The sequence below is a fragment of the Antiquaquibacter soli genome, from assembly GCF_030580675.1.
GTDB classification, from domain to species: domain Bacteria; phylum Actinomycetota; class Actinomycetes; order Actinomycetales; family Microbacteriaceae; genus Rhodoglobus; species Rhodoglobus soli.
This window is the reverse complement of sequence record NZ_JAUQUB010000001.1, coordinates 1,068,420-1,179,612: the sequence shown is the minus strand read 5'-3', so window position 1 is coordinate 1,179,612 and position 111,193 is coordinate 1,068,420. Positions and strand designations below refer to the sequence as shown.

Here is a 111,193-nt window from a genome sequence, read left to right as displayed (position 1 = left end):
AGGATCACGTTGTCCGTCGTCAGCGCCACCACCTGGCCCGAGCTGACGAGCGGCAGGCAGTCTGCGTAACCGGCGAGGGACGTGATCTGGTCGGTGTACTCGGCGATGTTCGCCTCGGAGGTCGACCCGGCTACAGTGCACACCGGCTTGCCAGCGAGATCTTCCGGGCCCTCGATGCCTTCGGGGTTGCCCGCGAGGACGAGGATGTCTTGGCCCGCGTTGTAGTACGGCCCGGCGAAGGAGATGACCTCTTTGCGCTTGTCGTTGATCGTGTAGGTCGCGACGACGAAGTCCACCTCCCCCGACTGGATGAAGGGCTCGCGATTGGCCGACACGGTCTCGGTCCAGGTGATCCCGCTCTCCGGGATGCCGAGCTCCGACGCGATGATCTTCGCGATCTCCACATCGAAGCCCTGTGGCTCGCCGTTCGCGTCGACCTGGCCGAACAGCGGTTGGTCGAACTTGGTGCCGATCGTGACGGCGCCCGCCTCGTTCAGCCGCGCCATCGTGGTGCCGGCCTCGAACTCGACCGCTTCCTGGGTGGGAGCCGCCGAGTCATCCGTCGGCGCCCCCGAATCGGTGCATCCGACGAGGCCGAGCACGCCGGCGGTCGCTAGTGCAGAGATCATCAGGCTCTTGTGCAGCCGCATGGTTCCTCCTGTTCGCTGTGTTCCCACCCACCGGTTAGTGGGCGAGCACCTTCGAGAGGAATTCCTTCGCTCTCGAGCTTGTGGGGCGATCGAAGAAGGCGTCGGGCGCGGCCTCCTCGACGATCTCGCCATCGGCCATGAAGACGACCCGGTCGGCGGCCTTGCGCGCGAAGCCCATTTCGTGCGTCACGACGAGCATCGTCATGCCGTCGTCGGCGAGACCCTCCATGACGTCGAGCACTTCGGCGATCATCTCGGGGTCGAGGGCAGACGTCGGCTCGTCAAAGAGCATCACTTGCGGATCCATCGCAAGCGCTCGAGCGATCGCGACGCGCTGCTGCTGACCGCCGGAGAGCTGGGCGGGCATCTTCCCGGCCTGGTTCGCGACGCCGACCCGGTCGAGGAGTTCCATCGCCCGTCGGGTCGCGTCTGCGGCGGACCGACGGCGCACCACGGTCTGGCCGAGCGTGACGTTCTGAAGCACAGTCTTGTGCGCGAAAAGGTTGAACGACTGGAAGACCATCCCGACATCGGCCCGCAGTCGGGCGAGCGCCGCTCCCTCAGCGGGAAGAGCTCGGCCGTCAATCGTGATCGAGCCGGAATCGATCGTCTCGAGCCGATTGATGGTGCGGCAGAGTGTCGACTTTCCCGAGCCGCTGGGCCCGATGACGACGACGACCTCGCCTCGGCTGACGGTCAGCGAGATGTCTTTCAGGACGTGCTGCTCGCCGAAGTGCTTGTTCACACGGTCGAGAACGACGAGGGGGTCCATCCCCCCACACAATCACACCCCCAAATGGGGGTCAACCGGTGGGTCCACTCCCTGTGGATAACCGCGGAGCTACTCCTCGTGATCCAGCGACTGCAATTCGAGGCGCCGCTCACGCTGCTCGATCGGGTCCGGCACGGGCAGGGAGGCCAGCAGCCGCCTGGTGTACGGATGCTCCGGCTCCCCCAGCACGTGCGCCGACGGCCCCTCCTCCACGAGCTGCCCGCGATAGAGCACCGCGATCCGGTCGGCGAGCGTGTCGACGACCGCGAGGTCATGACTGATGAAGAGGGCGGCGAAGCCGAACTCCTGCTGAAGCTCGGAGAACAACTCGAGAACACGGGCCTGCACCGAGACGTCCAGAGCGCTCGTCGGCTCGTCGGCGATGAGCAGCTCCGGCCGCAGTGCGAGGGCTCGGGCGAGGCTGACGCGCTGCCGCTGCCCGCCGCTCAGCTCGTGCGGGAAACGGTCGCCGAACGCCCGGGGCAGCTGCACGGCCTCGAGCAGCTCGTCGACGCGCGAGCGCACGGTCGCGGCATCCAGCCCTCCGCCGTGCACCTCGAGGGGCTCGGCGACGCACTGGGCGATCGTGAGCAGCGGGTTGAAGCTCGACGCCGGATCCTGGAAGACGAAGCCGATCCGGCGGCGCACCGCCGAGAAGTTGCGCTCGCGAACCCCCCGCATCTCGTGGCCGAGCACGCGCAACGACCCGCCGGTCACCCGAGTCAGCCCGCCGATCGCGCGGCCGATCGTCGTCTTGCCCGATCCCGACTCCCCCACGAGGCCGAGCACCTCGCCGGGCGCGATCTCGAAGCTCACGGAGTCCACCGCCCGGAACGACCCGCTGCCGAACCGACCCGCGTACTCGATGGTGAGAGCGTCGGCGACGACGACGGGCTCGGCCGGGGCGACGGGCGTGCGCTCCCTTCCGACGTCGATCCTCGGAACCGCGGCGAGGAGGCGCTGGGTGTACTCGTGCTGAGGCGAGGAGAACAGGTCGGTCACGGTGGCCCGCTCGACAACTTCGCCCTGATACATCACGACCACGCGATCGGCCAGGTCGGCGACGACTCCCATGTTGTGGGTGATGAGGACGATGGACGTACCGAACTCGTCGCGAACACGGCGCAGCAGATCGAGGATCTCGGCCTGGACCGTCACATCGAGAGCCGTCGTGGGCTCGTCGGCGATGATGAGTTCCGGGCCGAGCGCGAGAGCCATGGCGATGACGATGCGCTGCTTCTGACCGCCGGAGAACTGGTGCGGGTAGAAGTCGACTCGTTTGTCAGGATCGGGGATGCCGACCTTCGCGAGGTACTCGATCGCCGTGGCGCGCGCCTGGCGGCGCGAGTACTTCCCGTGGGCCCGGAGCCCCTCGGCGAGCTGCCAGCCCACGGTGTACACCGGATTGAGCGAGGTGGACGGCTCCTGGAACACCATCGCCGCGTCCTGCCCGCGCACCTCGCGCAGTCGTTGACCGCTCAACCCGATGACGTTCCGCCCTCCGAGGAGCACGGCGCCGGTCGCGGTCGCCGTCGAGGGCAGGAGCCCGATGATGGTCTTCGCCGTGACCGACTTGCCCGATCCGCTTTCGCCCACGATCGCGACGATCTCCCCCGCACCGACGGTGAAGCTCACGTCGTCGACGGCGACGACGTCTCCCCCGTCCGTCGCGAACGAGACATCCAGATTGCTGATGCTGACGACGTCGGTCATGGCCTGTGCTCCACGGTGTCGAGGCCCGCGAGGTCGTCGACCGTGCCGCCGGGCACGACCGAGACGTCCGCGGTCGGGTGAGGGCCCGAGTCGGCGCGGCGCCGCGTGCGCAACCGCGGGTCGGCGAGGTCGTTGAGCGACTCGCCGACCAGGGTGATGCCGAGCACGACGAGCACGATCGCGAGTCCGGGGAACACCGAGGTCCACCAGATCCCGCTCGTGACATCCGAGAGCGACTTGTTGAGGTCGTACCCCCACTCGGCGGCGGCCGTCGGCTCGATTCCGAAGCCCAGGAAGCCGAGCCCGGCGAGCGTGAGGATCGCCTCCGAGCTGTTGAGCGTGAAGATGAGCGGCAGCGTCCTCGTCGCATTGCGCAGCACGTGGCGCGTCATGATGCGCGTGGGGCTCGCGCCGATGACCTTCGCCGACTCGACGTAGGCCTCGGACTTGATGCGCACCGTCTCCGCGCGGATGACGCGGAAGTACTGCGGGATGAAGACGACTGTGATCGAAACCGCGGCCGCGAGGATGCCGCCCCAGAAGCTCGACTGCCCTCCACTGATCGCGATCGCCGCGACGATCGCCAGAAGGAGCGACGGGAAGGCGTACACCGCGTCCGCGACGACGACGAGCACCCGGTCGAGCCATCCGCCGATGTACCCGGAGACGAGACCGAGCAGCACGCCGATGAAGATCGAGAGGATGACGGCGACGACGATCACGAGGGCGGCCGTCTGCGTGCCCCAGATCACCCGGGAGAGGACGTCGTAGCCGCCGACCGTCGTGCCCAGGAGGTGCTGCGGCCCCGGGGGCTGCTGCGCGCCGAACGTGCCGTCCTCGTCGCGCAGTTGCGAGTAGCCGTAGGGCGCGAGGACTGGGGCCAGGATCGCCGTGAGCACGAAAACCCCGGTGATGATGAGGCCGGCGACGAGCATCCCGCGCTGGAGGCCGACGCTCTGCCGCAGCTGGTGGACGACCGGCAGCCGGTCGAGGAGTCTGCGCTGTGCCATGTCAGTACCGGATCCTCGGGTCGATGAGCGCCGCGATGACATCGACGACGAAGTTGGTGACCGCGACGATCACCGCGAGCAGTGCGACGATGCCCTGCACCGCGACGAAGTCGCGAGCGGTGAGGTAGCGCGCGAGCTGGAAGCCGAGCCCCTGCCACTCGAACGTCGTCTCCGTGAGCACCGCACCTCCGAGGAGCATGGCGATCTGCAGTCCGATGACCGTGATGATCGGCACGAGAGCCGGCTTGATGGCGTGAGCGGTCACGAGCCGGTACTCGCGGACACCTCGCGAGCGCGCCGCATCCACGTAGTCCATGGAGAGCGTGCCGATGACGTTGGTACGCACGAGTCGCAGGAACACGCCCGCCGTGAGCAGTCCGAGCGCGATTCCGGGCAGCACTGCGTGGGCCAGCAGGTCGGCGTACACCGGTCCGGGGTTGGGCGTCTGCGCGGCGTCGATCAGATAGATGCCCGTCGGGTTCGGCACTCGCGACAGGGCGAGCTCGACGCGGACGGATGCTCGTCCCGCGACCGGGAGCCAGCCGAGGCCGACGGCGAAGACGAGCTTGAGGAGGAGTCCAGCGAAGAACACCGGAGTGGCGTAGCAGAGGATCGCGAAGACCCGCAGCACCGCGTCGGGCCAGCGGTCGCGCAGGTAGGCGGCCAGCATCCCGAGGGGGATGCCCACGATGAAGGCGACGATGAGGGCGTAGAACGCGAGCTCGAGGGTCGCGCCCCCGTAGCGCACGAGGAGGTCGACCACCGGCTGGTGGTCGGTGATGGAGGTGCCGAAGTTGCCGGTGAATATCTGGCCGAGGTACTCGAAGTACTGGACCCAGATGGGGCGGTTGTAGCCGGCCTCCTCGATGCGCTGGGCGAGCTGATCCGCAGGGAGTCGGCCGCCGAGCGCGGCGGTGATCGGGTCGCCGATCGAGCGCATGAGGACGAAGACCATCGTCACGAGGATGAGGATCGTCGGGAAGATCAGGAGGAAGCGGACGAGGATGAACCGGAGCAGCCGGTTTCCGCCCGAGCGCGCTCGACCGGTCGGCGCCGGTGCCTCCGCGGGAGATTCGGTTGTGGTCATGTGTTTCAGCGGGTCCTGGGAGGAGGGACGGCCGGGTCGGCCGCCCCTCCCCTCAGAGTGGTCGCCAGTCGCGGGAGCGACTAGCCCTTGACGAGTCCGGCGAACCGGAACTTGAACGACGCGTCGAGCGTGACGCCGTCGATGTCGGCGCCGGACACGGCGACCTGTGCGCCCTGCAGCAGCGGGACGGTCGACAGGTCGTTCGCGACGGTCGCCTGGATCTCCTCGATGATCGCGGTGCGCTCAGCGGGGTCCTGGGTCACGCCCTGCTGCTGAATGAGCTCATCCACCGTGGGGTTCGAGTAGTGGTTGCCGAGGAAGTTCTCCGTGAGGAAGAACGGGGTGAGGTAGTTGTCGGCGTCCGAGTAGTCCGGGAACCAGCCGAGCTGGTAGGCCGGGTACACGTCCGAGACGCGGTCCTCCGAGTACTGCACCCACTCCGTCGACTGCAGGTCGACCGTGAACAGGCCGGTCGCCTCCAGCTGGCTCTTCACGAGCGCGTACTCATCGCCCGACGACGGGCCGTAGTGGTCCGGGCTGTACTGCAGGCTCAACGCCACCGGCGTCTGGACGCCCGCCGCCGAGAGGATCTCGGCAGCCTTGTCGGCGTCAGGGCCACCCTCACCATCGCCGTAGAGGTCCTTGAGGACCTCGGTGGCTCCCGTGAACCCCTCGGGCACGAAGGAGTACAGCGGGGTGTAGGTGCCCTTGTAGACCTGGTCGGCGATCTCTGCGCGGTCGACGAGGGATGCAACCGCCTGACGGACCGCGAGCGCCTTGGCCGGATCGGCCTCCGGTGTGGTCGCGCCGTACGGCTGCGTGTTGAAGTTGAACACGATGTAGCGGATCTCGCCGCCGGGGCCGTCGTGGACGACGACCTGGTCATCGCCGCGGAGGTCCTCCACGTCCGTCGCCGAGAGGCTCCGGTACGCGACGTCGATGTTGCCCTCCTGCACGTCGAGCTTGAGGTTCGACGAGTCCGCGTAGTAGCTCAGGATGACCGAGGAGTTCTCGGCCGGGCCGAGGAGGCCGGCGTAGTTCTCGTTCGGGACGAACTCGATCGTCTTGTTGAAGTCGTAGCTCGCGATCGTGTACTGGCCGTTGAAGGCCTCCGCGGCCACGATTTCCTCGTCGGGCGTGAGCTCGGTAGGCGAGAACACCTCCTCGTCGACGATGGCGCCGGGGAAGGTGGTGAGGATCTGCGGGAAGACCTGGTCGTTGGCTGCCTTGAGGGTGAAGACGACGGTCGTGTCATCCACCGCCTCCGTGCTCTCGAGGTTGTAGAGCAGGCTCGACGGGCCGTCGGGAGCCGCGATGGCCAGCTGACGGTCGAAGGTGAACTTGACGTCCGAAGCCGTGAGGTCATGACCGTTAGCGAACTTGAGGCCGGGCTTGAGGGTGACCGTGTACTCGGTCGGCGAGGTGAACTCCGCGGACTCGGCGAGGTCGGGCTCGGGGTCCGGGCTGCCGAGCGGCGAGTTGAGAAGGAACGCGTACACCTGGTTCTGAACAGCGAAGGAGCCGTTGTCGTACGAGCCCGCCGGGTCGAGGGTGACGACCTTGTCGGTGGTGCCCACGAGGATCGAGCCGTCGCCCGTTCCCGAGTCGCCGCCCGCGGTGCAGCTCGCGAGTACGAGCGCGAACGCGGTGGCCCCGATCAGCGTGCCGACGGCTCGCTTGCGGTGAGTGGATGCGGATGCCATATCCGTCTACCTCTTCCTGATTGCTTGTCCTGTTGGGATGCAAGGCGCGACAGGAGACGTGTCCCCCGGGCGTCGCAGTGAATCAGTCCTAACACACTCGCGGGCCGTCGCCGCTATCGGGGTACACGGTCGTGACCGATGTTTACACGACTGCAACGCGCGACGCACGAATCGTGCGCGGGACTCGCGAAAGCCGCGTCTGATCGGGGGAAACGGTGGGATTGCGCGTCAACTGCGCTGGGCGAACGCGCTCTCGTAGAGGCAGACCGACGCGGCAGTGGCGAGGTTCATCGACTCCGCGTGCCCGTAGATCGGCACGGAGATGACCCAGTCGGCGAGCGAGTAGTGCTCGTCGGTCAAGCCGCGGGCTTCGTTGCCGAACAGCCACGCCGTCGGCCCCGCGAGCGCACCGGAGTTTCGGGCAGCCAGCAGGTCGCCGCCCTTGATATCGGCCGCGATGACCTGGATGCCCGCCGCCTTCACCCGATCGATGACCGAGCCGAGCTCCGCCCCCGCAGCGACCGGCAGGTGGAAGAGCGACCCGGTCGTCGACCGCACCACCTTGGGGTTGTAGACGTCCACACTGCGGCCCGTCAGGATGACCGCGTCTGCTCCCGCCGAATCGGCCGCGCGGATGATCGTCCCGGCGTTACCCGGATCCCGGACCTCCTCGAGCAGCGCCAGAAGGCGCGGCCCTTCAGCGAGGATGTCGTCCACCGACCGCAGAAACTGCCGGCAGACCGCGATGACGCCTTGCGGCGTCACCGTGTCGGCCATCGCGTCGAGCACCGACTCGGTGACGAACTCGACCTCGACCCCCTCCGTCTGGGCTGCGGCGGCGAGGTCGGAGTGCTTCTCCCACGCCGTGGGCGTGGCGAACAGGTCGACAAGAAGGTCCGGCCGGAACTGTAGTGCCTCCGAGACGGCCTGTGGCCCCTCCAAGAGAAAAAGCCCGGTCTCGGACCGGGCTTCTCTCTTTGCGAGTTTTGCCACAGCGCGCACGCGAGGTGAGCGCGGGTTGTCGATCATGTCGACAGCCTATTGCGCAGTGGTGTGCAGGGCCTGTCGGCTCGCTGAACTCTGCGTTACGGCGACTCAGGCGACCTTGGGCGCGTTCACGTCGCTCGGCAGCGCCGCCTTGGCCGTCGCGACGAGCGCGGCGAACGTGGCGGGCTCGCTGACCGCGAGGTCGGCGAGGATTCGGCGGTCGACCTCGACACCCGCGAGGCCGAGGCCCTGGATGAAGCGGTTGTACGTGAGGCCGTTGGCGCGGGAGGCGGCGTTGATGCGCTGAATCCACAGGCGGCGGAAGTCGCCCTTGCGCGCACGACGGTCGCGGTACGCGTAGACGAGGGAGTGGGTGACCTGCTCCTTCGCCTTGCGGTAGAGGCGCGAACGCTGCCCGCGGTAGCCGGACGCGCGCTCGAGGATGACGCGACGCTTCTTGTGGGCGTTGACAGCCCTCTTGACTCTTGCCATTTTCTGTCCTGACCCTTACTTGCCGAGAAGCTTCTTGATGACCTTGGCGTCCTGCGGAGCGAGCACCTCGTCCTGGTTGAGGCGGCGCTTGAGCTTGCCGCTCTTGACCTCCAGGTTGTGGCGCATACCCGCCTGCTGCTTCATGACCTTGCCGCTGCCGGTGACCTTGAAGCGCTTCTTGGCACCGGAGTGCGTCTTCTGCTTAGGCATCCTTCTCTTCCTTCGTGTTTGCGTCTGCCGCAGCGGACTCGTCCGCTGCCACATCGGGGGCTGCCTCGCGCGGCGCCTTGTTGGCGGCCTTACGGGCCTCGGCCTCGGCCTTCGCCGCTGCCTTCGTCTTGTGGGGGCCGATGACCATCACCATGTTGCGACCATCGATGGTGGGGGTCGACTCGACCGAGCCGAACTCGGCGACATCCTCGGCGAAGCGCTGCAGGAGCCGCACGCCCTGCTCGGGGCGGGACTGCTCGCGACCGCGGAACAGGATCATGGCCTTGACCTTGTCCCCGGCGAGGAGGAAGCCCTCCGCGCGCTTGCGCTTCGTCTCGTAGTCGTGCTTGTCGATCTTGAGGCGGAACCTGACCTCCTTGAGGATCGTGTTCGCCTGGTTGCGCCGGGCCTCCTTGGCCTTCTGAGCCTCTTCGTACTTGAACTTGCCGTAATCCATGATCTTGGCGACGGGAGGCTTGGAATTGGGAGCAACCTCGACCAAATCCAGATCGGCCTCCTGAGCGAGACGCAGGGCGTCTTCGATGCGGACGACGCCGACCTGCTCGCCGTTGGGGCCGACGAGTCGGACCTCCGGTACGCGGATTCGGTCGTTGGTACGGGGATCGCTGATGCGGAACTCCTCTGTCTACGTGGTGGTTGCGGCGGTCGCCGCGAGGCACGGAAGAGGAAATAACACGGTCGCAGTACTGCGCCGCCCACCCTTGATGCTGCCCTCGGGCTCGCGCTCGAGAACGGGGTGCAACTACCCGATAGCCTAGAGAGGCGGCTAGCAGGTGGGAGAATCTCCACTTTCGCTGTCCGGGCACGTGCCCGGAGCCTGCACAAGGATAGCAGAAGGATGCCCCATGAACGACGCCACCGACGAAATCCGTGACATCTCGGAGGTGCCGGCAGTCGAACTCATCAACACGGTCTCCGTGCACCTCATGAGCGCCGCCGCCGTCAAGCTCGGTCTCGGCGACACCGATGACGCGGCGGCGGAGATCGATCTCGACGAGGCTCGCAAGCTCATCACCGCACTGGCCGGGCTCGTTACCGCAGCCGCACCGGAGATCTCCGACAGCCACGCGCGCCCGCTGCGCGACGGGCTGCGATCCCTGCAGCTCGCCTTCCGCGAGACGTCGAGCATCCCGGATGCCCCGGGCGCCGGTCCTGGCGAGAAGTTCACCGGCTCCGTGGTCTAGCCGCTCGGCCTAAGCCGCGCCGACCAACTGGACCTTCATCGTGTCGACGCGGTCGGCGATGATCTCGCTCGAACTCCAGCGTTCCCGGAGGCGCAGCAGGAGCGAGTCGAGGGATGACCGGTCGAGTCCTTCCTCGAGCGCGAGGCGCACGACGAGCTCGGGACCGGCGAGCCGGGCATCCGGATCACCCGGAGCCAGCGTCACCGCACGCACCGCGAGCTCGGGCTCGGCGGCGCGGAGGAATTCCTCGAGTACTCGCTCGTCGAGGTAGCACGGCACCCACGCCTCCGACCGGGCGATGGCCCACAGGGCGGGGCGGCGCACTGCGAACTCCGTCGGTCCCGTCGGGTCGAGGACGACGACGTCCGTGCCCTCGCTCGCGGCCGCGAGAGCAACTCGGGGCGCGGCGGCGGGAATCGGGCGGGCGAGCGCGTTCCACGCGCCCATCGCCGATACGGAGGTGAACGCGGGCTGCACCGTGCGCCCGTCCGGGCCCAAGACGCGAACGATCGAGAGCTCCTGCGACTTGTCGACCAGGTGCCCGTGCTCGGTGACCCCGGAGTCGCCGAGCTCGGCGACGAGCGGGATGAGAAGTCGAGACTCTCGGAGCGCCTCGACGACCTCTGCCTCGCCGACCTCCCGCGCCCGGAAGCGCCGGATCGCCTCGATGAGCCGGGGTGGCGCGGAGCCGTCGTCGTCGGCGCTCGGATTCGGCTCGAAGTGCCGCCCCTCCCAGGGGACCCCGGCGCTGTCGGTGCCGGCCACGTCAGTCGGAGGCGACGTCGAGCGCCTCGGCGAGGGTGAACGCCTTCGCATAGAGGGCCTTGCCGACGATCGCCCCCTCGAGACCCAGCGGCACCAGCTCGCGGAGAGCAGCGATGTCGTCGAGGGTCGCCACGCCGCCCGAGGCGATCACCGGGCGGTGAGTGCGCTCCATGACGGCGGTCAGGAGCTCGAGGTTGGGCCCCTTCAAGGTGCCGTCCTTCGTGACATCCGTCACGACATAGCGAGCGCAGCCCGCCTCCTCGAGCCGGGCCATGACGGCCCACAGGTCGCCGCCGTCCTGCGTCCAGCCTCGAGCCGCGAGCGTTGTGCCGCGCACATCGAGCCCGACCGCGATCGCCTCGCCGTACTCGGCGATGACATGGGCCGCCCACTCCGGGTTCTCGAGGGCAGCCGTGCCGAGGTTGATGCGCTTGGCTCCCGTCGCGAGTGCTGCTTCGAGGCTCGCGTCATCCCGAATGCCACCGGAGAGCTCGATGTTGACGCGCTTCGGGGTCGCCTTGATGACCTTCTTGATGATCGCGTGGTTGTTGCCACGGCCGAAAGCCGCATCGAGGTCCACGAGATGGATCCACTCGGCACCCTGCTCGATCCACTCCTGCGCCGCATCGACGGGTTCGCCGTAGCTCGTCTCCGTGCCCGCCTCGCCCTGGGTGAGACGAACGGCTTTGCCGCCCGCCACGTCGACGGCGGGAAGCAGCTCGAGCCGCGGGGTGGTGTTGAACTCGCTCACAAGGTTTCCAGCCAATTCTTCAATAGTCGGATGCCCGCCTCGCCCGACTTCTCCGGGTGGAACTGCGTCGCCGAAAGCGGGCCGTTCTCCACCGCTGCGAGGAACCGCGAACCGTGCTCGGCCCACGTCAGTCTCGGGTGCGGGAACGGGTCATGCACCTCGAGGCTCCAGACCTGGGCCGCGTAGGAGTGTACAAAGTAGAAGCGCTCGTCGCGAATCCCCGCGAAGAGACGGGAGTCCTCGGGCGCCTCGACGGTGTTCCAGCCCATGTGCGGGAGGATCGGGGCATCCAGCTCCGTCACTACCCCCGGCCACTCCCCCAGTCCGGGTGTGTCGTTGCCGCGCTCGACGCCGTGCTCGAAGAGCACTTGCATGCCGACGCAGATGCCGAGCACCGGCCTGCCGCCGGTGAGCCGCTTCTCGACGATCGCGCCGCCGCGGACGGCGGTGAGGCCGGCCATGACCGCCGAGAACGCCCCGACGCCGGGGACGAGAAGGCCATCGGCCGCCTCCGCGACCGATCGGTCCGCGCTCAGGGTGACGCGGGCTCCCGCGAGCTCGAGCGCCTTCGCGGCCGAGTGGATGTTGCCCGAGCCGTAGTCGAGGATGACGACGGAAGGTGAAGCGGTCACGGTCAGAGAGCGCCCTTGGTCGACGGGATGCCCGAAACGCGGTCATCCCGAGCGACGGCGAAACGGAATGCCCGCGCAAAAGCCTTGAACTCGGCCTCGGCGATGTGGTGCGGGTCGCGGCCCGAGAGCACCGTGACGTGCACCGTGAGCCCCGCGTTGAACGAGATCGCCTCGAACACGTGGCGGACCATCGATCCGGTGAAGTGACCGCCGATGAGGTGGAGCTCGTAGCCCGCGGGTTCACCGGAGTGGACGAGGTAGGGTCGGCCCGAGACATCCACGACCGCCTGCACGAGCGCCTCGTCGAGCGGGACGAGCGCGTCGCCGAAACGCGAGATTCCGGCCTTGTCGCCGAGTGCCTCGCGGATCGCAAGACCGAGGGCGATGCCGATGTCCTCGACCGTGTGGTGGACGTCGATGTGGGTGTCGCCCGTGGCCTTCACCGTGAGATCGACGAGCGAGTGCTTGGCGAAGGCCGTGAGCAGGTGGTCGTAGAACGGCACGCTCGAATCGATCGTCGACGAGCCGGTGCCGTCGAGGTCGAGGGTCAGCTCGATGCTCGACTCGCTCGTCTCGCGGCGGATCGTGGCGACGCGGGAAGTCATGGCGCCATCCTACCGAGGTCGCCTGCGGCCCCGAGGCGCGCGAGCGCGTCGAGGAAGATCGTCGTCTCCGCGTCTGTGCCCGCCGTGACCCGCAAGTGGTTCGGGATGCCGACGTCTCGGATGAGGATGCCCTCCGCAAAGAGGGACTCGAAGACCGCATGCGGATCCGCCACTCCCCCGAAGAGCACGAAGTTGGCGGCGCTCTCGTGCGGTGTATAGCCGAGCGCGGGAAGCGCGGCGATCATCCGGTCGCGCTGCGCCTTGATGTCGTCGACCATCGCGAGCATCTCATCGGCGTGGGCGAGCGCCGCGACGGCTGCGGCCTGAGTGAGCGCGGAAAGGTGGTACGGGAGGCGTACGAGACGGAGGGCGTCGATCGCGGCGGGATCGGCGGCAAGGTAGCCCACGCGCGCGCCCGCGAACGCGAAGGCCTTGCTCATCGTCCGGCTGACGAGCAGACGTGGCCGGTCCGCGAGGAGCGAGAGCGCCGTCGGCCCGTCCTGGAACTCGGCGTACGCCTCGTCGACGAGCAGGATGCCCGGCGTCGCGTCGTATGCCGCCTCGATAACGTCGATCCCGAGCGGTGTCCCCGTGGGGTTGTTCGGCGAGCACAGGAACACAATGTCGGGCCGCTCCCGCTCGATCGCGCTGGCGACCGTCGCAGCGGACAGTCGGTAGTCGGTGTCGCGCTCGGCCGTCACCCAGCGGGTTCCGGTCCCGTCGGCGATGATCGAGTGCATCGAGTACGTGGGAGGGAAGCCGAGCACGGAGCGGCCCGGCCCTCCGAACGCCTGCAGCACGTGCTGAAGGACCTCGTTCGAGCCGTTCGCCGCCCAGATGTTCTCGGGTGCGAGCCCGTGGCCGAGGTAGGCGGCGAGGGACTCGCGCAGCTCGGTGAACTCGCGGTCGGGGTAGCGGTTGACTCCCAGCACGGCTCGGGCGACGGCGGTCACGATGTCCGTCGCTACGCCCTCGGGGATGGGGTGCGTGTTCTCGTTGACGTTCAGCTGCACCCGCACGTGCTCCTGCGGCGCACCGTACGGGGTCTTGCCCCGGAGGTCGTCGCGGATCGGCAGGTCGTTCAGGCTCGTCACCCGACAAGCTTAGGGCGACCAGGTGCCGCCCCTCGTGACTACGGCAGGTACTGGACCGGAATCGCGAGCTCCTGGCCCGCGTACACGTCCGCCGATCCCAGGTTGTTGAACGCGATGATCGCGTCGATGACCTCGCGGGGATCAGCCGTCGGGGCGATCGACTCGGCCAACTGCCAGAGCGACTGACCGGCATCCACGGTCACGTAGGCGAACGTGACGTTCGCGTCGTCCAAGGACGCCGTCGCTCCCCCGCCGTTGAGGGTGAAGAAGAAGAAGGCAGCGATCACGAGTGGTGCGGCCGCGAGTGCGAGCAGCACAGCGCGGCCGCGTCGAGTGAGGCGCAGTCGCGGTCGCGCGGCGACGGGACGCACCGGCGTGCGCGAGGACAGGGCCGGGTAGCCGCTTGCGCTGAAGGTCGCCGTGGTCATTGTCGTGCTCCTCATGTCCAAGCCGACGCTCTCGCGCCGGACGGGGTTTCGTATCCGGTTCTCGGCCGGGAGCACCGGATACGAAGTCTTAGTAGCTCTGTTCCGAACATAGCTTCGATTTACATCGAAATCAAGTCCATCTTCGAGTGCACCACCGACATTGCGCCGACACACTCGAATATGTGTTTGTTTTCGCTCCTCTAGCCGGATACAGTTTCGAGGGAGCCACCGACATCGGTGCTCGACCGGTATCGGGGAGGAAACAGACCGTGGACGACGAGCAGAACACTGCGGGCGCGACGGATCGCGCCGAGCGGCCGGGCACACGGCGGCGCAAGAGCCTGAGCGACAAGCAGCTGGCCATCCTCGACGTGATCCAGCGGTCCGTCGCATCCCGGGGATATCCGCCGAGCATGCGCGAGATCGGCGACGCCGTCGGCCTCGCCTCCCTCTCTAGCGTGACGCACCAGCTCAACCAGCTCGAGCTCAGCGGCTACCTGCGCCGCGACCCGAACCGACCGCGCGCCATGGAGGTCCTCATCGACCTCCCCGAGCTCGAGACGGAGGCCGTCGTCGATACTGGCGCGCCCTCCGTTGGGGACGCAGCGCTCGTGCCGCTCGTGGGCCGCATCGCCGCGGGCATCCCGATCACGGCCGACGAGCAGGTCGACGAGGTCTTCCCGCTCCCCCGCCGGCTGGTGGGCAAGGGCGAGCTCTTCATGCTGAAGGTCGTCGGCGAGTCGATGATCGACGCCGCCATCTGCGACGGCGACTGGGTCGTCGTGCGCCAGCAGCACGACGCCATCAACGGCGACATCGTCGCGGCGATGCTCGACGGCGAAGCCACTGTGAAGGTGTTCAAGCAGCGCGACGGCCACACGTGGCTTCTGCCCCGCAACTCCTCCTTCGAGCCGATCCTCGGCGATGACGCCGAGGTGCTCGGCAAGGTCGTGGCGGTACTGCGCGCCGTCTAGGCTCGATCGCGCGCCGAGTGTTCCGATTGTGTCGGAATGAGGATGCTCATAGCGACGAAATCGGAACACTCGGCGATGTCGCGGGGCTAGACGCCCGCCTTCTCGCGCGCGGCGCGCGTGGCGGCGAGAACGTTGGACAGTGACTGCACCGTCTCGTCGTAGCCGCGGGTCTTGAGGCCGCAGTCCGGGTTCACCCACACCTGGCGCTCCGGGATCGAGCCGAGCGCAATGTCAATGAGCTCGCTGACCTCCTCGATCGACGGCACGCGCGGCGAGTGGATGTCGTAGACGCCCGGGCCGATGCCGCGACCGAAGCCGCTGCGCTTGATGTCGGGCACGACCTCCATCTTCGAGCGCGCCGCCTCGATCGACGTCACGTCAGCATCGAGGCGGTTGATGGCGTCGATGACGACGCCGAACTCGGAGTAGCAGAGGTGCGTGTGGATCTGGGTGCGGTCCTCGACGCCAGCGGTCGCGAGGCGGAAGGACCCGACAGACCAGTCGAGGTAGTCCTCGTGGTCCTTCTTCTTGAGCGGCAGCAGCTCCCGCAGCGCCGGCTCATCCACCTGAATGATGCCAATCCCGGCCGCTTCGAGATCCTCGATCTCGTCCCGAAGGGCGAGTGCGACCTGGTTGGCCGTATCGCGGAGCGGCTGGTCGTCGCGCACGAAGGACCAGGCGAGAATCGTGACCGGCCCGGTGAGCATCCCCTTCACCGGCTTGTCAGTGAGGCTCTGGGTGTAAGTCGACCACTCGACGGTGATGGGCGCGGGACGAGAGACATCCCCCCAGAGAATCGACGGGCGCGTACAGCGCGAGCCGTAGGACTGCACCCAGCCGTTCTGCGTGACCGCGAACCCGTCGAGGTTCTCGGCGAAGTACTGCACCATGTCATTGCGCTCGGGCTCACCGTGCACGATGACGTCGAGGCCGATCTGTTCCTGGAGCTCGACGACGCGGCGGATCTCGGCGCGCATCGCCTCGGTGTACTCCTCGGCCGAGATATCCCCGCGGACGAGGGCGGCGCGCGTCTTGCGGATATCGCCGGTCTGCGGGAACGAGCCGATCGTCGTCGTCGGGAGGAAGGGCAAGTGCAGCGCCTCCTCCTGAGCCGCGAGCCGGGCCGCGTAGTCGCCCCTCGAGAAATCCGCCGCGGTGAGGGATGCCGCGCGCTCGCGCACCGCGCCGTCGCGCACTCCGGCTGCCGAGTGCCGCGCGGCCAGAGCATCCGTCGCCGCATCCAGCTCCGCCTGGATGGCCGCCTTGCCCTCCGTCAGGCCCTTCGCGAGAGTGGCGACCTGGGCGACCTTCTGGTCGGCGAATGCCAGCCAGCTCTTCAGCCAGTCCTCCAGGAGCGGCTCGTCGTCGACGTCGTGCGGCACGTGGAAGAGGCTCGTCGACGTCGACACCGCGACCGCGGGACTCAGCCCGCGCAGCGACTCGAGCGAGGAGAAGGCGGCAGCGAGATCGCCGCGCCAGACGTTGTGGCCGTCGACGACACCGCCCACCAGGACCTTGTCGGTGGTGAATCCCGACGGCAGGTCGCCCTTCACCAGGTCGAGCCCGATCGCCTCGACGGGCGTCGCGGCGAGCACCGGGAGCGCGTCGTCCAGGGAGGCGTACGGGGCAGCGACGAAGATCGAGGGCCGGACGGCTGCGGCACCGAGCGCCTCGTAGGCGCGCGTCGTCGCCGAGAGCACCGCATCCCGCGGCGAATCGATGCTCTCGCTCACGAGAGCGGGCTCGTCGAGCTGAACCCACTCGGCACCGACCGCGGTCAGCGCGGCGAGGAGCTCCGCGTACACGGGGAGCAGGTCGTCGAGGCGGTCGAGCGGCTGGTAGCCGTCGGGCGCACCCACGCTCGGCTTGCTGAGGAGCAGGAAGGTGACCGGCCCGACGATAACCGGGCGGGTGCGATAGCCGCTCGCCGTGGCCTCGGCGACCTCCCGGACCAGGCGATCCGAGGCGAAGCGGAAGACGGTCTCCGGTCCGATCTCCGGCACGAGGTAGTGGTAGTTGGAGTCGAACCACTTCGTCATCTCTGCCGGAGTGTCCTGGCCCTCACCGCGGGCGATCGTGAAGTAGCCCGCGAGGTCGACGGACCCGTCGGCGCCCACGAGGCGCTCGAAGCGGGTCGGCACGGCACCCACGGTGACCGCCGCGTCGAGCACCTGGTCGTAGTAGCTGAACGACTCGGGGATCGACGAGTCGGAGCGACCGAGGCCGAGCGAGACCAGTCGCTCGCGGGTCGCGGCGCGCAGCTCCGCCGCCGTCGCCTCGAGCTCGTCGACGGAGATCTTCCCGGCCCAGAACGCCTCGACGGCCTTCTTCAGCTCCCGTCGACGGCCGATGCGCGGGTACCCCAGGATCGTTCCTGTGGGAAAGGGCGTGGTGCTGGTCATGCGGTTTCCTTCTGTCGTGGAGCGGGAGAGGGGTTGACGCTGTCGCCGACGAGCCCGACGCCGCGGAGAACCGCGAGGGGCGCCTCGTGCTGGTTGAACGTGTACAGGTGCAGTCCGGGGGCGCCGCCCTCGAGCAGGCGCCGCCCGAGCTCGGTCGCGTGCTCGACGCCGACGCGGGCCTGAGCTGCGGCATCCGGGGCGTCGGCGAGTCGACGCTGGAGGTCGACGGGCACGGCCTCGCCGGTCAGCTCGAGAATCCGCTCGAGCCGACGCGGGCTGAGCACCGGCATGATCCCCGGAAGGATGCGCATCGCGACACCCGCGGCACGCGCTCGATCGACGAAGGACAGGTACTCGTCGGCGTGGAAGAACAGTTGCGTGATCGCGAGGTTGGCACCCGCGGCCTCCTTCGCGAGGAGGGTGTCGAGATCCTGCTCGACGGAGCGGGACCGGGGATGCCCGTTCGGAAACGCCGCGACCGCGATCGTGACCTTCTCACCGCTCGAGAGGCGCTTCGCCCCCGGAAAGCCGGGGACGTCGGAGAAGGCGAACGGCACCCGCTCCTTCTGGACGCGGTGGATGAGCTGCACGAGCTCCCCCGCGCTGCCGAGGTCGCCGAGGAAGTCGTCATCCTCGCTCGAGCCGACCGGCGGATCGCCCCGCAGGGCAAGGAAACTCGTGACTCCGGCGTCGAGGAATTCGCGGATGAGTTGGCTCGCCTCCGCGTAGGAGGAGCCGACGCACGTCAGGTGCGCCATGGGCTTGACCTCGGTATTGCGGAGCATGTGGGTGAGCACCGAGAGGGAGAGACCGCGCGTCGAACCGCTCGCACCATAGGTGACGGAGATGAACTCGGGCCCCGCCGCAACGAGCTCGGCGATGGAGGCATACAGCGCCGCCTCGGCGTCGGTCGAGCGCGGCGGGTACAGCTCGAACGAGAATGTCCGGTCGGGACAATCAGGTTCCGTGGTCACTCTCACCCTCCGGTCGCACACGCGTGCTGGACTCCGAGCGGGCGGGTGCCGGGCTCGGCGGTCGCACCTGTCGAGGGCGGTGCCCTGACTCGATCAAGTCTAGGCACCGCCCTCCCGGGATGTCCTCGTGTTACGAGGTGCGGAACGCCTCCAGCTCCGAGAGCCGGGCGGGATGCACGAGCGCCCGGACTCGGGTGCCCTCCTCCTCGTACTCCGTCGTGAGCACCCGGCCCTGGACGTGGAGCCGCGAGATGAGCTCCCCGCGGTCGTAGGGCACGAGCAGCTCGACCTCGACCTCCGGCGACGGGAGCAGCTCGGCGATCCGCGCGAGGAGTTCGTCGATCCCCTCCCCGGTTCGCGCAGAGACGAACACGCCGTCGGGCTCAAGCCCGCGCAGCAGGAGCCGCTGGTCCTCATCGGCGAGATCGGCCTTGTTGAAGACCACGATCTCGGGGATGTCTCGCGCCCCGACCTCTCCGATCACATCGCGGACGGTGGCGAGCTGACCCGCCGGATCCGGGTGCGCCGCATCCACCACGTGCACGATGACGTCGGACTGGCCGACCTCCTCGAGCGTCGAGCGGAATGCTTCGACGAGCTGGTGCGGCAGGTTGCGCACGAACCCCACGGTATCAGCGAGCGTGAACACCCGGCCATCGTGAGTCGTCGACCGACGGACGGTCGCGTCGAGCGTGGCGAACAGAGCGTTCTCGACGAGCACTCCTGCTCGCGTGATGCGGTTGAGCAGACTCGATTTGCCGGCGTTCGTGTACCCAGCGATCGCGACGCTCGGTACCTCGAAGCGCGTGCGGTTCGCCCGCTTCGCCTCGCGCGCGGGCGCGAAGCCCTTGATCTGCTTGCGCAGCTTCGCCATGCGGCTGTGGATGCGACGCCGATCGAGCTCGATCTTCGTCTCACCCGGACCACGGCTGCCCATTCCGTTCCCCGCGCCGACCTGGCCACCGGCCTGCCGGGACATCGACTCACCCCAGCCGCGCAGTCGCGGCAGCAGGTACTCGAGCTGGGCGAGCTCGACCTGGGCCCGGCCCTCGCGGCTCGTGGCGTGCTGGGAGAAGATGTCGAGGATCACGGCCGTGCGGTCGATGACCTTGACCCTGACGATGTCCTCCAGGGCACGGCGCTGGCTCGGAGCCAGCTCGGTGTCAGCGATCACGGTGTCCGCGCCGGTGGCCGCGACCACTCCGCGAAGCTCCTCCGCCTTGCCCTTGCCGAAGTAGGTACTGGGGTCGGGGTGCGGCCGGCGCTGCAGGAGTCCGTCGAGGACGACGGCGCCGGCGGTCTCCGCGAGGGCGGCGAGCTCCCGGAGGGAGTTCTCCGCATCCTGCAGCGAGCCGCCCGAGTACACGCCGATGAGGACGACGTTCTCGAGTCGCAGCTGACGGTACTCGACCTCCGTGACATCCTCGAGCTCCGTCGACAGGCCGGAAACGCGGCGAAGGGCAGCGCGCTCCTCGCGATCGAACTGATCGCCGTCACGGGCGTCGTCGTACTGGGAGTCGTCCTGCAGCGCGAGCGCAGAACCCGATCCGAAGATCGACACGTCGGCCGATTTCGAGGATCCCGCCGCGAGCACGCGGTCGACGTCGTGGCCGGTCGCGTCGTCGCGGATGCGGGTGTCGTCGTGCGAAGTATCTGGCGTCATCAGTGGTTAACCCTATTTCTCTCGACTTCGGTAAGTTCTCTGCATGGCCAACGAGCACTACTTCTCTTCGACCCCAGGAAGTGAGCTCAAGCCACGCACGATTCGTGTGACACTCGCCGGCGCCGATCGCGAGGTAGTGACCGCCGGCGGTGTGTTCAGTCCCGATCGCATCGACACGGGAACCCAGGTGCTTCTCGCGGGAGTTCCCTCTCCGCCACCGGGTGGCAACCTTCTCGATCTCGGTTGCGGCTGGGGTCCTATTGCACTGACCCTGGCGATCGAATCACCTCACGCGACGGTGTGGGCAGTGGACGTGAACGAGCGCGCACTGGACCTGGTGCGCGCAAACGCCGAAAAGATGTCCATACCCAACCTTAACGCGGTTCTGCCGGATGATGTTCCCGACGACGTCACTTTCACCACTATCTGGTCTAATCCGCCCATCCGCGTCGGCAAGAACGAGCTCCACGGCCTCCTTCAGCGCTGGCTGCCTCGCCTTGAGCGGGGTTCGGATGCCTGGCTCGTTGTGCAGCGCAATCTCGGCTCCGACTCGCTCCACCGGTGGCTCCAGTCGAGCTTCCCCGGGGACTTCTCCTTCGTGCGCGCTGCCACCAATAAGGGATACCGACTTCTGCGGGCAAGGCGCCGGACTGGGATGACCGAGCCGATCGACATCATCCCCGTCGACTAGACCGTCAGTTCTCCGTCGAAGACCAGCTCCGCCGGCCCACTGAGAGAGACGTGCTCGCCGTCCTCGGCGGCGAACATCCGCACGCCAACGGTGCCGCCGGGGACGTCCACCCGCCACTGGTTCGGAGCGCCCTCGCCCGCCCAGTAGCGCGTCGCGAGCGCCGCAGCGACCGCACCGGTTCCGCAGGACAGGGTCTCCCCGCTCCCGCGCTCGTGGACTCGCATCCGGATGTGGCCGACGCCGTCCCTCACGAGCGGGTCAGCCGCGACGACGAACTCCACGTTGGCCCCGTCGACGGGCTCAGGGTCGAGGACCGGGATGTACGACAGGTCGGCGCTCTCGAGCTCCTCGTCGCTCGCGAGGGCGACGACGACGTGCGGGTTGCCGACATTGATGCCCAGCCCGGGGCGCGCCACCGGGAGCTCCTTGGCGCGAACGAGCGGCTCTCCCCCGTCGAGGGCCCAGCGACCGAGGTCGGCCTGGAAGCCGTTGGTCGCCAATTGGACGTCCCTCACGCCGCTGCGCGTGCCGACGGCCAATGTCTCTCCCGGCGACAGATCGGCGAGTCCGTTGTCGAGAAGGAACCGTGTGAAAACGCGGATGCCGTTTCCGCACATCTCCGCGATCGAGCCGTCGGCATTGCGGTAGTCCATGAACCACTCCGCATCAGGGTCCTCGGCGAGAGCCGCCGCGCCCTCCGGCAGGCTCCGACTGCGAACGGCTCGAAGGACGCCGTCGGCACCGACTCCGAAGTGGCGGTCGCAGATGGCCGCAACCTGCGCGGGAGTGAGGTCGAGCTCGCCGTCGGGGTCGGCGTAGAGCACGAAGTCGTTGCCCGTGCCGTGGCCCTTGGTGAACGCGAGAGTCGCCATCCCTCAATCCTGCCCTATGCTCGCGAGCGCACCGGAGACGAGGCCGGGGTCGTCGTAGTCGAACCAGATCGCGTCGGCGTACCGGCGGAACCAGCTCACCTGACGACGTGCATAGCGTCGCGTGAGCGCCGCCGTCTGCGCCATGGCCTCCTGCCCCGAGAGCTCCCCGTCGAGCTCGGCGAGGGCCTGCGCGTAACCGATCGCCCGGCTCGCTGTCACGCCGAGCCCGTGGGCGCGCAGCCCGCGGACTTCGTCGAGAAGCCCCTCCTGCCACATCCTCTCGACTCGCGCGTCGAGGCGGGCGACGAGTTGCTCGCGAGGCGCTCGGAGAGCGATCACCGTGGTGGGCCGCCACGGATCGCCGGCCTCCGGCAGCCCGGCTCCGAAGGGCTCGCCGGTGAGCTCGATGACCTCGAGGGCTCTCACGATCCGCCTCCCGTTGTGCGGACCGATGGATGCCGCCGCCTCGGGGTCGAGCTCGCTCAGCCGGGCGAACAGGATTCCCGGCCCCCGCTCCGCAAGGTCGGCCTCGAGCCGTTCACGGACCACCGGGTCGGTGCCCGGGAAGCGGAAATCCTGGATGACGCTCGAGACGTACAGGCCCGATCCGCCGACCAGGATCGGGACGGCACCGCGCTCGAGGATGCCGTCGATCGCGAGCCGGGCATCCGACTGGTAGTCGGCGACGGATGCCTCGTCCCGGGGATCCAGAACATCGAGCATGTGGTGCGGGATGCCGCGGCGCTCCCCCACGGCGAGCTTGGCGGTGCCGATGTCCATGCCGCGGTACAGCTGCATGGCGTCGGCGTTGACGATCTCGGCCGAGCGCCCGTGGCGCGCGAGCCCCTCGGCGAGATCGAGGGAGAGCTCGGACTTGCCCGTGCCCGTCGCGCCGACGATCACGACGACGGCGTCTCGCACGGTGACCTCGCTCAGCGCAGTCCGTCGCTCGTGTCGTAGATCGGGGTGGTCGCAACTCGGAGCCCCGGGAGACCGAGCGAGACGCGGGCCGCTCCGGCAGCGCTCGCGCCCGCGGGAGCGGGGACGGCGCAGGACTCGGCCTCGGCACGATCCCAGGCGTCGCCGGACCGCGTGCGACGGATCTCCAGCGGACCCTGCTCCGCGGCGATGAGGTAGTAAGGCGCGGCGCGCGTGATCTCGACCGTCACCATGTCGCCGGGGCGCGGAACTGCGCTGCCCTCGGGAACGTCGAAGTGCACGAGCCGCGAGTCCTGGGCGCGCCCCGACATGCGGTGCGTCGTGCCATCCTTCTTTCCGTCGCCGACCGTGACCATCACCTCGACTCGTGAGCCGACGAGCTTCGCGTTCTCCTCGGCGGAGATGCGGTCCTGGAGCGCGACGAGCCGGTCGTAACGCTCCTGCACGATCGCCTTCGGCACTTGGCCCTCCATCGTCGCTGCGGGAGTGCCCTGGCGGATGGAGTACTGGAAGGTGAACGCGGAGGCGAAGCGCGCTTCCTCGACGACGCGGAGGGTCTCCTGAAAATCTTCCTCGGTCTCGCCCGGGAATCCGACGATGATGTCGGTGCTGATCGCCGCGTGCGGGATGCGAGAGCGGACCCGGTCGAGGATGCCCAGGAACTTCTCGGAGCGGTACGACCGGCGCATGGCCTTGAGGATGCGGTCGGACCCCGACTGCAACGGCATGTGGAGCTGCGGCATCACGCTCGGGGTCTCCGCCATTGCGTCGATGACGTCGTCGGTGAAGGCCGCCGGGTGGGGGCTCGTGAAGCGGATGCGCTCCAGCCCCTCGATCTGGCCCGCGGCGCGCAGGAGCTTGCCGAAGGCCTGACGGTCCCCGAACTCGACGCCGTAGGAGTTCACGTTCTGCCCGAGGAGGGTGACCTCGATAGCACCGTCGTCGACGATCGCCTGGATCTCGGCGAGGATGTCACCCGGTCGGCGGTCCTTCTCCTTGCCGCGCAGCGACGGGACGATGCAGAACGTGCACGTGTTGTTGCAGCCGACGGAGATCGACACCCAGGCGCTGTGCGTGGACTCGCGTCGGGTCGGGAGCGTCGACGGGAACACGTCGAGCGACTCGAGGATCTCGAGCTGCGCCTCGCCGTTGTGACGGGCGCGCTCGAGCAGAGTCGGTAGCGAGCCCATGTTGTGCGTACCGAACACGACGTCCACCCACGGCGCCTTCTCGAGGATGGTTGCTTTGTCCTTCTGGGCGAGGCACCCGCCGACAGCGATCTGCATTCCCTCGTGGACCCGCTTAGTCGCGGCGAGCTGGCCGAGGTTGCCGTAAAGCTTGTTGTCGGCGTTCTCGCGCACCGCGCACGTGTTGATGACCACGATGTCGGGCTCCACGCCGTCGGCCCGCACGTAGCCCGCTGCCTCGAGCGAGCCGCTCAGTCGCTCGCTGTCGTGCACATTCATCTGGCAGCCGAAGGTGCGCACCTCGTAGGTGCGCGGGGCGGACACGGGGGCGGCCTGGCTCATGCCTCCATGGTAGAACGGCGGCCCCCTGGCGCGTGCAGCGCCTAGCGGAACACCGGTCCCGCTGCCGCGCGAGACAGCGCTCGCGCCACGACGGCCTGGACCACGGCGCCCGAGTATCCCTTGCGCATCAGGAATGCGCCGAGCCTTCGCTTGGCGGTCTCGTCGTCGAGCGAGCGAAGCTGCCCGGCGCGCTTTTCAGCGAGAGACAGCGCACGGGCGAACTCGTCATCATCGAGGTCCTCGAGTGCGGCGTCGACGGCCTCGCCGTCGAGCTTGCGGCGGCGCAGCTCCGCGACGAGTGCTGAGCGTCCGAGCCCCTTGCGATCCCGCAGCGTGCGGATGAGGGTCTCTGCGAGGGCGAAGTCGTCAAGGAGTCCGACGCCGAGGAGTCGGTCGATCTCACCCTCCACCTCGTCGAGAGCGAATTCACGGCCGAGGAGGTACTCGCGCATCTCGGCCGTGGACATCCCCCGACGACCGAGAGCGTGCATGCTCACATTGTTGATGCGCTGGAAGCGCCCCGGCTCTTCGGATCGGCGCGACTTCTCCACCGTCTCCGAGCGACGAGCGACGATCTGATCGGCTTCCTCGGCGAGATGGCGGACAACCTCTTCCTGCGAGCGAGCGAGCCGTGGCGCTGCCGAGGTGGACGCGACCGGCGGGGCGACCGACGGCGAGGCGACGGAGTCCGGGGCATCCTGGGCGGTCGGTGCCGGAGCGCCGAACAGCCAGGTCACCGGAGCGAGTCGCTCGCCGTCGGTCGACGCCACTGGTCTACTCGCCGACCGCGGCCGGGAAACCGGGCTCGGCCGACTCGACCGGCATGACCGGAGCGGCGGCCTTCGCCGACTTCGAGGCTGGTGCGGGCGCGGATGCCGCCGCCTGCGCCTCACGGGCCTGTGCGGCCTGCGCCGCCTTGGCCTCCGCCCCGATGCCGAGCTTGACCATGATCTTCTGCTCGATCTCCTTGGCGATCGCCGGATTCTCGAGTAGGAAGTTGCGCGAGTTCTCCTTGCCCTGACCGAGCTGGTCGCCGTCGTAGGTGTACCACGCACCCGACTTGCGCACGATCTCGTGCTCGACGCCGAAGTCGAGGAGGCTGCCCTCTCTCGAAATTCCCGTGCCGTAGAGGATGTCAAACTCGGCCTGCTTGAAAGGCGGTGCCATCTTGTTCTTGACCACCTTGACGCGAGTACGGTTACCGACCGCGTCAGCACCGTCCTTGAGCGTCTCGATTCGACGGATGTCCATGCGGACGGACGCGTAGAACTTGAGCGCCTTACCACCGGCGGTGGTCTCCGGGCTGCCGAAGAACACGCCGATCTTCTCCCGCAGCTGGTTGATGAAGATCATCGTCGTGTTGGTGGAACTGAGGCCACCGGTGAGCTTGCGCAGCGCCTGGGACATGAGGCGCGCCTGGAGACCCACGTGGGAGTCGCCCATCTCACCCTCGATCTCAGCGCGGGGCACGAGCGCCGCGACCGAGTCGATCACGATCAGGTCGATCGAACCCGAGCGCACGAGCATGTCCGCGATCTCGAGCGCTTGCTCGCCCGTGTCGGGCTGGGAGACCAGCAGGGAGTCGATGTCGACACCGAGCTTGGCGGCGTACTCGGGGTCGAGCGCGTGCTCGGCATCGATGAAGGCGGCGATTCCTCCGTTGCGCTGGGCGTTCGCAATGGCGTGGAGCGTGAGGGTCGTCTTACCCGAGGATTCCGGGCCGTAGATCTCCACGATGCGGCCGCGAGGGAGACCGCCGATGCCGAGGGCGACGTCGAGGGCGATCGAGCCCGTGGGGATCACCTCGACCGGAGCACGCTCGTCGCTGCCCAGCCGCATGACCGAGCCCTTTCCGAACTGGCGGTCGATCTGCGCGAGGGCGGTCTCGAGGGACTTCTCGCGGTCTGCTGCAGAAGGCATGTCTTCTTCTCTCCTGGTCGTAGGTTGCTGCCCATAGGCTGTCGCGCCGCTGCCGGACCGGTGATGCAAGGTCCGCAGCCTCCCGACAAAGGCTGGTGGTGCTGAGGGCCACGCTACGCCCAGGCCCCGACATTGCTGACGAGGTCGACGCGTGTTGTGGATAAGACCCGTCTTCGAAAAGACGTTAGGGAGAAGCTATCAGAGGTCGAATCAATGTTCGATATGCCAGTCGGCGTGTCTACGCCTTCTTGGGGTCGCGCAGTCCGACGCCGTAGCGGCGATCCGGGGGTACGTCGGTTGCCTCGCAGAGCGCGAGCCAGACGGCACGGGCATCCACACCGCGCTTGATCGCCTCCTCGGCGGTCAGCCCGCCCACATCCATGAGCACGAGATCGTGAGCCAGTACCCGGCCGTACTCGGCTCCGAACTCGTCGGAGACCGCCAGCCAGAACTCGCTCAACCTCATCCCCCCACGCTAGCGCGGAAAACGACGAACGCCCCGGCCGGAGCCGGGGCGTTCGATCGATGCCGTTAGCGGGCGACGAGGTCGGCGTCGAACTCTGCGACCAGGTCGTCCGGAAGCGTGTCGGGGACGACGGGGGCGAGCGGCGTGAGCCCCTCGATCACGGCGAGCCGGTCACCCACCTCGCGCATGATGACGGAGATGGGCGTATCGAGCGCCTCTGCGACGGACGCGAGGATCTCGGAGCTCGCCTCCTTCTGACCGCGCTCGACCTCGCTGAGGTACCCGAGCGCGACGCTCGCCTTGCTCGCGACCTGACGAAGGGTGCGGCCCTTCTGCAGGCGGAAGTCACGGAGAACGTCACCGATTTCCTGACGAACCAGAACCATTGGACCCTCCTTCTTGACTGATTTGCGAGGCCAGCTTCTCGTGGGATAGCTAACACTACAGCCACCGCAGTACGAGAACTCTAGCCACCCGAATCTGTGCGGGACTTGTGAATTCAGTACTTGTAACGAGATCGAAACGCGCCCTATTCCCGCACTGCTTCCAGCAGCCTCTCGAGCCTCGAGAGGGATTCGGAGACGGTCGCCGAGCGGATGGCCGAGCGGCTCCCGGAGAGCTGGAGGCGCTCGGAGAGCACCCGGTCCCCGATCGCGAATCCGAGGTGGACCGTACCCACCGGGTGCCCGTCCTGCGAGTCGGGTCCGGCGACTCCCGTCGTCGAGATTCCGACGTCGGCGGGCATCCCCTCGACGGCGCACGCGCGACGCACGCGATCGGCCATCTGCTCGGCGACGGCGGAATCGACCGGTCCGCGGGCGGCGAGCAGATCCGCGTCGACGCCGACGAGGGAGTGCTTCAGCCGGGTGTCGTAGGCGACGATGCCCCCGCGCACGACTGCGGACGCACCCGGGGTCGCGATGAGCTCGGCCACGAGCAGGCCGCCCGTCAGGGATTCGGCGACGGCGATCGTCAGCCCCCGGTCGACGAGGGCGGCGATGACCGAGGCCCCCGTCACCGCGAGCGGTTGCCCCGCCACGCCTGCCACAGGTAGTCGAGCCCGGTGACGACGGTGAGGACGAGGGCGATCGCCATGACCGACCAGTTGACCCAGAGCACCCAATCGCCCAGCAAGGTCCACAGCGGAACGAGGAAGAGGGAGATCGCGACCGACTGGGCGACGGTCTTGAGCTTGCCGCCGCGAGAGGCGGGGATGACCCGGTCCCGGAGTACAGCGAATCGGAATGCCGTGATCCCGAGCTCGCGCACGAGAATCACGATCGTCACCCACCACCAGAGCTCGCCGAGAATCGAGAGCATGACGAGGGCCGCACCCGTGAGCACCTTGTCGGCGATGGGGTCGAGGATGATGCCCACATTGGTCACCAGGTTGCGGCGGCGGGCCACCGATCCGTCGACGCCGTCCGTGGCGATGGCGAGGATGAACAGACCGGCGGCGACCCAGCGCAGCACGCCGTGCTCGCCGTTGTCGGCTGCGAGGAGCCAGACGAACACGGGGGCGAGGAGGATGCGCGCGACAGTGATGATGTTGGCGAGGTTGCCGCTCGAGGCCTTCGAGTCGCCCTTCGCGGAGACCCGGCCCTTCATGGAGTCGCGCACGGCGTCCACGCCGCGCTGAACGGGCGAGTCTGAGACCACGCGCCTACTCCCGATCGGTCAGTTGCCAGGCGTCCTCGTCCGAGCCGCCGTCCTCCACATCGTATCCCGCGAACTGCTCCTCGACCGGGTCTCTCGGCGAAGCAGCAGGAGCGGCGGATGCCGGGGCGTCCTCCCCTCGCAGCCGGGCGAGCACCCCGGGCAGCTGCTCCGCGGTGACGAGCACATCGCGCGCCTTCGAGCCCTCGGAGGGGCCGACGATCTCGCGGGATTCGAGGAGGTCCATGAGTCGGCCGGCCTTAGCGAAGCCCACCCGCAGCTTGCGCTGCAGCATCGACGTCGAGCCGAACTGCGTGCTCACGACGAGCTCAGCCGCCGCGAGCAGCAGCTCCAGGTCGTCGCCGATGTCGGAGTCGATCTGCTTCTTCTCGGCGCTCGCCGCGACATCCTCGCGGTACTCCGGTCGCGCCTGGCCGATGACGTGCTGGACGACCGCGGCGACCTCGTTCTCGTTCACCCACGCGCCCTGCACGCGAATGGCCTTCGAGGAGCCCATCGGGAGGAAGAGTGCGTCTCCCTGACCGATGAGCTTGTCGGCGCCCGGCTGATCGAGGATGACCCGGCTGTCGGTCATGCTCGACACCGCAAACGCGAGGCGCGACGGCACGTTCGCCTTGATGAGGCCTGTCACGACGTCCACCGAGGGCCGCTGCGTCGCGAGGACGAGGTGGATGCCCGATGCCCGGGCCAGCTGGGTGATGCGCACGATCGAGTCCTCGACGTCGCGCGGCGCGACCATCATGAGGTCGGCGAGCTCGTCGACTACGACCAGCAGGTACGGGTAGGGCGAGAGCTTGCGCTCGCTCCCCGGCGGCAGAACGATCTCGCCGGCGACGACGGCCCGGTTGAAGTCGTCGATGTGGCGGAACCCGAACGACGCGAGGTCGTCGTACCGCATGTCCATCTCCTTGACGACCCACGCGAGCGCCTCGGCGGCCTTCTTGGGGTTGGTGATGATGGGCGTGATGAGGTGCGGCACTCCCGAGTAGATCGACAGCTCCACGCGCTTGGGGTCGATGAGCACCATGCGCACCTCGGCGGGCTTGGCCCGCATGAGAATCGACGTGATCATCGAGTTGACGAAGCTCGACTTGCCGGAGCCCGTGGAGCCGGCCACGAGGAGGTGCGGCATCTTCGCGAGGTTCGCCACCACGAAGCCGCCCTCGACATCCTTGCCGAGGCCGATCGTCATGGGGTGCTCGCTCTTCGTCGCCGCGGTCGACCGCAGCACGTCGCCAAGCGAGACGATCTCGCGGTCCTTGTTGGGGATCTCGACGCCGATGGCGCTCTTGCCCGGGATCGGCGAGAGGATCGTGACCTCGTTGCTCGCGACGGCGTAGCTGATGTTCTTGGCGAGAGCGGTGACGCGCTCGACCTTCACCCCCGGCCCGAGCTCGAGCTCGTAGCGGGTGACCGACGGGCCGCGACTGAACCCGGTCACGACGGCGTCGACCTGGAACTGCTTGAGGACCTCGGTGATGGCCGCCACGACCTCGTCGTTGGCCGCGCTGCGCGCCTTAGGCGGGGTGCCGGGGGTGAGCATCCCCGGCGACGGGAGCCGGTACGCCGCCGGCGACTGGCGGGGCCGGGTCGCGACGGGGGCGTCGAACTCTCCCGCCTCGCCCTTCTCGCTCGCTGTCGTCGCGAAACCGGGGAGCACTCCCGGGCCGTCCTCGCGGAGGCTCGTCGCGCCCGTCTCCACCTCACCCGTGAAGCGCTTGACCGCCTCCTCGGCTTTGCTGAGCTCGTCGAGGAGCTCGATTCCGAAGGGCTCGGGTGATGCCGGCATGTGCGCGATGACCTCGGTCTCCTGCTCCGCGCGCACGGGCTGCTCACGGGCGATGACCGGGCTATCGAACGCGGGCTCGGCCGCTTGCGACTTGTTGCGGCGCCACCAGGGCAGCGAGCCGGTGTCCTCATCGAGACCGAGGTCGCTCATCGTGCCGAACTCGACGGACTCGGTCTGACCGCGTTTGGCGGCCTTCGCTGCGGCACGCTCGTCCTCGTCGGGGAGCTGCGCGCCGAACAGGTACGCATAGAGCTCGCGGAGTCGAGCTCCGAGGCGGTTCGGCGGGGTCTTGGTGATGATGAAGAGGGACAGCACCAGGAGGATCACGATGATCGGCGTGGCTAGCGCCGGGGTCCCGATCGCGATGAGCGGTCCCGCGAGAACCCACCCGACGAGACCCCCGGCCCGAGCGAGCACCTCGACCCCGTCAGTCGGTGCGGGCTGACCGCCGAACGTGTGGCAGAGCCCGCTGATCGTCGACACGAGCAGCGTGACTCCGATGCCGATGCGGGTGTTGTCGTGCACGCTCGCCGGGTGCCGGAACAGCCACGCAGCGAAGAGCACCATGATGACCGGCAGAGCGAAGGCGACACGGCCGAAGAGGAGCCCGACCGTCCACGAGTCGAGCGCGATCGCCACCGGATCGGTCGGGTTGAACCACTCCACGACGGCACCGACGACGGCGAGCAGGAAGATCAGGAACGGCACTCCGTCGCGACGCTCCTCCTTCGCGAGCGTCTCCTTGCCGAGCACCCGGAAAGCCCCGCCGACGGCGTGCGCGAGGCCCATCCACGCCTTCGCGAGCAGACCCTCCTCCTGGACAGGGACCTGCTTACCGCGCGGAAGCCGTTTGGTGGGCTGCGCTTGCGTGCGACCCCGCGTCGAGGTCGTGCGCGAGCGCGACGAAGACCGGGTGCTCGTAGCCATGCGAATCACGGTACCCGCGAGCGCCGACGGTGCCGGGCAGCGACCCGCCCTAGTACCGGATCGCGTCGATGACCTTCACTCGCACGGCCACGAGGGCGGGGAGGAGCCCGGCGAGCGCGCCCACCGCGGTCGCCGCCCCGAGGCCGAGGAGCGCTGCCTCGACGGGGAAGGGCGGGACATCCGTCAGCCCGAACGCGACGAAATCGCGCACCACCGGGTTCTGCACGATCGCGACGGCGACGACCACTCCCGCGACCCCGGCGACGACGGTGGCGACGACGCTCTCCATCATCACGGCGAAGAACACCCGGGGCGCGGTCGCACCGAAGCTGCGGCGGATGCCGATCTCCCGGATGCGCTGACGCACCGTCACGAGCGAGATGTTGACGAGTCCCAGTGCGCCGAGGATGAGGATGAGCACGGCGATTCCGGCGAGGACCATCCGGATCGAGGCGGTGGGGTCCTCGCCGCCCTCCCAGGCGAGGTAGTCCTGGCGGTTGACGTCGACCTGCCAGCCCTCCCCGCAGGCCGCGGCGACGTCGCGCCGGATGAGGTCGGTGAGTTCGGTCGCCATGTCCGGCGGCACCCAGAACTCGTACTGCGGCCACGCCTGCGCGATCTGCTCCGGGGTCGCGAGCGAGGCGTACGCGGAGTTCAGGATGTAGGCGCGCAGGCTCAGATCGAACGGCTGCACCGGCAGCACGCCCACGACGACTGCCGTCACGGGATCCTCGCCGAGGAGCTGGATGGTGGGGTGGGTGCGCAGGTCGGGCGAACCGAGGCGCTGCCAGAACTGGTCGCTCACGACAATGGCGGGCGCCAGGCGCAACTCGTCGCGATCGACGAACCACCGCCCCTGGCCGACCTGGACGCGGTGCATGACGCCGTAGTCGACGTCGACCGCCTGAGCATCCACGAGGCTCACCCCGTCGCGGAACTGCGCGCTCAGCTGCATCCACTGCGTCGACCCGGCGTAGCCGATCGCGTACCGCTCGACGACCGTCGCCGCTGCCTCCGCCATGATCGCCGGATCACCCTGCTGACCCGTCTCGGGGTTGTAGGGCGGTGAGAGCACTAGGGTCGCCGGGCGACCGGAGCCGCGCTCGAGCTGTTCGATCTGCGCCTGCTGGGCGATCGCCCCGATGCCGACGACACTGGTCAGCGCGCACACGGCGACCCCCACTCCGATGAGGCTCAGCAGCACACGGGTCTTGTGGATGCGCAGCTCGTCCCACGCCTCGACGACAGCGCCGAGGAATCCGGATGCCCAGCCCCCGCGCTCGCGGCGGGGCGCCCTCCGCACTGGCGTCTTCTCGAGCTCGGTCACGCGCTCTCCCCCGAGGGCAGCGCGAGAGCCCGGTCGGCCGACTCCGACATGGCCAGCGCGCGGTTCACATCGACCGGCGCGAGCACTCCCCTGTCGAGGCGGAAGTGGCGGCGGGCGAGGGCCGCGACGTTCGCGTCGTGCGTGATGGTGATGAGAGCGGCGCCGGATTGCTCGGCGACGTCGTCGAGCAGCTCCATGACCGAGGCGCCCGTCTCGATGTCGAGAGCCCCCGTCGGCTCGTCCGCGAGGATGAGCCTCGGTCCGCGGACGAGGGCGCGCGCGATCGCCACTCGCTGCTGCTCGCCGCCGGAGAGCTTGTCCGGCATCGACGACATCCGGTGGCCGAGCCCGACGCGCTCGAGCATCTCCGCCGCGATCGACGCACGGGAGAAGAACTGCCGACCGCTCGCGTAGAGCAGGGGCGTCATCGCGTTCTCCAGCGCGGTGCGCCCCGGGAGGAGGTTGAACTGCTGGAAGATGAAGCCGATGTCGCGGCCGCGCTTGCGATCGCGCTGCCGGGAGGAGAACCGCTCGACGGGCTCGTCGTCGACGAGGATCCGCCCGCTCGTCGGGGAGTCGAGGAGACCGAGGATGTTGAGGAGCGTCGACTTGCCGGAGCCGGAGCGTCCCACGATGCTCACGTGATCGCCCACCTCGACGGTGAGGTCGATGCCCTTGAGGATGTCGAGGCGAGCGCCGTCGGGGAGCGCCACCGACCGGGTCACTGCCTCGAGGGTGAGCAGGCTCATCCGCAGATCGTCCCGTCCGGGGTATCGATGCACTGGCCCGGGAGCGGCATGCCGTCCGTCGGAGCCGGCGCCCCCGGCACGAACTGCAGGATCGTCTCGCCCTCCTCGAGGCCGCCCGTGATCTCCACGTTGACGCCGTCGTTGAGGCCGAGCGTCACCTCGCGCTGCTCGGTGCTGCCGTCCGGGAGCACGACGTACACATTGCCCGTTCCCGAGGCGCCCTCGACCGCGGTGATCGGTGCGATGAGCACGTCCTCCGCGATGCCGCCCGCGATGACGAGCTCGGCGGCGAGGCCGGCGAAGACCGTGACATCCCCCGGCACCGTGCAGGTGACTGTGGGGCCGGACTCTCCGCCACCCGTGCCGCCGCCCTGCGTGCCGCCCGTGCCCTGGCCCTGGCCGGGCAGCGGGGTGGTGATCGTGAGGTTCGTGCAGGTGAACGGCGCCGGACCGCCGGTGATGGTGACTTGCGCCTCGCTCGGGCGCTGGATGAGCCGGTAGAGCTGCTCGGGCGGGATGCTCCCGCTCACGTGGAACCCGGGCGGCGCGATCTGACCGACCGGGTCGCCGACGGCGAACTGCTGGCCGACGAGGGCGGAGAAGCTCGACAGGACTCCGCTGACGGGAGCCGTCACGGTGCTCCAGTCGTTGCTGACCGAGCCATCCGGGTTCGCCACCTGGCCCTTGAGCAGGAGGACCTCCTGGCCCGCGTTGACCCACGCCCCGGCGCCGACGTACACCTCGCGCACCTCGCCCGTGCCCGTCGCGGGGACCGCTACCGCGGCATCCGCGGCGACCGTGCCGGTGAGCGTCACATCATTGGAGATCGTGCCGCGACCGACCACGTACTGCGGGTCGACGATCTCCGCGCTCGGCACCGCCGGGTCGGTCGCCTCCGATCGATCGGGGAAGAACGCGATCTTCGCGAGCGCAGCCGCGATCACGGCGAAGACGACGATCCAGAGGATGGGGAAGACCCACTTGCGAGCGATGGACACGGGGAGGCAACCTCACGGGGTCGGGGACGGAGATCAGTCCACGCTAAGCGGAACTCACGTCTAGCGAATCACCCGAACGGATGATCCGCATCCCAACGTTTTGCGATCGGGAGTCGTCAGGATGCCCGGCGCAGCATCGTCGTCGCCTGGCCGAACCTGCCCACCGGCTCGAAGCCGACAGACCGGTACAGTCCGATCGCCGGATTACCGTCCTCCACGCTGAGGCTGAGATCGCCGGGGGTCGCGGCGATCATCGTCTCGATCAGCCCCCTGCCGATGCCCCGACCGCGGAAGCCGTCGACGATGCCGATGCCGAGTTCCGGGATGCCGGCGGACACGAACCCGTAGCCGGGCGCGTCCGCGGTGAAGTATCTCGACCACACCATTCCGACCGGCTCACCGTTCACCTCGGCGACGAAACCGCGGTCAGTCTCGCGCGGGAACCCGCCCACGTACTGGTCGAAGGTGGGGTCGGCGCGCCAGAACGCGTCGCCCTTGACGTTCGCAGGGTTCCAGTCGGCGGTGATGACGAAGACCCGCTCGAGCAACGGGAGGTCGGCCGCGGTCGCGGGGCGGATGCGCGGCAGCTCAGGCCTCGATGACGACCGGGACGATCATCGGCCGGCGGCGGTGCTGGGTGTTGACCCAGCGGCCGACGGTGCGTCGGACGACCTGCGAGAACGCGTGAGTGTCGCGAGTGCCGTTCTCCGCGGCATCCGCGAGCGCTCGGATGATCTGCGGGAGGACGTCGTCGAAGACGTCCTCATCCTCCGCGAATCCGCGTGCCTGGATCTCGGGCCCGACGATCACCTTGCCCGTCTGCGGGTCGATGGCCACGAAGATCGAGATGAAGCCCTCCTCGGCGAGGATGCGGCGATCCTTGAGGTCGGCATCGGTGATCTCGCCGACGCTCGATCCGTCGACGTAGACGTACCCGAGATCGAGCTGGCCGACGATCTTCGCGACCCCGTCCTTCAAGTCGATGACCGTGCCATCCTCGCCAATGATCGTGTTCTCCTCCGGGACGCCGGTCTGGATGGCGAGGTTGGCGTTGGCGACGAGGTGGCGCTGCTCGCCGTGCACGGGCAGCACGTTCTTCGGCTTGAGGATGTTGAAGCAGTAGAGCAGCTCGCCCGCCGCGGCGTGACCCGAGACGTGCACCTTGGCGTTTCCCTTGTGCACGACCGTCGCACCGAGCTTCATGAGCCCGTTGATGACGCGGTAGACGGCGTTCTCGTTGCCGGGGATGAGGCTCGACGCGAGGATGACGGTGTCACCCTTGCCGACGACGATCTGGTGCTCGAGGTTGGCCATGCGCGCCAGCACCGCCATCGGCTCGCCCTGGCTGCCCGTGGACATGTAGACGAGCCGGTCATCCGGCATGTCCGCCGCCTTCTTGGCGTCGAGGAGGACGCCGTCCGGCACCTTGAGGTAGCCGAGGTCGGCGGCGATGCCCATGTTGCGAACCATGGAGCGGCCCATGAGGACGACCTTGCGGTTGTTCGCGGCAGCGGCATCCAGCACCTGCTGCACGCGATGGACGTGGCTCGAGAAGCTCGCGACGATGACTCGGCGGGGCGCCTTGGCGATGACGGACTCGAGCACGGGCCCGATGTCCCGCTCGTTCGGCGTGAAGCCGGGGACATCCGCGTTCGTGGAGTCCGGCAGGAACAGGTCGACGCCCTCCTCGCCGAGGCGGGCGAATGCGCGCAAGTCGGTGATGCGGTCGTCGAGCGGGAGCTGGTCCATCTTGAAGTCGCCGGTGTGCAGGACGACTCCCGCGCTCGTGCGGATGGCGACGGCGAGCGCGTCGGGGATCGAGTGGTTGACCGCGACGAACTCGAGCTCGAAGGGGCCGAGCTTCTCGACCTGGCCCTCCTTCACGGCGAGGGTGTACGGCGTGATGCGGTGCTCCTTGAGCTTCGCCTCGACGAGGGCGAGCGTCAGGGTGCTGCCGATGAGCGGGATGTCCTGGCGCAGCTTGAGCAGGTAGGGCACTGCCCCGATGTGGTCCTCGTGACCGTGGGTGAGCACGATCGCGACGACGTCGTCGAGCCGGTCTCGGATCGGGCCGAAGTCCGGGAGGATCAGGTCGACGCCGGGCTGGTGCTCCTCGGGGAAGAGCACGCCGCAGTCGACGACGAGGAGCTTGCCGTCGATCTCGAACACGGTCATGTTGCGCCCGATCTCGCCGAGTCCGCCGATCGGCGTGACTCGGAGGGTACCGGGTTCGAGTGCGGGCGGGGCGAAAACTGAGACTGGCATCGGGACGAGCCTACCGCCGGGTCAGCGCGTGGTGCCCGCGACCTTCGGGAGCGCGCCGCCGGCGGCCGCGTTGCGGTCGGGGCGGAAGTTGTCGAAGCTCACGCCCGGGATGTCCTTGACGAGGTCGATCTCGTCCTCGATCTGGGCTGCCTCCCACTCCTCCGGTCCGACGAGCGGCAGCCGGACCCGCGGGCTGGAGATGCGCCCGAGCCCGTGCAGGATGTACTTCGTGGCGACCGTGCCGGGCACGTGGGTCATCGTCGCGCGGACGAGGGGCTCCAGCGCCTTGTGAGCGGCGGTGGCGGTCTTCAGGTCGCCGGCGTTGACGGCGTCGACCATGTGCCGGTACGGGGTCGGCGCGATGTTCGCGGTGACCCCGATGAGGCCGGTCGCCCCGATCGCGAGGCTCGGGAGGACGTTCGCGTCATCACCGGAGAAGTAGTACAGGTCCGTCTGGTTGAGCACACGACTGACCTCCGAGAGATCGCCCTTGGCGTCCTTGACAGCGAGGATGTTCGGGTGCTTGGCGGCGCGCAGGATCGTCTCGTACTTGATGGGCACGCCGGTGCGACCCGGGATGTCGTAGAGGATGACGGGCAGGTCCGTCGCATCCGCGATCATCCGGAAGTGGGTGAGGATGCCCGCCTGAGTCGGCTTGTTGTAATACGGGGTCACGACCATGTTGCCGTCGGCGCCGGCCTTCTCGCTCTTCTTCGCGAGCTCGATGGCGTGCGCGGTCTCGTTCGAGCCACCACCGGTGATGATCTTGGCGCGACCCGCCGCGACGGACTTGCCCACCTCGACGAGCTTGATCTTTTCGGGGTCGGTCAGGGTCGAGGTCTCGCCCGTGGTGCCGGTGACGACGATTCCGTCGGCTCCCGCGGTGATGACGTCGTCGATGTGCTTCTCGACGTCGGCCCAATCGACTTCGCCGTCCGGGGTGAACGGCGTGACGAGTGCGACGAGCACCTGGCCGAAGGGATTGGGGAGCGTAGACACGAGTTACAGGGTAGCGGGGCGGAGGCGGGCCAGCACACACGCCGCGGCCTGCTGCGTCGCCGTACGACTGCCGACGGCCGCGTTGTCGCCGTCGCGGCGCGCTGACACAGGCCAGCAGACCGCCGCGAGCTCACACTCTCGGGCTACGGCGCGACGCGGCCGTTCGCGTTGAACGCCTCGTAGGTAAGCGGCATGAGGCCCGCCCAGTGCGCCTCCATCTTCTCGGCGACCATCTCGATCTCGCGCTGCGGGAATGAGGGGAAGTGCGTGCCCTCCCGCTTGGTCCTCAGCGACAGGAAGTTCATGAGCGAGCGCGCGTTCATCGTCACGTACATCGACGAGTAGAGCGAGAGCGGGAGCACGATGCGGGCGACCTCGCGGGCGATGCCCGCGTCGAGCATCCGCTGATACGAGGCGTACGCCTCGGTCGCCACGGCTTTCGCCTCGGTGACGGCGAGCTCCGACTGCTCGGGGCTGCCCGGGAGGAATTCGTAAGCGCCGGCCTTGCCGACCTGCACGAGGTTGCGATCGGCCCCGGGCACGTAGAACACCGGACCGAGCTCGCGGTAGCGGCCGCTCTCCTCGTTATAGGAAGCGATGCGGTGGCGCATGAACTCGCGGAACACGAAGATCGGCGCCTGCACGTAGAACGTCATCGAGTTGTGCTCGAACGGAGAGCCGTGGCGGTCGCGCATCAGGTAGTTGATGAGGCCCTTGCTGCGGCTCGTGTCCACATCGGAGTCGAGGGCACCCTCCAGGGTCTTCTCGCCCTGTGTTGAGACCCGCGCGGCGAAGAGCACGTCGGAGTCGTCGGCGCTCGAGCGGACGAGCTCCACCGTGACATCGGAGCGGAACTGGACCTCGGGCTTCTCGTTGTCAGGCACGGCCTTCACGATAGCGACCGAGCCCACGTAATGTGCCGCAACACTCGGTTCACGGCAGGAGCCCGCGCCTACATTGGCTCCATGTCGTTGCCCGCCGTGCTCGCCGTTCTCGCCGCCCTCGTCGGCGCCGCGACGGTGCTCGGGCTCCTGTGGCAGCGATCGCAGGGACGCGTACGCCGACAGCGGGGCACGACGCGGGTCAGGCCGACGGATGTCCCGGGCCTGGCTCGACTCGCCCCCGGTGCCACCCTGCTCCAGTTCTCCACCGAAGTCTGTGCACCGTGCCGCTCGACCCACGCCGTGCTCGGCGACATCGCGTCCGAGCTCTCCGGAGTTGTCCACGTCGACCTGGATGTCACGCACCGACCCGACCTCGCCAGCCGCTTCCACATCCTGCAGACGCCGACCACCCTCATCCTCGACCGCACCGGAGTCGTGCGCGCCCGCATCGGCGGTGCCGCGCGCCGCGACCTCGTCCGCCACGAACTCGAAAGGGTCCTGTCTTGAGCGCCACCGGAATCGACCCCCGCAGCCCGCGCTTCGGAGCCGGAATCACCGCCGTTCTCCTGCTCGTCGTCATCGGCCTCGCCCTCGCCGCGCCCGCGGCGGCGAGCATCGGCGAGCGCGCGGTGCAGCCGGCCTTCCTCCTCTTCGCCGCGATCAGCGCGCTCTTTGCGTGGGGCGCCTTCGCGGGCATCCGGCGCCACCCCTACGGCGCCCTCTACCGCGCACTCGTGCGGCCCCGCCTCGCTCCCCCGAGCGAACTCGAGGACCCGGTCCCCCCGACCTTCGCCCAGGGCGTCGGTTTCGTCATCACGCTCGTCGGTCTCGTGCTTCACGTCGTGGGGGTCCCGTGGGCCCTCGTCGTCGCCGCGGCCGCCGCCTTCGTCGCGGCGTTCCTCAACTCGGTGTTCGGCTACTGCCTCGGCTGCCAGATCTACCTGCTCCTCGCGCGAGCGGGAATCCTCGGACGGAAGGGTGCCGCTGCGGCGTAGTGCCGCCTAGGGTGGAATCGACGAAAGGGGCTACACCGATGTCAGTCACCAGCGAAGCGACCACCCTCTGGTTCGGAGACCTGCTCAGCGGATCGGGCACCACGTCGCTCGACTCCTCCGACGCCGCCGAGTTCCCCGTCTCGTGGGCCGCGCGGTCCCAGGGCGAGAGCGGCCGCACCAACCCCGAAGAACTCCTCGGCGCCGCCCACTCGGCGTGCTACTCGATGGCCTTCTCGCACGCTCTGGCCGGCGCGGGCACCCCGCCCGAGAGCCTTCAGGTGACCGCAGCCGTGACCTTCGAGCCGGGAGAGGGCATCACCGGGAGCCACCTCCTGGTGAGCGCCAAGATCCCGGGCATCTCCGAGGCCGACTTCCAGCGGCTCGCGGAAGAGGCCAAGGCGAACTGCCCCGTCTCGAAGGCGCTCGCGGGCATCCCGATCACCCTCGAAGCCAGCCTCGCCTGATGCCGGCGGCTCGCGCCGAGCGCATCCTCGTCTCCGGCGCCTCCGGGTTCATCGGCACCGAGCTGTGCCGGCAGCTGGAGGCCGACGGTCGCACCGTGCTCCGCCTCGTACGCCGGGAGCCCGCGTCGCCGGATGAGTTCCGCTGGTCACCCGATGAGGGGACGATCGACCCCCGCGCCCTCGAGGCCGCGGATGCGGTCGTCAACCTCTCGGGGGCGAGCACGGGGCGCCTGCCGTGGACGGCGTCGTACAAGCGGGAGATCCTCTACTCGCGAGTCAATGCCACCCGCACCCTCGCGGAGGCCATCGGTCGGGCGTCCGACCCGCCCCGCGTACTCGTGAACGGCTCGGCGGTCGGCTACTACGGTGACCGTCCCGGAGAGACACTCGATGAGAACTCGGCGAAGGGCGACGGCTTTCTGAGCGACGTCGTCCAGGCCTGGGAGCAAGCCGCAGCCCTCGTGCCCGACAGCACTCGCGTGGTGCTCGCGCGCACCGGCGTCGTGGTCGGCCGAGGCGGCGCCTTCACCCCCCTCGTGCCGCTGACGCTCGTCGGTCTGGGCGCCCGGTTCGGGCGCGGCACCCAGGTGTGGCCGTGGATCTCCCTCCACGACGAGGCTGCGGCGCTGCGGCACCTGATCGATTCCGAGCTGGACGGCGTCGTCGCCCTCGCTGGGCCGGAACCGGCGACCTCGGCGGAGATCACCACCGCGCTCGCCGAGACGCTGCGGCGGTGGCATCCCTGGGTGATCCCGACGTTCGCGATCAAGCTCCTCGGGGACGCCGGCCAGGAGCTGCTGCTCAATGACCAGCACGTCGTGCCGGAGCGGCTTCTCGCCGACGGATTCGAGTTCCGCGACTCGACCGCGGCCGAGGCGATCAGTCGCGCGTTTGCGCCCGATGGAGGGCGATAGCCTTCCGGGTCGCCCAGCGCGCGCGGCTCCGGTCGCCGCTCGCGTCGTACGCGAGGCCGAGCCGGAGCCAGTCGCGCCACGAGTCGGGTGAGGCCTCGACTGCCTCCCTGTAGCGGGGGAACTGGGCATCCGCCGCCACCGGGTCGATGCGCCCGCTGGGCAATCGGGGCAGATCATCCACCGGAAGGCCACCCTCCGCGCCGAGTGCTCGAACCAGCGTCTCGCCACGCGTGACGAAGACCAGCTCGGAGACGATGTACCACGCGCCGACCACGGGGAAGACGAGAAGCGCGACACCGATCGTCGTGACGATGCCGTCGCCCGTGCCGATGAGCGCCACCGCGAACTGCGTGACCGCAACGATGTAGAGCACGAGCAACGCGGCCATGACGATCGCGCCAATGCGCGAGGTCATCCGGCGTCGCCCAGCCCGAGGAGAGCGTCGAGACCGACCGTGATCCCGCGGGCGGTCGCGGCGGCGCGGAGCCCGAGCAGGATGCCCACCTCATAGGAACTCGGCGACAGGGTCTCGTGCGTGATGGTGAGCACCTCGCCGGTGCCGCCGAAGTGCACGTCCTGCCGCGCGACGACCCCGTTCAGCCGAAGACTGTGGATCGGGATGCTGGAGACCTGCTGACCGCGAGCACGCTGGTCCACGTGAGGGGCCGAGACCGGCCCGAGTTCGCTTCGGGCGCGACCCATGAGCTCCGCGGTGCGCACCGCCGTACCCGACGGCGAGTCGACCTTGCCGGCATGGTGCGCCTCGACGATCTCGATGGAGTCGAAGTACCGCGCGGCCTGCGCGGCGAACGAGGTCGCGAGCACCGAGCCGAGGGAGAAGTTCGGGATGAAGACGACGCCGACGTCGAGCTTGCCCGTGACGAGGCGATCGATCACGGCGATGCGCTCCGCCGTCCAGCCCGAGGTTCCGACGAGCGCATTGATGCCGTGCGCCACGGCGAACTCGACAACTGACTGGGACACCGCCGGCACCGTCACGTCGAGCACGACGTCCGCCCCGAGCATCTCCGAGAGCTCCCCCGTCGAGCCGATGTGGGCCGCGAGCTCGAACTCGGTGGACGCCTCGATAAGGGCACAGGCGAGTCGGCCCATCCGGCCCGTGGCGCCGACAACGGCGACAGTCGTGGTCATAGCCCCAATCTAGCAAGCGGCGACTAGCCTGATCGGGTGCCCGAGTTCGTCGAGACCGCCGTCGATGCGCCCGAGGCACGGATGCTCCTCGACGAGTACTTCTCATTCCGCGCGGCGGGGTTCCCGATCGCCGGGGGCTACCGGACCGTGCATCCGTCGCCGGATGCGTTCGAGCGCCCCCGCGGCGTGTTCGTCGTGGTGCGGGAGGGCGACGATGTACTGGGGTGCGGCGGCATCCGGATGCTCTCCTCCACGCGCGCGGAGATCAAGCACCTCTGGGTGCGCCCTGCCGCCCAGGGCCGCGGCCTCGGGCGGGCGATGCTCGGCCACCTCGAGCAGCTCGCTGCGAACCTCGGCGCCACCGAGACCGTGCTCGACACCAACGCGAGCCTTGAGGCCGCCGGGAGCCTCTACCGCTCCTCGGGCTACGAGTCGATCGAGCCGTACAACGACAACCCGAACGCGACGAACTGGTACCGCAAAGTGCTGGTACGGGTGCGTCGGCGAACGCTCCTCGGGCGGGCCGCCGCCGTCATCTCGAGAGGTGCGCGGATCCTATCCGCAGCGTTACTGGCAGCGCTCGCATTGGTGGGATTCGCGCTGGGAGTGGGGCTTCTCACAGCGGCGGGCGAGCCCGTCTACTGGGGCACGTACACCGAGTCGAGCTGCGAGGGATGGGGGCGGGCCGGATGCCACAGCAGGGGCACCTGGGTCAGCGATGACGGCACCATCCGGCTAGAGAACATTCGATTGGATGGCCACGTCGGACCGGACGGGACTGTGCTCGCCTCTTACCGTCCCACGGGGTTCTTGAACGACTTCAACAACCAGATCGTCCACACTGAATGGACTTCGTGGCTGGGGCCGTGGGTGCCGTGGGGTGTGGGTGTGGGCACCTCCATAGCTGCATTCATCCAGATCCGCCCACTGATCCCGAGACGCCGCACCTAGAACGGCTGGTCGACCGGCATCCCGGTGCGCAGCTCCACGGGCAGGTGCCCGAGGTCGTTGTGCGTCACGAGCACCGGTGGCTTGGCGCTGCGGACCCGGATGATCGTGAGCCCGCAGTTCGCCTGGTTCACGCCGAGCCAGCGCCACGCCGGGGCGCCGAAGACCTCCCGCACGAACCACGCGATCACGAAGTTGTGGGTGATGAGCAGGTCGTGCCGGTCCTCCCGTGCCGGGGCGAGGAACTCCGCGACCGCGTCGGCCATCTGGGCCTGGCCCGCATCGATCTCCTGCGGGGTGATTCCCCCGAAGAACGGCTCGAACGCGGCCGGCATGTCGGGCTCGGGCCCGGAGGGGATGCAGTCCATGAGCAGCGCGCTCGGCTGGGACTCCAGTGCGGGCATCCGCTCCGTCATGATCGCCGCGGTCTCGGCGGCGCGCTGCAGCGGTGAGTGCCACGCGCGAGTGAACGGCACTCCGCCGAGGCGCTCCGCGATCGCGCGCGCCTGACGGATGCCCTTCGGGCTGAGCGGGCCGTCGGGAAGGCCGTACTCCGCATCCTGCTGCTCCCCGTGGCGGACGAGATACAGGTAGTGAGCCATGGAAGGCACCTCGGTTTTCCTGGGTACTAGGCGGCGAGACCCGGCGACGCTGCCAGGCTCGCGAGGGACGGCTCGTCGACGGAGCCGACGGCGGCGATCGAGAGCGGGCGCCCCGCGAGCTCGAGGGCGAGCTCCTGGACGCCGGAGACGGTGACGAGCTCAAGCCGACGCAGGGACTCGTCCAGGTCCACGAACTCACCGAGCGTCAGCTCGCTGCGACCTAGCCGGGACATGCGGGTGTCCGAGTCCTCCAGGGCGAGCGCGGATGCACCGCTCAGCTGTCCCACGGCTCGGCGCAACTCCTCCTCCGAGACGCCGCCCTGCGCGAGTCGTGCGAACTCCTGCACCATGAGCTCGGCCACCTGGGATGACTTGACGGGCGAGCATCCCGCGTACATTCCCACGATGCCGGCGTCACTGTAGCTGGGGGTGAACGAATAGACGGAGTAGGCCAGGCCGCGCTTCTCGCGGACCTCCTGGAACAGGCGCGACGACATGCCGCCGCCGAGGATGGAGTTGAGAACGGCGAGCGTCGAGCGGCGCTCGTCGGCGGCGGGCAGGCCGGCGACCCCGAGGATGAGGTTCGCCTGCTCGAGCGGACGCGGCACGACGACGAGCGGGCTGCCCCGATCGATGAGGTCTCGAGTCGCGTCGCGGCGGGAGACCGGCACGGCACTCGCGGAGAGGTCCCACCCCGCCTCGAGGAGCGCCGCCGTCGCGCGCGCGACGAGGGCGTCGTGGTCGACAGCGCCCGCAACGGTGATGACGAGGTCCTGGGGCCGGTAGTTGGCGCGATAGTGGCCGACGACGGCATCGCGGGACACCGCCTCGATCGTCTGCGGGCTGCCGCCGATGGGACGGCCGAGGGGATGCTCGCCGAGCACGGCCTCGAAGAAGCGCTCGCTCGCGACATCCGACGGGTCGTCGTCCGCCATCGCGAGCTCCTCGAGGATGACCCCGCGCTCGGTCTCGAACTCCTCCGGGTCGATCACCGATGAGGTGAACATGTCGGCGAGCACGTCGATCGCCATCGGCAGGTCGCGATCCTGCACCTTGGCGTAGTAGCAGGTGTACTCCTTCGCCGTCATCGCGTTGTGCTCGCCGCCGACGGCGTCGAACGACACCGCGATATCGAGCGCGCTGCGCGACCGGGTGCCCTTGAAGAGGAGGTGCTCGAGGAAGTGCGTCGATCCGTACGTCTCGGGGAGCTCGTCGCGGGATCCCACCGCGACCCAGAAGCCCACGGTCGAGCTGCGCGCGCCCGGGACGCTCTCGCTCAGGATGCGAACGCCGCTCGGGAGTACGGTGCGCCGGACGAGGCACTCGCCGGAAGCGGTGAAGGAGAGCTCTGCTTGCTCAAGGGGAAGTGCAACGGCGCCGTTCATCGTCCTTGAGCCTACGTCATCCGATCGATCACACCGGAGGCGGCAGAATAGACGCACCCCCCAAACTGGGGGTGAGATATGAGGACAAACAGACTGGTCTGTCTGTCCTCATAGGTGATACTGTCTATTCCGGGCACCCGAAGCCCGACCCCGCATGTCCCGCTAACCCGATGGCGGGCATGCATTTTCCCCCGCAAGGAGTCGCGCTGTGATGGTCGTTGAGGAAGCTCCGACCGCGCAGCGCGCTCCAGCGAAGGGGCGGATCCTCGACACCGCCTCGGTCCTGTTCTACGAGGACGGCATCCGCACCGTCGGAGTGGACCGCATCATCGCCGCGTCGAGCGTCACCAAGGCGACCTTCTACAAGCACTACCGCGCCAAGGACAACCTGATCGTCGAGTACATCACCGGTCGGCACCGCGCGGTGCGGACCGAAGTCGAGCACATCATCGACGCCGCCGAGTCGCCGGACGTCGCGCTCCGCGCGATCATCGCGTCGATCGCGAGCGAGATCGCCTCCCCCGGCTTCCGAGGCTGCGCGTTCATCAACGCGGCTGCCGAATTCCCGGATGCCGAGCACCCGGTGCGTCAGGTCGTCACGCAGCACCGCGAATGGTACGTCGACACCCTCGCGGACCTGCTTCGCGAGCTCGGGCATCCCGTTCCGGGCGATGCCGCCGACGAGCTCCAGCTCGCCCGAGACGGAGCCCTGTCCGGAGGCTACGCGGGCGACTCGATCGCCGCGACCGCCGCCCTCGGGCGGATCGCGAACCGCGTCCTCGCGGAGGCCCGCCCGGCCTAGCCGCCAGCTACTCCGACGCCCGGTCCAGATCCGTTACCTGGTGCCGCGTCAGCTGGAGGCCGGCCGCGGCCGTGAGTGCGGCGACCTGCTCCGGACCGCTCGCCGACGCGACCGGGGCGACCACGTTGGGCTTGGTGAGCAGCCACGCGAGAGCCACCGAGGCGACGTCGGCCTCGTGCGCCGCGGCGACGGAGTCGAGCGCCGCCAGGATGCGCAGCCCGCGCCGCGTGAGCAGGCGCGCCACCTCTCCCCCGCGGTCGTTGCGCGCGAGGTCGGCCTTCTGCCGGTACTTGCCGGTCAGGAACCCACTCGCGAGGGCGAACCGTGGCATGACGCCCAGGAGTTGCTGGGCGGCCACGTGCGCGAGCCCGCCCTCGTACTCGGTCCGATGCACGAGGTTGTAGTGATTCTGCAGAGCGACCATGGGGGCGACGCCGAGCTGCGCGGAGGCGATGCGCGCCTCGATGAGGCGGTTGCCGGTGTGGTCGCTGCCCCCGAAGTAGCGCACCTTGCCGGCGCGGATGAGCTCGTCGACAGCGAGCAGCGTCTCCTCGAACTCGACATCCTGGTCGTCGATGTGGAGGTAGAGAAGGTCGATGCGGTCGGTGCCGAGTCGCTGCAGGGAGGCGTGCACCGCTCGAGTCAGGACGCGGGCTCGCAGCCCCGGGTTGTCGGCGCTCTTGCCGACCTTCGTCGCGACGACGATGTCGTTCCTGTTGCGGCGGGAGCGCATCCAGTTGCCGATCATGGTCTCGCTGCGACCCGCAGCGTAGGAGTCGGCCGTGTCGACGAAGTTGCCGCCCTGCTCCGTGTAGGCGTCGAGGATCGCGTTGGTCGTCCGGTCGTCCGCAGTCCAGCCGAAGACGTTGCCGCTCATCGCCAGGGGGAACACCTCGAGGTCGGATGAACCGATCCTGCGGCGACGCGGGATGACCCGGATCGGCGCGCTCGGCGGCGACACGATCTGAGCCAGCCGGCTCGACTCCACGTGCGTCACGTCACCCTGCCATTCGACCCGCTCATCCCCTGCGGGTTCCCCTCAGAGTAGGGCGACAGCGGCGGGCATCAGCGAACGACCCGCGAATCGTTACGACTCTGACGCATAATGGCGGAAGCGGGCATCCCGAGCAGAGAGGTCGGTCAATGGCGAATCATCCGAACTGGAGGCTCCCGGAGGTGCCGAAGTTCGCACTCACGAGTCCCGACTTCGAGGAGGGCGAGACGCTCCCGCAGTGGGCACGATCGGGCATCGCCGGCGCAGGAGGCGAGGACCGCTCCCCCACGCTGCACTGGGACGGCGCCCCCTCCGGCACGCGCAGCTTCGCTCTCACCTGCTTCGACCCCGATGCGCCGACCGGCAGCGGCTGGTGGCACTGGGCGGTCTACAACATCCCCGCGAAGGTCACGTCGCTGCCGCAGGACGCAGGCAACCCGGATGCCGGGCTCCTGCCGTCGGGAGCCATAACCCTCCCCAACGAGCTGCGCCTTGAGCGCTACCTCGGCGCAGCCCCGCCCTCCGGACACGGGGAGCACCGCTACGTGTTCACGGTGTCGGCCCTCGACGTCGAGAGGCTGGACATCCCCGTGGGGAGCACACCGGCCATCCTCGGCTTCCACATCGCGAGCCACATCGTCGCCCGCGCGCAGCTCACCGGAGTCTCGGAGACTGCCTAGCCGAAGTCCCCCTGACGACGGTACTGGGGAATGCGGGCGCGAGCGCGGGCCCGGGCTTTGGAGACGACGACGATCGTGACGATCGCGGCGACGAGGAACGCGAGGGCCACCCAGACGTACCAGGCCGTGTCGAGCCACTGGCGGAAGTCGCTCATGAAGTGATCGAACGGGGTCACCCGATCACCGTATTCGCGGTGACGGCGCCTCCTCCTCCCCCACTTGGGGGGCAGACAGCTTTGTGCGTTTGCATGGATCTCTGACGACGAAGGCCCGCCCCGCGAACGGGACGGGCCTTCGATCCAGAAGGGCGACTAGCCCTCGGCGGGAGCCTCGGGACCCTCGGACGCCGCAGCGGAGCTGTCGGTGTCCGCAGCATCCGTCTCCTCGGACACCGGGGCGAGGGAGAGCTTTCCGCGGTCGTCGATCTTGGTGATCTCCACCTGGATCTTCTGGCCGACCGAGAGCACGTCCTCGACGTTCTCGACGCGCTTGCCACCGGCGAGCTTGCGGACCTCGCTGATGTGCAGGAGGCCGTCCTTGCCCGGGGTGAGCGAGACGAACGCACCGAACGTCGCGAGCTTGACGACGGTTCCGAGGAACCGCTCGCCGACCTCCGGGTTCAGCGGGTTCGCGATCGCGTTGACGGCCGCACGGGCCGCTTCCGCCGACGGGCCGTCGACCGCGCCGATGTAGACGGTGCCGTCGTCCTCGATCGAGATCTCGGCGCCGGTGTCATCCTGGATCTGGTTGATCGTCTTGCCCTTCGGGCCGATGAGCTCACCGATCTTGTCGACGGGGATCTGAACGCTGATGACGCGCGGCGCGGTCGGCGCCATCTCGTCGGGCGCGTCGATCGCGGCGTTGATCACCGCGAGGATGGCCGTGCGGGCCTCCTTCGCCTGCTTGAGGGCTCCGTCGAGAACGCTCGAGGGCAGACCCGCGAGCTTCGTGTCGAGCTGGATGGCCGTGACGAACTCGCTCGTTCCGGCGACCTTGAAGTCCATGTCGCCGAGCGCGTCCTCCGCACCGAGGATGTCGGTGAGGGCCGCATAGCGGGTCTGGCCATCGACCTCGTCGGAGATGAGGCCCATCGCGATGCCCGCGACCGGGGCGCGCAGCGGCACACCGGCGTTCAGCAGCGACAGGGTGGATGCACACACCGAACCCATCGACGTCGAGCCGTTGGAGCCGAGCGCCTCGGACACCTGACGGATCGCGTACGGGAACTCCTCGCGGCTCGGGAGCACCGGCACGAGGGCGCGCTCGGCGAGGAAGCCGTGCCCGATCTCGCGGCGCTTCGGGCTGCCCACGCGGCCGGTCTCACCGGTCGAGTAGGGCGGGAAGTTGTAGTGGTGCAGGTAGCGCTTCTTCGTGATCGGCGCGAGCGAGTCGATCTGCTGCTCCATCTTGAGCATGTTGAGCGTGGTGACGCCCAGAATCTGCGTCTCGCCGCGCTGGAAGATCGCGGAGCCGTGCACGCGCGGGATGACCTGCACCTCGGCGTCGAGTGCGCGGATGTCCGCGAGGCCACGGCCGTCGATGCGGATGCCCTCGGTGAGGACCCGGTTGCGCATGACCTTCTTGGACACGCTCTTGTAGGCCGCGCTCACCTCGGAGAGAGCGGACTCGGGCAGCTCCTCGGCCGCGACCTTCGCCGCGATGGCCTCCTTGACGCGGCCCTTGAGCGCGTCATCCGCGTCCTGACGGCTGAGCTTGTCGGCGATCTGGTACACGCCCTTGAGTTCGTCGTAGGACAGCGCCGCGACGGCGTCGTAGGTCTCGTCGGTGTACGGCGGGAACAGCGGGTACTCGGCGATCGGCTTCGCCGACTGCGCCGCGAGCTCCGACTGCGCCTTGATGAGCGCCCGGAGGAACGGCTTGGATGCCTCGAGCCCCTGGGCCACGACGGCCTCGTCGGGCTTCGTCGCGCCGCCCTTGATGAGGTCCCAGCTGACCTCGGTGGCCTCGGCCTCGACCATCATGATCGCGACATCCTCGTTGCCGTCCGCGTCCGTCACGAGGCGCCCGGCGACGGTGAGGTCGAAGACGGCGTCGGCGAGCTGCGAGAACTTGGGGAAGGCGACCCACTGGTCGCCGATGAGGGCGAGGCGCACACCCGCGACCGGGCCGTAGAACGGCAGGCCGGAGATCTGCGTCGACGCCGAGGCCGCGTTGATGGCGAGCGCGTCGTAGAACTCGTCGGGCGCGATCGAGAGCACCGTGATGACGATCTGGACCTCGTTGCGGAGGCCCTCGACGAACGTCGGGCGCAACGGCCGGTCGATGAGGCGGCAGACGAGGATGGCCTCGGTCGACGGGCGGCCCTCGCGGCGGAAGAAGCTGCCGGGGATCTTGCCGGCGGCGTACGAGCGCTCCTCGACGTCCACCGTCAGGGGGAAGAAGTCGAAGCCGTCGCGGGGTTGCTTGCTGGCGGACGTGGCCGAGAGGAGCATGGTGTCCTCGTCGAGGTACGCGGCGACCGCGCCCTGGGCCTGCTGCGCGAGCCGACCGGTCTCGAACCGGACGGTGCGCGTGCCGAACTTGCCGTTGTCGATGACGGCTTCGGCGAACTTGATTTCGGGACCCTCCAAGGGGCTTTCTCCTTTGTTTACCGTCGCACACCCGTGTGGTGCACGACTCGTACACGGAGCAGGAGCGGGCAGGAGGACGCGTGCGTACCGCGCGTGCCTAGAGGGGCGGCGCGTGTCTGGCCAACAGTAGAAAAGCTCCGAACGACTCGGAAGTTCACCACCGGTGACCAGCTTCTTGCCAGCCTGCTCCGGTTGCCATGGTACCGATGCACCAGAACAACCTGAATGATTCTAGCAGCGCGGCGCGTCGGGGCCTAGGGCGCCTCATCCGACCCGTCCGGCCGCCACAGCCACTGCCGCAGAAGCGGCGGTGGCGGGCATTGCGCATCAAGCCACTGCCACTCCTGCGGAGTGAGCGGCGCGGGAGTGAGGGTTCCGTACGGTTCCCAGGCGAGGTACTCGCTGGCGAGGAAGGACTCACGGCCGGGCATCCCGTGAACGGAGTATCCGTGCAGGATGAGGCACGGCACGAGGAAGCCGTCGAAGTACTGCCAGAGGTACTCGCGCTCGTCCTCGCTCAGGAAGCCCCACACCGTCGGGTCGGAGTAGTCGGGCGGGTAGGCCTCGTAGCACCGGAAGATCGCGACCTCGAGCGCGTGCTGGTCCGCGCCCTCCACCACCTGGAGGCCGCCGCCGGAGCGGCTCACGCCGGGGATCTCGAGCGCGTCGACACACTCCATCACGCGCGGCCACGCCTCGTCGGCCGGCAGGACGTCGACGACCTCGACCTCCGGGTAGGGCTCTCCCGGAGCGAGCTCCGCCCAGTACTCGCGGCGTTGCTGCTGCACGAGCTCGCGAATCTCGTCCGAGCCCAGGGGCTCCGGTAGCGGGCGGTAGAGAGTGCACCCGGCGAGCAGAACGACCGCCGCGAGCCCTACCGCGAGAAAGCGCATGCACCCATTGTTCATCTCGCCTCGCTAGAACCGCAGTATGGATGCCCTGACCGCGTTGCTGGCCGCGGCCGGACCGTGGCTCTACGCAGGGGTCTTCGTGCTCGTCGTCGCCGACGCGTTCACGGTGGTCCTGCCGAGCGAGACCGTCGTCGTGGCGCTCGCGTCGCTGTCGCTCTCCACCGGGCATCCCTCGCTGTGGCTGCTGATCCCCATCGCCTGGCTCGGCGCGATCGTCGGCGACAACGCGTGCTTCTGGCTGGGGCGGCGCATCGGCACGGAGCGATGGCGCTGGATGCGAGGGCCGAAGGTCTCGAGGGCGATCGGGTACGCGCGGCGCGCGCTCGAGATACGGCCGGCCTCGCTGATCCTCACGGCTCGGTACATCCCGTTCGCGCGGATCGCCGCCAATCTCACCGCCGGCGCGACCGGGTTCCCGTATGGGCGCTACCTGCCGTTGACGGTGCTCGCGGGACTCGGCTGGGCCGTCTACAACAGCATCGTCGGGGCGCTCTTCGGCGCGTGGCTCTCGGCGAACCCGATCCTCGCGGTCGTCGTCTCGGTGGCCGTCGCCATCGCGCTCGGGGTCGGCATCGATGCCGTCACGGCGCGGATCGCCTACGCTCGGGGTATGGATTCCGACAAGCCGAAGACGGACGAGGACACCAAGCGCAAGTTCCGCGAGGCCCTCGAGCGCAAGAAGCAGGGCGCGCAGTCGCACCCGGGCGGTGTGGAGGGGGACTCCGCGATCCACGGCAAGCACGAGAAGGCGGGCGGGAAGCGCGAGTTCCGCCGCAAGAGCGGCTAGGACTCGCGCCTCCCCCTACTGACTACTGAGCCCCGAAGCTGCCGACGGGGCTGAAGCCCTCGGGGAGGGCGAAGGGGTCGCGCACCTGCTGGGAGCGGTCGGAGACCGCGACGAGCGCCGCGAGCTCGCCCGCCGCGCGCTCGATACGACCGGGGAGGGCATCCTCGGCGCTCCCCCAGTCGCTCGACGCCGCGTACACGCCCGTCGGCACGGGCACGGCGTGCAGGTACGTGAAGAGCGGGCGCATGGCGTAGTCGATCGCGAGCGAGTGGCGCTCGGTGCCACCGGTCGCGCCGAGGAGCACGGGAAGCCCGGTGACCGACTGCGGGTCGAGAACGTCGATGAACGACTTGAACAAGCCGCTGTAGCTCGTGGTGAAGATCGGCGTGACGGCGATGAGGCCGTCGGCGGTCGTCACCGACTCGATCGCGGACTCGAGCTTCGGCGGCGCGAACCCGGTCAGCAGGTTGTTGGTGATGTCCTGCGCGAGGTCGCGCAGCTCGATCGTGGTGACCTCCACCTCGATGCCCTGCTCACGAAGGGCAGCGGTGGTCGCGGCGGAGATGCGGTCGGCGAGCAAGCGCGTCGACGAGGGCTGGCTGAGGCCCGCCGAGACGACGGCGAGCTTTCGCGTGGTGGTCATGTCAGTTCCCCTTCCGGGTTGCGGCGAGGCCGAAGGATGCTCCCGCGGGAGCCGCGGAGTCCTGATACGGGCGGTCGCCGGAGAGGTTGTCCCCGCGGTTCGCGTTGGGCCGCGCCTCGCGCGCGGGCCCGCCGTTGTACGCCTTCGCGACGAGCGAGGCGTGGGTCGGGGCATCCGGGACGTCCGCCGGGCGGTCCTTGGCAAGCTCCTTGCGGAGAACGGGCACGACCTCCTCGCCGAGGATGTCGAGCTGCTCGAGGACCGTCTTGAGCGGGAGGCCCGCGTGGTCGACGAGGAACAGCTGGCGCTGGTAGTCGCCGTAGTAGTCGCGCATCGCGGCGTACCGGTCGATCACCTGCTGCGGGCTTCCCACGGTGAGCGGGGTCTGCTCGGTGAAGTCCTCCATCGACGGGCCGTGGCCGTACACCGGTGCGTTGTCGAAGTACGGGCGGAACTCGGTCCATGCGTCCTGCGACTTCGGGCGGATGAACGCCTGGCCGCCGAGGCCGACGATCGCCTGAGCCGCGGTGCCGTGCCCGTAGTGCTCGAAGCGCTGGCGGTAGTAGGCGATGAGGCGCATGTAGTGCTCCTTCGGCCAGAAGATGTTGTTCGCGAAGAACCCGTCGCCGTAGTAGGCGGCCTGCTCGGCGATCTCCGGGGTGCGGATGGAGCCGTGCCAGACGAAGGGCGCCACTCCGTCGAGCGGGCGCGGGGTCGACGTGAAGCCCTGCAGGGGCGTGCGGTACTTGCCCTGCCAGTCCACGACGTCCTCGCTCCACAGGCGGCGCAGGAGCGCGTAGTTCTCGATCGCGAGCTCGATGCTGTCGCGGATGTCCTTGCCGAACCACGGGTAGACCGGGCCCGTGTTGCCGCGACCCATCATGAGGTCGATGCGGCCGTCGGAGAGGTGCTGGAGCATCGCGTAGTCCTCGGCGACCTTCACGGGGTCGTTGGTCGTGACGAGGGTCGTGGCCGTCGACAGCTGCAGAGTGCTCGTCTGCGCGGCGATATACGCGAGCGTCGTCGTCGGGCTCGAGGAGAAGAACGGCGGGTTGTGGTGCTCACCCAGTGCGAAGACGTCGAGCCCGACCTCCTCCGCCTTCTTCGCGATCGTCACGATCGCCTTGATGCGCTCGGCCTCGCTCGGGGTCGTGCCGGTGGTGGGGTCAGTGGTGATGTCACTGACGGAGAAGATGCCGAACTGCATTGTGTGCTCCCGGTGCTGATTATTTCCATGCGTTTGCATTGAACAGTGTACCCAACCGGGCATACCCTCCCAGTATTCCCGCCCGCAAGCCCTCGAACTCCCAGCCACCGCCGACCTAGCGTGAGGTCATGAGCGTGGTGATCTTCGCACCATCCCCTGTTCTCACCGTCACGGTGGAGGGCCACTCCGGCAGCGACGACGGCGACGTCCACGTCCACGCCGGCGGGCAGGGCGTCTGGCAGGCGCGGATGCTCAGACGGCTCGGCGTCGAGGTGACCATGTGCTGCGTCCTCACGGGCGAAAGCGGGCGCATCCTGCTCCACTTGCTGCGAGACGAGGGCATCGACGTCGTCGCAGTCGAGCGACCCGGCCGTGGCGGCGTCTACGTCCACGATCGGCGGGACGGCGAGCGGCGCGCCGTCATCGAGACCGGCGGCGACCCGCTCTCCCGGCATGTCCTCGACGAGGTGTACGGCGAGGTTCTCGGGGCGGGCCTCGACGCGAGCCTGGTCATCCTGTCCGGACCCGCGAGCCAGGACGCTCTTCCCGCGGACGTCTACCGAAGGCTGTCCGCGGATATGAAGACCGCGGGGCGGCGGGTCGTCGTCGACCTCGCCGGCGACCGGCTGGACGCCGCGGTCGCCGGCGGCGCCCACCTGGTCAAGGTGAGCGACGAGGAGCTCGTCGCCGACGGACGGATCGAGGAGTCGACAACCGAGGAGATCATCGCCGCGATGCGCTCCATCCACGACGCCGGAGTCGCGGTCGTGGTCGTCACGCGGGCCGACAAGCCGCTGCTCATGCTCGCGGACGGCGTGCTCAGCGAGGTGTCGACCCCGACGATGGAGGTCGCCGACCACCGTGGCGCGGGCGACTCCCTCACCGCGGGAATCGCCGCATCCCTCAGCGCGGGCGGCACCGCGCGCGACGCCGTCGTGCTCGGGGCGGCGGCCGGGGCCCTCAACGTCACACGGCACGGTCTCGGCACGGGCGACGCCGAGACGATAGCCAAGTTCCGCCAGCTCGTGAGCATCCGGGACGTCGCGGGGCCGACCGCTGCGTCGAGCCTCAGCCCGGTCGAGCTCGCCCGACGGGTGGAGCCGTCGTGACGGCGGTCCTCATCACCAACGACGACGGGATCTCGTCGCCCGGTCTGTGCGAGCTCGCCCGGGTCGCCATGGGGCTCGGACTGGATGTCACGGTCGCGGCACCCCGCTCCCAGTCGAGCGGAGCAAGCGCCTCCATCCTCGGCACGCACGAGGACGGCAGCATCCGCTTCGCCCCCCAACGACTCGACTCGCTGCCCGACGCCCGCGCGTTCGCAGTGGACGCGGCTCCCGGCCTCATCGCCCTCGTCGCGGCACACGGCGCCTTCGGGGCGGTACCCGACCTCGTCCTGTCCGGGATCAACCGGGGAGCCAACGTGGGTCGAGCCATCCTGCACTCGGGCACGGTCGGGGCAGCACTCACCGCCGGAGTGAACGGAGCGCGCGGGCTCGCGGTGTCACTCGATGTCGGCATGGACCCGCTCGTCGAGCACTGGAGCGCTGCGGCTCCCCTCATCGAGCGCGTGCTGCCCCTCATCCTGGACGCCCCGACCGGAACGGTCTACAACCTCAACGTGCCGAACACCGTCGAGCCGTGCGAGCTGCGCGAGGCACCCCTCGCTCACTTCGGCATCGTGCAGACGACGATGACCGCCCCCGGATCGGGCGAGGAGGGCGGTGTGCGGCTCTCCGTCGCCGACTTCCCTGCGGACCAGGATCCGGGCAGCGACGCGAACCTCCTCGACGCCGGGTTCGCGACGATCACGAGCATCACGTCGGTCGCGGACGCCCCCGAGCGGGTGATGGTGGGGAGCAGAACCGGCTGATACTGTCGCGCACATGACGAACCCTCAGCCGGTTCCCGCGGGGACGGGACCCAGCGACGGCGGCCGCGACATCCTCGCCATCCTGCTCATCGCCCTCGCGGCCGGAGTCGCCCTCATCGTCGGGCTCGTGCTCGTGCTTGTCGCGTTCGCGCCGAAGCCGACGGAGTCGTTCAGCTATGACTTTCCGGAGGCGGAGTGCGGGCAACCCTGCCTCGGGCTGGATAACGTCCGTGTCGCCGCCGGCACCGCGGCCGAGGTCGCCGCGCTCGGCGCCGCTCTCGGGCCCGTCGATTCGAGCGTCTCATCCGTCGAAGACTGGGAGGCCGAGGCGACGGAAGACTTCTATCTCGCAGGAGGCAGCCCGCAGGCCTGCGTCTTCGCGATCAGTCGAGCGCCGATCGCACCTCAATCGCAATCCACTGGTTACTACGACGAGTCGGTACTCGATGTGCTGAGCGCGACCGGGGCCGTCACGGTCACCCAGGTGGCTCGGCTCTCCGATCGCGGCCTGGACTCGGGTCGCTACCCCGGGATGATCCGGGGTGCACTCAACCGCTGTCCGAGCTACACCGTCGAGAAGGATGACGGGACTGTCGAGGAAGTCGACGTGACCCCGCTCCCGATCGATCTCGACATCCCCGGCGTGGAGACAGTCGCCTGGACCGAGAACCGCCCATCGGACGTATCGGTCGTCATCGACCTGCACTACGCGAACGTCGCTGTCAGGACTGAGGCGACCGGGTCATCCATCGACGTCGCGGCGCTCACCGAGCTCGCGCGAGCGACGGCGGAGCGGCTGGTCGTCCTCGGCGAGTGAGGCCTCAGCAGGTCTGGGTCTGCGGCTCGCCCGAGAGCACCCCGGCGAACCACGGCAGCAGGTGCGGCAGCGACACCTCGGCCGCCAGAAGGTGGGTGATGCCGTCGAACGTGCGGAACTCGACGTGCTCGCCGGTGCCGCACAGGTGCTTGACGTAGTCCTCGGTGGCGGACGGATCGACGGTGTCGTCGGCGAGCCCCTGGGCGACGAAGACGGGCACGCCGATCGGGCTCGCGCCGGCGCTGTTCTCCTCGAGCATCGTCGTCCACGGCTCCGTCTCCGAGGGGTTCGACGACACGAAGTTGCCGATGAGGGGCTTGGCGATCGCGTGCAGCTGCTGCCCCTGCGTGAACAGGCACAGCGACGTCAGGTCGTCGAGAGCCTTCTTGCCCTGCTCGGTCAAGACCGCGTCGATCTCGTCCTCCGAGTACCGACCCGCGTAAGCCGCAGAGAATGACGGGAAGGCGTAGGCGGAGATCGTGACGCCCGGCATCGACTGGATGTCGTCGTCCATGAGCTCGGTCAGGTCCGCTGCCGGTGCGGCGACCGCGACGGCCTCGACGGTCAGAGTCGGGGCGTAGCCGCCCGCCGCCTGCTGCCCCGCGAAGAGCGCGGCCTGACCGCCCTGCGAGTGCCCCCAGAGGAGCACCCGGTCGCTCAGTCCGTCGGCGACCTGCTGCGCGGCGAGAACCGCGTCGAGCATCGCATTGCCCTCCGTCACGCCGACGAGGTACGACGAATCGCCCTCGACCGCCATGCCGGGGTAGTCGGTCGCGACCATCGCGTATCCCGCCGCGAGGAACTCGTGCAGGCCGGTCATCATGAGGAAGGGGTCGAACAGCAGCGACGGCGCGCACGGTCGCGCGGCCCCGCTCGTGGGGTGGCCCCAGGAGACGACGGTCCGCCCCTCGGCGGGCGCCGGGTCATCCGGGACCACCACCACGGCCGACGCGAGCACGCGGCTGCCGTTCACATCGGTCGTGCGGTAGACGACGCGCCACGCGCTGGAGCCGAACGGGGCGCTCAGGATGGGTGCCGCCTTGACGACACTGCCCGCGTCCCCGTCGGCCGAACTCGCGGGGACGTCGTAGAACTGCGAGTCGGTGAGCTCGTCGAGCGCGTCCTCGTCGACGCGGCGCTCGGCATCCCAGAGGCAGCCGGTGAGCAGGATGCTGCATGCCGCAAGCAGCACGAGCATCCGCTTCACCGAGTCTCGCCCATCTTGAGCTCGACTCGGTAGAGGCCGCCCTTGCGGATGATCTCGACCGGGATGCGCTGCTTGCGACCCGCGATGTCCAGTCGCGAGAGCGCCTCGTCGACGATCGACTCGAGGCCGCGCGGCACCCAGCCGACCGGCCCGCTCACCCGGGACCCCGTGAAGAGCCGCACCTCGATGGGCGCGTCCTCCGCATCCTGCTGCTGGCTGCGGCGACTAATGGCAGTCTCGAGGGGACCCGCCCCGCTCTCGACGATCTCGCGCAGCACATCCTGGTGGGGGTTGCTGCCGGCGAGCCGAAGACGCACCCGCGCATTGTTGGGCGTGAGCCCGTACTTGTACTGCGAGAAGGACCCCTTTCCGAGGTCGTTCTTGTCGAGGTCGGGCATCTCACTGGGCATAGACGGATGCTACCCGGCGGAATCACTTGAGGAGTACTCGGGGGCGCCGCCGATCGGCTAGCCTGGCGGAACCGCAGACACGGAGGAACGGTGGACGACACGCAGGCGCCCCACGACGACCCGACGACCCCCTCGGCGCCCTCGCCGGAGGCCTCGGTCGCTCCCCCGGCACTCCCCCTGCCGCCCGTCGAAGCACCTCCGGCCGAAGCACCGCCGGTGCCGGTCGCCCCACCCGTCTTCGCACCGCCCGTATTCGCACCGCCGTCGTATCCGCCGCCCGCGACTCCGGCGCCGCCCGCACCTCCGACGGATCCGCCTGCGACCCACGCCGCAGAATCATCCGGGTCGGGTCGTACGATCGCCATCGTCGTCGCGATCATCACCGCGTGCGTACTCGTGCTCATCGGCCTCGGCGTCGCGATCTTCTTCGTCGCTCAAAGCGCCATCCGCGCCCTCGACACCGGGGCGAGTCCCGTCGCGGAGGAGTCGGCGGACCCCGACCAGCCCCGGGACGAGCCCACCGACGCACCCGCGGGCCCCACGCCGGAGATCCTTCCGCTGATCGAGGGAGCGCCCGGTCCGGCAGTCGCCATCGACCCACTGCTGTGCCCCGGCGACTGCTTCCCGGCGGACGCTTTCGGCGGCATCGGGCTGGACTCGGACGTGTACGCCGGACTGGGCGCGCTCGAGCAGACGGAAGCATGGGGCGACTACGCCGACACGACGCCAGGCAAGGAGTACACGTATTCCGCCCGCTACTGGAACGAGGGCGAGGGGACGCCTGCGGAGTGCTTCCCCGTCTACACCCAAGTGCCGGTCGCGACGCCGTTCGATGTGCGACCGGATGCGCCGGACGACGTCATCGCCTACCTCGGCTACTACGAGACCTCCGACCAGTACTCCGGTCTGCAGGAATCCGGTCGCCTCTTCGTCGACTCAGCGTCGGCGGAGACCCACATGACGACGCTCCAGGGCATGATCGCCTCCTGCACCGGCTACGAGATCGGCAGCGGCGACTCGTACTGGACCGCCGACGTGACCCCGATGCCCGCCCTCGACGTGCCGGCGAGCGTTGCCGCGGTCGGCTGGGTCGAGGACTCGCCGTGGGGGCGCTTCTACGCGGTCGACCTCCAGCGCGGGAACCTGGTCATCCGGGCCGCCCTATACACCGACGGAGTCGTTGGCGAAGAGGGCTTCCGCCAGTACGCCGAGCAGCTCGCCGAGCAGCTCGCCGACCTCGAGACGGAATGAGAAACGGGCCGTCACCCCTCAGGGTGACGGCCCGTCGTCAAGTTCGACGCGATCGCGACTAGCGACGCAGCCCCAGGCGCTCGATGAGCGAGCGGTAGCGCTCGATGTCGATGTCCTGGAGGTAGCCCAGGAGACGACGGCGCTGGCCGACGAGCAGAAGCAGGCCACGACGCGAGTGGTGGTCGTGCTTGTGCTCCTTCAGGTGCTCCGTCAGGTCCTTGATGCGCTGCGTCAGCATCGCAACCTGGACCTCGGGGGATCCCGTGTCACCGGGGTGGGTAGCGTACTCGTCGATGATCGCCTTCTTGACACTGGCCTCAAGAGCCATAAGGTGATCCCCTTTCTCTCGTTGCGCGGCGCTTCGGGCGGGATGCCCGAGCTCTCTTTATCCGCGGCCGTTGGACGGCAACCTTGAGAGTTTAGCAGAGGCCGGGCATCCGCCGCTCACCGCGCGAGCGCGGCCGGCACGATGAGCAATGCCGACAGCAGGACGACAATCACGCCGATCGCGACGCCGGCCATCGGGATGCCGCGGTCAGACCGCTTCGAGCGTCGGGCGAAGAACGACCACGACCAGAGGAGCGCCGCGATCGCCACGCCGGCGAACAGGAGCGCCCCGGCGATAGCGAGCCACGGCGGGACCACCTGGCCGAGGAAGTAGGCGGGGACGAGCAGGAGCAGCTGTGCGCCCGAGATGATGAACGGCCACGTCCCGGCCGGGGTGGGGCGGCGCGAAGCGGGGTCGGTCATGCAGACAGGGTAGCGGTCAGCGGGAGGACGTAGGCTCGCTGCCATGGCCACGGAGTCGATCGTGCTGGACGTGCTGCTCGTCGTCATGCTGCTCGGATACCTCGTCTACGGCTTCCGAGCCGGGCTCTCGCACGCCGTCTTCGCCTTCGCGGGAATCGTGGGCGGCGTCGTCGCCGCGTTCTTCCTGGTGCCGATCGTGTCCGCGTGGGTGCCGATCTCGACCCTTCGCCCCGTCGTCACGGTCGTGAGCGCCCTCGGCCTCATCGCCCTCGGCAACCTGCTCGGCACTCTCATCGGGCGCAGCGCCCGCCGAGGGGTCGAGGAGAGCCCCCTCAGCGGCCTCGACCGACTGCTGGGCGCGATCGCCACCGGGGTCGCCGCCGCGCTCATCGCCTCCGTCGTGGGGTTCAGCGTCGGCCAGCTCGGCGTGCCCGTGCTCTCCCGCGCCATCGCGGGCTCGAGCGTGCTGCGCACCATCGACTCGCTCACCCCGGACCCGGTGCAGGCATGGCTCGCACAAGTGCGCGGCGCGGTCATCGAGAGCGGACTGCCCGTCATCACCGAGGCTCTGGGCATCGAGGAGCCGAGCATCCCCGAGATCGACGCCGGCTCCCCCGCCCTCACCGCCGCTGCGCAGTCGGTTGTGCGCATCACCGGCAACGCCTTCGCGTGCGGCGTCGCGCAGGCCGGAAGCGGCTTCGTCGTCGCGGACGAGCGGGTCGTAACGAACGCCCACGTGCTCGCCGGCGTCACCGAGCCGGTCGTCGAGTCGCCGGGCGGCCAGACCCTCGCCGGGTCGGTCGTGTACTTCGACGCCATCGACGACCTCGCCGTCATCGCGGTCCCCGGACTGACCGCCGCGCCGCTGCCCCTCGGCGACACCGCACCGCAGGGCACGGATGCCGCGATCCAGGGCTATCCCTACGGCGGTCCGTTCTCGTCCGCTCCCGCCGGCGTGATGTCGGTGCGCACCGCAGACGTCGAGGACATCTACCACCGCTCGGCCTCCCCGCGCGAGGTCTACACGCTCGCGGCGGACGTGCGCGAGGGCAACTCGGGAGGGCCCCTGCTCTCGCTCGATGGCGAGGTGATCGGGGTGGTCTTCGCTCGAAACGCCGACACGTCGACGGTCGGCTACGCGATGACGATGCAGGAGCTCGATCCGGTCGCGGAGTCCGCCGCCGGCCTCTCCGCGCCGGTACCGTCCGGCAGCTGCGCCGGCTAGCGCTCGAACGGCACGAGGGCGCCGTCGGGCAGGTAGCACGAGTCCGCGGGCTCGTGGTCGACCGTCGCCGCGGCGTACCAGAGGAACGAGTCGCCGAGCTCATCGAGGACCCCCTTGCCGACGGTCGCGACGATCACGCTCCCCTCGACGACGACGTCGCGCTTCTTGAGACTGACGCGCTCGCCCTCGTCGAGACCGGGGTCCTCGCGACCGCTGCCCGGCCCGCGCTTGCCGTTGTCTCGCTCATCGTCGTCGCGCTCATCGTCGTCGCCGCTCGGGAGCCGGTAGACGACGAACTCGTCGACCGAACCGCCCTCGAACGCCACCGCGATCTGCACGCGGGCTGCCGCGGACTCGGTGTAGAGCTCGAGGGTAGCGTCCGTATCCGGGAGGGGCTCGGAGAGCACGAACACCACGCGCAGGTCGCCGCCGTCGGCACTGAGACCGATCGAGTCGAGGTCGGTGCCGGTGCCGTCGCCCCGAGCATCCACGCACTCGTTCGGTCCGGCGACCCGGGGCGCCGACGTCGCGGTCGGAGTGGGCGCGACCGCGGCGGGAGGCGGGATGCTCGGCTCCGCCTCCGGTGAGCCCGGTGCACCCGCTCCCGCGAGTGCCCACACGACTGCAGCGAACACGATCGCCGCAAGGACGCCGACGGCCACGAGGACGAGCGGACCGACCGCGACCCGACGCTGCCGGTCGGGCGGCTCGGGCGGCTCGGGGAGGTCGGCGGGGCCGAGGGGCTCGGTGCTCATCGCGGACACGCTAGCAGCCACGGCTGGACGACTTCGTCGCGCTCCTCAGCTGCGGGGGCGGGCGATGTACCAGTCCGTGAACTCGCGGGCTCGGCCGTCGGGGGCGAGCCGGACGACCCAGAGGTTGTCGTAGGTGCCGCCCTTGTCGCCCTCCGGGTATCCGCTCACGCACTGCACCACCGACACGTCGCCCTCGGTCGCGACCGGGGTCCACTCGAACGTCGTCGAGCCCGGCGGGTCCTGGTGCTCGAGCCATCCCGCGATGATCTCCTCGATGCCGGTCCACGGCGCGGCGGACGGCGCACCGCGGTAGACCGCGTCGTCGGTGAACAGCGCGCGGATATCATCGGTGTCGTTGGACTCCCAGGCGCGGCGATAGCCGGCCACCCACGTCTCGATCGGCGTCGTCATGACATCCGGTCTACGCGACGGGCGCGCGGGACGCAACCCGGTGCTGCGCGACGAGGACTGCGCCGGCGACGATGAGGCCCTGGCCCGCGATGTAGGGGGCCATGATGACGGCGTCCGCCTCCCACAACGAGAACCCGGGCAGGAAGAAGCGGAGGGCGAGGACGGTGTCCGAGACGAGGAAGAGCGTCGCCCCGACCGCGACGAGCGGGGTCGTCGCGGTAGCTGCTGCCGCCGCGGCGCACATCACGAGGCCGTAGATGACGACGGGAACGGCGAGCGCGCCGATGTGGGGCACGAGGACCACCAGGAGCGCTCCCCACCAGGCGAGGAAGAGCAGCGGCCACCAGCCCCACCTCCGGGAGTGCAGCGGGCGCACGTACAGCACGAGGTAGAGCGCGTGCGCGAGCAGGAAGCAGCCCAGCCCGAGCAGGAAGCCGAGATCCCCCGGGTCGGCGAGAAGGATGTCTCCCGCCCACGAGAAGCCGATCGCGAGCGAGGCCCACAGCGCGATCTCGGATCGCAACCGCGGCAGCGCCACGAGGAGCGCGAGCAGGAGGGCGGGCATGAGGGAGAACTTCGTGACGAGCGCCGGCCAGTACAGGTCCGCGACGAGGCAGTACAGGTGCGCGAGCCCGACAAGGACGAACGGCGCGAAAGCCCACGAGCGCTTCATGAAGCCAGCGTAGGCTGTCGGCATGACTGCGGCACCCTGGCGCATCGTCAGTTCCTCGCTCATTCGAGCGGTCGCCTACGACGAGGCGTCGCGGGAACTCCGGGTGCGCTTCTCCAGCGGATCGGTCTACCGCTATCTCGCCGTGCCGCCCGACGTTGCCGCCGACCTCGTCGATCCGCCGTCGGGATCGAGCGGTCGCTACTTCAACGACCACGTGCGTGACGCGTTCGACTTCGACGAGGAGTGATCAGGCGCCGCTGAGTGCCGCTCGCGCTCGCGCCCGCCGAGCTCCGGCCGCCGTCAGCAGTAGCGCAAGCAACGTCCCCAGGATCGCGCCGATCGAGTTCGCGACGAGGTCCCGGGGATCGGAGACGCGACCTGCGATGCCGCGTTGGGCGAGCTCGATGGCGACGGTAGCGACGACACCGAGGAAGATCGCCAGCCACCACTGCCGCCGCCCGAGCAGGAGCACGAAGAACAGTCCGAGCGGAACGAAGAGGGCGATGTTCGCGGCGAACTCGAGTCGGGAGAACGTGAGCCAGTCCGTCGCGTCGAAGCGCGCGAAGAATCGTGCGAGCGGCCACAGGATCGAGTCGTCCACGGCGCCCGATCGCGGCGTGAGCGTCAGCCAGCCGACGAGGGCGAGATAGGCGATCGTCGCGAGGCTGAGGATCGGGTGGCGCAGGAACATCCCCCCATGCTGCCCGATCGCACTGGGAATCGCCGGAACGGATCCTAGGAGGACACCACGGCGGCGACCGCGCGCGCGACGACCAGCCACAGGCCCACGCAGCCGACCGCGAGAGCGCCGCCGGCCCACAGGGCGCGGCGGAGCAGCGCCGATCGCACGTCCTGCCTGACGATCGCGAACGCCCGGTGCAGGCCCGGCAGGTCGAGAGACTGGGGCTGCGGCGGGGGCCAGGTGGACTCGAGGTCGGCGAGATCGGACACCCTGGCCACCTCGTCGCCGGAGAGGACGCGCGGCGAGCGGTGGAGCATCCGATCGAGATCGGCGGAGGCGACAACGCGCACCGACGTCGGCGCCGTGCGCTCGACGAGGCGGCGAGGGTCGACGACGACGAGGAGTGCCCGCACGCGGACCGCCTCGCCCGCCGCGACCGACAGGTGCTCGCCCGCGAGGTCCGCCTGCCGCGCGGCCTCCGCGACGTCGTCGGTCGGCTCGCCGGAGACCAGCAGGGCGCCGTCGACGACGACATCCCGGTCTCCGTGGTTGGCAACCCGCACGGCGAAGACGCCCGCGGGCCCGATCAGGAGGTGGTCGAGCGTCGAGGACCCGAGAGGGATGTCGTGGAGCACGTCCCAGCGCTGGCCGAGGTTCTCGAGCATGTCGCCGACGAGCAGTTCGCCGAGGGCGGCCCGGTACTCGTCCCGCGAGCCCGGAGCCAGAGGCGAGAGGCCGAGCATCCGGGCCCAGGGCGAACGCGCGGGCGCGTCGGACTGCGCGGCGACCACGGCGGCCATGGCGCTCTGCGCGGCGATGCGGTCGCGAACGCCCCTGCCGTCCATGTCGTCCCCCGCCCGGAAAATAGGGGGAATACGACGTTGGGCCGGAGGCTCCCCCGCCTCCGGCCCTACTCGTAGCGACGAATCGCTCCCGATCGAACCGTCCCTCCCCCGAAGGACTGTGGTTCGTAGGAATAGTGTGCACACGCTGAGAAACTGCTGCAAACCCCCACTACGGGGGAAACTCGTGTGGGGGACGTTACTCGTGTGACTCGCCGACGATGCCCTCCGGTACCGGAGAGGTCGAGACGACATGGAGCCGCTGGGTGGGCCTCGTCATCGCGACGTAGAGCGCCGCAGCGCCGCGCGAGTGCTCATCGATGACCTCCTGGGGCTCGGCGACGACGACGGCGTCGAACTCGAGTCCCTTCGCCTCCTGCGGAGAGAGAAGCGCCACCGCCCGATTGAGCCCGCGGGGGCCCACCCCGACGTCATCGCCGAACGCCTCGCCCAGGGCGGCCTCGAGCTCCGGGATGCGCATCGGCGGGGCGATCACGGCGAGGGTGCCATCACCCAGGGCACGATCGGCGCGAACCGCGTTCACGACGGCAGGCGCGAGTCGCGGTGCGCGCTCGACGAAGACGGGCCACTCGCCCTCGCGAACCGCTCGCGACCTCGTGATCGCGACGCCGTGCGCGAGAGCCATCGCCTCCGCGACGGCGCTGATCTGCGCGGGCGTCCGGTAGTTGACGGTCAGCTCCTCCAGGCGCCAGTTATCGCCGACGTGGGGGCGCAATGCATCGCCCCAGCTCGACGTGCCCGCCGCGGCGGAGGCCTGTGCGACATCGCCCACGATCGTGAACGACTTGAGCGGATTGCGGCGAGTGAGGACCCGCCACTGCATGGGCGAGAGCTCCTGAGCCTCGTCGACGACGATGTGGCCGTAGGTCCACTCCCGGTCCGCGGCCGCGATCTCCGCCGTCGTGCCGCGGTCGAGGACGGCCTCGAAGCCCTCGGCGAGGGTGCGGGCATCCACGAGGCCCTCGACGTCCATGTTGCGGATGGCGGCCTCGGCGTTCTCGATGTCGCGCTTGCGCTGCCTCTTCTGCTCCGCCTTCTGTGCGTCGCTCACCGTGTCCGCTTCGCCGAGGAGCTCCGCCGCCTCGTCGAGAAGGGCGACATCGCTCACGGTGAACGGCTCATCCCGGGAGCGCAACAGCAGGGCGCGCTTCTCGGGGCTCCACCCCGGCGTGAGGCTGGCAAGCCACTGAGGACGGGCGTAGAGGTCCTGCAGGAGTTTCTGCGGGGTGAGCGGCAACCACGCCGTGTTGAGCAGCACCTTGACGTCGTAGGACGTGCGCAGGTCCTCGCGGAGCCACGCCTGGTCGGACTCCTCGATCGTGTTCCCGTGATCGCGAAGCTGTTCCGCGAGCTGTCGGGCGAGAGCGGTGAGCGCTGCCTTGTTGAACGTCGTGCGGGCAACGTTGTGGGGCTTGCGGGTATCCCACGCGCGCTGCATGGCGGAGTGGATGAGGGACGGCTGCACGAGCATCCGCTCCCCGTTGACCTCGATGAGCTGGGGCTCCGCGGGCACGATCTGACGGGAGCGCACGGCCTTCTGCAGGAGGGATGCCATCTCGAGTCCGCCCTTGACGGCGGCCGTCGCGGGGGCATCCTCGACGAGCGCCTCGACGCCCGGGTAGAGCTGGCCGACACTCGCGAGGACGACGCCGGTCTCACCCAGCGAGGGCAGCACCTGCTCGATGTACTGCAGGAACGAGCGCGACGGCCCCACGATGAGCACACCGGATGCCGCGAGCCGCTCGCGATGCGAATACAGCAGGTAGGCCGCCCGGTGCAGCGCCACCGCCGTCTTGCCCGTGCCCGGCCCGCCCTGCACGACGAGGGTGCCGACGAGTTCGGAGCGGATGATCGCATCCTGCTCGGCCTGGATGGTGGCGACGATATCGGTCATCCGACCGGTGCGCCGCGCGGTGAGCGTGGCGAGGAGGGCGGCCTCGCCTTGGAGGCTGTCGACGTCGGCGTCGAGCAGCTCGGGGTCGAAGATCTCGTCGTCGATGCGCACGACGTCGCGACCCTGGCTCTGCAGGTGGCGGCGGGCCCGGGCGCCGAGCGGCGTGGCAGCCGTGGCCTGGTAGAAAGCCCTGGCCTGCGGCACGCGCCAGTCGAGGAGGAGGGGGTGCTGGTCGTCGTCGCGCAGCCCGATCCGACCGATGTACAGGTGCTCGTTCTCGCCCTCGGCCAGCGTCAATCGCCCAAAGGCGAGGCGCTCATCCACCTGACGCAGCTGAGCGATGCGATCCTCGTAGATGCGGGCGAACGCGTCGCGCTCCGACCGGTTCTGGTGCGTTCCGCCCAGGTTCGCCCGGCGCACCGCCTCGAGCTGCTGCTCCGCCTCGATCCGGAGAGCGTCGAGCCGGGCGTAGAGGCCGTGGACGTAGTCGCGCTCGTTGCTCAGCTCGCTCGACGGCATCCGCCCACCTCTCGAAAATCAGGCCTTCCATTCTAGTCCTCGTCGAAGAGGCTCTTGCGCCCCCGGCCCGCCGGTGGCACCCTGGAGGCAGAACAACTCATCGCCCGGAAGAGTCGCAGGCATTGCCGCACCGCCGGGCGATGAGTCTGTTAACGAGCGCCGCGCTCGCGCCCCTGCTGCCTAGGCGGCGGGCGCCGCGGCGGGAGGGACGATCGCGCGGCGGGACTCGACGACCGCGCCGAGAAGCAGGGCCTCGTCCGCCTCGGCCGTCGCACGACCGCGGCCCGTGATGATGCGCTGGCGCGCGAATGCGAGCTTCGTCGCATTCTGGATGTACCGCTTCATCTCGCGGCGCCGTCCCCGGGCGCCGGCCCACGCGAGAGCCTGACGGCGACCCTGCGGCGTGGCGAGCACAGCGACCTCGTCGGGGGCGAACCATCCGACCGCGGCATATTCGGAGAGCCGGTCGCTCGTGAGCTTCGACTCCTGCCGACGCAAGAAGATGACGAGCCCCACCGCCCCGGCGAAGAGCGGCACCTGCACGAGGAGGTAGTAGCCGTAGAAGTCGCTGACGAAGAAGAGGGCGCCGTTCCAGAAGGCGTGGAGCAGGACCGCGGGGATGAGACCGAGCAGATAGAAGCCGATCGCCCCGATCGCCCCCGTCCGACGGGCGGCGAGTCCGAGCGCGATGCCGATGAACGAGGTGAACATGACGTGGGCGAACGGGGACATGATCCCGCGCATCAGGAAGATCTGCACGACGCTGGCGTCGACTCCACCCGCCTCGATGAGTTGCGAGCCGAAGTAGAGGATGTTCTCGGTGAAGGCGAATCCCCCCGCGATCCACGCGGCGTACACGATGCCGTCGACGGGCCCGTCGAAGTGCTTGCGCGCCGCCCAGAACAGGATGAGCAGGCCGAGCCCCTTGCCGCCCTCCTCGACGATGGGAGCCTGGATGGCCGCGCTGAAGAACTCGTAGCCCGGGCCGGGCCCACCCATCGAGTTGATGACGTTGTCGATCTCCGAGCCCACGATGAGGGCGATCAGGACCGAGACCCCGGCGCCCCACAGGAAGGCGAAGACGACGGCGACGCGTGGCTCGGGCTCCCACTTGTCGATCCAGCGCACCCCGAAGAACACGATCGCGAGCGGGATGAGGGCCATGATGCCGCCGAGCGCGAACGCGTCGATGCCGAGGCCGGCGACGAGGTAGACGACCACGAAGAGCGCTACGACCGAGAGGACGATGATGCCGACGATGCCGAGGGCGAGGAGCCCCGAGCTGCGCCGCGGGACGACCGGCACCGCGGCCGTCGCCGTCGCGGCCGTCACCTCGACGGGGGCGACGGCCGGCTGGGCCGCGGTCACACCCGCCGAAGCGGTGTAGTCGGTCGTGCGGGAGGTCGGATCGATCGACGTCATGCCACGACCCTACCGGCTGCCGCCGGGGCCGGCCGGAGCCTCTCCTCAGCCCTGCTGCTCGCGCAGGATCTGCAGCGCCCGGTTGACGCGGTCACCGAGACCGGCCACTCGCTTGCGCGCCGTCCGCGAGACCCGGTCGACGAGCTCGTCGATCTCCGCGCGCTGCTGCTCGTGGATGCTCGCCCGCGCGCTCGCCGCGGCGACCGACGCCCGGGCGGCCGCGAGTGCGAGGACGTAGGTCACGACCGGCAGCGGCAGCGCGAGCAGGACGATCGGCCAGTAGGAGGCGGAGAGGACGACCAGCACGATCGCCAGAGCGGAGGGGGCAAGCCGCCAGGGGGTCGCCCGCCACAGCTGCTCGGTGGCGCCGCGACCGGGCGGGATCGCGCGGGCGGCCTCGCGGGCATCCAGCTCGGCGATCTGCTCGCGCCACGACTCGAGCTGCTCGGGGGCGACGCGAGAGCCCTCGGCCTCGAGGAGCGCCGCCTTGATGCTCGAGAAGGCGGACAGCTGCGGGAGCCGACTCGCGGTGAGCACCACGTCCGCCAGCTGGAGCGCGAGCAGCCCTACCCAGAGCGCGAGGAGGAGCACGGCCAGCAGCAGGTCGGTGGTCACCCGTCGACCTTACCGCGCCCTAGCTCAACGCCACCTGGCGCGACCGGGTGATGCTCGCGCTCACCACGGCGGCGACGAGGCACAGTCCCGCAGCTCCGAACCACGCGAGCGTGTACTCCCCCGTCGAATCGCGCACGACGCCCGCCACCGTGGCGGCGATAGCGGCACCGACCTGGTGCGAGGCGAACACCCAGCCGAAGACGATCGGGCCGTCCTTGCCGAAGACCTCGCGGCACAGCGCGACGGTCGGCGGCACCGTCGCCACCCAGTCGAGTCCGTAGATGACCACGAAGACGATGATCGGCGGCTGCACCGTCGCCGACAGCAGCAGCGGCAGGACGAGCAGCCCGAGTCCGCGACCCGCGTAATACACGGCGAGCAGGATGCGAGGGTTCACGCGGTCGGTGAGCCACCCGGACGCGATCGTCCCGACGATGTCGAACACGCCGACGATCGCGAGCAGTCCGGCTGCAGTCGTCTCGGGCATCCCGTGGTCGTGCGCGCTGGGGATGAAGTGGGTGCCCACCAGTCCGTTCGTGGTCGCCCCGCAGATCGCGAAGCCCGCGACGAGCGCCCAGAAGGTGCGCACCCGGCTCGCCCGGGCAAGGGTGCCCAGGGCGAGACGAACGGCGTTTCCCCTCGGGCGCTCGGCGGGCACCCAGGTCTCCGGTGCGCCGAAGGGCGTGACGCCGAGGTCGGCGGGCGAGTTGCGCAGGAACAGCAGCACGAGCGGGACCACGAGCAGCGCTCCCGCCGCGACGAGCAGCGAGGCCTGCCGCCAGCCCTGCTCCGTGACGAGGATGGCGATGAAGGGCAGGAACGCGAGCTGGCCGGTCGCCGAGCCAGCGGTGAGCACGCCGACGACGAGCCCGCGACGCCGGACGAACCACTGGTCGGCGACGGTCGCGGCGAACACGAGCGCCATCGAGCCGGTACCCAGTCCGATGAGGACGCCCCACGTGAGCACGAGCATCCAGGGCTCCGTGGCGAAGATGCTCAAGCCCGCACCCGCGGCGACGAGCAGGAGGGCGACCGACGTGACGCGCCGGAGCCCGAAGCGCGCCATCAGTGCGGCCGCGAAGGGCGCCATGAGGCCGTACAGCAGGAGGTTGACTGTGACGGCGAGGGACAGCTCGGTCCGCGTCCAGCCGAACTCCTCCTCGAGTGGCAGCATGAGCACGCTCGGCGCCGCACGGAAGCCCGCCGCGCCGACGAGGGCGAGGAAGGCTACCGCGGCGACGATCCACGCGGGGTGGAATCGACGAGTCCGGACGGGCGCGATGGGAGACATGCCTTCGAGTATGCTCTCGGTATCGCTGGCGAGAATGCCTTCTATCGCAAGGATTCTGCCAAACCTCGTCGAAGGAGGGCCAGGATGCACGAGATCGTCGCGATCGCGCTCCAAGACAGTGTCGTACTCGACCTCGGGATACCGCACCAGGTGTTCGGAACGGCGCGCGGCGCTGCGGGCGAGGAGCTCTATCGCGTGCGCATCGCGAGCGTCGACGGGGCCCCCATCCGCACGACCGCCGGGTTCGACGCCGCCGTCGCCGACGGGCTCGAGATCGTCGACGAGGCGGACACGGTCATCGTGCTTCCCGGACGCGAGGCCCGAACGGGGCCCATCGACCCCCGCGTGCGCAGGGCGGTCCTGGGTGCCCGGGACCGCGGCGCGAGGATCATGGCGATCTGCACGGGGGCGTTCGTGCTCGCCGAGCTCGGCCTGCTCGACGGCCGTCGCGCCACCACGTACTGGATGCGCTCCGCCGAGTTCGAGGAGCGATTCCCCCTGGTGCGGCTCGAGCCCGATGTGCTGTACGTGGACGACGGCATCCTGACGTCAGCGGGCGTCGCCGCCGGACTCGACCTGTGCCTGCACGTGGTGCGCTCCGACCATGGGATGACCGTCGCCAACGACGTGGCCCGGCGGCTCGTCATGCCGCCCATCCGATTCGGGGGGCAGTCGCAGTACATCGAGCGGCCGCGGCCGGCGGACGAGGGCGACAGGTTCTCGGAACTGCTCGAGTGGGCGCGAGCCCACCTCGCGAGCGACCTGTCGCTGCCCCGCCTGGCCCGGCGGGCGGCCCTCAGCGAGCGCACCCTCGCCCGGCGATTCCGGGAGCGGACGGGCTCGAGTCCCGGTGCCTGGCTCGCCGCAGAGCGCCTCGACCGGGCGCGGGAGCTGCTGGAGTCGACCGATCTCACGGTCAAGGAGATCGCGGCCGCCTCGGGCCTCGGCTCCGCGGCTAACCTACGGTCCAGGTTCAGTCAACGATTCGGCCTCGCGCCGGGCGACTACCGCCGAAGCTTCCGGCCCGCTCCGCTCAGCGCGTGAGTAGACCGGCGTCGAGGGTGAACTGGGCGCCGGTGGCGAAGCGCGCGCGGTCGCTCACGAGGTACAGCACGAGCTCGGCGACATCCTCGGGCTCGATCCACGGCACCCCGGGCAGCAGGTTTCCCGCGCTGCGCTCGGCGATCTCGATCGCCGTCGCCCCCTCGAGCTCGGCGAGGCCGTCGTTCATGGGAGTGTTCACGCCCGTCGGGTGGATGCTCACGACGCGGATGCCCTGCGGCGCGAGCTCGATCGCCCATGCCTTGGTGAGCCCCGTGAGCCCGTGCTTCGAGGCGACGTAGTGCGACAGCCGGTTGCCACCGCGCAGGCCCATGACCGAGGAGTTGTTGACGATCACCCCGCCGCCGCGGCGCTTGAGCTGGGGAACGACGGCACGGGCGACGAGGAACGGCCCCTTCAGATTGATGTCGAGCATCGCATCCCACTCGGCCTCGGTCATGTCCTCGAGGGCGGCGTAGGCGACGATGCCCGCGTTGTTGACGAGGATGTCGATGCCCCCGAGCTGCTCGACGGCGTCGTCGACCGCGGACTGCACCGCGGCGGCGTCTCGCACGTCGCCGACGGCGAGGACCGCGCGGCGACCGAGGGCCTCGACCTCCGTAAGGAGGGACCCGAGTTCTGCGGGCGAACCCTGGCTATAGGCCGGGTAGGCGATCTTGGCGGCCACATCGAAGGCGACGATGTCGGCACCCGCTCGGGCGAGCGCGAGGGCGATCGCGCGGCCCTGGCCGTGCGCCGCGCCCGTGATGAACGCGACCCGGCCCTCCAGCTCGGCCGTCACGTCACCGGGTCCGCTCGTCGCCGGGCTTGCGGTAGTCGTAGAGGACCTCGTCGAGCGGCACTCGACCGACCGTGTTGAAGAGATTCGTTGCGACCATCTGACCGGCGAACGCCAGCAGGAGCACTCGCAGCTCCGGCCGGAAGGCTTGCTCGAGGCGCGAGTAGAACTCGTCGGGGATCCCGCCCGGGTCGCGCACGATCAGTCGGCCCCAATCGATGAGCAGCTGCTCGGTCTCCGTCACCTGCGGGTTGTCGGGGTCCTCGCCGTTGTCGATCAGGATGCGCCGGAAGAACACCGAGCACACGAGGCAGTCGTTCTCATCGGAGATCGCGTAGGAGAACAGCGACACCGCCCGCTCGCCGATGAACGGCACGAGCTCGTCTCGAAGCGTGTACCACTCCATGTAGGCGGTGAAACTCGGGACGTGGCTGAGCAGCGTCGCCTTCATGTTGGTGATCCGCCCGCCGTGGAGACGGACCTGCCGGTCGGCGGCCGCGCGCTGCTCGGGGGTGCGCGACTCCTCGCTCGTGAGGGGCAGGAAGGTCATGGCTCCACAGTACCGGCGGCGGAGCCGGCTGGCCTTCCGCGTTACCGAGCGATACGCTGAGTTGAGGAGGTTTCATTTGGTAGCACCCCTGTCCTTCACCCGCGCCTGGTCGATCGCGTTCCGATCCTCGGCGCTCGCCCACCTCCTCGGCCTGTACTGGCTCTCCCGACGACCGCAGGCCGGACCGAACGGAACCTTCTTCCAGCGCAACGTCCTCCCGATCATGATCGCGGTCGCCGTCGCCGCGGTCCCCCTCGCCATCAATGCGGTGGTGCACTCAATCGATCCGGCGCTCGCGATCGACACGGACACGAAGGACTTCCCGCTCTCGTTCGCGCTCGCCGCCCTGACGGCAGCGCTCTGCTACTGCGCCAGCACGGGATTGCGCTTCGTCAACGACCGCCGGAGCGAACTGAAGTTCACGCTGCACGATCCGGAGCTCCAGAAACGGCTTCGTCGACTGGTGCTCGGCTACTTCTCGTGGGTCACGCAGACCGCGTTCGTGATCGTCATCGTCGGCGCGGTCGCGTGGTCGATGGCAGCCTGGGCCCTCACCACGGACCGGACGTTCAGCGTACCCGGCTGGATCGCGCCGCTGTGGCTGGCGGGCGTGGGCGCGCTGTGCCTGCACTGGTGCGTCCCGCTGCCCCTCGTACTCGACCTGCTTCTGCGGCCCGCCGCCCGGCCGACCGTCGTGAAGCACGACCCCGCATCGACCCCGTGGATCAAGATTCTCGCTCGCGTGGCGGGCTTGGGCGGCGCGCTCATCGTCACCATGGCGTTCCTCATCGCCATGCTCCTGCTGTGGATGTTCGTCTTCAGCCCGGCCGTTCCGACCGTGAGCATCATCGCGCTCGCGCAATCGATGCTCGTCTGGCTCGCCGTGTGCCTGCTCGTCATTGCGGCGTGGTTCTCACTCATTCCGATGTGGCAGCTCACCACCGTGGTGACGACGGCGAAGCGCATCCGCCTGTCCGAGCTCGACGACGAGATCACGGCGCTCGCCGCATCCCCGGTCGGGCGCTGGAGAGGCGGTCGACGGGCCCAGCTCCTCGCCGAGTACCAGCAGGTATCGCAATCGCCGGACACGCCGTTCGCGGCGGCCGGGCTCATCCAGTACACGGCGGCCATCACGGGAACCGCCATCGCGCTCGCGGTGCCGGCACTCGTGGACGCGCTGTCCCCCGCTGGCGGCTAGCGCCCGGTCCGACGGCAGTCCGCGCTACCGCTCGAACACCTTGCCGGGGTTCAGGATGCCGAGCGGGTCGAACACGGACTTCACCTGCCGCTGCAGCTCGAGCTGGTCGTCGCCGAGCTCGTCCTTCAGCCAGCGCCGCTTGAGGAGCCCGATTCCGTGCTCCCCCGTGAGGGTTCCCCCGAGGCGGAGAGCTGCCAGGAACAGCTCGTCGGCGGCCGCCCAGATGTGCTCGGGAACGTCGTCCCCCTCGAAGACGAAGTTCGGGTGCAGGTTGCCGTCGCCCGCGTGCGCGACCGTCGGGATCTCGATGCCGTAGCTGCGCTCGATCTCGCCGATGGCCGCGAACATCGCCGGTAGGGCGCTCCGCGGGACGCACACGTCCTCGATGAGCACGGTGCCGAGCCGCGCGATCGAGGGGTGGAACGAGCGGCGCACCTGGAAGAGCCGCTCCCCCTCCTCGCGGTCGGCGGACAGCGTCGCCGCTCCCCCGAGCGAATGGATGCTCGCGAGCGCCGCTTGCGACTCGGCCAGGGCACCGGGCCCGTCGAACTGCACGATGAGCTGCGAGCCGCCGGGATGCCCCACCCCCAGGTAGTCCGCGATGTGCCGCATCGCCGACTCCCCGATGAGCTCCATGATCGCCGGGGCAAGACCCGACGCGGTGATGACCGCCGAGGCGCGCGCCGCATCCTCGACGGTCGCGAAGCTCGCGCTGATCGTCGCGACCGGCCCCGGCGTGATGCGCTTGGCCCGAACGGTCGCCTCGACGACGACGCCGAGGGTCCCCTCGGAGCCGATCATGAGCGCCGTGAAGTCGAGGCCCGTGACGCCCTTGACGGTGCGGTGGCCGAGCTCGAGCAGTCGGCCGTCCGCGAGCACGACCTTGAGACCCAGCACGGCTTCGCGGGTCACCCCGTACTTGGCGCACAGCAGGCCGCCCGCGTTCGTCGCGATGTTGCCGCCGACGGTGGAGATCGCGCGGCTCGCGGGGTCGGGCGCGAACCACAGTCCGTGCGGCGCGAGCTGCGCATTGAGGTCGGCGTTGATGATGCCGGGCTGCACGACGGCGAGCTCGTCGTCGCGCGAGACTTCCAGGAGCCGGTCCATCCCGAGCATCGAGAGCACGATCTCGCCCTCGCTCGCGATGGCGCCGCCCGCCAGTCCCGTACCGGCGCCGCGCACCACGACGGGCGTGCGGGTCTCGCTCGCGATGCGAAGCACGGCCTGGACGTCCTCGGTGCTCCGCGGTGTGACGACGACGAGGGGCGCCGACGGGGAGACGTGCCCCGACTTGTCCTCGCGCGCGGCCTCGAGCGCCGCGGCATCCACGGACACCGCGTCGCCGAGCGCGGATCGGAGCCGGGCGACGACCCCGGTCCCGTCGGTACCGGCGGCAGATGGTGCAGTCGCTGCGGTGCTCACTCCGTCATTCTGACACGGGGACTGCCACCCCTAGAGCCCTCGCGAGGGTCTCGAATCGCCGACCCCAGGCGCGCCGGGAGACCGCCGCGAGGGGCGCGATGCCGTCGAAGCCGTGCACCGTGCCGGCTTCCACGTGCAGCTCGCAGCGCCCGCCCGCCGCGAGCACCCGGCGGGCGAAGTCGATGTCGTCGTCGCGGAACAGATCGAACTCGGCCGTGTCGATAGCGAGGGACGGGAGGCCGGCGACGTCCTCGGCCCGGGCCGGCGCGGCGTAGTGGTCAGCGGGTGCACCTCCGAGGTATGCGGCCCACGCGAGCTCGTCGAGGCGGGCGTTCCAGACGGGCGCGAGCGCGAGCTGTTCGTGAGCAGCCGTGATCCCCCGGTCGTCGATCATCGGGTAGATCGCCTGCACATAGTCGATGCGGGGACCGCCCCGATCCCGAGCCAGGAGCGCGAGGCCGAGAGCGAGGCCGCCGCCCGCGCTCGCCCCGGCGACGGCGATGCGCCCCGCGGCGATCGCGGGATGCTGCGCGCTCGCGATCCACTCGAGAGCGCGATAGCAGTCCTCGACGGGAGCCGGGTGCGGATGCTCCGGTGCGAGCCGGTAGTCGACCGCGACCACCGCGACCGCTGAGCCGTCGGCGTAGGCGCGGCACAGGGCGTCGTCGCCCTCCGCCGCGCCGAGGATCATCCCGCCGCCGTGGATCCAGAGCAGGGCCGGGGCGGGGGCGCCGCCCCGTGCCGCGTGGATTCGCAGTTCGAGCGCGTCGCCGTCGGGGCCGGACACGTGCACGACGTCGGGAGCGGGCGAGACGACGGGGCGCTCCCGCGCGGCGGCGAGCCCGGCATCCAGCTCGCGCAATGCGCTCACCTCGAGCTCGCCGTCGGGCAGCCACGGCGTGAGCGTCGCCGCGATCGCCGGGGCGATCTCGGGGTCGACGTTCGCGATGATGTCGGTCTCCGTGCGGGTACGGGGAGCCATTGCACCTCCTGGGTCGTCGCCATGCTAGCCCCGCGCGCCCGCTATCTGAAATCGATTTATTGGAACTAGAGTGGGGCGCTATGGCCACCATCTACGAGGTCGCGGCTCTCGCCGGCGTCTCGCCCGCAACCGTCTCCCGAGTACTCAACGGAGCCGCGGTGTCCCCGGAGAAGGTGCGCCTCGTGCGCGAGGCCGCCGAGCAGCTCCAGTTCACGCCCAACCGCACCGCGCGTCGGCTGCGCAACCAGTCGTCCGAGCTGATCGCCCTCCTCATCCCCGACGTGGAGAACCCGTTCTTCACGGCGCTCGCCCGGGGCGTGGAGGACAAGGCTCAGGCCGCCGGGTTCTCCGTCGTCCTGTGCAACACCGACGACGACCCGGCGAAGGAGACGCGCTACCTCGACATCGCGAACTCGGAGGACATGGCGGGGGTCATCCTCGCCCCGGCATCGGAGGACGGGGATATCCGCCACGTCACCGACCGGGGCCGCCCGGTGGTCGCCGTGGACCGCAACACCGGGCTCACCATCGACTCGGTGATGGTCGACAACCGGGCTGCCGGTGTCGCCGCGACGACGGCGCTGTTCGACGCCGGCTACGAACGCGTCGCGTGCATCGCGGGCCCCCTCGGCCTCGAGTGGACCGAGGAGCGCAGCCTCGGCTGGCGCCAAGTGGTGTCCAAGCGCGGCGCGGGCGAGACGATCGATCGCTACCTCCAGCACGCGAACTACCGTGTCGACGGCGGCCGAGCGGCGATGGCGGCGCTGCTCGCGCTCGACTCGCCGCCGGACGCCGTCGTCACCACGAACAACCTCATGGGCGTCGGGGCGCTGCAAGCGCTCTCCGAGGCGGGCATCACTCCGCCCGACTTCGGCGTCGCCGTCGTGGGCGACCTCCCCTTCTCGACGCTGCATCCCGACGCGATCACGCAGGTGCACCTCCCCGCTCGCCACCTGGGCACGACGGCGGCGACGATGCTGCTCGAGCGGATCGCCGGTGACGACCAGCCGGCGCGGACTGTCGTGCTGCGGGCGGATGTCACGCGCGGTGCCGCGCGTCCCGCCCGCTGAGCACACCGAATCTGCAATCGGTTTCTCGCACTTCAGCCCTGAAATACCGGGTTTGTCGCGTGTTTCATCGCGTAACTTGACGAAACCGATTTCTTGCGGTCTACTGGGGTCAGCCGATTCTCAACGGAGAGGATTTACCCCCAACCATGAACCGCACCACGAGAACCATCGCGGCCGCAGCACTCACTGCCGCGCTCACCGCAACGGCCCTCGCCAGTTGCGCGCCCAGCTCGGGCTCCGACTCGGGCGAGAAGACCCTCAACGTCGTCTTCTGGGACTACGGCCCCGCGGCGCAGACCGGCAACCAGGCCACCGCCGACGCCTTCATGGCGGCCAACCCCGACGTCGAGGTGAGCCTCACCCCGGTGGCCGGCGAGAACTGGGGCACCTACTACGCCAACGTCGCGACGCTCATCGCGAGCGGCGAGAAGCCCGACCTCATGCTCATCTCGGGCGAGGGCGCCGAGTTCATCCACGCCAACAACCTCGCGCTGCCGATCAACGACTACCTCGAGAGCGACCCGGATGCCGCGGCGCTCGTCGACGACATCGCGCCGGGACTCATCGACGGGTTCACCGTCGACGGCGACATCGTGACCCTCACCAACGCCTGGAACAACATGGTCGTGTATTACAACACCGACGTGTTCGCCGCAGCCGGCCTCGAGGCGCCGTCCGCGGACTGGACGTGGGACGACTTCAAGGCGACCGCGGCCGCCCTCTCGAAGGACACCAACGGCGACGGAACGACCGACCAGTACGGCTTCACCTGGGCCAGTAACGAGATCTTCCCCGGGATCATGCCGTGGGTGGCGAACGCGGGCGGCAACCTGACGAGCGACGACCGTTGCGAGGCGACGGTCGACACACCGGAGGTCACCAAGGCCCTCGAGTTCCTCAAGGGGCTCATCGACGAGGGCATCGCGCCCGCGCCGATGCCGATGAGCGACGTGTTCACCCGGTTCCAGAACGGATCGATCGCGATGTTCGGTGCCGGCCGCTGGCCGATCGGCACCTTCGTGCCCGCAGGCTTCACGTCTTTCGACATCCAGCTCTACCCGTCGGATGAGACGTACAAGACCGTGTTCGGCGGCTCGGGCTACCCGATCCTGCAGTCCTCGCCGAACCCGGATCTCGCGTGGGAGTACCAGAAGTTCACGGTGAGCCCGGAGATCCAGGAGCAGTACGTCGGCACCCCCGAGGCGCCCGGCGACTCGATCCCGTCGCTGCGCTCCGTCGCCAGCACCATCAGCGAGGTGGGCGTCCCGCCGGTGAGCTCCGACCTGTTCTACTCGAGCATCGACGACCACGACACGCTCGTGCCCTACCCGGCCCCGGCCAAGTACAGCGAGTTCGAGTCGACCGTCCTGCGCAACCTGCAGCTCATCTTCGCGGGTGAGACGACGATCGCCGACGGCCTGACCACGCTCCAGGGCGAGCTCGACCCGATTGTGGCCTGCAGCTGAGATGACCAGTAACACCGGTAGCGGTGTCGGGGGTGGCAGCCTTCGGGTTGCCACCCCTGCTGCTGCAGACACTCGTTCGCGTCGACGGCGGGGAGACGGACTCGCGGCCCTCGGCTTCCTGAGCCCCTCCCTCGTCGGCTTCGCTCTCTTCGTGCTGGCTCCCGCGGCCGGCGTCATCCTGCTCAGCTTCTTCAACTGGAACCTCCTGAGCGACGGCCGCTTCATCGGTCTCGCGAACTTCGCCCGCCTCTTCACCGACGGGCGCCTGCTCGCGGTGTACGGTTCGACCGCCTACATGGCCTTCGCGATCCTCGCCGTCAACGTGACGATCGGGCTGCTGCTGGCCGTGCTCCTCGAGACGAGGATGCCCCGGTGGCTGCGCGGCTTCTTCCGGCTGTCGTTCCTCTTCCCGTTCGTCGTGTCTTCGTCGGCGGTCGCGCTCATCTGGCGCTTCCTGCTCAACAAGGACCTCGGCCTCGTCAACTTCTGGCTCGGCGAGTGGTTCGACGTCGGCCGGATCGACTGGCTCGGCTCGAGCTTCTGGGCGCCCATCTCGGTCATCATCGTCTCGTCGTGGAAGACCCTCGGCTTCTCGATCCTCGTCTACATCGCCGGGCTCCAGTCGATCCCGAACGAGATCCGGGAGGCGGCGATCGTGGATGGCACGAACGCCTGGCAGCGCTTCTGGCGCATCACCCTGCCGCTGCTGTCCCCCACCGTCTTCTTCCTCATCGTCATCAACACGATCAACGCGTTCCAGCTCTTCGCCGAACCGCGAGTGCTCACCACCGGCGGACCGGGCGACGCGAGTCGGACGATCGTGCAGTACATCTACGACACCGCTTTCGGCAGCTTCGACCTCGGCTACGCGTCGACGATCGGCATCACGCTCCTGCTCGTGCTCATCGTTCTGACCGCCATCCAGTTCCGCGTCTCCCGCAGATGGACCTTCTACGAATGAACAGCACCCTGAAGCGACGAGCCCTTCCGAGGCCGTCCACCATCGTCACCACCGTGCTGACCTTTGCGATCCTCGCCATCGCCGCGGTCGCCATCGTGGCTCCCTTCCTGTGGATATTCCGCGGGGCGATCTCGGCGAGCGACGCCGAGCTCTACGAGCTGCCGCCCTCGCCGTTCCCGACGGAGGCGACGCTGGAGAACTTCGGCAAGGTCTTCGAGCAGGTGCCCTACGGGCGCTTCATCCTGAACTCGCTCGTCGTCGCCGGCTCGATCACCGCGGCGCAGCTCATCACGTGCTCGACGGCCGGCTACGCCTTTGCACGACTGAGCTTCCCGGGTCGCGGGGTCGCCTTCGCCCTCGTGATCGGGTCGCTCATGATCCCGCTCCAGGTCACGATCGTGCCGCTCTTCCTCGTGATGTCGAAGCTCGGGCTGACGAACACGCTGTGGGCGCTCATCCTGCCGGGTGTGTTCAGCGCGTTCGGCATCTTCCTGCTCCGCCAGCACTTCCTCAGCCTCCCGCGAGAGCTCGAGGAGGCGGCGCGCATCGACGGGGCCGGCCACGTTCGCACCTTCTTCCAAGTGATCCTGCCGCTCTCCGGGCCGGCGCTCGCGACGCTCGGCATCCTCACCTTCACCTACTGGTGGAACGACCTGCTCATGCCCCTCGTGATGATCCGCGATGTCGAGAACCAGACGCTGCCCGTCGGCCTCGTCCTGCTCGCCGGCCGGTTCTCGACCGGCTCGCTCGGCACGATCGCCGCGGGGATCACCCTCGCAATCATCCCGGTGCTGGTCGTCTTCATCGTCGCCCAGCGCTGGATCGTGCAGTCGATCGCGTCGAGCGGGCTCAAGCTGTGAGCGCCGCGACCGCGACCGTCGCGCTCGGCCCGGCCGGGCAGCTGCGGGTCACCGCCCTGCAGGTGTGGCGCGAGCTCCCCCGCGTTCTCGCGGTGGGTGCCGTGACCGCCGCGACCGCCGTGCCCGTGGGCGTCGCCCTCCTCGGGGCGGCTCCGCCGTGGCTCGTCGCCCTGGCCCTGACGCCGCTCGCGCTCGCCTCCGCCGGCCTCGCCCAGGTGGGCGCGGCTCTCGCGGACGGCGGCCGGGTCCGCGTCGGCGACCTGCTGCGAGCGGATGCCCTGCTCGCGCTCCTGATCCTCGCGGCGGCGGCCGGGTCCGGCTGGCTCGTCAGCCAGGACGGCGTGCTCCGGATCGTCGGATTCGCCGCCGCGGGCCTCGCCCTCGCCGTCCTGCCCCGAGCGCTGGCCTACGGCGCCGTTCGCGGCCGCGGTGGGATCGCGGCGATCCGCGGCGGAGCGATCCTGGCCGTGTACCGACCCGGCACGACCGTCTCGCTGATCGCGCTGGGGGTCCTCGGCGCCTTCGCGGTGGCGGCGACGGTCGGAACCCTCGCGCTCGTCGTGCCCGCGCTCCTCGCCGCGTTCGCGGCTCGCGTCACGGCCGACGAGCTCGCCGGGATCGACGCCGCCCAGGGGGCCCGGCCATGAGCATCCCCACAGCCCTCGGGGCGCCCGATGCCGCCGCAGAAAAATCGGCTCAGTCGACGGCACCGGCGCCCCGAGCCTCCTCCTCCCCGCATGACTTCGAAGGACAGCAGACGACCGTGACGACCCGCCTCTCGCCCGTGACCGGGCCGGACACCTCCTGGTGGACGACCTCCCGACGCCGGGTCTTCTACGACGCGCACACGCCGGACTGGGCGGATCCGCACCAGCGCGGCATCGTCCCCGATCCCGGCTTCGAGCTGCTCTCGGCCGTCCGACCGGAGGAGGACCTCGAGATCCTCGCCGAGGCCGGGGTCGACTCCGTCGTGCTCTTTGCGAAGTGCCAGTACGGCAACGCCTACTACCCCACGGAGATCGGTCGACCGCACTCGCAGCTCCAGGGCCGCGACCTCTTCGGCGAACAGCTCGCCGCCGCGCACCAACGGGGCATCCGCGTCATCGCCTACTACTCCAACATGTGGGACACGGCCGCCGCCGGCGCCCACCCCGACTGGATGCTCGTGCCCTCGCCCTCCCGCGGGAGCACGGGTCGCTGGCCCGCGCTGTGCCTCCTCGGTCCGTACCGGCAGTTCGCGCTCGACCAGGTGCGCGAGATCGCCCGCCGCTACCCCATCGACGGGCTGTGGAGCGACATTCTCACCGCCGGGCCGTGCGTGTGCTGGCGCTGCCAGCGCGCGTTCGAGGCCCAGTACGGCCGACCGATGCCCGACGATCGAGACGACGAGGGCTGGATCGACCTCATCCACTTCTCGCAGCAGGTGCTGCGCGACTACCTCGAGGAGCAGCGCGCCGTGCTCGCGCAGGAGCGCCCGCTCGCGGCCCTCATCCCCAACTTCTACGCGACGACCTTCGTCGACGCGGTGATCGGCCTCACGACCGGCCACCTCGAGCTCGCCGACATCGGCTCGAGCGAGGGCTACACCGACTGGCACGGCCTCGGGTTCCCGAGCTTCGCCTCGAGCTACATCTCCGCGGGAGTGCAGGGGCGACCGAGCGAGGTTCTCGTGAGCCGATTCGTGCACACGTGGGACTTCACGCTGCGCTCCGAGGCGCAGTTGCGATTCGAGGCGTTCACCGTCGCCGCCCACGGCTCGACGGTGTCGGTCGACGACCAGCCGTACGCGAGCGGCGCGATCGAGCCGGAGGTCTACCGACGGCTCGCGCCCGTCTTCGCGCGGATCGCGGAGCGGTCCCGGTGGCTCGACGGCGCGGTGCCGGAACGCTTCGCCGCGCTCTACGCGAGCCAGCGCTCGCGCGAGCTCGAGAGCGTCCTCGGCGCCGAGGAGAACCCGTCGAACGGCGAGCAGTCGGCGCAGTTCCCGCAGAGCGAGCCGCGATCGGCGCCGAGCGACCTCGTCGCGGCCGTGACGGGTACCTACCGCGCCCTCGTCGAGGCGCACCTTCCCGTCGACCTCCTCGACGAGCGCCCGGAGTCCCTCGCGCGACTCTCGGACTACCGCGTCGTCGTGCTCCCGGATGCCCTCTCCCTGTCTCCGGACGAGGTCGCTGCCCTCGGCGCATTCGTCCGCTCCGGCGGCGGCCTCGTCGTGACCGGGGAGGCGGGGACCCGGGACGAACGGGGTCGCCCGACAGCGATGGATCCCGCCCTGGTGGACCTGCTCGGCGTCGGATTCGGCGAGCGCTCCGGCTACACCTTCCCGTACGTGCAGCTGGGCGCCGAGCTCGCCGGCGACCTCGGCGACTGGCCCTTGCCCCACTACGGTCGGATGGCACCGCTGTCGCAGATCGCTGACGACGTCCGCGTGCTCGCGACACGCACGGACCCGGTGCTCGAGACGGACGAGTCGAACTACTGGCACAACAACCAGCCGGCGCCGGGCCGCGCGACGGCGGAGCCCGTCATCGTGGAGCGATCCGTCGGCGCTGGTCGCGTGGTGGTGTCCACCGCGCGCCTCGGCAACAACCGCGCGCGGCTGGGTCACGGCGCCTATCGCGACCTGCTCGCCGAGCTCGTGCTGCGCGCCGCGGGGCAGGAGCCCGTCGTCGCGATCGAGGGGACGCACCACAACACGGAGGCCGTCGTCGCCCGACGCGGCAGCGACCTCGTCGTGCACCTCGTCACCGGTTACCCCGTCGTGCCGCTCGACCTCTACGGCGCCGCGCAGCCCGCGGCGATCGAAGACGTCGCCCGGCTCGCCTCGCTCACCCTCCGGGTGCGCGGCGCCGTGGCCGCCGCCCGCGTCGTGGACGGTGCCGAGCATCCGCTGACCCTCACCGACGGCCGCGTCCAGATCGACGACGTCGACGACTGGGAGACCCTCGTCTTCCGCACCACCGAACAGGAGCACTGATGCCCGCGTACACCCTCCCCTCACCCGTCACCCGACCGGCCCTCGAGCCGAAGACGGCGTGGCTCATCTCGAGCGGCGACCTCCGTGAGGCGCCCAACCGGTCCGGCTGGCCGATCCAAGAGCGCATGGAGGCCGAGCTGGCCCGCGTCTTCGGCGACCTCGGCTGGAACATCCGTCGGGCGAACCCCGTCGACCCGGCCACCGGCCACGGCTTCATCTCGAGCCAGCGCATGGGGCTCGAGGTGTTCACGGCGATCCCCGAGGAGGCGCCGCTCATCGTCGCCGAGGCGGTCTGGCAGTACAGCCACCACGTGCTCGCGGGACTGCGCACCCACCGCGGCCCGATCCTCACGGTCGCGAACTTCGAGGGGGACGCCCCCGGCCTCGTCGGCCTCCTCGGCCTCAACGGCGGCCTGACGAAGATGGGCAAGCCCTACTCGAGCATCTGGAGCGTCGACTTCACCGACGAGTGGTTCCTCGACGGCATCCGTAGCTGGGTGGAGACCGGCTCGATCGCCCACGACGACTCGCACGTTCATCCGCTCCCGCCGCTCCCCGCGACCGACGAGGTCGCGCTCGGGCGGGCGCTCGCCGCGCAGCTCACCGCCGACAAGGCGATCTTCGGCGTCTTCGACGAGGGCTGCATGGGGATGTACAACGCGATCATCGACGACGAGCTCATGAACCCGCTCGGCATCTACAAGGAGCGCCTGTCGCAGTCCGCTCTGTGGGCCGAGATGCAGACCGTGAGCGAGGATGACGCGCGCGGCGTGCTCGACTGGCTGCTGGAGCACGGCATGACCTTCGCGTTCGGCAGCGATGAGGCGACCGAGCTCACCGAGCGCCAGGTGCTGCTCCAGGCGCGCATGTACATCGCGCTCCTGCGCATCGCCGACGACTTCGGGCTGGATGCGATCGGCATCCAGTACCAGCAGGGGCTCAAGGACATCTGCCCGGCATCCGACCTCGCGGAGGGCATCGTCAACAACGCCGAGCGCCCGCCGGTGCGGTCGCGCGACGGCTCGCGGGTGCTGTGGGAGGGGCTGCCCGTCCCGCTCGCGAACGAGGCCGATGAGGGCGTCGCGATCGACGCCCTCATCACCCACCGCGTCTGGCAGGCGATGGGGCTCGACTCGGCGAACACGCTCCACGACGTGCGGTGGGGCGAGGAGTTCGACGGCACGTTCGTGTGGGTGTTCGAGATCTCCGGCTCCGTTCCGCCCTCGCACTTCGCGGAGGGCTACGCGGGCGCCACCGGCTGGCGGCAGAACCCCATGTACTTCCCGCTCGGCGGCTCGACGATCAAGGGGGTGTCGAAGGCCGGCGAGGTCGTCTGGTCGCGGGTCTACATCCAGGATGCCCGGCTCCACGTGGACCTCGGACGCGGCTCCGCGATCGACCTCCCCGCGGAGGAGACCGAGCGGCGCTGGCAGGCGACGAACCCGGAGTGGCCGATCATGCACGCCGTGCTCCACGGCGTCACCCGCGACCAGTTCATGGCGCGGCACAAAGCGAACCACGCCCAGCTCGTCTACGCGCCCGACGCGGAGACCGCCGACAGGGCTCTCACGGCGAAGGCGGCCATGTTCGATGCCCTCGGCGTGACCGTGCACCTCATCGGCGACGCCCGCATCGCGTCGTGAGCTAGGCTTCCCCCCGATCGGAGGCCTGATGCTCAAGAACACCGACCCGCTGCTGTCCGGCGAGCTGCTCAAGCACCTCGACGAGCTCGGCCACGGCGACGCTCTCGTGCTCGCCGACCGCAACTACCCCGCCTACTCGGCGGGAGTGCCGGTCGTCCGAGTCGACGCGGGGATCGTGCGCGCGGCGGAGGCGATCCTGAGCGTGCTGCCCCTCGACTTCGCGGTGCCGCCCGTCGCGAAGATGGAGGCGTACGACGACCCCGATCACCTGGTTCCCAACGCGGTGCGCGTCCTCGAGCTCGCGCGGGCCGCCGAGGGGCGGGACTTCGAGCTCGAGAACATCCCCCGCTTCGACTTCTACGAGCGAGCACGGAGCGCCCGGCTCGTCGTGCTCACTCGCGAGGACGAGCCCTACAACGACTTCGTCCTCGTCAAGGGAGTCATCCCCCAGGGCGCCTAGCTCTGTCCGATTCCCGCTAGAGGATGTCGGTCGCGGGTGCGACGCTGGACGAGTGACCGCGACCGACGACCTCTTCGAGCAGCGCTATCGCGCCCTGCGATCCCGAGATGCGCGATTCGACGGCCAGTTCATCGCGGGAGTCCACTCCACCGGCATCTACTGCCGGCCGAGCTGCCCCGCGATGACGCCGCACTCGCGGAACGTGCGCTTCTACCGCACGGCGGCCGCTGCTCACGAGGCGGGGCTGCGCGCGTGCAAGCGCTGCCAGCCCGACGCCGTGCCCGGCTCCCCCGACTGGAACCTCGCCGACGATCTCGCCTCCCGCGCGATGCGGCTCATCGGCGATGGCGTCGTCGAGCGCGAAGGGGTCCCCGGTCTGGCGTCGCGCCTCGGCTACACGCCCCGCCACCTCACTCGCGTGCTCACGGCGGAGCTCGGCGCCGGCCCCCTCGCGCTCGCTCGAGCGCACCGCGCCCACAGCGCCCGCACGCTCCTCGCCTCGACCGATCTGCCCGTCGCGGATGTCGCGTTCGCGAGCGGGTTCTCGAGCGTCCGCCAGTTCAACGACACGATCCTCGCGGTCTACGAGACCACGCCCACCCAGTTGCGCGCCCTCGCGCGCCGCGGTCGTGCCGCACCGCCGACGAGCGACGACGCGACGACGATCACGCTGCGGCTGCCGGCCCGGCCGCCCTTCGACGGAACGGGGGTGCTGCGCTACCTCGCAGACCACGCGATCGCCGGACTCGAGTCCGGCGGGCACGACTGGTTCGAGCGGACCCTGCGTCTGCCCGGTGGGGCGGCGAGCATCCGGATCGAGCTCGATGGCGACAGCGGCGTCGTGTGCTCCGCGCGGCTCGAGAGCATCGCGGATGTCGCGCCCCTCGTCGCCCGGGTCCGTCGCCTCTTCGACCTGGATGCGGACTCGGTCGCGATCGACGGAGCACTCGCGGCGGATGCCACGCTCGCGCCGCTCGTGGCGGCGGTGCCGGGCATCCGCATCCCCGGGGCGCTCGATCCGGAGGAGGCCCTGTTCCGCACCCTCGTGGGTCAGCAGATCTCGATCGCGGCAGCGCGCACCGTTCTCGGCACGCTCACGCGGGAGCTCGGGTCGGACGGGCGGTTCCCGACCGCGCAGCAGTTCGCGGAGCGCGGCCGGGAGGTGCTGCGCGGACCGGCGTCGCGCATCGCCACGATCGTCGGGGCCGCGGAGGCCGTGGTCGAGGGCCGCGTGCGGCTGGACGTCGGGATGCCCGCCGCCGAGTTCACGGAGCAGCTCGTCGCCCTCCCCGGCATCGGCCCTTGGACCGCCGGCTATCTCGCAATGCGCGTGCTCGGCAACCCCGACACCCTCCTGTCGACCGACCTCGTCATGCTGCAGAGCGCCGCCGCCCTCGGACTGCCGTCGACCGCTCGGGGCCTCGCCGAGCACGGCCGGCGCTGGGCGCCGTGGCGCAGCTACGCGGGATTGCACCTGTGGCGGGCGCGCCCGGTGGCTACCATCAAGGGATGAGCGGCACCATCGAACGCGACGACGAGACCGAGCAGGAGCGCCTCAACCGGAGGTGGGCCGAGCTGCTGCAGGAGCTCCGCGTCATCCAGACCGGCACTCAGATCCTCACCGGGTTCCTCCTCGCGCTCGCGTTCCAGCCGCGGTTCACCGAGCTCGACGAGTACCAGGTCACGACGTACCTCATCCTCGTGGGGACCGCCGCGATCACCACGATCCTCGCTCTCACCCCGGTGAGCCTGCACCGGGTGCTGTTCAAGCAGAAGGCGAAGGATGAGATCGTCACAATCGCGAACCGCGTCCTCAAGGTCACGCTGTTCTTCGTCGGGCTCACGATCCTCGGCACTGTCCTGCTGATCGTCGACGTCGTGCTCGGCAGGCAGTGGGGCTGGGCGGCAGGCGCGGTCACCCTCCTCGGGATCGCCTTCGCGTGGGTGATCCTCCCCTTCGGCGTGGAGCGGTCGCGGAACCCCCGATGACGCTCACCTCGCGCGGACTCCCGCGCAGCTCGTGGGCCTTCGCGGCCCGCCGCGCGTGGCACGGGTTCATCCGGCACCGCGGGTTGGACTCCGCCGCGGCGCTCAGCTTCTTCGCGAGCCTTGCGATCTTCCCCGCCGCGCTCGCCGTCGTCTCCGCGTTCGCGCTCGGCAACGGCGATCGGGCGACCGAGGTCATCCTCGAGATCCTCGGAGAGGTGCTCCAGCCGGCGACCGTCGAGACGATCCGAGAGCCGCTCGGCCAGCTCCTCGCGATCGGCAACCCCGGGCTCGCCCTCGCGATCGGTCTCGCGCTGTCCCTCTGGTCGCTCGCGAGCTACGCGACGGCGTTCGGCCGCGCGGTCAACGGCGCCTACGAAGTGCAGGAGGGCCGCCAGATCTGGACGTTCCGCGGACTGATGCTCGTGCTGTCCGCCTTCCTGCTCGTCGCGTTCTCCGCCGTCATCGCCTTGCTCGTCACGACGCCGCGCATCGCCGCTGCGGCGGCACGCTCACTCGGCATCGGCGAGCCGTGGGTCACCGCGTTCTCGATCGTCCGCTGGCCGGTGCTCGCCGCCCTCGTCACGCTCATCGTCGCGCTCCTGTACTACGCCGCACCCAACGTGCGCCACGAGCGCATCCGCTGGGTGAGCCACGGCGCGCTCTTCGCGATCGGCGTGTGGAGCCTCGCGACGGCCGCCTTCGCCGTCTACGTGTTCACGGTCGCCCCCTACGACCGCGTGTACGGCTGGCTCGGCGGAGGCCTCGTCGTGCTGCTGTGGCTCTACCTCACGAACCTCGTGCTCGTGCTCGGCGCGGAAGTGGATGCGGAGGTCATGAGGCTGCGGCAGCTGCACGCCGGCATGGCGTCGGAGGAGAGCATCCAGGTCGCACTGCGCAGCACGGCGCGCAACCACATGCTCGCGCGCCAGCGCTCAGCCGACGAGGCGGAAGGCCGCCGGATCCGCGAGGCGCACTCCGTCGACGGCTCCGACGCCGCTCACCCCACCGGCTAGGCGGAGGCCTTCTTCTTCGCCGGCGCCTTCTTCGCGGCCGGCTTCGCCGCGGTCGCCTTCTTCGCAGCCGGCTTCTTCGCGGGCGCCGACTGCGAGCGGTTCTTCTCGACGCTGCGGCGCAACGCCTCCATGAGGTCGAGCACTTCGCCGCCGCCCTCCTCCGCCGACTCCCCGAAGGTCTCCGCCGTGTCGAGGGCGTCGCCCTTCTCGAGCTTGGCCTCGATGAGCTCCTTGAGCTGATCCTGGTAGTCGTCGGTGAACTTCTCGGGCGAGAAGTCGGACTCGAAGCTCTTCACGAGCGCTTGCGACATCTCGAGCTCCTTCGCCGAGATCGAGACCTTCTCGTCGAGAGCCGGGAAGCGCGCCTCGCGCACCTCGTCGTCCCACAGCAGGGACTGGAGCATGAGCACGTCGCCCCGCACGCGGAGGGCCCCGAGCCGGGTCTTCTGACGCAAGGCGAACTTCACGATCGCGGTGCGGTCGCTCTCTTCGAGCGTGCGGCGCAGCAGCGCGTAGGCCTTCACCGACCGGGAGTCGGGCTCGAGGTAGTAGCTCTTCTCGAACATGATCGGGTCGACCTGCTCGGTCGGCACGAACTCGACGACATCGATCTCGCGGCTCTTCTCGGCGGGGAGCGACGCCATGTCGGCGTCGGTGAGCACGACCGTGCGCTCGCCGTCATCGTAGGCCTTCGCGATGTTCGCGTACTCGACGACCTCGCCATCGATCTCGCACACGCGGCGATAGCGGATGCGCCCGCCGTCCTTGTCGTGAACCTGGTGCAGCGAGACGTCGTGGTCCTCGGTAGCCGTGTACACCTTCACCGGCACATTGACGAGCCCGAACGTGATGGCGCCCTTCCAGATCGACCGCATCGTGCCTCCCGCTGTCTGCGACGTGATGTGGACATGATGAACATGCCGATGTCAAGTACACACCCTCCCGGTTGTCGCTGCCACCCCTTGCGACGCAAGATGGAGCCATGGCAGCCGCAGCAGGGGACGACCAGGTCGTCACGATCGACGGCCACCGGCTGAAGCTCACGAGCCTGAACAAGGTGCTCTACCCCGAGACGGGCACCACGAAAGCGGACGTGCTCGACTACTACGCGCGCGTCGCCGAGCCGCTCATCCGCCACGCCGCAAACCGCCCCGTCACCCGCAAGCGCTGGGTCAACGGAGTCGGAACGGCGGATGACCCGGGCGAGATGTTCTTCCAGAAGAACCTCGACGACCGCTCGACGCCGCAGTGGGTGCTGCGCCGCGACATCCAGCACTCCGACCACGTCAACTCGTACCCGCTCGTCAACGACCTCGCGACGCTCACGTGGTTCGGCCAGATCGCCGCCCTCGAGCTGCACGTGCCGCAGTGGCAGTTCGGTCGAACGGGGGTGCGCAAGAACCCCGATCGGCTCGTGCTCGACCTCGACCCCGGTCCCGGCGCGGGGCTCCCGGAGTGCGCGGAGGTCGCCCGCCTCGCGCGCCGCATCCTCAAGGACATGGGCCTCGACCCGTTCCCGGTCACGAGCGGGTCGAAGGGAATCCACCTCTATGCGGCCCTCGATGGGAAGCAGACCAGCGACCAGGTGTCGGATGTCGCGCACGAGCTCGCGCGGGCGCTCGAGGCCGATCATCCCGACCTCATCGTCAGCGATATGAAGAAGACGCTGCGCGAGGGCAAGGTGCTCGTCGACTGGAGCCAGAACAACGGCAGCAAGACCACGATCGCTCCGTACTCGCTGCGCGGCCGCGCCCACCCCATGGTCGCCGCGCCGCGCACGTGGAAGGAGCTCGAGAGCCCGACCCTCGCGCACCTCGACTACCGCGAGGTCATCCGCCGGGTCGAGAAGAAGGGAGACCTGCTCGCCGACCTCACGGCGGGCCACTTGGCCTCGCTTGAGCCCACCCCCGAGCGCATGGCCGGCTTCATCGCCGCAGGCGGACCGGATGACCGGCTCGCTACCTATCGCAGCATGCGCGACGGCGACAAGACGCCCGAGCCCGTGCCCGCCGAGGCACCGCCGACCTCGAGCGGAAACAGCTTCGTCATCCAGGAGCACCACGCGACCCGGCTGCACTGGGACTTCCGGCTCGAGCACGACGGCGTGCTCGTGAGCTGGGCGCTGCCGAAGGGGGTGCCGACCGACCCCGGCAAGAACCACCTCGCCGTGCAGACGGAGGACCACCCGCTCGCCTACGGCGCGTTCGAGGGAGTCATCCCGGCCGGGCAGTACGGCGCGGGCGAGGTCACGATCTGGGATCGCGGAACCTACGACCTCGAGAAGTGGCGCGACGGCAAAGAGGTCATCGCTACCCTTCACGGCGAGAAGCACGGGTCCCACCGCTACGCCCTCATCCAGACCGGCGGCCGCGACGGGGACGAGAACAACTGGCTCATCCACCTCATGAAGCCGGTCGACGAGCAACCGCCGCGCCACGCCCGCGCCGACTCCCGCCGCAAGGTCATCGGCGGAACCCGGCCACCCCGCGCGGCCTCGGAGCGCTCGCTCTCCCCCATGCTCGCGAGCCCCGGCACGCTCGGCGAGCTCGGCGACACGGACGAGTGGGCGTTCGAGATGAAGTGGGACGGCGTGCGCACGATCGCCGAGGTGCGCGACGGGACGGTGCGCCTCTGGAGCCGTAACGGCGTCGACGTCACGGCGACCTATCCCGAGCTGCAGGCCCTGCCCGGGATGCTGCGCACCGACGCCGTGCTCGACGGCGAGGTGATCGCGCTCAACGCCGCAGGCCGCCCCGACTTCGGCGTGCTGCAGAAGCGCATGAAGCTCGCCAAGCCGAAGGACGTCGAGCCGGCGATGGCGACCACCCCCGTCCAGTTCATGGTCTTCGACCTCCTGGAGCTTGACGGCGAGTCGCTCGTGCAGCGTCCCTGGTCGGAGCGGCGGGAGCGACTCGAGGCCGCGCTGAGCCCTGGCGGCGCGATCCAGCTGCCGCCTGTGTTCGACGGGGATGCCCGGGCGGCGGTGGCGACGAGTCGGCAGCTCGGGCTCGAGGGGGTCATGGCGAAGCGCCGGGCATCCGCCTACCTGGCCGGAAAGCGCGCGTCATCCTGGATCAAGATCAAGCACCACCTCTCCCAGGAGGTCGTGATCGGCGGGTGGCGACCCGGTTCCGGGACGCGGGCCCACCAGGTCGGATCGCTGCTCATGGGGGTGCCCGGAACCGACGGACTGGAGTACGTGGGCCGCGTCGGCACGGGCTTCAGCGACCGGATGCTCGCTGAGCTCGGCACCCGGTTGCGGCGGCTCGAGCGCAAGACGAGCCCGTTCGTCGAGGTGCCGGGGCCCGACGCATCCGACGCCCACTGGGTCACGCCGAGCATCGTCGGCGAGGTCGAGTTCTCGGAGTGGACCCCGACCGGCAAGCTCCGTCATCCCAGCTGGCGAGGGCTGAGACCGGACAAGGATCCGGAGGACGTGCACAGGGAGTCCGAACTAGGCTGACGGCATGAACCCTCGAATCCTCGCCCTCGCCGCCGGTGTCGCCCTCGGCTACGTGCTCGGAACGCGCGCCGGTCGCGAGCAGTACGACAAGATGAAGGCCGCCGCGACCAAGCTGTGGGAGGACCCGCGCGTGGCCAAGGCGAGGCGCGACGTCGAGGAGTACGCGCGCCAGCAGGCGCCGATCATCCGCGAGCGTGCCGAGGCCGCGGTCAAGGCCGCGCCGGGCGTCGCCAAGGACGTCGCGGAGAAGGTGCAGTCGACCGCCAAGGACGTCGCGGGCAAGGTCTCCGAGACCGCGAAGGACGTCGCCGAGAACGTGCAGTCGACGGCGAAGGACGTCGCCGGCAAGGTCTCCGAGACCGCCAAGGACGTCGCCGAGCGCGCGACGACCGCCGCGAAGGATGCCACGGCGCGCGTCACCGAGGCAGCGGGCGACGCTCGCGACAAGGCTCTCCACGAGCTCGAGGACGACGCCGAGGCGAAGTAGCCCGCGGGGGCGCGCCACGCCCGCCGCTAGGTGCGCGGCGGCGCGTCAGGCAGGATGAGCGGGCCCGTGAGCGGCACCATTCCCGAGAGCTTCTCCGGCGAGAGCACCTGAGCGACCTTCTCCGGCGTCATGAGCCCCGCGTCGACGACGAGATCTTTGATCGACGCGTGCGACGTGAGCGCGGTATGTGCGAGCGACGCGGCCGTCGCGTAGCCGATGTACGGGGTCAGGGCGGTGACGACCCCGACGCTCGACTCCACCTGCATCGCGAGACGCTCGGTGTTCGCCGTGATGCCGTCGATGCAGTTGACCCGCAGGGTGTAGCAGGCGTTGGTCATCCAGGCGAGCGACTGGAGGATCGAGTTGGCGATCACCGGTTCGAAGGCGTTGAGCTGGAGCTGCCCCGCCTCTGCGGCCGCCGTGACCGTGGCATCCGCGCCGATCACCGCGAAGGCGACCTGGTTGACGACCTCGGGGATCACAGGATTGACCTTGCCGGGCATGATCGACGACCCGGCCTGGCGGGGCGGGAGGGTGATCTCGCCGAGGCCCGCCTGCGGCCCGCTCGAGAGCAGACGCAGGTCGTTGCAGATCTTCGAGAGCTTGACCGCCGCCCGCTTGAGCGTGCCGCTGAGAGTCATGAAGATGCCCGCATCCGCCGTCGCCTCGATGAGGTCCGGCGCGGTCTCCATCTCGATCCCGGTGACCTCGACGAGGTGGCGGCGCACGGCCTCGGCATAGCGCGGGTCGGCCGTGATTCCGGTGCCGATCGCCGTGGCGCCCATGTTGATCTCGTTCATCCACGGGATCGTCTCGGTGAGGCGGTCGTAGTCCTCCATGAGCGTGTGGGCGAAGCCCGTGAACTCCTGGCCGAGCGTCATGGGAACGGCATCCTGCAGCTGCGTACGCCCGATCTTGAGGATGCTCGCGAACTCGCGCCCCTTCGCGGCGAACGACGCCGTGAGCAGGCGGTGCTCGGCGAGCAGCCGTTGGATGCCGAACACCATCGCGAGCTTGATCGCCGTCGGGTAGACGTCGTTCGTCGACTGGCTGCGGTTGACATCGTCGATGGGGCTGAAGTGCTCGTACTGGCCCTTCTCGTGGCCCATGAGCTCGAGGCAGCGGTTCGCGATCACCTCGTTCGTGTTCATGTTGGTCGAGGTTCCCGCCCCGCCCTGGATCGCGCCGACGCAGAACTCGAGGTGCAGCGCGCCCCCGACGATCTCCTCGCACACCCGGTCGATGAGCTCGGCCTTGCGGGGGTCGAGTACGCCGAGCTCGAGATTGGCGCGGGCCGCCGCTTGCTTGACGCGCGCGAGGGCGCGGATGAGGTCCGGGTAGTTGTAGATCGCGCGGCGCGTGATCGGGAAGTTCTGGAGCGCCCGCGCGGTGTGGATGCCCCAGTAGGCCGCCGCCGGGACGGGCATCGAGCCGAGCGAGTCCGACTCGATCCGGGTGGGGATGGTGCCATCCATCGCGGCCGAGAAATCGTGCCGGGGGGTGTTCTCGTCGCCCATCATGTGGGCCTCTGCTGTTCGGGGTGCTGCCTGCGCTTGTGGCGTGTTCGACATTCGTCCTGTCTCCTTTGACTGACAGAACAATCCTAGGCACGGTTGTTAGGGTCGTGGGATGCCTCGCGCGTTTTCCACAGCATCCGTCGCCGTCCTCGCCGCGATCGCGCTCAGCGCCTGCACGACGCCCGCGGCCGCCCCGGACGACACCCCCACGGCGGCGCCCTCGCACACGTCGGCGCCGAGCGCGGGCGGCTCGCTGCCCTCGTGCGACGAGGTCGTGCTCGCGATCGCCGGCATCTCCGCCGACCTCGCCTACGACGAAGCGGCGTCGACGGGGCAGGCCGGCCAGGAGGCCTACGAGCAGCGGGTGTGCGTCTTCGTCTCGGCGGACGGCGGCACCCAGCTCGGCGTGACGATCGCCGCCATCCCGATCCTCCAGGAGGAGCTCGATCTCTACGGCACGCTCCCCGGGGTCATCGCCGACGAGCGCACGGCAGACGGCAGCGCGGTGCTGCAGGCCCTCGACGCGGATGACGCGGCCGACGGCCACCTCGACTCCGCGCTGTACCTCTTCGACACCGTGCACTCGATCACGATCCAGGGGCACTCGGACGCTGGTCAGCTCGCGACCGAGCTCCCCGGTCTCACCCTTCCCGCGGCGACCGAGGCGGCGTTCGCGGTGCGCGGACTGCTCTGAGGCGGCTCAGCCCCCGTGCAGCGCGGGGACGATGAGGTAGATGCCGAAGAGGACGAGGGCGCCGCACAGCACGAAGCACGCGACTCCCGCGAGACGACGGGTGCGCGGGAGCAGGTCGCCCGTACTCGTGAGGAGCCGCACGCCGAGAGCATAGAGGGCGACGAGCAGGCACGCCGAGAGGAGGGACGCCGCGGCGACGGTGACGAAGGCGGTCCAGTCGATCACGGGGTGCCCGCCTTCTTCGGCTCGAGTGCGGACGCGTCATCCGGGACCGCGTCCGAGTCGGTGACGTTGTGGTGGGCGACCACGGATCGCCGGGAGCGCACGAAGATCGTGACGATGACCGCGACGCCGATCGCCGCGTCGATCGCGATCCCCACGGGGCCGATTCGCGCGATGAGCTCGGCGAGAGCCGCGACGAGGCCCGCCGCCGGGAGGGTGATGAGCCAGGCGATCGCAATGCGGCCCGCGACGCGCCACCGGACCGCGCGGCGGTCCTTGCCGAGGCCCGCGCCGATGACGGAACCCGAGGCGACCTGAGTCGTGGAGAGCGCGAACCCGAGGTGGGAGCTCGCGAGGATCGTGGCCGTCGTACTCGCCTCGGCGGCGAAGCCCTGCGGGGGGCTCACGTCGGTGATGCGCGTGCCGAGGGTGCGGATGATCCGCCAGCCGCCCATGTAGGTGCCGAGAGCGATAGCGAGGGCGCACACGACGATGACCCAGAACTCGGGGCCCGTACCGCTCGACTGGAAGCCGGCCGCGACGAGGGTGAGAGTGATGACGCCCATCGTCTTCTGCGCGTCGTTCGTGCCGTGCGCGAGGGAGACGAGGGAGGAGGTGAAGATCTGGCCGTAGCGGAACCCGCCCTGCGAGGTATCCGACTTCCGTGTCAGAACGAGGGCGATCTTCGTCGCCGTGAAGGCGACCACGCCGGCGATGACGGGCGCGAGGAAGGCCGGGAGCACGATCTTCGACAGCAGCACGGCTCCGTCGATCGCGCCGAAGCCCGCCCCGACGATGGTCGCCCCGATGAGCCCGCCGAACAGGGCGTGGGAGGAGCTCGACGGCAGACCGAGGAACCAGGTGACCATGTTCCAGACGATGGCCCCGATGAGTCCGGCGAAGATCATGACGGGAGTGATCTGGATGCCCTGCTCGCCCTCGCGGATGAGCCCGCCGCTGATCGTCTTGGCGACCTCGGTGGACAGGAACGCCCCCACGAGGTTGAGCACTGCGGCGATGGCGACGGCCACTTTCGGCTTGAGCGCGCCCGTCGCGATCGGAGTCGCCATCGCGTTCGCCGTGTCGTGGAACCCGTTCGTGAAATCGAAGAACAGTGCCAGCGCGATGACCAGCGCGACAACGAGCGTGATGTCCACCGTGCGAGCCTAGTCGACCTCGGGCCGAGTCCCTACCGCCCGCCGCCGCCGCCTCCGCCGCCCCCGCCACCGGAGAAGCCGCCGCCGCTCGAGCCGCTCGAGAAGCTCGAGCTGCTCGACGACGACCACGAGCTCGACCCGCCGGAGGACGAGGTGACGATGGGGCGGACCGAGGAGGTCGAGGCGACCCGGAAGCTCGAGAGCATGCTCGCCGAGACATCCGTTCCCTCCACCCAGGCGGGCGCGACGTTCGCGGCGCGCAGCACCTCGACCCAGCGGTCCTCCACGCCCCACAGGACGGCGTAGGGCAGCAGGCGCTCGTTGAGCTTCACGACGGCGTCGCGGTCGGCCGTATCGACGCGCACGGCGCCCTCGGGCGACTGGAGCATCCGCAGCCGGGCCTCCTCGGCGACGGTGAGGTACTCCCGCAGACCCTGCAGGTACTCGAACGCCTCGCCCCCGCGCCGAGTGCGCAGCAGCGGCCGGACGGTGAAGCCGGACGCCACGATCCAGAGGAACACCGTGCCGAACGCCGGTCCTACGACGTTGCCCTCGAGCACGTCGTTGAACCCCGCCCACACCCAGATCGGGGCGAACGCGAGCACGGTGGCGAAGCCGGCGCGCCGGATCCACTTCGGCAGCCGGTCATCCGGCCGGGCGAGGTAGCCGCGCTCGATGAGCGCTTGCTGCGACGATGCGCCCATCGAGTACAGAGATGCCCCCTGCGCCGCCGTGAGGGAGCCCGGGTTCACCTCCGAGCCCGGCTTGAGCGCCTTGCCGAACAGGGCGACGAGAATCCGCTTCTCTCGGGCGGTCGCCCCGTCGGCGGTCGCGAGCTCGAGCTGGAAGCGGCGGTTACCCGTGCCGCTGCCGCCACCCGGTTCGAGGTCGATGACCTTCACCATGCCGCGCACGGCGAAGTCGATGAAGAGCGCGGGAAGGCCGACCCAGCGGCGATCGAGCAATTCGGCGTCGAGAAGGAGGTCGCTGTCGGCGGGCGGCTCGAACTGGGCGATCACCGTACCCCGGCCCTTCGCGTGCCGCCACACGAGGAATCGCACGAGGATCGCGACGAGGAGCCACACGCCGCCGAGGCCGAGGAGCACGAGCGGCGCGATCGTGACGATCCAGCTGTCCCGCGGGAGAGTCGGCTGGACGACCGTGCCGCCGTCGAACCCGATCGCGACGGTGAGCGTGTTGTAGGGGCCGACCGGTGTCACCGTCGCCGAGAACACGCCGTCGGAGTACTCGAGCTCGCACTCCCCCACCTCGCCGTAGACCCCGAGGAAGCACGCGTCGGACCCGGTGAGCGCGTCCTGGAACGCGGCAGAGAGATGGATGCTCGCGCTCACGCTCCCGAACTCCTGGCCCCACCCGTCGCCGTTGATGTCCCAGTAGAACTCATCATCGCCGGTGTCTGCGAAGTTCCGCACGACGTCGCGCATCGTGTACTCGATCACGTAGGTCGTGCGGCCGTGCACGAACTCGTCGGTGCCGAGCGCGAGCTCGGCGAAATCGCCGTAGTCGCCGCGCTCGAACGGCACGGGCGCCCCCGACTCGTCGGTGACCGAGACGACGGAGAGCCCGAGGTTCACGTCGCCGTACTTCGTCGGAATGGCCCGGACGATACCGCGGTTCTGGTCGAACTCGGGGAATCGCGCGACGATCGTCTCGACGACTCGTAGCGTCGAACGGCCGGACTCGTCGATGTCGAGGTAGTACTCGCCGGAGAACGAGTCGAACGAGAAGTCGTCGACGTCGGCCGGTGCCGCGGCGGCGGGGGCCGCCGCGATCGGAAGGGCGAGCAGCGCGGCGGCTACCGCGAGCAGCAGGCGAGGGGGCTTCACGCGCCCAGACTATCGCCGGGGGTGCCCCTGGCTATGCTGGGTAACGCTATGCGCGTCTCGGTCGTGATTCCCGCCCTGAACGACGCCGTCATGCTCGAACAGTGCCTGACGGCGCTCGCCGCGCAGTCGCGACCGGCAGACGAGATCGTCGTCGTCGACAACGGGAGCACGGATGACACGGCGGACGTTGCCCGTCGGCACGGCGCCCGCGTGGTTGAGGAGCCCCTCCGGGGCATCTTCCCGGCGACGGCGGCGGGCTTCGACGCCGCGACCGGTGAGTTGCTGACCCGGCTCGACGCCGATTCGGTGCCGCCCGCGGACTGGATCGAGCGGATCGTCTGGGCGTTCGACGACAACGCCAATCTCGATCTGCTGTCAGGGCCCGGAGACTTCTACGGCTCGAGCCGCGTCGTCCACTGGCTCGCAGAGAACCTCTACATCGGCGGGTACATCTGGTTCGTCGGCGCGCTCCTCGGTCACGCGCCGCTCTTCGGCTCCAACCTCGCACTGCGCTCGAGCGCGTGGCGGAGGCTGCGCACCGAGGTGCATCGCGAGCTGCGCGAGATCCACGACGACCTCGACCTCGCCATCCACATCGCCCCCGATATGGGCGTGCGCTTCGATCCGACCTTGAGGGTCGGGGTGTCGGCGCGACCGTTCGCCACGTTCTCGGGCTTCCAGCGCCGCATCGACTGGGCGTTCGGCACGCTCGCGCTCAACTGGCGCGAGCGGTCGCTCCTGGATCGCCGCGCCGAGCGCCGCCGACTGGAGCGGGGCGAGTCGGCTCAGGCCGACGGCGCGCTCTCGTAGGTCTCGATCAGGTCGAGAACGAGTTCGTGCGGCGTCGTCTCGCACGGGCTGTGGCCCGTGGGATACACCGCGAGGCGAGCCCCGATGGCGTCGGCGAGTCCCTTGTGGAGCTCGAGCGGCCACAAGTCGTGCTCGCCCACGGCGACGAGCTTGGGCATCCTCGACGCGGCGAGCAGCGCGCGGTGATCGGGCGCGCGCTTCATGAGGGAGATGATGTCGCTCACGCTGTCTCGGCGGGTGAAACCGAAGCGGTGCCGAGCGAGCCGCAGCCGACCCGGCGGCACCTTGTTCATGTTGTTGCGAACGCCCCAGATCATGAGTGCCGCGCCGACCCGGCCCGAGGCGAGGCCCGTGAACGGACCGAGCACCTTCACGCCGCGGAACCCCTGGCCCGGCTCGGGCGGCGCGCTCAGGAGAGCCAGGCTCGCGAACAGTTCCGGCCGCCTCGAGTACGCGATCTGGGCGACAGTGCCCGCGAACGAGTAGCCGAGCACGTGCACGGGTGAGGACCCCGCCTCGAGCACCGAGACGAGATCGTCGACGAAGAGGTCGTGGTCGTAGTGCCGTCGCGGCGGGCGGAGGTTCTCGGGACCTGCGCCGCTCGACTCGAACTGGCCCGCCATGTCGAACGACTCGGCACGGTACCCGGCCGCAGCGAGGAGCGGCAGCATGAGCACGAAGTCCTCCTTCGAGCCCGTCACGCCCGGCACGAGAAGCACGCGCGGTGCCGAGGGGTCGCCAGCGGAGAGGGTCGCGAGCCTGCCGCTCGGCGCGTCGTGCCAGCCTTTCTCGACGCCCTCCGGCACGAGCATCCAGTCGATGTCGGGCAGGGCGGCGTCCCGCGCCCGTGCGTCGGCGCGAGCGTCGTCTATCCCCGTAGCCACGGAAGGCAGGATAGCGCCGATTCAGACGCTGATCCGGTGACCTCCGGCAACCCGCGCCACAAAGGACTGCAGGCGCTCGTAGACGGGAGCGGAGCGCGGGTCGTGCGAATCCTGCTGCCAGGTGTGCTGGGCGACCTCGTCGACGTGAACCTCGACGGGCACCTGGTGCTCCGCGAGCGCCTCCGCGAAGTTGAGGCTCGCGCGGTAGAAGGGGTCGGGGCGGGAGGTCGTCACGAGCACGGGCGGGTAGTCCGAGTCCACCCACTCGATCGGCGAGAGGTACCGGGCTGCGGCGACGAGACCGTCGCGGCGCTGACGGCGTCCCTCGGGAAGGAGCATCCGCACGAAGTTGGTGCTCAGGATGAACCCGCGCTCGAAGATGACGGAGAAGTCGAGCGCACCGCAGTGCTGCACCACGCCCCGGATGCGAGCCGGGGCGGGACGGATGCCGTAGTGCTCGGCGAGCTCGGGCCGCGTGGCGGTGGCCGCGACGAGCGCAGAGAGCTGGCCGCCCGCCGAGTCGCCGCCGACGACGACACGGTCCGGGTCGCCCCCGAAGGCGCGGATCTCGCGGGCGATCCACTCGAGCGCGGCATTCGCGTCCTCGACCATGTGCGCCATGCGGTGCCGAGGGGCCATGCGGTAGTTGACGTTCACGACGACCATGCCGGTCTCGGCCTGGGTCGCGCAGTAGCGGGTGAGGGGCGCCTTGTCGCCCGAGGTCCAGCCGCCCCCGTGGAAGTAGACGTACACCGGGAGGGGCCCGTCAACGCCGCGGGGCGCGATGACGTCGAGCCGGTGCGATCGGATGAGGTCGCCGACGTAGTCGATGTCGGTCGAGTACTCCACCGACTCCAGCGGGCGCGCGTTGAAGCGGCGCAGCTCGCGCGGACCGAGGTGCGCCATGAGGGCGCGCCACACCCACACCGGGACTCGGGCGAGCGCGGGAACTCGAACGGGCATGCCCTCCACGGTAGACGGCGCTCCCTGGTGAGTGCTGGGCGACGACTGTGCGTTGGCAGGGTGGCGCGCCAGCCCCTTGACCGGCGACGCCCGGACATGCCTAGTCTGAACAATGACAATCCCGCCGGCGGAGCCGGGATCCGGTGCAGACCTCTCGCTCGTGGGCGAGTGGATGGCGAGCCAGCGATGGTTCGCGAACAAGGGCGCCCGGCCGATGCTCGAGGAGATCGGGCGGTGGGAGCTCTCCGCTCCCGCCGGTGCGCGCTTCGTGACGCACCTGCTCCTCGACCACACCCCCGGCAAGCCCCTGCTCTACCAGGTGCCCCTCTCCTACCGCAGGGATCCCCTCCCCGGCGTCGAGCCGATCGGCAGGGTCGGCGACGACTGGGTCGTCGACGCTCCTCGCGACCCCGGGTACGTTGCCGCCCTTCTGAGGATGCTCGCGGCCGGCGCAGAAGTCGCGGGCGCCGACACGTGGGCGCGCGGCGGGCGCAACCCTGCCGCCGTCCCGTTCGACGCGGACTCCCCCGCGCTCACCAGCCGGGTGCTCTCGGGAGAGCAGTCCAACACGTCGATCGTCGCAGAGTGGACAGGCACCGGTGCCGTGCCCGTGATCTGCAAGATCTTCCGCGCCATCCACCACGGCGACAACCCCGACGTCGAGCTCCAGGGCGCCCTCGCGGCGGCCGGCTCTCCCGTCGTACCGCGGGCCGTGGGTCACGTCGTCGCCGAGTGGTCGGATCGCGGTCGGCCGAGCGGTCGGGCGCGCGGCCACCTCGCGTTCGCCCAGGAGTTCCTGCCCGGCGCGCACGACGCGTGGCGGGTGGCCATCGAGTCGGCGGCAGCGGGAGAGGACTTCTCCGCTCGCGCCCGGGCTCTCGGGGTCGCCACCGCGGGCGTCCACGCGACGCTCTCCGCGGCGCTCGATTCCCGACCCGCCGACCAGGCCGACATCGAGGACACGCTCGAGTCGATGGCCCGGCGCCTCGAAACCGCGATTGCCGAGATCCCCGCGCTCGCCCCGCACCGCTCCGCGCTCGAGGACGTCCTGCGCCTCGCCCGGTCGACCTCGTGGCCGGCACTGCAGCGCATCCACGGCGACCTGCACCTCGGGCAAGTGCTCGACGTGCCGGGCCGCGGCTGGGTGATGGTCGACTTCGAAGGCGAGCCGCTGCGGCCGATGGTCGAGCGCAACCGCCTCGACAACCCGCTCCGCGATGTCGCGGGGATGCTGCGCTCCTTCGACTACGTGGCCGGCTCTCTCGCCGTCACCGGGGGAATCGACGCGAGCGAGTGGGCGCGAGCCGCGCGGGCCGCCTTCGCCGAGGGCTACGGCGAGGCATCCGGCGACGACCTCGGCGAACGGCACGCGCTCGTCGACGCGTTCGAGGCCGACAAAGCGCTCTACGAGGCCGTCTACGAGGTGCGCAACCGGCCCGAGTGGCTGCCGATACCCGTGGCCGGGATCGAGCGGATCGCCGCACGCGTGCGGAACTAGTCCGCGAGAAGAGCCTCCCGCAGCAGACCGGACAGCGCCTCGAGCTGGATGTTCGACTCGGCGGCGATCTCCTCGTCCGAGCCGTCGAGGGCGCGGGCTGCGAGCCCCGCCTTGGAGCCGATGAGCTCGGCGATGCGCGCATCGATCGTGTGCGCGGCGATGATGCGCCACGCCGTCACCGGGAGCTCCTGGCCGATGCGGTGCACGCGGTCGATCGCCTGCGTCTGCTCCGCGTTCGTCCAGCTCAGCTCGGCGAGCACGACGTTCGACGCGGCCTGCAGGTTGAGCCCGACGCCGGCGGCGGTGAGGGAGGCGACGACGACCGCGACCTCGGGATCGGTCGTGAAGGCGTCGATCGCCTCCTGCCGGGCCTTCGGGCTCTGGTCGCCGCGGATCGAGACCGACTTCAGCCCCACCCGCTCGAAGTGCTCTTCCGCCGCATCCATGACGTCGATGTGCTTCGCGAAGAAGACGACCTTGCCGACCGAGCGCGCGAGCTGGGCGGTGTAGTCGGCGGCGAGGGTCGCCTTGGCCTGACCGATCTTGCGGACCATCGTGAAGACGTTCTCGCCGGTCTCCTGGCCCTTCGACTCCTCCAGTTCGGCGTGGGCGACGACGCGGATGAGCTCCTCGTCGGTCGCGTCCGGCTTGATCGCGCGCACGCGCGCGAAGCGGTCGAGAAGTCGCTTGGTGAGCGCGGCCTCGGCGGCGCGGATCGAGCGACCCAGCTCGTCGTCGAGCTCGACGGGGATGTCGGCGATGCGGCGGGCCGGGATGTCGGCCGCGACATCCACCTTCTTGCGGCGCACGATGCCCATGTCGATGACGGCGCGACGCGCCTCGGCGAAGAAGCCCAGGTCGGCGGGAGTGAGGCCCGTCTCCTCGAGCTTGGCCATGAGCGGCGCGAGCGGCTTCTTGTCGTCGATCCAGCCGAGGAACTGCCAGATCGCGCGGAAGTCCTCGATCGAGTTGATGAGCGGGGTTCCCGTGAGGGCGATGAAGAGCGCCTTCGGCGACGTGGCCCGGATGCTCCGCGAGAGCGCGAGAACGTGCTTGGAGCGCTCCGACTTGAGGTTCTTGATGAAGTGCGCCTCGTCGACGACCATGCCCTTGAAGCCGAACCGGCTGAGCCAGCCGACGTGCCGGTCGAGGATCTCGTAGTTGACGATGACGACGTCGCTGAACGCGTCGACGTCGTCGCCGTCGCCGTGCACGACCGTCGCCGTGCGACCCGGCGTCCAGCGCTCCACCTCGCGCGCCCAGTTCGTCTTGACGACGTTCGGCACGACGACGAGCAGCGGGAACGAGTTCGACGCGTCGGCCGCGAGGAGCGCCTGGGCGGTCTTGCCGAGCCCCGGCTCGTCGGCAAGCAGGAACGTTCGGTGGCCGCGGCGCACGCGCTCCACGAATCGCGCCTGGTGGCGCATGAGCTCGAGGTCGCCGTGGGTGGTGAGCGACGTCGCCTCGGGCAGCTCCATGCTCGCCGCGCCGCCGCCGGCGCCGTACTCGAACGACCGGAACAGCGGCTCGATGAGCTCCCAGTTCGCGAGGCGGCTCGTGGGTGCGGGCGCCTGCGCCTGCACCGCGCTGAAGTCGGGGGCGAGGAACGGGTTGGACATCTGCATCTGGCGCACCGACTGCGGCACGACCTGCTTCTCGACCTGCTTGTCGACGGGCTTCGGCTCGGTCGTGATGATGAGCTCGTCGGGGCTGAGCTCGACGCCCGCGGCAAGGAGCAGGTCGCGGCGCAGCGCCTTCGCGGCGGCCGTGACGGGAGCATCCTCGCTCAGCATCGCGATGAGGCTCGTGTCGCGAGCGGCGGTCTTCGCGAGGATGCCCGCGAGACCGTCGAGGCGCTTCTGCTCGTTCGCGCGCTCCGCGTCGGTCAGGCTCGAGTCGGCCTTCACCCGAGCGCGCTCCTCACGGAGCAGGAGTGCCGCAACCTGGAACCGGGCTCGGTTGGCGGGCTTCAGCGGGCCGCGCTGGACCGCGGTCTCGACCTCGCGCGCGGCGCGGGCGAGAACGGGGATGACGCCGACATCGTCGCCGGGGCGGGAACGACGGCGCTGGTTCGAGGACTGGCGCGACTGGCGCCGGGTCTGCTCAACAGCCAATGAGTATCTCCTTGTGCCGGGCGATGCTGCCACAGCACGGTGGTATGCGAGTTGCCAGACGGTAACGACCGGATGACGGCGCCGAACCCGTGAACCCAGACCCGATCGAGGAGCGACCGGTGGGCCGGTGACGGCGTTGCGCCCAGTGTACGCCCTCCGGGAGGGCCTTCGCATCTCACGCGCCCTAGGCTGTGGGTATGAACGGGGGGATGCTCGAAATCATCAAGGGCACGGTCCGGTTGTACGCCCGCCACCTCCCCGCCCTTCTCGCGTTCTTCCTCGCCGGCTGGATCGCCAACTACCTCCTCATCCGCTTCGCGGGCTTCGTCGCGAACATCGACCCGCTCTACGGCTACCTTGTTCTCCCGCTCGCCGTCCTGGTGCGCGTCGCGTCGTTCGTCGCCATGTTCCTCGTGCTGCGCCCGGGCAAGAACTTCGTCGAGGCGCTCAGCTCGAGCATCCTGCCGTTCCTCGTCGTCTTCGCGACCTGGGGCCTCATCAAGACCGACTGGGTCGCGTTCGCCAGTGCGCAGCTCGAGCAGCGCTCGCTCGACGGGACCGAGCCCCCGCTGTTCGTCACGGTGACCCCGATCACTGTGGGCGTCGTCGTCGTCGCATTCGTGCTGCGGCTGCTGCTCAAGCGGTCGAGCGAGAAGCTGCCGAAGTGGTTCGGCTTCATCGCCGCCTACCTCGAGGCGGTGTGGATCTTCCTCGCGATCGACCTCATCGGCCAGGTGACGGGGTGGGTGATGGAGTGGCTCGACGGCCGTCGTCTCGTGGCCTGGATCAACGACACGCTCGCGGCGATCGGCGACGCCGTCGCGCCGCTCAAGTTCCTGTGGGAGGGGGCGGGCTGGCTCCTCGGCCAGGCCGGAGTCGTGATCGGGCTCCCGCTCGCGTGGCTCACCCTCGCGGGCATCGTCTACGCGGTGACGCGACCCGAGGACTCGCCCACCCGCCTCGCCGCAGCCGCGGAGAAGCGGCTCAAGCGCTTTCCACCCTTCATCCGTGCTCGGCTTGCGGATGTCGGGGGCGACCTCGCGGGTCGCTGGCTCCCGATCTCCCAGGCGGCGCGGCTCATCTGGCGCTCCGGGCCTCTCACGGTGGCGCTCTTCGTGCTGTCGTACGCCGTGCTCTCGACCATCGCGACGTGGATCCAGTTCGGCGTCAACCGACTCATCGGGCCCCACGACTTGAGCTTCTGGATGGCGACCGACACGGGCATCCTGCTGGCCATCTCGCTGCTCGTCGAGCCGATCCGGATCGCCCTCATCGCCGCGACGTGGAGCTACTGCCTCACGCTGAGCCCCGCCGGCCGCGCCGAACTACAGCTCGAACAGGACAAGGTCCGGCAGAAGGTCCAACCGGGAGAAGCGTAGCTCCGGCGCCTCGGCCGCGTCGTCGGGCACGACGAAGAACACCTGCAGCCGGTACGGCCCCTCGGCGTCGGTGCTGCAGTACGACTCGGTACCGTCGGCGTTCGTGACATCCGCGTCGGCGAAGGTCGCCTCCGCCCAGCGACGCTCCCCGGAAGCATCCGTCAGCTCGACCGAGCACGACGGGGGCTCGGCGCCCGGCGTGACACCGATCGTCGCCGAGACCAGGGTGGTGCCCGGCCGCAGCCCTGCGGCCTGGCCGCGGTCGGTGTCCGCGTCGACGCGGTACGACTCGAGGAGTGAGAACTGCGAGCCGCCGTACTCGACGGTCTGACCGGCGACAGCGCGGATGGGTCGGCCGTTCTGCTGCTCCACGTAATCGAACCACCCCGCGCTGAGGGCGACGACGAGTGCCGCGGGCGCAAGGACGACGAGCGCGAGCAGCGCCCACCGATTCGACTTCAGCCAGCTCACGGGTCCACCCTCCCCGCCGCGAGCGCCGTGACGCTCGGGGCGACCTCGAGGCTCGAGAGATCGACCGTGAGCTCGATGACGCTGTCGAGCCGGGGCGTGCCCGATCCCGCGAGACGCACGTGCGCGGTGCCGCCCGCGAGCTCCGGCGGGATCTCGAAGACGACCGTGCCGGCAGTAGGAAGCCCCGCGGCGAGCGTCCACGACTCGATGCCGTCGGTGTCGAGTCGCTCCGAGCCGAGATACTCCTTGCCGTCGATCTCGAGCGTGCTCTGCAGCCCGGTGGGCGACACGACCGACTCGGCGACCACGTCGACGGCGACCCAGACGCCCTCGGTCGTGTACATCGCGCCCGTGGAGTCGAGCTCCAGGACCTCGCCCATCCTGACGTCGCCGAACGTCGCCACGACGTTGCGCCCCGCACCCTCCTCGCCCGGGTCAACGGCCACGACGATCGGTCCCTGGGCGAGCTGCTCCCCCGGCTCGAGCAGCACGACGGCGCCCGCGGCGACGAGGATGCCCGCCGCCGCGAGCCACGCGAGGGGCCGAGTCATCCCTGCACCTCCACGTCGACGAAGGCCGTCGGCTTCGGGTCGGACCAGTACGAGCCGTAGGTCACGTCGCCGTCCTCGGTGAACGACTTGGCGGTGACCGTGACCCGCACGGTGTCCCCGGGCGCGACCTCGTCCTCGGGAACCTGGAATACCCACACCACACCGATCGGGAGCCCCGGGTTGGCCTGCGGGAGGCTGCTTCCGTCCACAACCCGGGCGAGGCGATCGGTCGTCGGCTTCTCGGTGCCGTCGAGGCGCAGGGCCTCATCGAGTCCGATCGCCGTCGTCGTGTAGTTGTTCGTGACGGTCGCCTCGACGAGCAGGTAGATCATCCCCTCGTCCGGCTCGAACGAATAGTCGGGAGCCACCATCGAGAGCTCGGCGGAGTGCACAGCGATCGTGAGCTCGTCGCGCACGATCGGCTCGTCGACGGCGACGACGGGCGGCTGCTTCGATGACAGGTCAGCCTCGTCGAGCCCGCCGAAGAGAGCGGAGATGCCGAGAACTGCCCCGGCACCCACCACGATCCATGCGCTCGTCGGAACTGCGGCGAGCCACCGCGCGATCCGTCCCCTCGGTGCGTCGGCCACTAGTTCTCCGCGGTGACGGCCTTGATCAGGATGCCCGCCGCGATGAACACGAGCGCGGCGCCGTACTGCAGGCCGAGCCACACGTCGGGCAGGCCGAGCTCGATCGGGAACACCGGGTTCCAGAGGATCGCGATCGGCACGAGCGGCACGAGCCACCACCAGTGCTTCGCCTGCCACGCGAACACCGCCACGATGAGCGCGAAGATGCTCACGATGTAGCGAATGACGGTGAACCCACCGCCGTCGATGAGGGCCACCCCGACCAGGAGGGCGACGGCCGCGAGCAGGGCCGGGATGAGCGCCGTGCGGCGGGCGGGAGAGGGGTACGAGGCGCTCATCGCCCTCAGCCTATCCAAACCCTCGCGGAGCGCGGGGCCAGCCGCTACGCTAAGCGCGACTCCCGTCCGCCGCACGCCTGAAGGGGTACACCATGGGACTGTTCGACGACATCGCCCAGGGCTTCCGGAACCTCACCGGGGGCGTCGACCAAGAGCTCCTCGCAACCGGCATCCTCGCTCGCGGGGAAATCGTGTCGATGACTCTCTCCGGCACCACGGTGAGCATCATGAACGCCCCGGTGGAGCGCAGCTGCACGTTCGTCGTGAACGTCATCCGCGACGGCCAGCAGCCGTACCAGGCGACCATCACCCAGCGGGTTCAGGAGATCGTCATCCCGCAGCTGCAGCAGCCGGGGGTCGTGCTCGCCCTGCGCGTCGACCCCGCCGACCCGTCGCGCGTCGCGATCGACTTCGGGAGCCAGCCGCCCGAGGTCAACCTCCCGGAGAACACCGGCCCCGGCAGCGCCGCTGACATCCTCGCCAACGGCAAGCCCATCACGGTCGTGCTCGTCGCCAACCAGCCGATCGGGGTCAACAACCACAAGGGCGACCCGGTGCACGCGCTCACGCTCACCGTCGCGACGGGAGTGCCCGAGCCGTACCAGATCCAGGTCGGCAATGCCGTACCGGCCTCCGCGCTGCCGCTGGTGTACCCGGGGTCGAAGCTGCACGCGAAGCTCGGCGCGGGCCCGAACGACGTCGTGGTGGACTGGGCGGCTGGCGCCGCCAGTTGATGGCGGCTCCGCGCGGCCCGCTCGCCTGGGTGCGGGGAGTCCGGCATCCTGAGGCGTTCCACGGGATCGGCGTCGACCGCGGGTTCTTCGAGGGCTGGTACGTCAAGCTCGTCTCCGAGGACCGCGCGCAGCGCTGGGCCGTGATCCCGGGAGTGTTCCGCGGCCTCGCGAACGACGCCGAGCGGGACGAGGCGTTCGTGCAAGTGCTCGACGGCCTCTCGGGACGCTCGTGGTACCACCGCTTCGAGGTGGCGGAGTTCGCGGCATCCGACTCGGCTTTCGATGTCGCGGTCGGCCCCAACCGCTTCGACTCCTCGGGCGTGACCCTCGACCTGCCGCAGCTGCGCGGGCGCCTCGAGTACTCGAGCCCGCTCGAGCCGTGGCCTGTGACGCTGCGCGAGCCCGGAATCATGGGATGGTACGGGCTCGTGCCGTTCCTCGAGTGCTTCCACGGCATCGTGTCGTTCGGGCACGGGCTGTCGGGGACCCTCGAGGTGGAGGGCTCGACGCGGAGCTTCCACGGCGGCCGCGGCTACATCGAGAAGGACTGGGGCAAGGCGTTCCCGGCGGGCTACGTGTGGCTCGCGAGCAACCATGTGGATGCGGATGCCGGGGCCTCCCTCATCGCTTCGGTGGCGATCATCCCGTGGCTCGGCCGGTCGTTCCGCGGCTACATCGTCGGGTTCCGCCACGGCGGCGTGCTGCATAAGTGGACGACCTACAACGGCTCACGCGAGGAACTGCTCGAGATCACGGACTCGCGCGTGACGTGGCGGCTCGACGGCCCGAGCGGCCGGCTCGAGCTCTCCGCGGAGCGCGTGCGCGGCGGACTGCTGCACGCGCCTCTGCGGACAGCCATGCACCAGCGGGTCGAGGAAACCCTCGACGCCCGAGTGTCGGTGCGGCACCTCTCGCCGACGGGAGAGGTTCTGCTCGACGGCACCGCGGACTGCGCAGGTCTCGAGGTCTTCGGCGACACCGAGCGGCTCCTCGGCATCGCGGCGCGCTGACTAGACGCCGCCCCCGCCGCCACCGCCACCGCCGCCGCCCGACGAGCCGCCGCCGCCGGACCCGCCGCTCGACGAGCTCGACGAGCTGCCCGAGTAGGACGTCGAGACGCTCGACGACATCGAGCTGATGCTCGAGGCGAAGACGGCAGCGTTGAACGCAGAACTGCCGGAGTACCAGTCGGGCGAGGCCTCCGTGTAGTAGCGGCCGAGCTCCTCGGCCCACTGCTTCTCGAGCGAGAAGAGCACCGCGTAGGGCAGGAGCTTCTCGTAGACGTCGAGCACCTGTCTCGGGTCACTCGTCGAGACGGCCTCTCGCTCGGCGGTCGTCGGCGACTGCAGCATCCGGAGACGGTCCGCCTCCGCGAGGCGGATGTAGAGCTCGAGGCCCTTGAGGTGGTCGCGCACCTCGGCGCCCTTCTCCGTGAGCGGCTGGCGCGCGACGAGTGCGAACACGGCGATGACGACGATGATCGCCGGGACGATGAACAGCATCGGGAGCGCGCCGCCGATCGCGGCATCCACGAGCGTGATACCGAGGATGAACGTCGCGATCGCCGACCCCAGCGCGAGGAGGATCGGCAGCACCGGCAGGCAGCCCTTGCCCCGGGCACGATACCCCTGCGCCTTCGTCGCGGCCGTCGCCGACTGGATGATCCCGCGCACGAACTGGCTGAGCGTCGAGTCGGTCTTGCCCATGAGGTACCCGGTGCCGGGCGCGAGCTGCCAGCCGAACAGTGCCTGCGCGAGCTGCAGCTGGCCGCCCTGGAGGCCGCTCGGGTCGACGAGCTGAAGCAGGTACTCGTTGCCGCGGGCGAACCAGCCCTGCGCGGGCTGCTCGATGATGCGGATGCGCCCGCGCACCGCCCAGTCCACGAGCTGCGCCGCCACCGCGCGGCGCGACTTGCCGATGAGGATCGACGACGTGATGATGTCCGGTTCCTTCGGCGGCGTGTACTCGGCGATGATCGTGGGCCGGCCACGGCCGTCCGCGAGCACGGTGACGCGCATGACGATCGCGATGACGAGCGAGGCCGCAAGGCCGACGAGCGCGGCGATCTGCAGCCACGCGAGGGGCGAGCCGAGGTAGCTGTCGTCGCGCGGCACGAACGTCTGCGGCTCGAACCCGATCGCGAACGTGAGGTTCTGGTAGGCCGCGACATCCGTCACCGACATCTCGAAGACGGTCTCGTCGCCCTCGACGGTGCTCGCGATCTCGCAGGGCTGGTCGGCGCCCTCGTAGCCGAAGTAGCACGCCGCGTTGCCGGTGAGCCGCTCGGCGAGCGCCGCCGGTACGTGCACTCGCGCGGTCACCGACCCGAAGGGCTGGTACCAGCCGGTGCCGTTGGTGTCCCAGTAGAACTCGTCGGAGTCGGTGTTCTCGAAGTACCGCGTGACGTTGTGCTGGGTGTACGTGAAGACGTAGGTCTGGCGGCCGTGGACGAAGCCGTCGGCGCGGCTCGTGGCCAGGACGAAGCCGTCGTCGTCGGTCTCCACCTCCATCGGGCGCGGGTTGCCGTTCTCATCGGTGATCGAGAGCACGGCGACGTCGGTCGGTGCTCCCTGGTAGTCGCCGGGGATGGCCCGGCGCATGCCGCGGTTCTGGTCGTACTCCGGGAACACCGCGACGAACGTCTCGACCGTCGTGAGGGTGCTGCGCCCCTCCGCATCGACGTCGAGGTAGTAGTCGGCGCTGAAGCTCTCGAAGACGAAGTCGTCGACGCCGGCGCGCACGATCGGCGACGCGGGCTCGGCAGCGACGGCGGTGGATGCCCCAAGCGCGGGCATCACGACGAGAGCAGCCGCGAGGATCACACGGGCGAGTCGGTTCACGGGAGCCACGGTATCGGATCGGGGGCGCGTGTATAGGCTCGAATCATGGCTGTCGACCGCGCGCTCGAGCGCTTCCAGGAGCTAGTCCGCATCCCGACCGTCTCCCGTCTCGAGACCGACGAGGTCGAGTGGGAGCACTTCGACCGCTTCCGCGAGACCGTCGAGCGGCTCTACCCCGCCCTGCACCGTGTACTCGAGCGCGAGCTCGTGGGCGGGCACACGCTGCTGTACCGCTGGAAGGGCCGGTACTCGACGGAGCCCGCGGTGCTCATGGCTCACTACGACGTCGTCGCCGCGACCGACGAGGGCTGGTCCCACCCG

115 protein-coding genes (2 of these 115 only partly in view) are annotated in these 111,193 nt (G+C 69.6%); 39 read left to right on the top strand and 76 right to left on the bottom strand.

The genetic code is table 11. The annotated features are described in order from the left end of the window. The 10 genes from Q5716_RS05805 to infC all read right to left on the bottom strand — a co-directional run. On the bottom strand, window positions 1-650 hold the 5' portion of the coding sequence (locus Q5716_RS05805) for a glutamate ABC transporter substrate-binding protein (RefSeq protein WP_305002144.1). 226 nt of this gene lie to the left of the window's left edge; only the first 650 of its 876 coding nucleotides appear in the window; it begins with the start codon at window positions 648-650; its stop codon lies beyond the left edge, outside the window. Between the two features lie 34 nt (window positions 651-684). After that, window positions 685-1,422 (bottom strand): amino acid ABC transporter ATP-binding protein, encoded by a 738-nt coding sequence (locus Q5716_RS05800; protein WP_305002143.1) that lies wholly within the window; start codon window positions 1,420-1,422, stop codon window positions 685-687. A gap of 69 nt (window positions 1,423-1,491) precedes the next feature. Continuing rightward, a complete protein-coding gene (locus Q5716_RS05795) occupies window positions 1,492-3,135 on the bottom strand; it encodes an ABC transporter ATP-binding protein (RefSeq protein WP_305002142.1) in 1,644 nt (547 codons plus the stop codon). Beyond that, window positions 3,132-4,145, bottom strand: a complete 1,014-nt coding sequence (locus tag Q5716_RS05790) for an ABC transporter permease (protein WP_305002141.1) — start codon at window positions 4,143-4,145, stop codon at window positions 3,132-3,134. The genes Q5716_RS05795 and Q5716_RS05790 overlap by 4 nt, the downstream gene beginning before the upstream one ends. 1 nt (window position 4,146) lies before the next feature. Beyond that, window positions 4,147-5,232 carry an ABC transporter permease gene (locus tag Q5716_RS05785; RefSeq protein WP_305002140.1) on the bottom strand — a complete coding sequence of 362 codons (1,086 nt, stop codon included), beginning with the start codon at window positions 5,230-5,232 and terminating at the stop codon, window positions 4,147-4,149. Window positions 5,233-5,312: 80 nt separating this feature from the next. Next, window positions 5,313-6,935: an ABC transporter substrate-binding protein gene (locus Q5716_RS05780; RefSeq protein WP_305002139.1), complete on the bottom strand. Its 1,623-nt coding sequence runs from the start codon at window positions 6,933-6,935 to the stop codon at window positions 5,313-5,315. Between the two features lie 228 nt (window positions 6,936-7,163). Further along, complete coding sequence (locus tag Q5716_RS05775; protein WP_305002138.1) at window positions 7,164-7,964, bottom strand: TrmH family RNA methyltransferase; 801 nt, start codon at window positions 7,962-7,964, stop codon at window positions 7,164-7,166. Between the two features lie 66 nt (window positions 7,965-8,030). After that, the gene (gene rplT / locus Q5716_RS05770) at window positions 8,031-8,414 is read right to left on the bottom strand and encodes a 50S ribosomal protein L20 (RefSeq protein ID WP_305002137.1); all 384 of its coding nucleotides are present in this window, start codon (window positions 8,412-8,414) and stop codon (window positions 8,031-8,033) included. A gap of 15 nt (window positions 8,415-8,429) precedes the next feature. Then, window positions 8,430-8,624 (bottom strand): 50S ribosomal protein L35, encoded by a 195-nt coding sequence (rpmI, locus tag Q5716_RS05765; RefSeq protein WP_305002136.1) that lies wholly within the window; start codon window positions 8,622-8,624, stop codon window positions 8,430-8,432. After that, window positions 8,617-9,255 carry a translation initiation factor IF-3 gene (gene infC, locus Q5716_RS05760; protein ID WP_305002969.1) on the bottom strand — a complete coding sequence of 213 codons (639 nt, stop codon included), beginning with the start codon at window positions 9,253-9,255 and terminating at the stop codon, window positions 8,617-8,619. Before infC ends, rpmI begins: the two co-directional genes overlap by 8 nt. Before the next feature lie 235 nt (window positions 9,256-9,490). On the opposite strand from infC, the gene Q5716_RS05755 reads away from it, so the two are divergent. After that, window positions 9,491-9,829, top strand: a complete 339-nt coding sequence (locus Q5716_RS05755) for a DUF1844 domain-containing protein (protein WP_305002135.1) — start codon at window positions 9,491-9,493, stop codon at window positions 9,827-9,829. Window positions 9,830-9,838: 9 nt separating this feature from the next. Here Q5716_RS05755 and Q5716_RS05750 read toward each other — a convergent pair whose 3' ends face one another. The 6 genes from Q5716_RS05750 to Q5716_RS05725 are packed head-to-tail and all read right to left on the bottom strand — an operon-like array spanning window position 9,839 to window position 14,104. Next, entirely contained in the window at window positions 9,839-10,594 is a 756-nt protein-coding gene (locus Q5716_RS05750; protein ID WP_305002134.1) for an SseB family protein, read from the bottom strand. Between the two features lies 1 nt (window position 10,595). Next, a complete protein-coding gene (gene priA, locus Q5716_RS05745; protein ID WP_305002133.1) occupies window positions 10,596-11,345 on the bottom strand; it encodes a bifunctional 1-(5-phosphoribosyl)-5-((5-phosphoribosylamino)methylideneamino)imidazole-4-carboxamide isomerase/phosphoribosylanthranilate isomerase PriA in 750 nt (249 codons plus the stop codon). Then, window positions 11,342-11,977, bottom strand: a complete 636-nt coding sequence (gene hisH / locus Q5716_RS05740) for an imidazole glycerol phosphate synthase subunit HisH (protein ID WP_305002132.1) — start codon at window positions 11,975-11,977, stop codon at window positions 11,342-11,344. The genes priA and hisH overlap by 4 nt, the downstream gene beginning before the upstream one ends. A 2-nt stretch (window positions 11,978-11,979) precedes the next feature. Beyond that, window positions 11,980-12,582, bottom strand: a complete 603-nt coding sequence (gene hisB, locus Q5716_RS05735) for an imidazoleglycerol-phosphate dehydratase HisB (RefSeq protein WP_305002131.1) — start codon at window positions 12,580-12,582, stop codon at window positions 11,980-11,982. After that, window positions 12,579-13,676, bottom strand: coding sequence for a histidinol-phosphate transaminase (locus tag Q5716_RS05730; protein WP_305002130.1), 1,098 nt, complete (start codon window positions 13,674-13,676; stop codon window positions 12,579-12,581). The genes hisB and Q5716_RS05730 overlap by 4 nt, the downstream gene beginning before the upstream one ends. 38 nt (window positions 13,677-13,714) lie before the next feature. Continuing rightward, a complete protein-coding gene (locus Q5716_RS05725) occupies window positions 13,715-14,104 on the bottom strand; it encodes a LysM peptidoglycan-binding domain-containing protein (RefSeq protein WP_305002129.1) in 390 nt (129 codons plus the stop codon). Between the two features lie 269 nt (window positions 14,105-14,373). On the opposite strand from Q5716_RS05725, the gene lexA reads away from it, so the two are divergent. Continuing rightward, entirely contained in the window at window positions 14,374-15,078 is a 705-nt protein-coding gene (lexA, locus tag Q5716_RS05720) for a transcriptional repressor LexA (RefSeq protein WP_305002128.1), read from the top strand. A gap of 86 nt (window positions 15,079-15,164) precedes the next feature. Here lexA and metE read toward each other — a convergent pair whose 3' ends face one another. The 3 genes from metE to hflX form a co-directional block, all read right to left on the bottom strand. Further along, window positions 15,165-17,480: a 5-methyltetrahydropteroyltriglutamate--homocysteine S-methyltransferase gene (gene metE, locus Q5716_RS05715; RefSeq protein ID WP_305002127.1), complete on the bottom strand. Its 2,316-nt coding sequence runs from the start codon at window positions 17,478-17,480 to the stop codon at window positions 15,165-15,167. Further along, the gene (locus Q5716_RS05710; protein ID WP_305002126.1) at window positions 17,477-18,454 is read right to left on the bottom strand and encodes a methylenetetrahydrofolate reductase; all 978 of its coding nucleotides are present in this window, start codon (window positions 18,452-18,454) and stop codon (window positions 17,477-17,479) included. Before Q5716_RS05710 ends, metE begins: the two co-directional genes overlap by 4 nt. A gap of 130 nt (window positions 18,455-18,584) precedes the next feature. Beyond that, window positions 18,585-20,117 (bottom strand): GTPase HflX, encoded by a 1,533-nt coding sequence (gene hflX, locus Q5716_RS05705; protein WP_305002125.1) that lies wholly within the window; start codon window positions 20,115-20,117, stop codon window positions 18,585-18,587. A 43-nt stretch (window positions 20,118-20,160) separates the two neighbouring features. Between hflX and Q5716_RS05700 the strand changes: the two genes are divergently transcribed. Beyond that, the gene (locus Q5716_RS05700) at window positions 20,161-20,808 is read left to right on the top strand and encodes a class I SAM-dependent methyltransferase (protein ID WP_305002124.1); all 648 of its coding nucleotides are present in this window, start codon (window positions 20,161-20,163) and stop codon (window positions 20,806-20,808) included. Here the strand turns inward: Q5716_RS05700 and dapF are convergent. From dapF to thyX, 17 genes are all read right to left on the bottom strand, one after another. Beyond that, complete coding sequence (gene dapF / locus Q5716_RS05695) at window positions 20,805-21,680, bottom strand: diaminopimelate epimerase (RefSeq protein WP_305002123.1); 876 nt, start codon at window positions 21,678-21,680, stop codon at window positions 20,805-20,807. The two genes, Q5716_RS05700 and dapF, sit on opposite strands and share 4 nt — an antisense overlap. 3 nt (window positions 21,681-21,683) lie before the next feature. Continuing rightward, window positions 21,684-22,601: a tRNA (adenosine(37)-N6)-dimethylallyltransferase MiaA gene (gene miaA, locus Q5716_RS05690; RefSeq protein WP_305002122.1), complete on the bottom strand. Its 918-nt coding sequence runs from the start codon at window positions 22,599-22,601 to the stop codon at window positions 21,684-21,686. An 11-nt stretch (window positions 22,602-22,612) separates the two neighbouring features. Beyond that, window positions 22,613-24,148 carry a tRNA (N6-isopentenyl adenosine(37)-C2)-methylthiotransferase MiaB gene (miaB, locus tag Q5716_RS05685; protein WP_305002121.1) on the bottom strand — a complete coding sequence of 512 codons (1,536 nt, stop codon included), beginning with the start codon at window positions 24,146-24,148 and terminating at the stop codon, window positions 22,613-22,615. A 41-nt stretch (window positions 24,149-24,189) separates the two neighbouring features. Beyond that, window positions 24,190-24,918, bottom strand: coding sequence for a regulatory protein RecX (locus Q5716_RS05680; RefSeq protein WP_305002120.1), 729 nt, complete (start codon window positions 24,916-24,918; stop codon window positions 24,190-24,192). A 4-nt stretch (window positions 24,919-24,922) separates the two neighbouring features. Then, the gene (recA, locus tag Q5716_RS05675) at window positions 24,923-26,068 is read right to left on the bottom strand and encodes a recombinase RecA (protein WP_305002119.1); all 1,146 of its coding nucleotides are present in this window, start codon (window positions 26,066-26,068) and stop codon (window positions 24,923-24,925) included. Window positions 26,069-26,306: 238 nt separating this feature from the next. Further along, window positions 26,307-26,534, bottom strand: a complete 228-nt coding sequence (locus Q5716_RS05670) for a DUF3046 domain-containing protein (RefSeq protein WP_305002118.1) — start codon at window positions 26,532-26,534, stop codon at window positions 26,307-26,309. 65 nt (window positions 26,535-26,599) lie between these two features. Further along, the gene (locus Q5716_RS05665) at window positions 26,600-26,920 is read right to left on the bottom strand and encodes a helix-turn-helix domain-containing protein (RefSeq protein WP_305002117.1); all 321 of its coding nucleotides are present in this window, start codon (window positions 26,918-26,920) and stop codon (window positions 26,600-26,602) included. Between the two features lie 143 nt (window positions 26,921-27,063). Next, window positions 27,064-27,573 (bottom strand): CinA family protein, encoded by a 510-nt coding sequence (locus Q5716_RS05660; RefSeq protein ID WP_305002116.1) that lies wholly within the window; start codon window positions 27,571-27,573, stop codon window positions 27,064-27,066. Further along, window positions 27,549-28,142 (bottom strand): CDP-diacylglycerol--glycerol-3-phosphate 3-phosphatidyltransferase, encoded by a 594-nt coding sequence (pgsA, locus tag Q5716_RS05655; protein ID WP_305002968.1) that lies wholly within the window; start codon window positions 28,140-28,142, stop codon window positions 27,549-27,551. The genes Q5716_RS05660 and pgsA overlap by 25 nt, the downstream gene beginning before the upstream one ends. A gap of 55 nt (window positions 28,143-28,197) precedes the next feature. Then, window positions 28,198-30,927, bottom strand: a complete 2,730-nt coding sequence (locus Q5716_RS05650; protein WP_305002115.1) for an FtsK/SpoIIIE family DNA translocase — start codon at window positions 30,925-30,927, stop codon at window positions 28,198-28,200. Window positions 30,928-30,976: 49 nt separating this feature from the next. Continuing rightward, window positions 30,977-32,254 carry an ABC transporter permease gene (locus tag Q5716_RS05645; RefSeq protein ID WP_305002114.1) on the bottom strand — a complete coding sequence of 426 codons (1,278 nt, stop codon included), beginning with the start codon at window positions 32,252-32,254 and terminating at the stop codon, window positions 30,977-30,979. Further along, window positions 32,251-33,003: an ABC transporter ATP-binding protein gene (locus tag Q5716_RS05640; protein ID WP_305002113.1), complete on the bottom strand. Its 753-nt coding sequence runs from the start codon at window positions 33,001-33,003 to the stop codon at window positions 32,251-32,253. Before Q5716_RS05640 ends, Q5716_RS05645 begins: the two co-directional genes overlap by 4 nt. Next, window positions 33,000-34,001, bottom strand: a complete 1,002-nt coding sequence (locus tag Q5716_RS05635; protein ID WP_305002112.1) for a permuted SH3 domain-containing protein — start codon at window positions 33,999-34,001, stop codon at window positions 33,000-33,002. The genes Q5716_RS05640 and Q5716_RS05635 overlap by 4 nt, the downstream gene beginning before the upstream one ends. 116 nt (window positions 34,002-34,117) lie before the next feature. Next, on the bottom strand, window positions 34,118-34,549 hold the full coding sequence (locus Q5716_RS05630) for a GNAT family N-acetyltransferase (protein ID WP_305002111.1): 432 nt from the start codon (window positions 34,547-34,549) through the stop codon (window positions 34,118-34,120). Window positions 34,550-34,589: 40 nt separating this feature from the next. After that, window positions 34,590-36,266: a ribonuclease J gene (locus Q5716_RS05625; protein WP_305002110.1), complete on the bottom strand. Its 1,677-nt coding sequence runs from the start codon at window positions 36,264-36,266 to the stop codon at window positions 34,590-34,592. Between the two features lie 21 nt (window positions 36,267-36,287). After that, the gene (dapA, locus tag Q5716_RS05620) at window positions 36,288-37,265 is read right to left on the bottom strand and encodes a 4-hydroxy-tetrahydrodipicolinate synthase (protein WP_305002109.1); all 978 of its coding nucleotides are present in this window, start codon (window positions 37,263-37,265) and stop codon (window positions 36,288-36,290) included. Between the two features lie 143 nt (window positions 37,266-37,408). Continuing rightward, window positions 37,409-38,149, bottom strand: coding sequence for an FAD-dependent thymidylate synthase (thyX, locus tag Q5716_RS05615; protein ID WP_305002108.1), 741 nt, complete (start codon window positions 38,147-38,149; stop codon window positions 37,409-37,411). A gap of 81 nt (window positions 38,150-38,230) precedes the next feature. Between thyX and Q5716_RS05610 the strand changes: the two genes are divergently transcribed. Genes Q5716_RS05610 through Q5716_RS05595 form a run of 4 tightly spaced genes read left to right on the top strand, consistent with a single transcriptional unit; the run spans window position 38,231 to window position 40,522 of the window. Continuing rightward, the gene (locus Q5716_RS05610) at window positions 38,231-38,656 is read left to right on the top strand and encodes a TlpA family protein disulfide reductase (RefSeq protein ID WP_305002107.1); all 426 of its coding nucleotides are present in this window, start codon (window positions 38,231-38,233) and stop codon (window positions 38,654-38,656) included. After that, window positions 38,653-39,144 (top strand): DUF4395 domain-containing protein, encoded by a 492-nt coding sequence (locus Q5716_RS05605; RefSeq protein ID WP_305002106.1) that lies wholly within the window; start codon window positions 38,653-38,655, stop codon window positions 39,142-39,144. Before Q5716_RS05610 ends, Q5716_RS05605 begins: the two co-directional genes overlap by 4 nt. A 38-nt stretch (window positions 39,145-39,182) precedes the next feature. After that, window positions 39,183-39,608, top strand: a complete 426-nt coding sequence (locus tag Q5716_RS05600) for an OsmC family protein (protein WP_305002105.1) — start codon at window positions 39,183-39,185, stop codon at window positions 39,606-39,608. Further along, window positions 39,608-40,522 (top strand): TIGR01777 family oxidoreductase, encoded by a 915-nt coding sequence (locus tag Q5716_RS05595; RefSeq protein WP_305002104.1) that lies wholly within the window; start codon window positions 39,608-39,610, stop codon window positions 40,520-40,522. Before Q5716_RS05600 ends, Q5716_RS05595 begins: the two co-directional genes overlap by 1 nt. Here the strand turns inward: Q5716_RS05595 and Q5716_RS05590 are convergent. Continuing rightward, entirely contained in the window at window positions 40,488-40,937 is a 450-nt protein-coding gene (locus Q5716_RS05590) for a tetratricopeptide repeat protein (RefSeq protein WP_305002103.1), read from the bottom strand. The two genes, Q5716_RS05595 and Q5716_RS05590, sit on opposite strands and share 35 nt — an antisense overlap. Then, on the bottom strand, window positions 40,934-41,674 hold the full coding sequence (gene dapB, locus Q5716_RS05585) for a 4-hydroxy-tetrahydrodipicolinate reductase (protein WP_369523969.1): 741 nt from the start codon (window positions 41,672-41,674) through the stop codon (window positions 40,934-40,936). Before dapB ends, Q5716_RS05590 begins: the two co-directional genes overlap by 4 nt. Before the next feature lie 36 nt (window positions 41,675-41,710). Between dapB and Q5716_RS05580 the strand changes: the two genes are divergently transcribed. Next, window positions 41,711-42,625 (top strand): GNAT family N-acetyltransferase, encoded by a 915-nt coding sequence (locus Q5716_RS05580; RefSeq protein WP_305002102.1) that lies wholly within the window; start codon window positions 41,711-41,713, stop codon window positions 42,623-42,625. Here Q5716_RS05580 and Q5716_RS05575 read toward each other — a convergent pair. Then, the gene (locus Q5716_RS05575; protein ID WP_305002101.1) at window positions 42,622-43,224 is read right to left on the bottom strand and encodes a histidine phosphatase family protein; all 603 of its coding nucleotides are present in this window, start codon (window positions 43,222-43,224) and stop codon (window positions 42,622-42,624) included. The two genes, Q5716_RS05580 and Q5716_RS05575, sit on opposite strands and share 4 nt — an antisense overlap. Window positions 43,225-43,250: 26 nt before the next feature. After that, window positions 43,251-44,609, bottom strand: coding sequence for a M16 family metallopeptidase (locus Q5716_RS05570; RefSeq protein WP_305002100.1), 1,359 nt, complete (start codon window positions 44,607-44,609; stop codon window positions 43,251-43,253). Window positions 44,610-44,820: 211 nt separating this feature from the next. On the opposite strand from Q5716_RS05570, the gene Q5716_RS05565 reads away from it, so the two are divergent. Further along, window positions 44,821-45,411, top strand: a complete 591-nt coding sequence (locus tag Q5716_RS05565) for a TetR/AcrR family transcriptional regulator (RefSeq protein WP_305002967.1) — start codon at window positions 44,821-44,823, stop codon at window positions 45,409-45,411. Window positions 45,412-45,418: 7 nt separating this feature from the next. Here Q5716_RS05565 and Q5716_RS05560 read toward each other — a convergent pair whose 3' ends face one another. Then, window positions 45,419-46,408: an aldo/keto reductase gene (locus Q5716_RS05560; RefSeq protein WP_305002099.1), complete on the bottom strand. Its 990-nt coding sequence runs from the start codon at window positions 46,406-46,408 to the stop codon at window positions 45,419-45,421. 146 nt (window positions 46,409-46,554) lie between these two features. Between Q5716_RS05560 and Q5716_RS05555 the strand changes: the two genes are divergently transcribed. Continuing rightward, a complete protein-coding gene (locus tag Q5716_RS05555; RefSeq protein WP_305002098.1) occupies window positions 46,555-47,085 on the top strand; it encodes a YbhB/YbcL family Raf kinase inhibitor-like protein in 531 nt (176 codons plus the stop codon). Here the strand turns inward: Q5716_RS05555 and Q5716_RS05550 are convergent. The 3 genes from Q5716_RS05550 to Q5716_RS05540 form a co-directional block, all read right to left on the bottom strand. Then, entirely contained in the window at window positions 47,082-47,261 is a 180-nt protein-coding gene (locus Q5716_RS05550; protein WP_305002097.1) for a hypothetical protein, read from the bottom strand. The two genes, Q5716_RS05555 and Q5716_RS05550, sit on opposite strands and share 4 nt — an antisense overlap. A 135-nt stretch (window positions 47,262-47,396) precedes the next feature. Further along, window positions 47,397-49,676, bottom strand: a complete 2,280-nt coding sequence (locus Q5716_RS05545; RefSeq protein ID WP_305002096.1) for a polyribonucleotide nucleotidyltransferase — start codon at window positions 49,674-49,676, stop codon at window positions 47,397-47,399. 254 nt (window positions 49,677-49,930) lie between these two features. Continuing rightward, window positions 49,931-50,569, bottom strand: a complete 639-nt coding sequence (locus Q5716_RS05540) for a hypothetical protein (protein WP_305002095.1) — start codon at window positions 50,567-50,569, stop codon at window positions 49,931-49,933. 37 nt (window positions 50,570-50,606) lie between these two features. On the opposite strand from Q5716_RS05540, the gene Q5716_RS05535 reads away from it, so the two are divergent. Continuing rightward, a complete protein-coding gene (locus Q5716_RS05535) occupies window positions 50,607-51,374 on the top strand; it encodes a DUF5302 family protein (RefSeq protein ID WP_305002094.1) in 768 nt (255 codons plus the stop codon). A 22-nt stretch (window positions 51,375-51,396) separates the two neighbouring features. Here the strand turns inward: Q5716_RS05535 and Q5716_RS05530 are convergent, their stop codons facing one another. Together Q5716_RS05530 and Q5716_RS05525 are read right to left on the bottom strand one after the other, a co-directional pair. Next, window positions 51,397-52,017, bottom strand: coding sequence for an FMN reductase (locus Q5716_RS05530; protein WP_305002093.1), 621 nt, complete (start codon window positions 52,015-52,017; stop codon window positions 51,397-51,399). 1 nt (window position 52,018) lies between these two features. Beyond that, a complete protein-coding gene (locus Q5716_RS05525; RefSeq protein WP_305002092.1) occupies window positions 52,019-53,224 on the bottom strand; it encodes an LLM class flavin-dependent oxidoreductase in 1,206 nt (401 codons plus the stop codon). A gap of 128 nt (window positions 53,225-53,352) precedes the next feature. Between Q5716_RS05525 and Q5716_RS05520 the strand changes: the two genes are divergently transcribed. The 3 genes from Q5716_RS05520 to Q5716_RS05510 are packed head-to-tail and all read left to right on the top strand — an operon-like array spanning window position 53,353 to window position 55,914. Further along, window positions 53,353-54,333 carry a PfkB family carbohydrate kinase gene (locus Q5716_RS05520; RefSeq protein ID WP_305002091.1) on the top strand — a complete coding sequence of 327 codons (981 nt, stop codon included), beginning with the start codon at window positions 53,353-53,355 and terminating at the stop codon, window positions 54,331-54,333. Beyond that, on the top strand, window positions 54,330-55,097 hold the full coding sequence (gene surE / locus Q5716_RS05515; protein WP_305002090.1) for a 5'/3'-nucleotidase SurE: 768 nt from the start codon (window positions 54,330-54,332) through the stop codon (window positions 55,095-55,097). The genes Q5716_RS05520 and surE overlap by 4 nt, the downstream gene beginning before the upstream one ends. 13 nt (window positions 55,098-55,110) lie before the next feature. Further along, window positions 55,111-55,914, top strand: coding sequence for a hypothetical protein (locus Q5716_RS05510; RefSeq protein WP_305002089.1), 804 nt, complete (start codon window positions 55,111-55,113; stop codon window positions 55,912-55,914). Between the two features lie 4 nt (window positions 55,915-55,918). On the opposite strand, the gene Q5716_RS05505 is transcribed toward Q5716_RS05510, so the two are convergent. Continuing rightward, the gene (locus Q5716_RS05505; RefSeq protein WP_305002966.1) at window positions 55,919-57,112 is read right to left on the bottom strand and encodes an alpha/beta fold hydrolase; all 1,194 of its coding nucleotides are present in this window, start codon (window positions 57,110-57,112) and stop codon (window positions 55,919-55,921) included. Between the two features lie 5 nt (window positions 57,113-57,117). Continuing rightward, window positions 57,118-57,531 (bottom strand): hypothetical protein, encoded by a 414-nt coding sequence (locus tag Q5716_RS05500; protein ID WP_305002088.1) that lies wholly within the window; start codon window positions 57,529-57,531, stop codon window positions 57,118-57,120. Between the two features lie 90 nt (window positions 57,532-57,621). Between Q5716_RS05500 and Q5716_RS05495 the strand changes: the two genes are divergently transcribed. Continuing rightward, window positions 57,622-58,782: a hypothetical protein gene (locus tag Q5716_RS05495; RefSeq protein WP_305002087.1), complete on the top strand. Its 1,161-nt coding sequence runs from the start codon at window positions 57,622-57,624 to the stop codon at window positions 58,780-58,782. Between the two features lie 58 nt (window positions 58,783-58,840). On the opposite strand, the gene rpsO is transcribed toward Q5716_RS05495, so the two are convergent. Beyond that, window positions 58,841-59,110, bottom strand: coding sequence for a 30S ribosomal protein S15 (gene rpsO, locus Q5716_RS05490; protein WP_179496501.1), 270 nt, complete (start codon window positions 59,108-59,110; stop codon window positions 58,841-58,843). A gap of 116 nt (window positions 59,111-59,226) precedes the next feature. Further along, on the bottom strand, window positions 59,227-59,532 hold the full coding sequence (locus Q5716_RS05485) for a hypothetical protein (protein ID WP_305002086.1): 306 nt from the start codon (window positions 59,530-59,532) through the stop codon (window positions 59,227-59,229). A 43-nt stretch (window positions 59,533-59,575) separates the two neighbouring features. Here Q5716_RS05485 and Q5716_RS05480 point away from each other — a divergent pair, with 43 nt between their 5' ends. Further along, entirely contained in the window at window positions 59,576-60,757 is a 1,182-nt protein-coding gene (locus Q5716_RS05480; RefSeq protein WP_305002085.1) for a MarP family serine protease, read from the top strand. Here the strand turns inward: Q5716_RS05480 and Q5716_RS05475 are convergent. Genes Q5716_RS05475 through Q5716_RS05465 form a run of 3 tightly spaced genes read right to left on the bottom strand, consistent with a single transcriptional unit; the run spans window position 60,754 to window position 62,596 of the window. Then, window positions 60,754-61,512 carry a hypothetical protein gene (locus tag Q5716_RS05475; RefSeq protein WP_305002084.1) on the bottom strand — a complete coding sequence of 253 codons (759 nt, stop codon included), beginning with the start codon at window positions 61,510-61,512 and terminating at the stop codon, window positions 60,754-60,756. The genes Q5716_RS05480 and Q5716_RS05475 overlap by 4 nt on opposite strands. 45 nt (window positions 61,513-61,557) lie before the next feature. After that, window positions 61,558-61,923, bottom strand: coding sequence for a nuclear transport factor 2 family protein (locus Q5716_RS05470; RefSeq protein ID WP_305002083.1), 366 nt, complete (start codon window positions 61,921-61,923; stop codon window positions 61,558-61,560). 10 nt (window positions 61,924-61,933) lie between these two features. Further along, window positions 61,934-62,596: a lysoplasmalogenase family protein gene (locus Q5716_RS05465; RefSeq protein ID WP_305002082.1), complete on the bottom strand. Its 663-nt coding sequence runs from the start codon at window positions 62,594-62,596 to the stop codon at window positions 61,934-61,936. Window positions 62,597-62,618: 22 nt separating this feature from the next. Here Q5716_RS05465 and Q5716_RS05460 point away from each other — a divergent pair, with 22 nt between their 5' ends. Further along, on the top strand, window positions 62,619-62,843 hold the full coding sequence (locus Q5716_RS05460) for a KTSC domain-containing protein (protein WP_305002081.1): 225 nt from the start codon (window positions 62,619-62,621) through the stop codon (window positions 62,841-62,843). Here Q5716_RS05460 and Q5716_RS05455 read toward each other — a convergent pair whose 3' ends face one another. The 6 genes from Q5716_RS05455 to Q5716_RS05430 all read right to left on the bottom strand — a co-directional run bounded on the left by Q5716_RS05455 (window position 62,844) and on the right by Q5716_RS05430 (window position 69,882). Further along, window positions 62,844-63,287 carry a VanZ family protein gene (locus Q5716_RS05455; protein WP_305002080.1) on the bottom strand — a complete coding sequence of 148 codons (444 nt, stop codon included), beginning with the start codon at window positions 63,285-63,287 and terminating at the stop codon, window positions 62,844-62,846. Window positions 63,288-63,331: 44 nt separating this feature from the next. Then, window positions 63,332-64,123, bottom strand: coding sequence for a nuclease-related domain-containing protein (locus Q5716_RS05450; protein ID WP_305002079.1), 792 nt, complete (start codon window positions 64,121-64,123; stop codon window positions 63,332-63,334). Window positions 64,124-64,319: 196 nt separating this feature from the next. Further along, window positions 64,320-66,554 (bottom strand): UvrD-helicase domain-containing protein, encoded by a 2,235-nt coding sequence (locus Q5716_RS05445; RefSeq protein WP_305002078.1) that lies wholly within the window; start codon window positions 66,552-66,554, stop codon window positions 64,320-64,322. Window positions 66,555-66,734: 180 nt separating this feature from the next. After that, on the bottom strand, window positions 66,735-67,976 hold the full coding sequence (locus tag Q5716_RS05440; RefSeq protein WP_305002077.1) for a PrsW family intramembrane metalloprotease: 1,242 nt from the start codon (window positions 67,974-67,976) through the stop codon (window positions 66,735-66,737). 45 nt (window positions 67,977-68,021) lie between these two features. Next, window positions 68,022-68,591, bottom strand: coding sequence for a hypothetical protein (locus Q5716_RS05435; protein ID WP_305002076.1), 570 nt, complete (start codon window positions 68,589-68,591; stop codon window positions 68,022-68,024). Between the two features lie 19 nt (window positions 68,592-68,610). Next, window positions 68,611-69,882, bottom strand: a complete 1,272-nt coding sequence (locus Q5716_RS05430) for an MFS transporter (protein WP_305002075.1) — start codon at window positions 69,880-69,882, stop codon at window positions 68,611-68,613. Between the two features lie 84 nt (window positions 69,883-69,966). Between Q5716_RS05430 and Q5716_RS05425 the strand changes: the two genes are divergently transcribed. Then, window positions 69,967-70,926, top strand: a complete 960-nt coding sequence (locus Q5716_RS05425) for a GlxA family transcriptional regulator (protein ID WP_305002074.1) — start codon at window positions 69,967-69,969, stop codon at window positions 70,924-70,926. On the opposite strand, the gene Q5716_RS05420 is transcribed toward Q5716_RS05425, so the two are convergent. Both Q5716_RS05420 and Q5716_RS05415 read right to left on the bottom strand, forming a co-directional pair. Further along, window positions 70,916-71,725, bottom strand: a complete 810-nt coding sequence (locus Q5716_RS05420; RefSeq protein ID WP_305002073.1) for a mycofactocin-coupled SDR family oxidoreductase — start codon at window positions 71,723-71,725, stop codon at window positions 70,916-70,918. The two genes, Q5716_RS05425 and Q5716_RS05420, sit on opposite strands and share 11 nt — an antisense overlap. Window position 71,726: 1 nt before the next feature. Then, the gene (locus Q5716_RS05415) at window positions 71,727-72,272 is read right to left on the bottom strand and encodes a carboxymuconolactone decarboxylase family protein (protein WP_305002072.1); all 546 of its coding nucleotides are present in this window, start codon (window positions 72,270-72,272) and stop codon (window positions 71,727-71,729) included. Window positions 72,273-72,348: 76 nt separating this feature from the next. On the opposite strand from Q5716_RS05415, the gene Q5716_RS05410 reads away from it, so the two are divergent. Further along, window positions 72,349-73,470 carry a hypothetical protein gene (locus Q5716_RS05410; RefSeq protein ID WP_305002071.1) on the top strand — a complete coding sequence of 374 codons (1,122 nt, stop codon included), beginning with the start codon at window positions 72,349-72,351 and terminating at the stop codon, window positions 73,468-73,470. A 24-nt stretch (window positions 73,471-73,494) separates the two neighbouring features. Here the strand turns inward: Q5716_RS05410 and Q5716_RS05405 are convergent, their stop codons facing one another. Together Q5716_RS05405 and Q5716_RS05400 are read right to left on the bottom strand one after the other, a co-directional pair. Further along, window positions 73,495-74,892, bottom strand: a complete 1,398-nt coding sequence (locus Q5716_RS05405) for an FAD-binding oxidoreductase (protein WP_305002070.1) — start codon at window positions 74,890-74,892, stop codon at window positions 73,495-73,497. Window positions 74,893-74,896: 4 nt separating this feature from the next. Then, the gene (locus Q5716_RS05400; protein WP_305002069.1) at window positions 74,897-75,874 is read right to left on the bottom strand and encodes an alpha/beta hydrolase; all 978 of its coding nucleotides are present in this window, start codon (window positions 75,872-75,874) and stop codon (window positions 74,897-74,899) included. 80 nt (window positions 75,875-75,954) lie between these two features. Here Q5716_RS05400 and Q5716_RS05395 point away from each other — a divergent pair, with 80 nt between their 5' ends. The 11 genes from Q5716_RS05395 (at window position 75,955) to Q5716_RS05345 (ending at window position 88,313) form a co-directional block, all read left to right on the top strand. Next, a complete protein-coding gene (locus tag Q5716_RS05395; RefSeq protein WP_305002068.1) occupies window positions 75,955-76,944 on the top strand; it encodes a LacI family DNA-binding transcriptional regulator in 990 nt (329 codons plus the stop codon). Window positions 76,945-77,090: 146 nt separating this feature from the next. Next, on the top strand, window positions 77,091-78,410 hold the full coding sequence (locus Q5716_RS05390; RefSeq protein ID WP_305002067.1) for an ABC transporter substrate-binding protein: 1,320 nt from the start codon (window positions 77,091-77,093) through the stop codon (window positions 78,408-78,410). Between the two features lies 1 nt (window position 78,411). Next, window positions 78,412-79,371 carry a carbohydrate ABC transporter permease gene (locus Q5716_RS05385; protein WP_305002066.1) on the top strand — a complete coding sequence of 320 codons (960 nt, stop codon included), beginning with the start codon at window positions 78,412-78,414 and terminating at the stop codon, window positions 79,369-79,371. Then, window positions 79,368-80,231: a carbohydrate ABC transporter permease gene (locus Q5716_RS05380; RefSeq protein WP_305002065.1), complete on the top strand. Its 864-nt coding sequence runs from the start codon at window positions 79,368-79,370 to the stop codon at window positions 80,229-80,231. The genes Q5716_RS05385 and Q5716_RS05380 overlap by 4 nt, the downstream gene beginning before the upstream one ends. Next, window positions 80,228-80,878: a hypothetical protein gene (locus Q5716_RS05375; RefSeq protein WP_305002064.1), complete on the top strand. Its 651-nt coding sequence runs from the start codon at window positions 80,228-80,230 to the stop codon at window positions 80,876-80,878. The genes Q5716_RS05380 and Q5716_RS05375 overlap by 4 nt, the downstream gene beginning before the upstream one ends. Next, a complete protein-coding gene (locus Q5716_RS05370) occupies window positions 80,875-83,208 on the top strand; it encodes an alpha-amylase family protein (protein ID WP_305002063.1) in 2,334 nt (777 codons plus the stop codon). The genes Q5716_RS05375 and Q5716_RS05370 overlap by 4 nt, the downstream gene beginning before the upstream one ends. Then, a complete protein-coding gene (locus tag Q5716_RS05365; protein ID WP_305002062.1) occupies window positions 83,208-84,851 on the top strand; it encodes a fucose isomerase in 1,644 nt (547 codons plus the stop codon). Before Q5716_RS05370 ends, Q5716_RS05365 begins: the two co-directional genes overlap by 1 nt. A 28-nt stretch (window positions 84,852-84,879) precedes the next feature. Continuing rightward, on the top strand, window positions 84,880-85,311 hold the full coding sequence (locus Q5716_RS05360) for an RbsD/FucU family protein (RefSeq protein WP_305002061.1): 432 nt from the start codon (window positions 84,880-84,882) through the stop codon (window positions 85,309-85,311). A gap of 52 nt (window positions 85,312-85,363) precedes the next feature. Then, the gene (locus tag Q5716_RS05355; protein WP_305002060.1) at window positions 85,364-86,824 is read left to right on the top strand and encodes an AlkA N-terminal domain-containing protein; all 1,461 of its coding nucleotides are present in this window, start codon (window positions 85,364-85,366) and stop codon (window positions 86,822-86,824) included. Continuing rightward, window positions 86,821-87,300: a DUF6328 family protein gene (locus tag Q5716_RS05350; protein WP_305002059.1), complete on the top strand. Its 480-nt coding sequence runs from the start codon at window positions 86,821-86,823 to the stop codon at window positions 87,298-87,300. The genes Q5716_RS05355 and Q5716_RS05350 overlap by 4 nt, the downstream gene beginning before the upstream one ends. After that, window positions 87,297-88,313 (top strand): YihY/virulence factor BrkB family protein, encoded by a 1,017-nt coding sequence (locus tag Q5716_RS05345; protein WP_305002058.1) that lies wholly within the window; start codon window positions 87,297-87,299, stop codon window positions 88,311-88,313. The genes Q5716_RS05350 and Q5716_RS05345 overlap by 4 nt, the downstream gene beginning before the upstream one ends. On the opposite strand, the gene ku is transcribed toward Q5716_RS05345, so the two are convergent. After that, the gene (gene ku, locus Q5716_RS05340) at window positions 88,310-89,188 is read right to left on the bottom strand and encodes a non-homologous end joining protein Ku (protein WP_305002057.1); all 879 of its coding nucleotides are present in this window, start codon (window positions 89,186-89,188) and stop codon (window positions 88,310-88,312) included. The two genes, Q5716_RS05345 and ku, sit on opposite strands and share 4 nt — an antisense overlap. 107 nt (window positions 89,189-89,295) lie before the next feature. Here ku and Q5716_RS05335 point away from each other — a divergent pair, with 107 nt between their 5' ends. Beyond that, entirely contained in the window at window positions 89,296-91,776 is a 2,481-nt protein-coding gene (locus Q5716_RS05335; protein ID WP_305002056.1) for an ATP-dependent DNA ligase, read from the top strand. Window positions 91,777-91,780: 4 nt separating this feature from the next. Further along, window positions 91,781-92,263 carry a protoporphyrinogen oxidase gene (locus tag Q5716_RS05330; protein WP_305002055.1) on the top strand — a complete coding sequence of 161 codons (483 nt, stop codon included), beginning with the start codon at window positions 91,781-91,783 and terminating at the stop codon, window positions 92,261-92,263. Between the two features lie 26 nt (window positions 92,264-92,289). Here Q5716_RS05330 and Q5716_RS05325 read toward each other — a convergent pair whose 3' ends face one another. After that, window positions 92,290-93,738 carry an aspartate ammonia-lyase gene (locus Q5716_RS05325; protein ID WP_305002965.1) on the bottom strand — a complete coding sequence of 483 codons (1,449 nt, stop codon included), beginning with the start codon at window positions 93,736-93,738 and terminating at the stop codon, window positions 92,290-92,292. Window positions 93,739-93,892: 154 nt separating this feature from the next. Between Q5716_RS05325 and Q5716_RS05320 the strand changes: the two genes are divergently transcribed. Further along, on the top strand, window positions 93,893-94,474 hold the full coding sequence (locus Q5716_RS05320) for a hypothetical protein (RefSeq protein WP_305002054.1): 582 nt from the start codon (window positions 93,893-93,895) through the stop codon (window positions 94,472-94,474). Window positions 94,475-94,480: 6 nt separating this feature from the next. Here the strand turns inward: Q5716_RS05320 and Q5716_RS05315 are convergent, their stop codons facing one another. The 3 genes from Q5716_RS05315 to Q5716_RS05305 are packed head-to-tail and all read right to left on the bottom strand — an operon-like array spanning window position 94,481 to window position 97,700. Beyond that, window positions 94,481-94,699, bottom strand: coding sequence for a hypothetical protein (locus tag Q5716_RS05315; protein ID WP_305002053.1), 219 nt, complete (start codon window positions 94,697-94,699; stop codon window positions 94,481-94,483). Continuing rightward, window positions 94,696-95,853, bottom strand: coding sequence for an inorganic phosphate transporter (locus tag Q5716_RS05310; RefSeq protein WP_305002052.1), 1,158 nt, complete (start codon window positions 95,851-95,853; stop codon window positions 94,696-94,698). The genes Q5716_RS05315 and Q5716_RS05310 overlap by 4 nt, the downstream gene beginning before the upstream one ends. A 32-nt stretch (window positions 95,854-95,885) precedes the next feature. Next, complete coding sequence (locus Q5716_RS05305; RefSeq protein ID WP_305002051.1) at window positions 95,886-97,700, bottom strand: DUF2207 domain-containing protein; 1,815 nt, start codon at window positions 97,698-97,700, stop codon at window positions 95,886-95,888. Between the two features lie 33 nt (window positions 97,701-97,733). On the opposite strand from Q5716_RS05305, the gene Q5716_RS05300 reads away from it, so the two are divergent. After that, window positions 97,734-98,510, top strand: coding sequence for a glycosyltransferase family 2 protein (locus Q5716_RS05300; RefSeq protein ID WP_305002050.1), 777 nt, complete (start codon window positions 97,734-97,736; stop codon window positions 98,508-98,510). Here the strand turns inward: Q5716_RS05300 and Q5716_RS05295 are convergent. Continuing rightward, window positions 98,486-99,394, bottom strand: a complete 909-nt coding sequence (locus Q5716_RS05295) for an alpha/beta fold hydrolase (RefSeq protein WP_305002049.1) — start codon at window positions 99,392-99,394, stop codon at window positions 98,486-98,488. The genes Q5716_RS05300 and Q5716_RS05295 overlap by 25 nt on opposite strands. A 21-nt stretch (window positions 99,395-99,415) precedes the next feature. Further along, the gene (locus tag Q5716_RS05290; protein WP_305002048.1) at window positions 99,416-100,357 is read right to left on the bottom strand and encodes an alpha/beta hydrolase; all 942 of its coding nucleotides are present in this window, start codon (window positions 100,355-100,357) and stop codon (window positions 99,416-99,418) included. A 112-nt stretch (window positions 100,358-100,469) separates the two neighbouring features. Between Q5716_RS05290 and Q5716_RS05285 the strand changes: the two genes are divergently transcribed. After that, a complete protein-coding gene (locus Q5716_RS05285; protein WP_305002047.1) occupies window positions 100,470-101,855 on the top strand; it encodes a maltokinase N-terminal cap-like domain-containing protein in 1,386 nt (461 codons plus the stop codon). On the opposite strand, the gene Q5716_RS05280 is transcribed toward Q5716_RS05285, so the two are convergent. Then, complete coding sequence (locus Q5716_RS05280) at window positions 101,852-103,969, bottom strand: DEAD/DEAH box helicase (RefSeq protein ID WP_305002046.1); 2,118 nt, start codon at window positions 103,967-103,969, stop codon at window positions 101,852-101,854. The genes Q5716_RS05285 and Q5716_RS05280 overlap by 4 nt on opposite strands. 209 nt (window positions 103,970-104,178) lie before the next feature. Between Q5716_RS05280 and Q5716_RS05275 the strand changes: the two genes are divergently transcribed. Beyond that, a complete protein-coding gene (locus tag Q5716_RS05275; protein ID WP_305002045.1) occupies window positions 104,179-105,348 on the top strand; it encodes a hypothetical protein in 1,170 nt (389 codons plus the stop codon). On the opposite strand, the gene Q5716_RS05270 is transcribed toward Q5716_RS05275, so the two are convergent. Genes Q5716_RS05270 through Q5716_RS05255 form a run of 4 tightly spaced genes read right to left on the bottom strand, consistent with a single transcriptional unit; the run spans window position 105,295 to window position 107,298 of the window. After that, a complete protein-coding gene (locus Q5716_RS05270) occupies window positions 105,295-105,819 on the bottom strand; it encodes a hypothetical protein (protein WP_305002044.1) in 525 nt (174 codons plus the stop codon). The genes Q5716_RS05275 and Q5716_RS05270 overlap by 54 nt on opposite strands. Then, window positions 105,816-106,370 (bottom strand): hypothetical protein, encoded by a 555-nt coding sequence (locus tag Q5716_RS05265; RefSeq protein ID WP_305002043.1) that lies wholly within the window; start codon window positions 106,368-106,370, stop codon window positions 105,816-105,818. Before Q5716_RS05265 ends, Q5716_RS05270 begins: the two co-directional genes overlap by 4 nt. Further along, a complete protein-coding gene (locus Q5716_RS05260; protein ID WP_305002042.1) occupies window positions 106,367-106,960 on the bottom strand; it encodes a DUF4352 domain-containing protein in 594 nt (197 codons plus the stop codon). The genes Q5716_RS05265 and Q5716_RS05260 overlap by 4 nt, the downstream gene beginning before the upstream one ends. Continuing rightward, window positions 106,960-107,298 (bottom strand): DUF6804 family protein, encoded by a 339-nt coding sequence (locus Q5716_RS05255; protein ID WP_305002041.1) that lies wholly within the window; start codon window positions 107,296-107,298, stop codon window positions 106,960-106,962. Before Q5716_RS05255 ends, Q5716_RS05260 begins: the two co-directional genes overlap by 1 nt. Window positions 107,299-107,390: 92 nt before the next feature. Between Q5716_RS05255 and Q5716_RS05250 the strand changes: the two genes are divergently transcribed. Next, window positions 107,391-108,032 carry a hypothetical protein gene (locus Q5716_RS05250; protein WP_305002040.1) on the top strand — a complete coding sequence of 214 codons (642 nt, stop codon included), beginning with the start codon at window positions 107,391-107,393 and terminating at the stop codon, window positions 108,030-108,032. Continuing rightward, window positions 108,032-109,042 (top strand): tocopherol cyclase family protein, encoded by a 1,011-nt coding sequence (locus tag Q5716_RS05245; protein WP_305002039.1) that lies wholly within the window; start codon window positions 108,032-108,034, stop codon window positions 109,040-109,042. Before Q5716_RS05250 ends, Q5716_RS05245 begins: the two co-directional genes overlap by 1 nt. On the opposite strand, the gene Q5716_RS05240 is transcribed toward Q5716_RS05245, so the two are convergent. Next, a complete protein-coding gene (locus tag Q5716_RS05240) occupies window positions 109,043-110,872 on the bottom strand; it encodes a DUF2207 domain-containing protein (RefSeq protein WP_305002038.1) in 1,830 nt (609 codons plus the stop codon). A 45-nt stretch (window positions 110,873-110,917) separates the two neighbouring features. Between Q5716_RS05240 and Q5716_RS05235 the strand changes: the two genes are divergently transcribed. Further along, window positions 110,918-111,193: the start of a M20/M25/M40 family metallo-hydrolase gene (locus Q5716_RS05235; protein ID WP_305002037.1), read on the top strand. The gene runs 1,053 nt beyond the window's last position; only the first 276 of its 1,329 coding nucleotides appear in the window; its start codon is at window positions 110,918-110,920; the stop codon falls past the right edge of the window.

What these genes read in the sequence shown, in the direction of transcription:
- Q5716_RS05540 (WP_305002095.1), bottom strand. Translation starts at nt 50,569, where the DNA reads ATGCGCTTTCTCGCGGTAGGGCTCGCGGCGGTCGTTCTGCTCGCCGGG.
- Q5716_RS05440 (WP_305002077.1), bottom strand. Translation starts at nt 67,976, where the DNA reads ATGACGTCGATCGATCCGACCTCCCGCACGACCGACTACACCGCTTCG.
- Q5716_RS05350 (WP_305002059.1), top strand. Translation starts at nt 86,821, where the DNA reads ATGAGCGGCACCATCGAACGCGACGACGAGACCGAGCAGGAGCGCCTC.
- Q5716_RS05555 (WP_305002098.1), top strand. Translation starts at nt 46,555, where the DNA reads ATGGCGAATCATCCGAACTGGAGGCTCCCGGAGGTGCCGAAGTTCGCA.
- Q5716_RS05480 (WP_305002085.1), top strand. Translation starts at nt 59,576, where the DNA reads ATGGCCACGGAGTCGATCGTGCTGGACGTGCTGCTCGTCGTCATGCTG.
- Q5716_RS05780 (WP_305002139.1), bottom strand. Translation starts at nt 6,935, where the DNA reads ATGGCATCCGCATCCACTCACCGCAAGCGAGCCGTCGGCACGCTGATC.
- Q5716_RS05790 (WP_305002141.1), bottom strand. Translation starts at nt 4,145, where the DNA reads ATGGCACAGCGCAGACTCCTCGACCGGCTGCCGGTCGTCCACCAGCTG.
- recA (WP_305002119.1), bottom strand. Translation starts at nt 26,068, where the DNA reads ATGCCTTCTGCAGCAGACCGCGAGAAGTCCCTCGAGACCGCCCTCGCG.
- Q5716_RS05395 (WP_305002068.1), top strand. Translation starts at nt 75,955, where the DNA reads ATGGCCACCATCTACGAGGTCGCGGCTCTCGCCGGCGTCTCGCCCGCA.
- Q5716_RS05500 (WP_305002088.1), bottom strand. Translation starts at nt 57,531, where the DNA reads ATGCCCAGTGAGATGCCCGACCTCGACAAGAACGACCTCGGAAAGGGG.
- miaB (WP_305002121.1), bottom strand. Translation starts at nt 24,148, where the DNA reads ATGAGCCAGGCCGCCCCCGTGTCCGCCCCGCGCACCTACGAGGTGCGC.
- Q5716_RS05330 (WP_305002055.1), top strand. Translation starts at nt 91,781, where the DNA reads ATGAACCCTCGAATCCTCGCCCTCGCCGCCGGTGTCGCCCTCGGCTAC.
- Q5716_RS05425 (WP_305002074.1), top strand. Translation starts at nt 69,967, where the DNA reads ATGCACGAGATCGTCGCGATCGCGCTCCAAGACAGTGTCGTACTCGAC.
- Q5716_RS05390 (WP_305002067.1), top strand. Translation starts at nt 77,091, where the DNA reads ATGAACCGCACCACGAGAACCATCGCGGCCGCAGCACTCACTGCCGCG.
- Q5716_RS05535 (WP_305002094.1), top strand. Translation starts at nt 50,607, where the DNA reads ATGGATGCCCTGACCGCGTTGCTGGCCGCGGCCGGACCGTGGCTCTAC.
- metE (WP_305002127.1), bottom strand. Translation starts at nt 17,480, where the DNA reads ATGACCAGCACCACGCCCTTTCCCACAGGAACGATCCTGGGGTACCCG.
- Q5716_RS05795 (WP_305002142.1), bottom strand. Translation starts at nt 3,135, where the DNA reads ATGACCGACGTCGTCAGCATCAGCAATCTGGATGTCTCGTTCGCGACG.
- Q5716_RS05650 (WP_305002115.1), bottom strand. Translation starts at nt 30,927, where the DNA reads ATGGCTACGAGCACCCGGTCTTCGTCGCGCTCGCGCACGACCTCGACG.
- Q5716_RS05485 (WP_305002086.1), bottom strand. Translation starts at nt 59,532, where the DNA reads ATGACCGACCCCGCTTCGCGCCGCCCCACCCCGGCCGGGACGTGGCCG.
- Q5716_RS05800 (WP_305002143.1), bottom strand. Translation starts at nt 1,422, where the DNA reads ATGGACCCCCTCGTCGTTCTCGACCGTGTGAACAAGCACTTCGGCGAG.
- Q5716_RS05700 (WP_305002124.1), top strand. Translation starts at nt 20,161, where the DNA reads ATGGCCAACGAGCACTACTTCTCTTCGACCCCAGGAAGTGAGCTCAAG.
- Q5716_RS05325 (WP_305002965.1), bottom strand. Translation starts at nt 93,738, where the DNA reads ATGGATGGCACCATCCCCACCCGGATCGAGTCGGACTCGCTCGGCTCG.
- Q5716_RS05335 (WP_305002056.1), top strand. Translation starts at nt 89,296, where the DNA reads ATGGCAGCCGCAGCAGGGGACGACCAGGTCGTCACGATCGACGGCCAC.
- Q5716_RS05520 (WP_305002091.1), top strand. Translation starts at nt 53,353, where the DNA reads ATGAGCGTGGTGATCTTCGCACCATCCCCTGTTCTCACCGTCACGGTG.
- Q5716_RS05450 (WP_305002079.1), bottom strand. Translation starts at nt 64,123, where the DNA reads ATGGACGGCAGGGGCGTTCGCGACCGCATCGCCGCGCAGAGCGCCATG.
- Q5716_RS05665 (WP_305002117.1), bottom strand. Translation starts at nt 26,920, where the DNA reads ATGGTTCTGGTTCGTCAGGAAATCGGTGACGTTCTCCGTGACTTCCGC.
- Q5716_RS05625 (WP_305002110.1), bottom strand. Translation starts at nt 36,266, where the DNA reads ATGCCAGTCTCAGTTTTCGCCCCGCCCGCACTCGAACCCGGTACCCTC.
- Q5716_RS05530 (WP_305002093.1), bottom strand. Translation starts at nt 52,017, where the DNA reads ATGACCACCACGCGAAAGCTCGCCGTCGTCTCGGCGGGCCTCAGCCAG.
- rplT (WP_305002137.1), bottom strand. Translation starts at nt 8,414, where the DNA reads ATGGCAAGAGTCAAGAGGGCTGTCAACGCCCACAAGAAGCGTCGCGTC.
- Q5716_RS05365 (WP_305002062.1), top strand. Translation starts at nt 83,208, where the DNA reads ATGCCCGCGTACACCCTCCCCTCACCCGTCACCCGACCGGCCCTCGAG.
- dapB (WP_369523969.1), bottom strand. Translation starts at nt 41,674, where the DNA reads ATGACCACGACTGTCGCCGTTGTCGGCGCCACGGGCCGGATGGGCCGA.
- Q5716_RS05670 (WP_305002118.1), bottom strand. Translation starts at nt 26,534, where the DNA reads ATGAGGTTGAGCGAGTTCTGGCTGGCGGTCTCCGACGAGTTCGGAGCC.
- Q5716_RS05640 (WP_305002113.1), bottom strand. Translation starts at nt 33,003, where the DNA reads ATGAGCCTGCTCACCCTCGAGGCAGTGACCCGGTCGGTGGCGCTCCCC.
- Q5716_RS05775 (WP_305002138.1), bottom strand. Translation starts at nt 7,964, where the DNA reads ATGATCGACAACCCGCGCTCACCTCGCGTGCGCGCTGTGGCAAAACTC.
- Q5716_RS05570 (WP_305002100.1), bottom strand. Translation starts at nt 44,609, where the DNA reads ATGAACGGCGCCGTTGCACTTCCCCTTGAGCAAGCAGAGCTCTCCTTC.
- ku (WP_305002057.1), bottom strand. Translation starts at nt 89,188, where the DNA reads ATGCGGTCGATCTGGAAGGGCGCCATCACGTTCGGGCTCGTCAATGTG.
- Q5716_RS05385 (WP_305002066.1), top strand. Translation starts at nt 78,412, where the DNA reads ATGACCAGTAACACCGGTAGCGGTGTCGGGGGTGGCAGCCTTCGGGTT.
- Q5716_RS05320 (WP_305002054.1), top strand. Translation starts at nt 93,893, where the DNA reads ATGCCTCGCGCGTTTTCCACAGCATCCGTCGCCGTCCTCGCCGCGATC.
- pgsA (WP_305002968.1), bottom strand. Translation starts at nt 28,142, where the DNA reads ATGAAGGGCCGGGTCTCCGCGAAGGGCGACTCGAAGGCCTCGAGCGGC.
- Q5716_RS05575 (WP_305002101.1), bottom strand. Translation starts at nt 43,224, where the DNA reads ATGGCTCACTACCTGTATCTCGTCCGCCACGGGGAGCAGCAGGATGCG.
- Q5716_RS05595 (WP_305002104.1), top strand. Translation starts at nt 39,608, where the DNA reads ATGCCGGCGGCTCGCGCCGAGCGCATCCTCGTCTCCGGCGCCTCCGGG.
- Q5716_RS05300 (WP_305002050.1), top strand. Translation starts at nt 97,734, where the DNA reads ATGCTGGGTAACGCTATGCGCGTCTCGGTCGTGATTCCCGCCCTGAAC.
- Q5716_RS05370 (WP_305002063.1), top strand. Translation starts at nt 80,875, where the DNA reads ATGAGCATCCCCACAGCCCTCGGGGCGCCCGATGCCGCCGCAGAAAAA.
- Q5716_RS05265 (WP_305002043.1), bottom strand. Translation starts at nt 106,370, where the DNA reads ATGACTCGGCCCCTCGCGTGGCTCGCGGCGGCGGGCATCCTCGTCGCC.
- Q5716_RS05505 (WP_305002966.1), bottom strand. Translation starts at nt 57,112, where the DNA reads ATGCTCGTGCTGCTTGCGGCATGCAGCATCCTGCTCACCGGCTGCCTC.
- Q5716_RS05445 (WP_305002078.1), bottom strand. Translation starts at nt 66,554, where the DNA reads ATGCCGTCGAGCGAGCTGAGCAACGAGCGCGACTACGTCCACGGCCTC.
- Q5716_RS05455 (WP_305002080.1), bottom strand. Translation starts at nt 63,287, where the DNA reads ATGTTCCTGCGCCACCCGATCCTCAGCCTCGCGACGATCGCCTATCTC.
- Q5716_RS05525 (WP_305002092.1), bottom strand. Translation starts at nt 53,224, where the DNA reads ATGCAGTTCGGCATCTTCTCCGTCAGTGACATCACCACTGACCCCACC.
- hisB (WP_305002131.1), bottom strand. Translation starts at nt 12,582, where the DNA reads ATGACTTCCCGCGTCGCCACGATCCGCCGCGAGACGAGCGAGTCGAGC.
- Q5716_RS05415 (WP_305002072.1), bottom strand. Translation starts at nt 72,272, where the DNA reads ATGACCTTCCTGCCCCTCACGAGCGAGGAGTCGCGCACCCCCGAGCAG.
- Q5716_RS05465 (WP_305002082.1), bottom strand. Translation starts at nt 62,596, where the DNA reads ATGAAGCGCTCGTGGGCTTTCGCGCCGTTCGTCCTTGTCGGGCTCGCG.
- Q5716_RS05755 (WP_305002135.1), top strand. Translation starts at nt 9,491, where the DNA reads ATGAACGACGCCACCGACGAAATCCGTGACATCTCGGAGGTGCCGGCA.
- Q5716_RS05430 (WP_305002075.1), bottom strand. Translation starts at nt 69,882, where the DNA reads ATGTCTCCCATCGCGCCCGTCCGGACTCGTCGATTCCACCCCGCGTGG.
- rpmI (WP_305002136.1), bottom strand. Translation starts at nt 8,624, where the DNA reads ATGCCTAAGCAGAAGACGCACTCCGGTGCCAAGAAGCGCTTCAAGGTC.
- Q5716_RS05510 (WP_305002089.1), top strand. Translation starts at nt 55,111, where the DNA reads ATGACGAACCCTCAGCCGGTTCCCGCGGGGACGGGACCCAGCGACGGC.
- Q5716_RS05475 (WP_305002084.1), bottom strand. Translation starts at nt 61,512, where the DNA reads ATGAGCACCGAGCCCCTCGGCCCCGCCGACCTCCCCGAGCCGCCCGAG.
- Q5716_RS05250 (WP_305002040.1), top strand. Translation starts at nt 107,391, where the DNA reads ATGGGACTGTTCGACGACATCGCCCAGGGCTTCCGGAACCTCACCGGG.
- Q5716_RS05590 (WP_305002103.1), bottom strand. Translation starts at nt 40,937, where the DNA reads ATGACCTCGCGCATTGGCGCGATCGTCATGGCCGCGTTGCTCGTGCTC.
- Q5716_RS05470 (WP_305002083.1), bottom strand. Translation starts at nt 61,923, where the DNA reads ATGACGACGCCGATCGAGACGTGGGTGGCCGGCTATCGCCGCGCCTGG.
- Q5716_RS05565 (WP_305002967.1), top strand. Translation starts at nt 44,821, where the DNA reads ATGGTCGTTGAGGAAGCTCCGACCGCGCAGCGCGCTCCAGCGAAGGGG.
- Q5716_RS05285 (WP_305002047.1), top strand. Translation starts at nt 100,470, where the DNA reads ATGACAATCCCGCCGGCGGAGCCGGGATCCGGTGCAGACCTCTCGCTC.
- Q5716_RS05290 (WP_305002048.1), bottom strand. Translation starts at nt 100,357, where the DNA reads ATGCCCGTTCGAGTTCCCGCGCTCGCCCGAGTCCCGGTGTGGGTGTGG.
- Q5716_RS05345 (WP_305002058.1), top strand. Translation starts at nt 87,297, where the DNA reads ATGACGCTCACCTCGCGCGGACTCCCGCGCAGCTCGTGGGCCTTCGCG.
- Q5716_RS05255 (WP_305002041.1), bottom strand. Translation starts at nt 107,298, where the DNA reads ATGAGCGCCTCGTACCCCTCTCCCGCCCGCCGCACGGCGCTCATCCCG.
- hflX (WP_305002125.1), bottom strand. Translation starts at nt 20,117, where the DNA reads ATGACGCCAGATACTTCGCACGACGACACCCGCATCCGCGACGACGCG.
- Q5716_RS05460 (WP_305002081.1), top strand. Translation starts at nt 62,619, where the DNA reads ATGACTGCGGCACCCTGGCGCATCGTCAGTTCCTCGCTCATTCGAGCG.
- Q5716_RS05245 (WP_305002039.1), top strand. Translation starts at nt 108,032, where the DNA reads ATGGCGGCTCCGCGCGGCCCGCTCGCCTGGGTGCGGGGAGTCCGGCAT.
- Q5716_RS05400 (WP_305002069.1), bottom strand. Translation starts at nt 75,874, where the DNA reads ATGGCTCCCCGTACCCGCACGGAGACCGACATCATCGCGAACGTCGAC.
- Q5716_RS05600 (WP_305002105.1), top strand. Translation starts at nt 39,183, where the DNA reads ATGTCAGTCACCAGCGAAGCGACCACCCTCTGGTTCGGAGACCTGCTC.
- Q5716_RS05725 (WP_305002129.1), bottom strand. Translation starts at nt 14,104, where the DNA reads ATGACCACGGCGACCTTCAGCGCAAGCGGCTACCCGGCCCTGTCCTCG.
- rpsO (WP_179496501.1), bottom strand. Translation starts at nt 59,110, where the DNA reads ATGGCTCTTGAGGCCAGTGTCAAGAAGGCGATCATCGACGAGTACGCT.
- Q5716_RS05360 (WP_305002061.1), top strand. Translation starts at nt 84,880, where the DNA reads ATGCTCAAGAACACCGACCCGCTGCTGTCCGGCGAGCTGCTCAAGCAC.
- dapF (WP_305002123.1), bottom strand. Translation starts at nt 21,680, where the DNA reads ATGGCGACTCTCGCGTTCACCAAGGGCCACGGCACGGGCAACGACTTC.
- Q5716_RS05610 (WP_305002107.1), top strand. Translation starts at nt 38,231, where the DNA reads ATGTCGTTGCCCGCCGTGCTCGCCGTTCTCGCCGCCCTCGTCGGCGCC.
- Q5716_RS05380 (WP_305002065.1), top strand. Translation starts at nt 79,368, where the DNA reads ATGAACAGCACCCTGAAGCGACGAGCCCTTCCGAGGCCGTCCACCATC.
- Q5716_RS05275 (WP_305002045.1), top strand. Translation starts at nt 104,179, where the DNA reads ATGCTCGAAATCATCAAGGGCACGGTCCGGTTGTACGCCCGCCACCTC.
- Q5716_RS05785 (WP_305002140.1), bottom strand. Translation starts at nt 5,232, where the DNA reads ATGACCACAACCGAATCTCCCGCGGAGGCACCGGCGCCGACCGGTCGA.